The organism is Amycolatopsis sp. NBC_01307 (assembly GCF_035975215.1).
Classification (GTDB): domain Bacteria; phylum Actinomycetota; class Actinomycetes; order Mycobacteriales; family Pseudonocardiaceae; genus Amycolatopsis.
This window is the reverse complement of the sequence record NZ_CP108403.1, coordinates 8093417-8206749: the sequence shown is the minus strand read 5'-3', so window position 1 is coordinate 8206749 and position 113333 is coordinate 8093417. Positions and strand designations below refer to the sequence as shown.

Annotated in this window: 112 protein-coding genes, 2 tRNA genes, 1 other RNA gene and 1 pseudogene (2 of these 116 running past the window's edge); 71 read left to right on the top strand and 45 right to left on the bottom strand. The window is 71.1% G+C overall.

Features of this window, described 5'->3' with window-relative positions:
- From OG439_RS36100 to OG439_RS36080, 5 genes are all read right to left on the bottom strand, one after another.
- Positions 1-46, bottom strand: the 5' end (the start) of a protein-coding gene (locus OG439_RS36100; RefSeq protein WP_326945072.1) for an FtsK/SpoIIIE domain-containing protein. The gene continues 2684 nt to the left of window position 1, outside the view; only the first 46 of its 2730 coding nucleotides appear in the window; it begins with the start codon at positions 44-46; the stop codon falls past the left edge of the window.
- A gap of 35 nt (positions 47-81) precedes the next feature.
- A complete protein-coding gene (locus OG439_RS36095) occupies positions 82-327 on the bottom strand; it encodes a hypothetical protein (protein WP_247058978.1) in 246 nt (81 codons plus the stop codon).
- 4 nt (positions 328-331) lie between these two features.
- Positions 332-592, bottom strand: a complete 261-nt coding sequence (locus OG439_RS36090) for a hypothetical protein (RefSeq protein ID WP_247058976.1) — start codon at positions 590-592, stop codon at positions 332-334.
- 490 nt (positions 593-1082) lie between these two features.
- A tRNA-Ser gene (locus OG439_RS36085) sits at positions 1083-1167 on the bottom strand.
- Between the two features lie 58 nt (positions 1168-1225).
- Positions 1226-1969, bottom strand: coding sequence for a PP2C family protein-serine/threonine phosphatase (locus OG439_RS36080; RefSeq protein WP_326945071.1), 744 nt, complete (start codon positions 1967-1969; stop codon positions 1226-1228).
- Between the two features lie 77 nt (positions 1970-2046).
- On the opposite strand from OG439_RS36080, the gene OG439_RS36075 reads away from it, so the two are divergent.
- Positions 2047-3801 (top strand): HsdM family class I SAM-dependent methyltransferase, encoded by a 1755-nt coding sequence (locus OG439_RS36075; RefSeq protein WP_326945070.1) that lies wholly within the window; start codon positions 2047-2049, stop codon positions 3799-3801.
- A gap of 22 nt (positions 3802-3823) precedes the next feature.
- Positions 3824-4714: a serine/threonine-protein kinase gene (locus tag OG439_RS36070; RefSeq protein WP_326945069.1), complete on the top strand. Its 891-nt coding sequence runs from the start codon at positions 3824-3826 to the stop codon at positions 4712-4714.
- On the opposite strand, the gene OG439_RS36065 is transcribed toward OG439_RS36070, so the two are convergent.
- Together OG439_RS36065 and OG439_RS36060 are read right to left on the bottom strand one after the other, a co-directional pair.
- On the bottom strand, positions 4704-5213 hold the full coding sequence (locus OG439_RS36065; protein ID WP_326945068.1) for a hypothetical protein: 510 nt from the start codon (positions 5211-5213) through the stop codon (positions 4704-4706). The two genes, OG439_RS36070 and OG439_RS36065, sit on opposite strands and share 11 nt — an antisense overlap.
- Before the next feature lie 112 nt (positions 5214-5325).
- A complete protein-coding gene (locus OG439_RS36060) occupies positions 5326-5847 on the bottom strand; it encodes a GrpB family protein (RefSeq protein ID WP_326945067.1) in 522 nt (173 codons plus the stop codon).
- Positions 5848-5954: 107 nt separating this feature from the next.
- Between OG439_RS36060 and OG439_RS36055 the strand changes: the two genes are divergently transcribed.
- The 3 genes from OG439_RS36055 to OG439_RS36045 all read left to right on the top strand — a co-directional run bounded on the left by OG439_RS36055 (position 5955) and on the right by OG439_RS36045 (position 10208).
- The gene (locus tag OG439_RS36055; RefSeq protein WP_326945066.1) at positions 5955-6611 is read left to right on the top strand and encodes a L,D-transpeptidase; all 657 of its coding nucleotides are present in this window, start codon (positions 5955-5957) and stop codon (positions 6609-6611) included.
- Between the two features lie 111 nt (positions 6612-6722).
- Positions 6723-9548: a PQQ-dependent sugar dehydrogenase gene (locus tag OG439_RS36050; RefSeq protein WP_326945065.1), complete on the top strand. Its 2826-nt coding sequence runs from the start codon at positions 6723-6725 to the stop codon at positions 9546-9548.
- A 132-nt stretch (positions 9549-9680) separates the two neighbouring features.
- Positions 9681-10208 carry a L,D-transpeptidase family protein gene (locus tag OG439_RS36045; RefSeq protein WP_442792241.1) on the top strand — a complete coding sequence of 176 codons (528 nt, stop codon included), beginning with the start codon at positions 9681-9683 and terminating at the stop codon, positions 10206-10208.
- Here OG439_RS36045 and OG439_RS36040 read toward each other — a convergent pair.
- Complete coding sequence (locus OG439_RS36040; RefSeq protein ID WP_326945064.1) at positions 10201-11721, bottom strand: 3-hydroxyacyl-CoA dehydrogenase; 1521 nt, start codon at positions 11719-11721, stop codon at positions 10201-10203. The two genes, OG439_RS36045 and OG439_RS36040, sit on opposite strands and share 8 nt — an antisense overlap.
- Positions 11722-11773: 52 nt before the next feature.
- Between OG439_RS36040 and OG439_RS36035 the strand changes: the two genes are divergently transcribed.
- Positions 11774-12427 (top strand): TetR/AcrR family transcriptional regulator, encoded by a 654-nt coding sequence (locus OG439_RS36035; protein WP_326945063.1) that lies wholly within the window; start codon positions 11774-11776, stop codon positions 12425-12427.
- Here the strand turns inward: OG439_RS36035 and OG439_RS36030 are convergent.
- Entirely contained in the window at positions 12424-13095 is a 672-nt protein-coding gene (locus OG439_RS36030) for a TetR/AcrR family transcriptional regulator (RefSeq protein ID WP_247058966.1), read from the bottom strand. The two genes, OG439_RS36035 and OG439_RS36030, sit on opposite strands and share 4 nt — an antisense overlap.
- A 127-nt stretch (positions 13096-13222) precedes the next feature.
- On the opposite strand from OG439_RS36030, the gene OG439_RS36025 reads away from it, so the two are divergent.
- Positions 13223-13669: a nitroreductase family deazaflavin-dependent oxidoreductase gene (locus tag OG439_RS36025; protein WP_326945062.1), complete on the top strand. Its 447-nt coding sequence runs from the start codon at positions 13223-13225 to the stop codon at positions 13667-13669.
- On the opposite strand, the gene OG439_RS36020 is transcribed toward OG439_RS36025, so the two are convergent.
- The 4 genes from OG439_RS36020 to OG439_RS36005 all read right to left on the bottom strand — a co-directional run bounded on the left by OG439_RS36020 (position 13659) and on the right by OG439_RS36005 (position 16458).
- A complete protein-coding gene (locus tag OG439_RS36020) occupies positions 13659-13859 on the bottom strand; it encodes a hypothetical protein (protein ID WP_247058964.1) in 201 nt (66 codons plus the stop codon). The genes OG439_RS36025 and OG439_RS36020 overlap by 11 nt on opposite strands.
- A 24-nt stretch (positions 13860-13883) precedes the next feature.
- Positions 13884-14540: a response regulator transcription factor gene (locus OG439_RS36015; protein ID WP_326945061.1), complete on the bottom strand. Its 657-nt coding sequence runs from the start codon at positions 14538-14540 to the stop codon at positions 13884-13886.
- A complete protein-coding gene (locus OG439_RS36010) occupies positions 14537-15691 on the bottom strand; it encodes a sensor histidine kinase (protein WP_326945060.1) in 1155 nt (384 codons plus the stop codon). Before OG439_RS36010 ends, OG439_RS36015 begins: the two co-directional genes overlap by 4 nt.
- A gap of 119 nt (positions 15692-15810) precedes the next feature.
- On the bottom strand, positions 15811-16458 hold the full coding sequence (locus OG439_RS36005) for a hypothetical protein (RefSeq protein WP_326945059.1): 648 nt from the start codon (positions 16456-16458) through the stop codon (positions 15811-15813).
- Between the two features lie 183 nt (positions 16459-16641).
- Here OG439_RS36005 and OG439_RS36000 point away from each other — a divergent pair, with 183 nt between their 5' ends.
- The 11 genes from OG439_RS36000 to ffs all read left to right on the top strand — a co-directional run bounded on the left by OG439_RS36000 (position 16642) and on the right by ffs (position 28640).
- Positions 16642-17382, top strand: coding sequence for a response regulator transcription factor (locus OG439_RS36000; RefSeq protein ID WP_371827598.1), 741 nt, complete (start codon positions 16642-16644; stop codon positions 17380-17382).
- Entirely contained in the window at positions 17360-18871 is a 1512-nt protein-coding gene (locus OG439_RS35995) for a sensor histidine kinase (protein ID WP_326945058.1), read from the top strand. Before OG439_RS36000 ends, OG439_RS35995 begins: the two co-directional genes overlap by 23 nt.
- A gap of 198 nt (positions 18872-19069) precedes the next feature.
- Positions 19070-20968: a glycosyltransferase family 39 protein gene (locus OG439_RS35990; RefSeq protein ID WP_326945057.1), complete on the top strand. Its 1899-nt coding sequence runs from the start codon at positions 19070-19072 to the stop codon at positions 20966-20968.
- Between the two features lie 630 nt (positions 20969-21598).
- Entirely contained in the window at positions 21599-22609 is a 1011-nt protein-coding gene (locus tag OG439_RS35985) for an ABC transporter substrate-binding protein (RefSeq protein WP_326945056.1), read from the top strand.
- A complete protein-coding gene (locus OG439_RS35980; protein WP_326945055.1) occupies positions 22606-23544 on the top strand; it encodes an ABC transporter permease in 939 nt (312 codons plus the stop codon). The genes OG439_RS35985 and OG439_RS35980 overlap by 4 nt, the downstream gene beginning before the upstream one ends.
- The gene (locus tag OG439_RS35975; RefSeq protein ID WP_326945054.1) at positions 23541-24329 is read left to right on the top strand and encodes an ABC transporter ATP-binding protein; all 789 of its coding nucleotides are present in this window, start codon (positions 23541-23543) and stop codon (positions 24327-24329) included. The genes OG439_RS35980 and OG439_RS35975 overlap by 4 nt, the downstream gene beginning before the upstream one ends.
- A 26-nt stretch (positions 24330-24355) precedes the next feature.
- Positions 24356-27163, top strand: a complete 2808-nt coding sequence (locus OG439_RS35970) for a sensor histidine kinase (protein ID WP_326945053.1) — start codon at positions 24356-24358, stop codon at positions 27161-27163.
- Positions 27160-27594: a roadblock/LC7 domain-containing protein gene (locus tag OG439_RS35965; protein ID WP_247058954.1), complete on the top strand. Its 435-nt coding sequence runs from the start codon at positions 27160-27162 to the stop codon at positions 27592-27594. Before OG439_RS35970 ends, OG439_RS35965 begins: the two co-directional genes overlap by 4 nt.
- Complete coding sequence (locus tag OG439_RS35960) at positions 27594-27947, top strand: DUF742 domain-containing protein (protein ID WP_326951703.1); 354 nt, start codon at positions 27594-27596, stop codon at positions 27945-27947. Before OG439_RS35965 ends, OG439_RS35960 begins: the two co-directional genes overlap by 1 nt.
- Complete coding sequence (locus tag OG439_RS35955) at positions 27925-28524, top strand: GTP-binding protein (protein ID WP_326945052.1); 600 nt, start codon at positions 27925-27927, stop codon at positions 28522-28524. The genes OG439_RS35960 and OG439_RS35955 overlap by 23 nt, the downstream gene beginning before the upstream one ends.
- Positions 28525-28545: 21 nt before the next feature.
- Positions 28546-28640: signal recognition particle sRNA small type (gene ffs, locus OG439_RS35950), an RNA gene on the top strand.
- Between the two features lie 809 nt (positions 28641-29449).
- Here ffs and OG439_RS35945 read toward each other — a convergent pair.
- Positions 29450-30301 carry a spermidine synthase gene (locus tag OG439_RS35945; protein ID WP_326945051.1) on the bottom strand — a complete coding sequence of 284 codons (852 nt, stop codon included), beginning with the start codon at positions 30299-30301 and terminating at the stop codon, positions 29450-29452.
- 92 nt (positions 30302-30393) lie between these two features.
- Between OG439_RS35945 and OG439_RS35940 the strand changes: the two genes are divergently transcribed.
- Together OG439_RS35940 and OG439_RS35935 are read left to right on the top strand one after the other, a co-directional pair.
- A complete protein-coding gene (locus tag OG439_RS35940; protein ID WP_326945050.1) occupies positions 30394-31947 on the top strand; it encodes an ALF repeat-containing protein in 1554 nt (517 codons plus the stop codon).
- 44 nt (positions 31948-31991) lie between these two features.
- Positions 31992-34352 (top strand): DNA polymerase III subunit gamma and tau, encoded by a 2361-nt coding sequence (locus tag OG439_RS35935; protein ID WP_326945049.1) that lies wholly within the window; start codon positions 31992-31994, stop codon positions 34350-34352.
- Between the two features lie 330 nt (positions 34353-34682).
- On the opposite strand, the gene OG439_RS35930 is transcribed toward OG439_RS35935, so the two are convergent.
- A complete protein-coding gene (locus tag OG439_RS35930) occupies positions 34683-35114 on the bottom strand; it encodes a TIGR03618 family F420-dependent PPOX class oxidoreductase (protein ID WP_247058949.1) in 432 nt (143 codons plus the stop codon).
- A 49-nt stretch (positions 35115-35163) separates the two neighbouring features.
- On the opposite strand from OG439_RS35930, the gene OG439_RS35925 reads away from it, so the two are divergent.
- Complete coding sequence (locus OG439_RS35925) at positions 35164-35517, top strand: winged helix-turn-helix transcriptional regulator (protein WP_326945048.1); 354 nt, start codon at positions 35164-35166, stop codon at positions 35515-35517.
- Here the strand turns inward: OG439_RS35925 and OG439_RS35920 are convergent.
- Positions 35502-36362, bottom strand: a complete 861-nt coding sequence (locus tag OG439_RS35920) for an N-acetylmuramoyl-L-alanine amidase (protein WP_326945047.1) — start codon at positions 36360-36362, stop codon at positions 35502-35504. The genes OG439_RS35925 and OG439_RS35920 overlap by 16 nt on opposite strands.
- Before the next feature lie 78 nt (positions 36363-36440).
- Here OG439_RS35920 and OG439_RS35915 point away from each other — a divergent pair, with 78 nt between their 5' ends.
- Positions 36441-36800, top strand: coding sequence for a YbaB/EbfC family nucleoid-associated protein (locus OG439_RS35915; protein WP_326945046.1), 360 nt, complete (start codon positions 36441-36443; stop codon positions 36798-36800).
- A gap of 5 nt (positions 36801-36805) precedes the next feature.
- Positions 36806-37402 (top strand): recombination mediator RecR, encoded by a 597-nt coding sequence (gene recR / locus OG439_RS35910; RefSeq protein ID WP_247058945.1) that lies wholly within the window; start codon positions 36806-36808, stop codon positions 37400-37402.
- Here recR and OG439_RS35905 read toward each other — a convergent pair.
- Positions 37399-37956: a glucosaminidase domain-containing protein gene (locus OG439_RS35905; protein WP_326945045.1), complete on the bottom strand. Its 558-nt coding sequence runs from the start codon at positions 37954-37956 to the stop codon at positions 37399-37401. The genes recR and OG439_RS35905 overlap by 4 nt on opposite strands.
- A gap of 57 nt (positions 37957-38013) precedes the next feature.
- The gene (locus tag OG439_RS35900; protein WP_326945044.1) at positions 38014-39111 is read right to left on the bottom strand and encodes a UDP-N-acetyl glucosamine 2-epimerase; all 1098 of its coding nucleotides are present in this window, start codon (positions 39109-39111) and stop codon (positions 38014-38016) included.
- 84 nt (positions 39112-39195) lie between these two features.
- On the opposite strand from OG439_RS35900, the gene OG439_RS35895 reads away from it, so the two are divergent.
- The 15 genes from OG439_RS35895 (at position 39196) to OG439_RS35825 (ending at position 54800) form a co-directional block, all read left to right on the top strand.
- Positions 39196-40215: a glycosyltransferase family 2 protein gene (locus OG439_RS35895; RefSeq protein ID WP_247058942.1), complete on the top strand. Its 1020-nt coding sequence runs from the start codon at positions 39196-39198 to the stop codon at positions 40213-40215.
- Positions 40212-41516, top strand: coding sequence for a hypothetical protein (locus OG439_RS35890; RefSeq protein ID WP_326945043.1), 1305 nt, complete (start codon positions 40212-40214; stop codon positions 41514-41516). The genes OG439_RS35895 and OG439_RS35890 overlap by 4 nt, the downstream gene beginning before the upstream one ends.
- A gap of 81 nt (positions 41517-41597) precedes the next feature.
- Positions 41598-43565 (top strand): DUF6541 family protein, encoded by a 1968-nt coding sequence (locus OG439_RS35885; protein ID WP_326945042.1) that lies wholly within the window; start codon positions 41598-41600, stop codon positions 43563-43565.
- 56 nt (positions 43566-43621) lie between these two features.
- A complete protein-coding gene (locus OG439_RS35880; RefSeq protein WP_326951702.1) occupies positions 43622-44335 on the top strand; it encodes a glycosyltransferase family 2 protein in 714 nt (237 codons plus the stop codon).
- Positions 44336-44348: 13 nt separating this feature from the next.
- Complete coding sequence (locus OG439_RS35875; protein ID WP_247058939.1) at positions 44349-44783, top strand: DUF2304 domain-containing protein; 435 nt, start codon at positions 44349-44351, stop codon at positions 44781-44783.
- Positions 44784-44835: 52 nt separating this feature from the next.
- Entirely contained in the window at positions 44836-45378 is a 543-nt protein-coding gene (locus OG439_RS35870) for a uridine kinase family protein (RefSeq protein ID WP_326951701.1), read from the top strand.
- 274 nt (positions 45379-45652) lie between these two features.
- On the top strand, positions 45653-47323 hold the full coding sequence (locus OG439_RS35865) for an ABC transporter substrate-binding protein (protein WP_247058938.1): 1671 nt from the start codon (positions 45653-45655) through the stop codon (positions 47321-47323).
- 83 nt (positions 47324-47406) lie between these two features.
- A complete protein-coding gene (locus tag OG439_RS35860) occupies positions 47407-48408 on the top strand; it encodes an ABC transporter permease (RefSeq protein ID WP_247058937.1) in 1002 nt (333 codons plus the stop codon).
- The gene (locus OG439_RS35855) at positions 48405-49334 is read left to right on the top strand and encodes an ABC transporter permease (RefSeq protein ID WP_247058936.1); all 930 of its coding nucleotides are present in this window, start codon (positions 48405-48407) and stop codon (positions 49332-49334) included. The genes OG439_RS35860 and OG439_RS35855 overlap by 4 nt, the downstream gene beginning before the upstream one ends.
- Before the next feature lie 6 nt (positions 49335-49340).
- Entirely contained in the window at positions 49341-50336 is a 996-nt protein-coding gene (locus OG439_RS35850; RefSeq protein ID WP_247058935.1) for an ABC transporter ATP-binding protein, read from the top strand.
- Complete coding sequence (locus OG439_RS35845) at positions 50333-51445, top strand: ABC transporter ATP-binding protein (protein ID WP_326945041.1); 1113 nt, start codon at positions 50333-50335, stop codon at positions 51443-51445. The genes OG439_RS35850 and OG439_RS35845 overlap by 4 nt, the downstream gene beginning before the upstream one ends.
- A 341-nt stretch (positions 51446-51786) precedes the next feature.
- Complete coding sequence (locus OG439_RS35840; protein ID WP_326945040.1) at positions 51787-52158, top strand: YciI family protein; 372 nt, start codon at positions 51787-51789, stop codon at positions 52156-52158.
- Positions 52155-53318, top strand: coding sequence for an RNA polymerase sigma factor (locus tag OG439_RS35835; RefSeq protein WP_326945039.1), 1164 nt, complete (start codon positions 52155-52157; stop codon positions 53316-53318). Before OG439_RS35840 ends, OG439_RS35835 begins: the two co-directional genes overlap by 4 nt.
- An 80-nt stretch (positions 53319-53398) precedes the next feature.
- On the top strand, positions 53399-54040 hold the full coding sequence (locus OG439_RS35830) for an SDR family oxidoreductase (protein ID WP_326945038.1): 642 nt from the start codon (positions 53399-53401) through the stop codon (positions 54038-54040).
- Between the two features lie 109 nt (positions 54041-54149).
- Complete coding sequence (locus tag OG439_RS35825; RefSeq protein WP_326945037.1) at positions 54150-54800, top strand: DedA family protein; 651 nt, start codon at positions 54150-54152, stop codon at positions 54798-54800.
- Here the strand turns inward: OG439_RS35825 and OG439_RS35820 are convergent.
- Positions 54797-55705, bottom strand: coding sequence for an EamA family transporter (locus OG439_RS35820; RefSeq protein ID WP_326945036.1), 909 nt, complete (start codon positions 55703-55705; stop codon positions 54797-54799). The genes OG439_RS35825 and OG439_RS35820 overlap by 4 nt on opposite strands.
- A gap of 86 nt (positions 55706-55791) precedes the next feature.
- Between OG439_RS35820 and OG439_RS35815 the strand changes: the two genes are divergently transcribed.
- On the top strand, positions 55792-56700 hold the full coding sequence (locus tag OG439_RS35815; RefSeq protein WP_326945035.1) for a LysR family transcriptional regulator: 909 nt from the start codon (positions 55792-55794) through the stop codon (positions 56698-56700).
- Between the two features lie 32 nt (positions 56701-56732).
- On the opposite strand, the gene OG439_RS35810 is transcribed toward OG439_RS35815, so the two are convergent.
- Positions 56733-57341 carry a TetR/AcrR family transcriptional regulator gene (locus OG439_RS35810; protein ID WP_326945034.1) on the bottom strand — a complete coding sequence of 203 codons (609 nt, stop codon included), beginning with the start codon at positions 57339-57341 and terminating at the stop codon, positions 56733-56735.
- A gap of 58 nt (positions 57342-57399) precedes the next feature.
- On the opposite strand from OG439_RS35810, the gene OG439_RS35805 reads away from it, so the two are divergent.
- Positions 57400-58044, top strand: coding sequence for a peroxiredoxin-like family protein (locus OG439_RS35805; protein WP_326945033.1), 645 nt, complete (start codon positions 57400-57402; stop codon positions 58042-58044).
- Here OG439_RS35805 and OG439_RS35800 read toward each other — a convergent pair.
- Entirely contained in the window at positions 58031-58582 is a 552-nt protein-coding gene (locus OG439_RS35800; RefSeq protein ID WP_326945032.1) for a DedA family protein, read from the bottom strand. The two genes, OG439_RS35805 and OG439_RS35800, sit on opposite strands and share 14 nt — an antisense overlap.
- 129 nt (positions 58583-58711) lie before the next feature.
- Between OG439_RS35800 and OG439_RS35795 the strand changes: the two genes are divergently transcribed.
- The gene (locus tag OG439_RS35795) at positions 58712-59638 is read left to right on the top strand and encodes an SDR family oxidoreductase (protein WP_326945031.1); all 927 of its coding nucleotides are present in this window, start codon (positions 58712-58714) and stop codon (positions 59636-59638) included.
- Positions 59639-59956: 318 nt separating this feature from the next.
- Here the strand turns inward: OG439_RS35795 and OG439_RS35790 are convergent, their stop codons facing one another.
- Both OG439_RS35790 and leuA read right to left on the bottom strand, forming a co-directional pair.
- A complete protein-coding gene (locus OG439_RS35790) occupies positions 59957-60931 on the bottom strand; it encodes a helix-turn-helix transcriptional regulator (protein ID WP_326945030.1) in 975 nt (324 codons plus the stop codon).
- 57 nt (positions 60932-60988) lie between these two features.
- Complete coding sequence (gene leuA, locus OG439_RS35785) at positions 60989-62752, bottom strand: 2-isopropylmalate synthase (RefSeq protein ID WP_326945029.1); 1764 nt, start codon at positions 62750-62752, stop codon at positions 60989-60991.
- A gap of 240 nt (positions 62753-62992) precedes the next feature.
- Here leuA and OG439_RS35780 point away from each other — a divergent pair, with 240 nt between their 5' ends.
- A complete protein-coding gene (locus OG439_RS35780) occupies positions 62993-63373 on the top strand; it encodes a hypothetical protein (RefSeq protein ID WP_326945028.1) in 381 nt (126 codons plus the stop codon).
- A 6-nt stretch (positions 63374-63379) separates the two neighbouring features.
- Here OG439_RS35780 and OG439_RS35775 read toward each other — a convergent pair whose 3' ends face one another.
- The gene (locus OG439_RS35775) at positions 63380-64555 is read right to left on the bottom strand and encodes a Fic family protein (protein ID WP_326945027.1); all 1176 of its coding nucleotides are present in this window, start codon (positions 64553-64555) and stop codon (positions 63380-63382) included.
- 123 nt (positions 64556-64678) lie between these two features.
- Complete coding sequence (locus OG439_RS35770; RefSeq protein ID WP_326945026.1) at positions 64679-65269, bottom strand: nitroreductase family protein; 591 nt, start codon at positions 65267-65269, stop codon at positions 64679-64681.
- Positions 65270-65551: 282 nt separating this feature from the next.
- Here OG439_RS35770 and OG439_RS35765 point away from each other — a divergent pair, with 282 nt between their 5' ends.
- The 4 genes from OG439_RS35765 (at position 65552) to OG439_RS35750 (ending at position 69550) form a co-directional block, all read left to right on the top strand.
- Positions 65552-66817 (top strand): aspartate kinase, encoded by a 1266-nt coding sequence (locus tag OG439_RS35765; RefSeq protein ID WP_326945025.1) that lies wholly within the window; start codon positions 65552-65554, stop codon positions 66815-66817.
- A complete protein-coding gene (locus OG439_RS35760; protein ID WP_326945024.1) occupies positions 66817-67854 on the top strand; it encodes an aspartate-semialdehyde dehydrogenase in 1038 nt (345 codons plus the stop codon). The genes OG439_RS35765 and OG439_RS35760 overlap by 1 nt, the downstream gene beginning before the upstream one ends.
- Positions 67855-67961: 107 nt before the next feature.
- Complete coding sequence (locus tag OG439_RS35755; RefSeq protein WP_326945023.1) at positions 67962-69152, top strand: RtcB family protein; 1191 nt, start codon at positions 67962-67964, stop codon at positions 69150-69152.
- A 17-nt stretch (positions 69153-69169) separates the two neighbouring features.
- On the top strand, positions 69170-69550 hold the full coding sequence (locus OG439_RS35750) for a hypothetical protein (protein ID WP_326945022.1): 381 nt from the start codon (positions 69170-69172) through the stop codon (positions 69548-69550).
- A 53-nt stretch (positions 69551-69603) separates the two neighbouring features.
- Here OG439_RS35750 and OG439_RS35745 read toward each other — a convergent pair whose 3' ends face one another.
- Positions 69604-70746 carry an MFS transporter gene (locus OG439_RS35745; RefSeq protein ID WP_326951700.1) on the bottom strand — a complete coding sequence of 381 codons (1143 nt, stop codon included), beginning with the start codon at positions 70744-70746 and terminating at the stop codon, positions 69604-69606.
- Positions 70747-70921: 175 nt separating this feature from the next.
- On the opposite strand from OG439_RS35745, the gene OG439_RS35740 reads away from it, so the two are divergent.
- From OG439_RS35740 to OG439_RS35730, 3 genes are all read left to right on the top strand, one after another.
- Positions 70922-72448, top strand: a complete 1527-nt coding sequence (locus OG439_RS35740; RefSeq protein ID WP_326945021.1) for an MFS transporter — start codon at positions 70922-70924, stop codon at positions 72446-72448.
- Positions 72429-73025 carry an acyl-CoA-like ligand-binding transcription factor gene (locus OG439_RS35735; RefSeq protein ID WP_247058911.1) on the top strand — a complete coding sequence of 199 codons (597 nt, stop codon included), beginning with the start codon at positions 72429-72431 and terminating at the stop codon, positions 73023-73025. Before OG439_RS35740 ends, OG439_RS35735 begins: the two co-directional genes overlap by 20 nt.
- Positions 73026-73423: 398 nt before the next feature.
- Positions 73424-73954 (top strand): hypothetical protein, encoded by a 531-nt coding sequence (locus OG439_RS35730; protein ID WP_247058910.1) that lies wholly within the window; start codon positions 73424-73426, stop codon positions 73952-73954.
- Positions 73955-74069: 115 nt separating this feature from the next.
- On the opposite strand, the gene OG439_RS35725 is transcribed toward OG439_RS35730, so the two are convergent.
- Entirely contained in the window at positions 74070-75122 is a 1053-nt protein-coding gene (locus OG439_RS35725; RefSeq protein WP_326945019.1) for an alpha/beta hydrolase, read from the bottom strand.
- Positions 75123-75259: 137 nt separating this feature from the next.
- Here OG439_RS35725 and OG439_RS35720 point away from each other — a divergent pair, with 137 nt between their 5' ends.
- From OG439_RS35720 to OG439_RS35710, 3 genes are all read left to right on the top strand, one after another.
- Positions 75260-75832, top strand: a complete 573-nt coding sequence (locus OG439_RS35720) for an NADPH-dependent FMN reductase (RefSeq protein WP_247058908.1) — start codon at positions 75260-75262, stop codon at positions 75830-75832.
- 135 nt (positions 75833-75967) lie between these two features.
- A complete protein-coding gene (locus OG439_RS35715) occupies positions 75968-76390 on the top strand; it encodes an organic hydroperoxide resistance protein (RefSeq protein ID WP_326945018.1) in 423 nt (140 codons plus the stop codon).
- 31 nt (positions 76391-76421) lie between these two features.
- Complete coding sequence (locus tag OG439_RS35710) at positions 76422-76898, top strand: Dps family protein (protein ID WP_326945017.1); 477 nt, start codon at positions 76422-76424, stop codon at positions 76896-76898.
- A 49-nt stretch (positions 76899-76947) separates the two neighbouring features.
- On the opposite strand, the gene OG439_RS35705 is transcribed toward OG439_RS35710, so the two are convergent.
- Entirely contained in the window at positions 76948-78336 is a 1389-nt protein-coding gene (locus OG439_RS35705; RefSeq protein WP_326945016.1) for a glutamate decarboxylase, read from the bottom strand.
- A gap of 258 nt (positions 78337-78594) precedes the next feature.
- Positions 78595-79662 carry an NADH:flavin oxidoreductase/NADH oxidase gene (locus OG439_RS35700; protein WP_326945015.1) on the bottom strand — a complete coding sequence of 356 codons (1068 nt, stop codon included), beginning with the start codon at positions 79660-79662 and terminating at the stop codon, positions 78595-78597.
- 73 nt (positions 79663-79735) lie between these two features.
- On the opposite strand from OG439_RS35700, the gene OG439_RS35695 reads away from it, so the two are divergent.
- A complete protein-coding gene (locus OG439_RS35695; RefSeq protein WP_326945014.1) occupies positions 79736-80362 on the top strand; it encodes a TIGR03085 family metal-binding protein in 627 nt (208 codons plus the stop codon).
- Here the strand turns inward: OG439_RS35695 and OG439_RS35690 are convergent.
- The 5 genes from OG439_RS35690 to OG439_RS35670 are packed head-to-tail and all read right to left on the bottom strand — an operon-like array spanning position 80328 to position 86384.
- Complete coding sequence (locus tag OG439_RS35690; RefSeq protein ID WP_326945013.1) at positions 80328-81053, bottom strand: hypothetical protein; 726 nt, start codon at positions 81051-81053, stop codon at positions 80328-80330. The genes OG439_RS35695 and OG439_RS35690 overlap by 35 nt on opposite strands.
- The gene (locus OG439_RS35685) at positions 81050-82867 is read right to left on the bottom strand and encodes a carbamoyltransferase family protein (RefSeq protein ID WP_326945012.1); all 1818 of its coding nucleotides are present in this window, start codon (positions 82865-82867) and stop codon (positions 81050-81052) included. The genes OG439_RS35690 and OG439_RS35685 overlap by 4 nt, the downstream gene beginning before the upstream one ends.
- Before the next feature lie 12 nt (positions 82868-82879).
- Positions 82880-84139, bottom strand: coding sequence for a hypothetical protein (locus OG439_RS35680; RefSeq protein ID WP_326945011.1), 1260 nt, complete (start codon positions 84137-84139; stop codon positions 82880-82882).
- Positions 84136-85314 carry an ATP-grasp domain-containing protein gene (locus OG439_RS35675; RefSeq protein ID WP_442792240.1) on the bottom strand — a complete coding sequence of 393 codons (1179 nt, stop codon included), beginning with the start codon at positions 85312-85314 and terminating at the stop codon, positions 84136-84138. The genes OG439_RS35680 and OG439_RS35675 overlap by 4 nt, the downstream gene beginning before the upstream one ends.
- 59 nt (positions 85315-85373) lie before the next feature.
- The gene (locus tag OG439_RS35670) at positions 85374-86384 is read right to left on the bottom strand and encodes a glycosyltransferase family 2 protein (protein WP_326945009.1); all 1011 of its coding nucleotides are present in this window, start codon (positions 86382-86384) and stop codon (positions 85374-85376) included.
- Between the two features lie 323 nt (positions 86385-86707).
- Here OG439_RS35670 and OG439_RS35665 point away from each other — a divergent pair, with 323 nt between their 5' ends.
- The 6 genes and pseudogenes from OG439_RS35665 to OG439_RS35640 all read left to right on the top strand — a co-directional run.
- The gene (locus tag OG439_RS35665; protein WP_326951699.1) at positions 86708-87433 is read left to right on the top strand and encodes a hypothetical protein; all 726 of its coding nucleotides are present in this window, start codon (positions 86708-86710) and stop codon (positions 87431-87433) included.
- The gene (locus tag OG439_RS35660; RefSeq protein WP_326945008.1) at positions 87430-88470 is read left to right on the top strand and encodes a GNAT family N-acetyltransferase; all 1041 of its coding nucleotides are present in this window, start codon (positions 87430-87432) and stop codon (positions 88468-88470) included. Before OG439_RS35665 ends, OG439_RS35660 begins: the two co-directional genes overlap by 4 nt.
- Positions 88467-89525 carry a hypothetical protein gene (locus OG439_RS35655; protein WP_326945007.1) on the top strand — a complete coding sequence of 353 codons (1059 nt, stop codon included), beginning with the start codon at positions 88467-88469 and terminating at the stop codon, positions 89523-89525. The genes OG439_RS35660 and OG439_RS35655 overlap by 4 nt, the downstream gene beginning before the upstream one ends.
- A complete protein-coding gene (locus OG439_RS35650; RefSeq protein WP_326945006.1) occupies positions 89522-90565 on the top strand; it encodes a GNAT family N-acetyltransferase in 1044 nt (347 codons plus the stop codon). Before OG439_RS35655 ends, OG439_RS35650 begins: the two co-directional genes overlap by 4 nt.
- The gene (locus tag OG439_RS35645) at positions 90559-91584 is read left to right on the top strand and encodes a GNAT family N-acetyltransferase (protein WP_326945005.1); all 1026 of its coding nucleotides are present in this window, start codon (positions 90559-90561) and stop codon (positions 91582-91584) included. Before OG439_RS35650 ends, OG439_RS35645 begins: the two co-directional genes overlap by 7 nt.
- A gap of 36 nt (positions 91585-91620) precedes the next feature.
- Positions 91621-91812 (top strand): annotated as a pseudogene (locus OG439_RS35640) (tautomerase family protein); the annotation flags it as partial.
- Positions 91813-91889: 77 nt separating this feature from the next.
- On the opposite strand, the gene OG439_RS35635 reads toward OG439_RS35640, so the two are convergent.
- Positions 91890-93740, bottom strand: coding sequence for a prolyl oligopeptidase family serine peptidase (locus OG439_RS35635; protein ID WP_326945004.1), 1851 nt, complete (start codon positions 93738-93740; stop codon positions 91890-91892).
- 39 nt (positions 93741-93779) lie between these two features.
- Here OG439_RS35635 and OG439_RS35630 point away from each other — a divergent pair, with 39 nt between their 5' ends.
- On the top strand, positions 93780-94553 hold the full coding sequence (locus OG439_RS35630; protein ID WP_326945003.1) for a methyltransferase domain-containing protein: 774 nt from the start codon (positions 93780-93782) through the stop codon (positions 94551-94553).
- Between the two features lie 51 nt (positions 94554-94604).
- On the opposite strand, the gene OG439_RS35625 is transcribed toward OG439_RS35630, so the two are convergent.
- A tRNA-Pro gene (locus tag OG439_RS35625) sits at positions 94605-94678 on the bottom strand.
- 29 nt (positions 94679-94707) lie between these two features.
- Complete coding sequence (locus OG439_RS35620; RefSeq protein ID WP_326945002.1) at positions 94708-95688, bottom strand: metallophosphoesterase; 981 nt, start codon at positions 95686-95688, stop codon at positions 94708-94710.
- A 182-nt stretch (positions 95689-95870) separates the two neighbouring features.
- Here OG439_RS35620 and OG439_RS35615 point away from each other — a divergent pair, with 182 nt between their 5' ends.
- Positions 95871-97661, top strand: coding sequence for a serine/threonine-protein kinase (locus OG439_RS35615; RefSeq protein ID WP_326945001.1), 1791 nt, complete (start codon positions 95871-95873; stop codon positions 97659-97661).
- Between the two features lie 121 nt (positions 97662-97782).
- Here OG439_RS35615 and OG439_RS35610 read toward each other — a convergent pair whose 3' ends face one another.
- On the bottom strand, positions 97783-99960 hold the full coding sequence (locus OG439_RS35610; protein WP_247058885.1) for a transglycosylase domain-containing protein: 2178 nt from the start codon (positions 99958-99960) through the stop codon (positions 97783-97785).
- A gap of 343 nt (positions 99961-100303) precedes the next feature.
- On the opposite strand from OG439_RS35610, the gene OG439_RS35605 reads away from it, so the two are divergent.
- Complete coding sequence (locus OG439_RS35605) at positions 100304-100600, top strand: WhiB family transcriptional regulator (protein ID WP_247058884.1); 297 nt, start codon at positions 100304-100306, stop codon at positions 100598-100600.
- A 42-nt stretch (positions 100601-100642) separates the two neighbouring features.
- Here OG439_RS35605 and OG439_RS35600 read toward each other — a convergent pair whose 3' ends face one another.
- Genes OG439_RS35600 through OG439_RS35590 form a run of 3 tightly spaced genes read right to left on the bottom strand, consistent with a single transcriptional unit; the run spans position 100643 to position 103044 of the window.
- The gene (locus OG439_RS35600; protein ID WP_247058883.1) at positions 100643-101770 is read right to left on the bottom strand and encodes an ArsA family ATPase; all 1128 of its coding nucleotides are present in this window, start codon (positions 101768-101770) and stop codon (positions 100643-100645) included.
- Complete coding sequence (locus tag OG439_RS35595) at positions 101767-102774, bottom strand: ArsA-related P-loop ATPase (protein WP_326945000.1); 1008 nt, start codon at positions 102772-102774, stop codon at positions 101767-101769. The genes OG439_RS35600 and OG439_RS35595 overlap by 4 nt, the downstream gene beginning before the upstream one ends.
- A gap of 21 nt (positions 102775-102795) precedes the next feature.
- Positions 102796-103044: a hypothetical protein gene (locus OG439_RS35590; protein WP_326944999.1), complete on the bottom strand. Its 249-nt coding sequence runs from the start codon at positions 103042-103044 to the stop codon at positions 102796-102798.
- A 140-nt stretch (positions 103045-103184) separates the two neighbouring features.
- On the opposite strand from OG439_RS35590, the gene OG439_RS35585 reads away from it, so the two are divergent.
- The 7 genes from OG439_RS35585 to OG439_RS35555 all read left to right on the top strand — a co-directional run bounded on the left by OG439_RS35585 (position 103185) and on the right by OG439_RS35555 (position 107561).
- Positions 103185-103346 (top strand): DUF4177 domain-containing protein, encoded by a 162-nt coding sequence (locus tag OG439_RS35585; RefSeq protein ID WP_020642049.1) that lies wholly within the window; start codon positions 103185-103187, stop codon positions 103344-103346.
- 6 nt (positions 103347-103352) lie between these two features.
- Positions 103353-103808: a RidA family protein gene (locus tag OG439_RS35580; protein ID WP_326944998.1), complete on the top strand. Its 456-nt coding sequence runs from the start codon at positions 103353-103355 to the stop codon at positions 103806-103808.
- Positions 103808-104434, top strand: a complete 627-nt coding sequence (locus tag OG439_RS35575) for a hypothetical protein (RefSeq protein WP_247058879.1) — start codon at positions 103808-103810, stop codon at positions 104432-104434. Before OG439_RS35580 ends, OG439_RS35575 begins: the two co-directional genes overlap by 1 nt.
- 37 nt (positions 104435-104471) lie before the next feature.
- On the top strand, positions 104472-105617 hold the full coding sequence (locus OG439_RS35570; RefSeq protein WP_326944997.1) for a hypothetical protein: 1146 nt from the start codon (positions 104472-104474) through the stop codon (positions 105615-105617).
- A 107-nt stretch (positions 105618-105724) separates the two neighbouring features.
- Positions 105725-106543, top strand: coding sequence for an NUDIX hydrolase (locus OG439_RS35565; RefSeq protein ID WP_326944996.1), 819 nt, complete (start codon positions 105725-105727; stop codon positions 106541-106543).
- The gene (locus tag OG439_RS35560; RefSeq protein WP_326944995.1) at positions 106540-107310 is read left to right on the top strand and encodes an MBL fold metallo-hydrolase; all 771 of its coding nucleotides are present in this window, start codon (positions 106540-106542) and stop codon (positions 107308-107310) included. The genes OG439_RS35565 and OG439_RS35560 overlap by 4 nt, the downstream gene beginning before the upstream one ends.
- Entirely contained in the window at positions 107307-107561 is a 255-nt protein-coding gene (locus tag OG439_RS35555; protein WP_247058875.1) for a glutaredoxin domain-containing protein, read from the top strand. The genes OG439_RS35560 and OG439_RS35555 overlap by 4 nt, the downstream gene beginning before the upstream one ends.
- Here OG439_RS35555 and OG439_RS35550 read toward each other — a convergent pair.
- Positions 107539-108726 (bottom strand): carboxylesterase family protein, encoded by a 1188-nt coding sequence (locus tag OG439_RS35550; RefSeq protein ID WP_326944994.1) that lies wholly within the window; start codon positions 108724-108726, stop codon positions 107539-107541. The genes OG439_RS35555 and OG439_RS35550 overlap by 23 nt on opposite strands.
- Positions 108726-109547 carry a VOC family protein gene (locus OG439_RS35545; protein ID WP_326944993.1) on the bottom strand — a complete coding sequence of 274 codons (822 nt, stop codon included), beginning with the start codon at positions 109545-109547 and terminating at the stop codon, positions 108726-108728. The genes OG439_RS35550 and OG439_RS35545 overlap by 1 nt, the downstream gene beginning before the upstream one ends.
- 83 nt (positions 109548-109630) lie before the next feature.
- Between OG439_RS35545 and OG439_RS35540 the strand changes: the two genes are divergently transcribed.
- The gene (locus OG439_RS35540) at positions 109631-110590 is read left to right on the top strand and encodes an Lrp/AsnC family transcriptional regulator (RefSeq protein WP_326944992.1); all 960 of its coding nucleotides are present in this window, start codon (positions 109631-109633) and stop codon (positions 110588-110590) included.
- A gap of 1 nt (position 110591) precedes the next feature.
- Here OG439_RS35540 and OG439_RS35535 read toward each other — a convergent pair whose 3' ends face one another.
- Both OG439_RS35535 and OG439_RS35530 read right to left on the bottom strand, forming a co-directional pair.
- Positions 110592-111656: a DNA polymerase III subunit beta gene (locus tag OG439_RS35535; protein WP_326944991.1), complete on the bottom strand. Its 1065-nt coding sequence runs from the start codon at positions 111654-111656 to the stop codon at positions 110592-110594.
- Positions 111657-111665: 9 nt separating this feature from the next.
- The gene (locus OG439_RS35530; protein WP_326944990.1) at positions 111666-112271 is read right to left on the bottom strand and encodes a TetR/AcrR family transcriptional regulator; all 606 of its coding nucleotides are present in this window, start codon (positions 112269-112271) and stop codon (positions 111666-111668) included.
- Positions 112272-112321: 50 nt separating this feature from the next.
- Between OG439_RS35530 and OG439_RS35525 the strand changes: the two genes are divergently transcribed.
- On the top strand, positions 112322-113333 hold the 5' portion of the coding sequence (locus tag OG439_RS35525) for an MFS transporter (RefSeq protein WP_326944989.1). 434 nt of this gene lie beyond the right edge of the window; 1012 of the gene's 1446 nt are visible here — the first part of the coding sequence; the start codon lies at positions 112322-112324; its stop codon lies beyond the right edge, outside the window.

The window sequence follows — 113333 nt, the reverse complement described above, 5'->3', positions numbered from 1 at the left end:
GTGCGGTCTCGACGCGGTTGCGTTGCTCGGCTGACTTGTTGGCCATCGGCGTCCCCAAGAAAAAAGGTGTCCCGGAAAGGATTACAGGCGCGATCGGTATCCGCTCACCAGATCCTCGGCGGAGGCCAGGCGGCCGAGGAGCTGATCCAGCCCCTCGCCGGCCTGCGCGTACTGCGAAGGGAGCCAGGGATCGGCCTTGGCCTGGGCGTCCACCAGCGCTTGCCGGGCTTCCCCGAGCAGGCTTGTGGCCCGCTCGGTTTGGGCGCGCGCGTCGGCGAGCCCGGCCACGACGGCGGTGAGCAGCTGGTGAAGTTCGGCGAGTGTCATCCGGCTAGAGACGCGCCGAGTACGAGTCGGCGGACGAAATGCTGGCCTGGATGGTGCTCTGCATACCGCTGATGTCGTGCAGCGCCTGGGCCAGCAGGCCGTGGGCCTGGCTCACTTCGTGCTGGCTGCTTCCCTGCGTCGCCTGCGAGAGCGACTGCTGGGCTTCTTCGAGAGACTGCGCTGCTTGCTGGAGGGCGGCGATGCCTGCGGACGCCTTTTCGTTGGCGAGCGCGATGCCAGCGCGGATCTCTTCGACTCCGGCCATCGGGCCTCTACTCCTCGAGTCTGGTTGGTCTTGCGGGGACGGATTTCTATTGAAACAGATCCAGCGACGCACCGTGATCATCAGATGATGCCCAGTGATCGCGGGTCCGGAATCAGCAAGGCCCCGGACGCAGGAACGTCCGGGGCCTGGCCGATCACGGTGCGTGCGGGGGTCATCCCGGCACGAATGCCGCACACTGGCGTCGGTGGCCTGCACTACCCCAGGTCAGAGCGATTTTCGTGCCACTTCGGGCCTCTCTGAACGGGGGCGGTCGAGGTGGTCCGAAGACTATCGCGCGCTGATCGACAGGCTTCGATCAGCCCTGCTCGTAACTCCCTGCTACCGCGCAGAAAACTTCAGTTCGTTTTTGAAGACGTCTCACGTTAGGCCTGCTGGCCGAACGCGGCTGGGCCGCTGCGATTCCGGGCCCGCAAACGACGAAACGCCGAGCGGCCCGTGAAGGCTGCTCGGCGTCTCGCCTGATCAAGTGCGGAGGATACAGGATTCGAACCTGCGAGGGCGTGAACCCAACACGCTTTCCAAGCGTGCGCCTTAGGCCGCTCGGCCAATCCTCCGCAGGAGACGATACCGGACGCCCTTCCGTGCCTGCGAAGGCGGGTCAGGCCGACGCGGTCAGGGTGCGACGTCGGCGACCACGCACGTGATGTTGTCGGGGCCGCCCGCTTCGTTGGCCAGGCGGATCAGCTCCGCGACCAGCTCCGCGGGGTCCGTGATGCCCGCGAGGGTGTCGCGCAAGGTGGGTTCGCTGACCGGGCCGCTGAGACCGTCCGAGCAGAGCAGGTAACGGTCGCCCGGCTTCGCGGTGAACGTCCAGACGTCCGCCTCGCTCGAGCCCGACGTCTGCAGGGCGCGCATCAGCAGGGAGCGCCGCGGGTGGGAGTCGGCGTCTTCGGCGGCGACGCGGCCGTCTTCGACCAGGGCCTGGACGAGCGTGTGGTCGCGGGTCAGCCGGCGCAGGTCGCCGTCGCGCAGGAGGTAGCCGCGGGAGTCGCCGATGTGGGCCGCGGCGAACGTGCCGCCGTCGAAGAGCAGTGCGGTGAGCGTGGTGCCCATGCCTTCGGTGGTGGGCTCCTGCGACGCGACCTCGGTCAGCCGCTCGTCGATCGACTTGACGACACCCGTCAGCGTCGGGATCAGATCGATGGTGGTCAGGTCGATCCGGCGCAGGTCGACGTCGAGCTCGCGCAGCACGTCGACGGCGGTCGCGCTGGCCACTTCGCCGTGCGGCTGACCGCCGATGCCGTCGGCGACGGCGATCAGGCGGGAACTCGCGTACATCGAGTCCTCGTTGATCCGGCGCCGCCTGCCGACGTCCGACCCCGCGGCGTACCGCAGGACGTACCGATCGTGTGTCATGCTCCCATGAAAGCATTGGTTGACTGAGTTCACAAGCAAGACGGCTGAACGGACCATCCTCCGATAGAGTCCTCGCCATGGACGACGACGCCACGGTCAGCGCGGCAGACATCGCGCGCCTCGGCGGGGTCGGCCGGGCCGCGGTGAGCAACTGGCGCCGCCGGTACCCCGACTTCCCGCAGCCGGTCGGCGGCACGGCGTCGAGCCCGCTGTTCGGCCTGTCCGACGTCGCCGGCTGGTTCCACGCCCGCGGCAAGAAGTTCGAGCTGTCCGCGGCGGAACGCGCCTGGCAGCGCCTGCGCGCCCTCGGTGACGACCTCGACCTCGCCGAGCGCGTGAACCGCGCGGGCGTCTTCTTCGCTTTCCAGGCCGGGATCTTCGACACCTTCGACCACAAGCTCGCCGACGCCGAACTGCTCACGCTGCTCAGCGAGATGACCCACCGGACGGGTCCGGTCGACGCCTTCGAGTTGTTGTGCCGCAGGTACTTCGAGGCGCACTCGCGGCGGTTGTCGACGACGCCGGAGCCGGTCGCCGAGCTGATGGCCCGGCTCGTCGGGCCGGTGTCGGCCATCCTCGACCCGGCGTGCGGCTTCGGCGCGCTCGCCCTCGCGAGCGGCGCGAAGACCGTGCTGGGGCAGGACAGTGACCCGATGACGGCGTCGATCGCGTCGCTGCGGCTGCGGTTGCGCGGCGTCGAGGCCGACGTCCACGCGGTCGACGCGTTGCGCGAAGACGCCTTCGCCGGCCGAACCGCCGAAGCCGTGCTGTGCGACCCGCCGTTCAACGAACGCGCCTGGGGCCACGACGAACTGGTCGGCGACGCGCGCTGGGAGTACGGCCTGCCGCCGCGCGGCGAGCCCGAGCTCGCCTGGGTGCAGCACTGCCTGGCGCACGTCGAACCCGGTGGCACGGTGGCGATCCTGATGCCGGGCGCGGCGGCCGGGCGGCGCAGCGGGAAGCGCATCCGCGGCAACCTCCTGCGCGCGGGCGCGGTCCGCGCGGTGGTCACGCTGACGTCGGTGGGCCCGGACCTCTGGCTGCTGCGGCGGCCGGTGGCCGGCGAACGCCCGCCGTCCACCGTGCTGCTCGGCGAAGCGGGCGACGATCTGTCCACAGTGGAGGTCGACTGGCTGGAGTTCCTGGCCCGGCCGGAATCCGGCGTCCGGATCATCGACCTGCTCGACGACGATGTCGACCTCTCGCCCGCCCGCTGGCGGGCCCGGGACGAGGACCCGGGGCAGGCGTTCCAGGCCGTGCGGGAGCGGTTCGACGAGCTGGCGCCGCACCTGCCGCCGCTCGAGACGGCGGACGTCGAGCAGACGTTCACGACCATCGGCGAGCTGGTGAAGGCCGGCGTCGTCGAGGTCCGGCACGCCGCGCGGGCGGACGCCGAGCCACCGGTCGCGGAGGCGGGTGACGTCGTCGCGTCGGTGACCGGTACCGCGTACGTCCACAGTGGACCGTCGCACCCGGTGGGGGCCGGGCTCACCGTCTACCGCGTCGACCCGGAGCGGCTGGACGCGGACTTCCTCGCCGGCTGCCTGCGCGCGGCCGACCTCCCGGCCACCTCGGCGTCGACCCGGATCGACAGCAGGCGCGTGCGGATCCCGCGCTGCCCGCTCGACGTCCAGTACCGGTACGGCCTGGTCTTCCAGCAACTCGCCGAGTTCGACGACGTTCTGCGCGAGGCGGCGGAAACGGGCCGTGAGCTGGTCCGGCTAGGCTTCGCGGGACTCGTCGAAGGACGGCTCCGCCCCACCACCGCGGTCGGGGGGTCCGTGGGGGCGGAGCCCCTCGGGCGGGGCGCGGGGGTTGCACCCCCGCATTAGCACAGGGGCCGAAGGGGAACGGATGCTGATCGCCGACCGCTACGAGCTCGACGAACTGCCGCTCGGCCGCGGCGGGATGGGCGCGGTGCACGGCGGGCACGACCGCAGGCTGGGCCGGCGCGTCGCGATCAAGCTGCTCAGGCTCCCCGGCCGTGACGAAGAGCTCGAAGCCCGCTTCGCCCGCGAAGCACGGATTCTCGCGACGCTCGACCACCCCGGCGTCCCGGCGCTGTACGACTACGGCACGCACGACGACCGGTTGTTCCAGGTCATGCAGTTCGTCGACGGCGTGACGATCGCCGATCTGCTCGCCGAGCACGGGCCGCTGCCGGTGCCGTGGGCCGCGGCGATCGCGGCGCAGGCCTGCGCGGTGCTGACCGCCGCCCACGCGCTCGCGGTGTGCCACCGCGACCTCAAGCCGTCCAACCTGATGCTCGGCCCGGACGGCGGGGTGAAGGTGATGGACTTCGGCCTCGCGGTGCTGCGCGAAGCCGACGCCGCGCAGTTCACGCGGGCCGGGCAGCTGCTGGGTACGCCGTCGTACATGGCGCCCGAGCAGATCCAGCGCGGGGGCGCCGAACCGCGCAGTGACCTCTACGCGCTCGGCTGCGTGCTCCACGAGATGCTCACCGGGCAACGGCTCTTCGACGGCCCCACCGCGTACGCGGTCTTCGAGCGGCAGGTCAAGGAGCTGCCGCTACCGGTCGCGGGGATTCCCCCGCACCTCAACGCGTTGCTCGCCGAGATGCTGGCGAAGGACCCCGAAGACCGGCCGGCCGGCGCGGCGGTGCTGTACGACCGGCTCGGGCCGTTCGTCAGCGGACTGCCGCCGCTGCCGGGGTTCCTGGCGCCGCCGTCGGTGGCCAGCCCGGGCCGGATGTACGCGCGGATGCTGGGCCGCGTCACCGGCTGAGCGCCACCGGGCCGCGTTCGGCCAGCGGCAGGCCGGCCAGCCGGATGCGGCGGCAGGTCGTCGCGTTCTGCACCGCGATGCTGATGCCCAGGGTGAGCGCGATCGACGCCGACGACAGCGGGCCCGCGACACCGAGCACGGTGGCCAGCGCGACCAGTCCGATCCGGACGCCGATCGTCAGCACCCAGAGGCCGAGCGTGGCGGCCGAGCCCTTCTGGAACGTCGTGCCTTCGCGGACGCTCAACGTCGTCGTGGTGCTGCGGAGCACGCCAAGCCCGGCGAGCACGACCAGGTCGACCCCGAGGAAGCCGAGCTCGGCGGCCGAACTGCCAGGCAGCGCCTTCAGCGTCAGGTAGCCGCCCACCACGACGAGGATCAGCGGCATCGTCACCAGCGACTTGCGGTTGAGCAACGTGCCGCGCAGCTGCTTGTAGACGACCTTGTAGAGGACGAGGCCGGCGAGGGCGACGTAGAGGAGGACGGTGGCGGTGCTGGACATCGGAGGCTCCCGGTTTCGAAGGTGCCTCCAGCTTCGGCGTCCGGCCGCCTGATCACGTCGGCGTGCGGATCGGTCCCGGGTGGAACCCGGCCTCCACCCCCGGGTTGACGCGCTACTCCTCCCAGACCGGCTCGGGCGGCAGGCCGCGCTCGGCGCGGGCCGCGTCGGACAGTTCCTGGATGAGGTCGGTCTTCGCCCGCGTGTAGGCGTCACCGGTCATCCCGGACGCGGCCAGCTTCTGCTTCAGCTCGCCGTACCGGCGCGCGGCTTCCGGGTACTTCCGCAGGTGAGCGGCCATGACCCGCTCCTTGTTGTGCTCCCAGTTCGTCGGCGGGAAGACGTGCAGGTGGTGCGTGCGGACGTCGCCGGCGCGCCGGACGAACAGCAGCCGTCCCGGGGCGCCGAAGTCCTCGGCGCGGTAGCCGAGGCCGTCGAACAGGCCGGGCGGGACGGCGTCGAGATCGGGCGCGAGCGCGGCGATGTCGATGATGGGCTTGGCCGCGAGGCCGGGTACCGATGTGCTGCCGACGTGCTCGACCTGGGAGAACCGGTCGCCGGCCACGGCGAGGATCTCGGCGCGGGCCTCGGCGAAGCGCTGCGGCCACGCCTGGTCGTAGGAAGAAACGATCACCATCGGGTCATCATCTACCCAATCGTGACCTTCGTGGACGAACCTCTGGCGGGGGACTCCCGTCTTTAGGGGTGTCCGACGGAGATCGAGTCTTCTGGGGGTACGGGATCGTGAAGAGGCTTCTGGCGGGAGCGGCCGCGCTGGCCACGGCGTTGGTGCTGACCGCGTGCTCGGGCGGGTCGTCCGGTGCGGGCGAGCCGAACGCCGGCGGCGGGGCCGTCGCGGCGGGCACCGGCGGCGGGGCGCCGACGACGTCCGCGAGCACGTCCACGGCTCCGCCCACCACGTCGGCCAGCGCGACGCCGACTCCGACGCCGTCGACGACCAAGCCCGCGCCGACCAGCACCACTCCCAAGCCGAAGCCGAAGCCCAAGCCGGTCCCGAAGCCCGCCGCCGACCCGAGCGTGCCGTGCGCGGCCGCCGCCGCGTCCGCGGGCACGGCCGCCTGCGTCGACCTCTCGGCGCACAAGACCTGGATCCTGCAGGGCGGCAAGGTCATCTACGGGCCGGTCTCGATGCTGCCGGGCCGCAAGGGCTACGCGACGCCGACCGGCACGTTCCACGTGCTGTCGAAGGAGAAGGTGCACCTGTCGAAGGAGTTCGACAACGCGCCGATGCCGAACTCGGTCTTCTTCTACCCGGGTGACGCGTTCCACACCGGCAGCCTGTCGGTGTACTCGCACGGCTGCATCCACCTGGCGGCGAGCTCGTCGCTGAAGTACTTCAACACGCTGCACGTCGGCGACGTGGTGCAGGTTGTTCCGTAACGAGTCATCAATCAATACGGACAGTAGATCACGGTAGAGTAACTTCACTCGTAAGAGTGCAACTGGCCCCCCTGTTCAGGCGATAAGAAATCGCTTGGGAAGGGGGGCCAAATGGCCTTGGGAACGCTTCGAGCACTACGCCACGCTCTCGTGGCGGTCGTGCTGACGGGGGCATTGCTGCCGGCCGTGACCACTGGGGTGGCCACGGCGGCGGCAGCACTCCCGCAGGGATTCGTCCTGCGGGACACGGACACCGGACTCGGTGTGGGGGAACTGACCGACTTCGCTTACCTGCCGGACAACTCGATGCTCGCCATCGGGAAGAGCGGCGGCGTGCGATGGATCTCGGCGACGAGTGGCGCGCCGAAAACCGTCACCAACCTGACCGTTCGCACGATCGGTGACCTCGGCCTGGTGGGCATCGCCGTGGCGCCGGACTACGCGACCACGCACAACATCTACCTGACGCGCTCGATAGACAGCGGGACCGGCTTCGTCATGCGGCTCTCGCGGTTCACCGTCACGCTCGACGGCACGGGGACGCCGTCCGGGCTGACCGGCGAGCAGGTCGTCTTCGAGACGCCGGGCATCCACAACGTCCACGGCATCAACACCGTCCTCGCGCCGGCGGACGGCACGCTCTGGGTGTCGATCGGCGACAGCGGCGACTTCACGCAGGCGGACCCGGGTTCGCTGCGCGCGCAGGACGTCAACCAGCCCTACGGCAAGATCCTGCACCTGACCAAGGACGGCAACGGCGTCCCGGGCAACCCGTACTACGACGCGGCGAACCCGGCGTCGAGCGCGAGCAAGGTCTTCGCACGCGGCTTCCGCAACCCGTTCCGGTTCAGCATCGACCCGAACCTCGGCCTGCCGGTCGCCGGGGACGTCGGCTGGAACAGCTACGAAGAGATCGACGTCGTCCAGCGCGGCGCCAACCAGGGCTGGCCGTGCTGGGAGGGCAACCACCCCACGCCCGGTTTCACCGGCCTCGCCGAGTGCGCCGCGGTGGTGAACCAGCCGCCGATCACCGAGTACCAGCACGGTGACGGCATCAACAACGGCAACAGCGTCAGCGGCGGGATCCTCTACAACGGCTCCAGCTACCCGGCGGCCTACCGCGGTTCCTACTTCTTCGGCGACTACGCGACGCAGAAGATCTGGACCCTGCGCTACGACGACCAGGGCAAGCTCACGCAGGCGCCGGAAACACCGCCCGTCTTCACCGGCGTCGGCGGCCCGGTCAAGTTCGCCCCCGCGCCGAACGGCGACATCGTGTTCGCCGACATCCTCAGCGGCACGATCCGGCGGCTGACCTACACCTCCGGCAACACCGTGCCGATCGCGGCCGCGACGTCGACCACCAACCCGGACACCCGGACGGTTTCCTTCGACGGCTCGACGTCGGTCGACTACGACAACGACCCGCTGAAGTACGACTGGGACTTCGGCGACGGCACGACCGCTCTCGACGCCGGCCCCCAGGTGAACCACACCTACGCGGCGGGCACCGACGCGTTCACCGCGACGCTGACGGTCCGGGACCCGCTGGGGGCGACCGGGACGACCACCGTCGCGGTCGCGCCGGGCAACCACAGCCCGCAGCTCACCCTGACCACGCCGGGCGACACCGCGACGTTCGCGGTGGGCCAGCAGGTCAGCCTGAGCGGCACCGCGACGGACGCCGAGGACGGCTCGCTGCCGATCACCTGGACGTCCACGGTGCGCCACTGCCCGAGCGAGGCGACGTGCCACGCGCACCCGGGCGTCGGCGGGACGGGGGCGAGCTTCGCGCAGCCGTTCACCGACCACCCGGACTCCCGGATGGAGTTCACCGCGACGGTGACCGACAGCGCCGGCGTCAAGGCGTCCCAGACCTACGTGGCCCGGCCGCGTGAGCACCGGATCACCCTGGTCAGCACGCAGCCCGCGGCGCTGAGCATCCCGGTCGAGGGCGGCGTCACCACGGCGCTGGTCGCCGAAGGCGCGTCCTTCGACGTCGAGGCCCCGGCACTGGGCGTCGACGGCGTCTCGAAGTTCACCGGCTGGCAGGGCGGGCCCACGACCACCACGTGGGTCGTCACGGTCGGCACGAGCGACATGACGCTGACGGCGAACTACGACACCCCGATCGACCAGCGCTACAACGCCGACGCGGCGTTGCGGACCAAGCTCGGGGCGCCGACCGCCGCCGAGGTCACCGACGGTGCGGTCCACTACCGGGCCTACGCCAACGGCAACCTCTACTGGAGCGCCGCGACCGGCGCGAAGTACGTCACCGCGCCGATCCTGGCCAAGTACCTCGCGCTCGGGGGCATCAACGCGCTCGGGGCCCCGGAGAACGACACCACGGTCGCGCCGGACGGCGTCGGCACCTACAACCACTTCACGGCCTGGTCCTCGATCTACTCCACCCCGGCCACCGGGGCGCACCTGATCAAGGGCCTGATCCGCGACAAGTGGCAGGCGCTGGGCTGGGAACGCGGCATCGGCTACCCGACGACCGACGAACTGTCCACTCCGGACGGTGTCGGCCGGTACAACCACTTCCTCAACGGCGGGAACATCGGTTCGATCTACTACACGGTCAACACCGGTGCCCACGCCCTCTACGGGGAGATCCGCAAGAAGTTCGCGGCGCTCGACTACGAGCGCGGCCTCGGCTACCCGACGACCGACGAGCTCGGCACGCCGGACGGCCGCGGCCGGTACAACCACTTCAGCCTCGGCCACTCGATCTACTACACGGTGGCCACGGGTGCGCACGCGGTGAAGGGCGAGATCCGCAAGCGCTGGGCGGCGCTCGGGTGGGAGAACTCCTACCTGCACTACCCGAAGACCGACGAGTACGTGGTGAACGGGGTGTACCGCAGCGACTTCGAAGGCGGCTACATCACGTTCACGCTCGCCGGCGGGGCGGTCGACCGACCCTGGTGAGCTGGTAACCGAAGCACGACGAGGGCCGTCTCCGGAATTCTCCGGGGGCGGCCTTCGTCGTTTCACTCAACCTTTCGTGGCCTCCGCGCGTCTTGGTGGCAGTAAGAGGGAACACGGATTGCTGGGGGAGAAATGCGGATTCGTCGTGCGTTGGCCGGTCTGTCCACTTTGGTCGCCGCGGCGGTGCTGACCGCCTGCTCGGCCGGGGGTACCGCGGATGTCCGGCTGGCGGCCGAGACACCGGCGTCCACTTCGGACACGGCGACGGCGCCCGCGGCGACGGTGCCGGCCAAGCCCGTGATGGCGGCCGGGGTGCCGTGCACGATCACGGCGAAGGCCTGCGTTTCCCTGTCCGGGAAACAGGCTTGGCTGCTCGACGAGGGCAAGATCGTCTACGGCCCGGTGAAGATCATGCCCGGCAAGAAGGGCAGCACCACGCCGCTGGGGACGTGGCACGTGCTCTATAAGGAAAAGCTGCACCTCAGTCGGGAGTTCAACAACGCTCCGATGCCGAACTCGGTGTTCTTCTACAACGGCGTCGCGTTCCACGAAGGCAGCTTGGCCAAGTACTCCAACGGTTGCGTGCACCTCTCCGCGCCGGTGTCGCTGAAGTTCTTCTCCTCGCTGAGCAAGGGTGACGAGGTCCAGGTCGTCAGGTGAGCAGGTCCGCGGGGGTCGTGCCGGTCGACGTCAGCGGCAGGCCGAGGGTGACGCGCTCGGTGAGCCACGGGCTCGGCCGGTAGCGGGGGTCGCCGGTGGCCGCCTCCAGGCCGCGCAGGATGCGCAGCACGACGTCGCCACCGACCAGGTCGCCCCAGGCCAGCGGGCCGCGCGGGTAGCCGAGGCCGAGGTGGACCGCCGTGTCGATGTCCGCCGGGGTGGCCAGGTGGTGGCCAGCGATGAAGCACGCCGTGTTGACGATCGAGGCCAGCAGGCGCTGGGCGATCGGGGCCGGGCCGTCGCGGACCACCGTCACCGGGTTCCCGGTGGCGGCCAGCGCGCCCCACGCCGCGCGGCCCACGTCCGGGTCGAGGCCCGGGTGCACCGACAGCGTCAGCCGTCGCTCGTAACCGCCGAGGGGGTCGACGCCGGCGACGCGCGCCAGCGGCAGGCCGGCGCGGGTGGCGGCGTCCACTGTGGACTCGCCGTAGAGCGGGACGAGCAGGACGGCGTCCGGGTAGGCGTCCGACACCACGTGCACGCCGGCCGCCGACAGCACGCGCGCGAGGTGCTCGTCGGCGGTGAACACCGGGCCGGTCGGCTTCGGCGGCGCGGCCGGCTCGTCCGGGTTCTGCTGCTTGCCCTCGACGTGCCGGTAGAAGCCCTCGCCGTTCTTGCGGCCGAACAGGCCCGCGGCGACACGCGGGCGCGTCAGCCACGACGGCCGCAGCCGCGGGTCGCCGTGGAAGCCGCTCCAGATGCTCTCCAGCACGGCGTGCGAAACGTCGAGACCGGTGAGGTCGAGCAGCTCGAACGGGCCGAGCTTCAGGCCGAGCACGTCCCGCGCGACGCGGTCGACGTCGGCCGGCTCGGCCAGCGCCTCGCCGAGGATCTGCAGCGCCTCGGTGCCGAGCCCGCGTCCGGCGTGGTTGACCAGGAAGCCCGGCGCGTCCTTCGCGAGCACCGGCTCGTGGCCCCAGCCGCGGACCAGTTCGACCGCCTCGGCGGCCAGCCAGTCGTACGTGCGGGTGCCCGGGACGACCTCGACCAGGCGCATCAGCGGCACCGGGTTGAAGAAGTGCAGGCCGACGAGCCGGCCGGGGTCGGTCAGCTCGGCGGCGATCTCGGTGACCGACAACGAGCTGGTGTTCGTCGCGAAGATCGTCTCCTGTGGACAGACGCGCTCCAGGCCGGCGAACAGCGCCCGCTTGGTCGCGAGGTCCTCGCGCACGGCTTCGACGACCAGGTCGACGCCGTCGGCGGGCGCGTCCGGCGCGTCGAGCGGGACGAGCCGGTCCTTCACCGCCTGCGGGTCCTCGGTCAGCTTGCCCTTGGCGGCGAGCTTGTCCACCATCCCGCCGACGAATTCGATCGCCTTGGCGACGGCCTCGGGCTGGACGTCGGCCAGCTCGACGGTCACCCCCGCGGTCGCGGCGAGCTGGACGATCCCGCGGCCCATCACCCCGGTCCCGATCACCCGGATCCTGCCGACCTTCCCGGCCCACCCCGTCACGTCGTGCCCGCCTTCCGCAGTTTGCCGTCCGGGCGACGGTACCGTCTCGGCCGTGGCAGGGAAGCGCCTGACGCGGGCGGAAAGCCGCGAACGCACCAAGGAGCGGCTGCTCGACGCGGCGGCCGCGCTGTTCGCCGAGCGCGGCGTCAACGGGACGTCCGTCGAGCAGATCGCCGAACGCGCCGGTTACACGCGCGGCGCGTTCTACGGCAACTTCGAGGACAAGCACGAGCTGGTGGTGGCGCTGCTGGACCAGCGGCGTTCGCAGGAGGCGGTCGAGGTCGCGGCCCTTGCCGATCTTCCCGGGGGCCCCGGGTGGCGGAGCCCCCGGCCCGGGGCGGAGCCCCGCGTGTCATCGGGTGACGTCATGGCCCAGCTCAAGGAGTGGCACGGCGAGCGCGCCGAACACCTGCCGGAGTGGTTCGCACTGCGCACCGAACTGACCCTGTACGCGCTGCGCAACCCCGGGGCCCGGCCGGCGATCGGGGAGAACGAACGCGCCGCGCGTGAGCTGATCGAGGCGGGTGTGCGGGCGACGTTCGCCGCGCGCGGGGTCGAGCCGCCCGCCGATCCGGCGTTCCTCGCGCTGATCATCCACGCGCTGGAGGACGGCCTGCTCCGGCAGCGCTACCTGAGCCCGGAGGGCACGAGCGACACGGTGATCGCCGACGCCGTCGAGCTGCTGCTGCGGACCTGGCTGCGTTAGAGCCCGACGAACTCCGCCATCCGCTTCGCCGTGTGGGCGAAGAACTCGTCGGCCGGGTCGACGCTGCCGACGTACTGGCCGAACAGGTCGAAGTTGATCGCCCCGAACAGCTGGGTCCACGCCATGAGCAGCCGGGCCACCGTCTCGGGCCCGGCGACGATCCCGAGGACCTTCGTGAGCGTCTCGGCCTGGGCCCGCAGCCCGGGCGCGACGTCGCCGTCGACCGCCCGCAGCTCGGTGTGCGTGAGCACCTTGACCAGGGCCAGCGCGACGCGGGCCGCCGGCGCGACGGTGTCCTGCGGGGCCTGGTAGCCGGGGATCGGCGAACCGTAGATCAGCGCGTACTCGTGCGGGTGCGCCTTCGCCCACTCGCGCGTCGCCAGCCAGATCGACAGCCAGCGCTCGCGCGGTTCGCCTTTGCCAGGGTCGGCGCCCTCGGCCGCCTCGCCGATCGCGTTGTAGGCGTCGACGATCAGGTCGGTCAGCAGCCGGTCGCGGCTGGGGAAGTAGCGGTACAGCGCGGACGAGACCATGCCCAGCTCACGCGCCACCGCGCGCAGCGAAAGCCCGTTCGCGCCGACCTCGGCGAGCTGGCGGCGGGCCTCGTCCTTGATCTCCTGGGTGAGTTCGGCGCGGGCACGTTCGCGCGCGGTCCGGGTCGCGGTCATGACGCCCAGTCTGCCATGCACGAGAGCGGCGCACAAAATCGAGAGCACTGCTCTTGACTCGTCGCGACAAAAGGTGTTCACTGCTCTTAACCGAGAGCACTGCTCTCCCGAATCTCCGGAGGACACCATGACCGAGACCCGCTACCTGAAGCCCGCCAAGTCCACCAACGTCTTCAACGAGCTGGTCGCGAAGCTGACCAAGATGGGCGTGAGCATCCTCGGCAGCCGGGTGCTGACCGTCGTCGGCCGCAAGAGCGGCGAGCCGCGCTCGACCCCGGTCAACCTGCTGACCATCGACGGCGTCGACTACCTCGTCGCCGCCCGCGGCGAGACGCAGTGGGTGCGCAACCTGCGCGTGGCCGGCCAGGGGCAGCTGCGCGTCGGACGGCGCGACGAGACCTTCACCTACCGCGAGCTGGCCGACGACGAGAAGCCCGTGATCCTGCGTGCCTACCTCAAGCGCTGGAAGTTCGAGGTCAGCGCGTTCTTCGAGGGGGTCGACGCCAAGGCGTCGGACGAGCAGCTGCGCGAGATCGCCCCCGGCTACCCGGTCTTCGAGATCTTCACGAAGTAGGTTTGCGCCGCCGGGTCACGTTCGCCGCGACCAGGACGATGCCGGCCAGGAACGCGACGAGCCCGATCAGGAACCACAGCTTCTGGCCCGTCATGAAACTTCCGGTGATGACGCCGAGGCCCTGCAGCACCCAGACGGCGCCGACGAGCAAGAGCACGACCCCGACCGCGAACGTGATCCACCGCTTCATCGCGCCAGTCTCGCACGAACGGCGTCAGTCGCCGGGGACGAGTTTGTGCTTGTAGGCGTAGACGACGGCGTGCACGCGGTCAGGCAGCCCGAGCTTCGAGAGCACCCGTGACACATGGGTCTTCACCGTCTCCTCGCCGACGTGCAGCTGCCGGGCGATCTCGGCGTTGCTGCAGGCGTTGGCGAGCAGGAGCAGCACCTCCCGCTCCCGGGACGTCAGCCGGGCCACCTCGGGCGGTTCGGCGGCGGCCGGCTCGAGCACCGACGTGAACTTCGCGACCAGCCGCCGGGTCACCGACGGGTCGATCAGCGCGTCACCCCGGGCCGCCACCCGCATCGCCGCGACCAGCTCCTCCGGCGCCAGGCTCTTCAGCAGGAACCCGCTCGCCCCGGCCCGCAGCGCGCGGTAGACGTACTCGTCGGCGTCGTAGGTGGTGAGCACGAGGACGCGGGTGTCGTTGCCCGGCGCGGAGAGGATCGCCTCGGTCGCGGCGAGGCCGTCGAGGCGGGGCATCCGGACGTCGAGGACCGCGACGTCCGGGCGCAGGCGAGCCGTCTCGGCCACCGCCTCGCGGCCGTCGGACGCCTCGCCGACGCACGTGAAGTCGGGCTGGGTGTCGAGCAGCGCGCGCATCCCGGAGCGGAACATCGCGTGGTCGTCGGCCAGCAGGACGCGGATCATGTGCTCTCCACCGGGAAGGTCGTGCGCAGCTGCCACTGCGTGCCGTTTTCGCCGTAGGCGACCTGGCCGCCGAACAGCGTGACGCGTTGCCGGATCCCCGCCAGCCCGCGGTGCGCGTGCTCACCGCGGGAGGTGCGGCCGGGTCGCAGGCCGTTGGTCACCGTGAGCACGACTTCGGTGCGGCCGTGGTTCAGTTCGACTTCGACCGGGCCCACGCCGTGGCGCAGCGCGTTGGTCAGGCCCTCCTGCGCGATCCGGTACAACGCGACGTCGAGCGAGCCGGCCAGTTCGCGCGGTTCGCCGAGCAGCGTCAGCCGGGTCGGCAGGCCGGCCGCGCGGACGGTCTCGACCAGCTCGTCGAGGTTGTCCAGACCGGGCTGGGCGGCGCCGGTTTCGGCGTGCAGGAGGTCGAGCAGGCGGCGCAGGTCGGCCATCGCCGAGCGGCTCGCGGACTCGACCGCGCCGAGCGACTTGCGCACCGGCGAGTCGCCTTCGGGCAGCCCGAGCCGGGCCGCGCCGGCGTGCACGCCGATGGCGCTGACGTGGTGGGAGATGACGTCGTGCAGGTCGCGCGCGATCGTCGTGCGCTCCTCGGTGACGGCCCTTCGCACGGCCGCTTCTTCGTGCTGGCGGCGTTCGTCCGCCTCGCGCTCGAGGTCGGCGATGTAGGCGCGCCGCGCCGTCGTGTACCGGCCGACCAGCCACGGCAGCAGCGCGCTGACGCTGACGCTGACCGCCATCAGCCGCAGGTCGCTCGCGGTCCGGCCGCCGCCTTCGACGCAGCCCGCGGTGACGCCGGCGACCATCGCGAGGAGCGCGAGCACCGCCGGTTTCGGGCGCAGCCAGGCGCCCGCGCGGTACCCCGCGATCAGGATGCCCGCGTTGTTGCCGACGACGTACCCCGCGGTGGTGCTGATCAGCAGCGGCGAGGCGGCGAAGAGCAGGGCGTGGGCCAGCGAGACCCAGCCCGAGTAGCGGGCCGGCCCGGCGAGCGCGGCGTTGACGGCGACGCCGCCGAGCAGCACGGCCCACGGCTGCCAGTGGCCGTTGCCGAGCGGTCCGCGCACGCTGAAGAGGACGGCGTCGCAAACGACGCAGACCACCGCGACGAGCAGCGACTGCCGCCGCAGCGACCCCCTGATGTCGTACACGCCCGCAACTGTGCCCTAACCGGGCCGCCGGGGTCCGCAAAAGCCGTGAAGGCCTCCTTCCCGGCTCTTACGGCCGGTAAGGAGGCCTTCACGGCTTTCGGTGTGGTGGAGCGGGAGCGTCAGTTCGAGGGGCGGGCCGGGTAGCCGCCGCGGCGCTGGCCCGGCTGGCGCTGGCCCTGGCCCGCCAGCGCCTGGCCGAGGGACGTCGCCGTCGCGGTCTGGCCGTCGACCTTCGCCACCACCGTCACGTTGGTGTCGCCGGTCTTCACGTCGCCCGTCTTCTGCGTCGAGCCGTCGAGCGCGTACGTCTGCTTGTAGCCGTCCTTGCTGGTCAGCGTCACGGACGTGGCGCTCAGCTCGGTGACGTCGCCGGTCTGCAGCCGCTCGGTCGTGTAGCCGCCGTTCGGGTTGGCGACGACGAAGTCGCCGTGCAGCGCGTCCCGCAGCGCGGCCGCGCCGCCGCCGAAGTTGCCGCCGGGCATGCCCTGTCCGCGGAACTGGCCGCCGCCGGGACCACCCGGGCCGCCGAAGCCGCCGGGGCCGCCCTGCTGCGCGGAGTTGTCGGCGCTGCTGGTGCCCGCCCAGATCGCCGCGCCGCCACCGGCCGCGATCACCACGGCGATGCCGGCGGCGATCGCCGTCTTCTTGCCGGACCAGCCCTTCTTCGGCGCGGCCGCCGCGGGGTCGCCCCAGTTCGCCGCGGCCGGTTGGCTCGCGGGTGCCGGCTCGCCCTGGGGCGGAGTGTTCGGCGTCGGCTCGGTCGTCATCGTGTCCTCCGGTCGTACCCACACTGGTCCAGCCCAGGCTCACCGCCCTGGCTGTGTTTGAGCTGTGCGAGCCGTCAGCGGGTCCTGTGGCTCCCTTACCCAGGCGAAGGACCTCACAGGCAACGCACAGCGCGCCCACAGCGAACCCGGTGGGCGCGTGGCGAAGATGGCACTATGACCGCTATGAACACCACGTCACCCGGCCCCGGCAAGGCCGACCTGCGCCGCGCCGACGGGAGCCCCGTGCGGGTCCTCGTCGTCGACGACGAGGCGACGCTGGCCGAGCTCGTCTCGATGGCCCTGCGGATGGAGGGCTGGGAGGTGCGCAGCGCGGGTGACGGCACGGAGGCCGTCCGGATCGCGCGCGACTTCCGGCCCGACGCGGTCGTCCTGGACGTCATGCTCCCCGACTTCAGCGGCCTGGAAGTGCTGCGCCGCATGCGTTCCGAGGCCCCGCACCTGCCGGTGCTGTTCCTGACGGCGAAGGACGCGGTCGAGGACCGCATCGCCGGGCTCACCGCGGGCGGCGACGACTACGTCACCAAGCCGTTCAGCCTCGAAGAGGTCGCGCTGCGGCTGCGCGCGCTGCTGCGCCGGGCGGGCGGCGTCACCGGCGCGAGCGGGTCGACGCTGGTCGTCGGCGACCTCACCCTGGACGAGGACAGCCGCGAGGTGCACCGCGGCGGTGACCTGGTGCCGTTGACGGCGACCGAGTTCGAGCTGCTGCGCTACCTCATGCGCAACCCGAAGCGGGTGCTGTCGAAGGCCCAGATCCTGGACCGCGTGTGGAGCTACGACTTCGGCGGCCAGGCCAACATCGTCGAGCTCTACATCTCCTACCTGCGCAAGAAGATCGACGCCGACCGCGAGCCGATGATCCACACCATGCGGGGCGCCGGGTATGTCCTCAAGCCAGCGGGCTGAGCGGCGGCGGTTCGGGACGCAGCGGCCGTGGTCGTTGCGCCGGCGGCTGATCGTCCAGCTCGCCGCGCTGCTCGCGCTCGTGTGCGTCGTCGTCGGCGTGGTCACGGAGTTCGCGCTCAGCGAGTTCCTGGTGCGCCAGCAGGACGACCGGCTCGCCGCAGCCACCGACCGCGCCAAGCACGGCGGGGAACGGCCGCCCTGGACCTACGGCGACGCGCCACCACCGGACCCGCTTCGGGCGCTGGGCCAGGGCGAGGGCACGCTCGCCGCCGTCCAGGTCGGTTCGCGGGGCACCGGGGCCGTGCTCGACTCCAGCGTGGGCTCGCCGACCAAGCGGCGGGCGCCGTACCGGCAGCTCGACGAGGGCCAGGTGCGGACGCTGCTGGCGTTGCCGTCCGACGGGAAGCCGCACAGCATCGTCCTCAGCGGCAGCCTCGGCGCTTACCGCGTCGTCTCGACGGCGTCTCCGGCCGGCGACAAGACCGTCATCGGCCTGCCGCTGAAGGACGTCGACGAGACGCTATGGCGGCTGGGCTTCATCCTCGGTGGCGTCGCGCTCGCCGGGATCCTGGTCGCGGGCGCGGTCGGCGCGGCGACGATCCGCCGTACGATGCTCCCGCTGGACCGGCTGGCCGCGACCGCCACGCGCGTCTCGGAACTGCCGCTGGACCGCGGCGAAGTCGCGCTGTCCGAACGCGTCCCGGAGGCCGACACCAACCCGAACACCGAGGTCGGCAAGGTCGGCTCGGCGCTGAATCGGATGCTGCAGCACATCGCGAACGCGCTGACCGCGCGGCAGGCGAGCGAAAGCCGCGTGCGCCAGTTCGTCGCGGACGCGAGCCACGAGCTGCGGACGCCGCTGGCCGCGATCCGCGGGTACGCGGAGCTGACCCGGCGCAGCGGCGAGCAGGTGCCGCCGGACATCGCGTTCGCGATGAGCCGCGTCGAGTCGGAGTCGCGCCGGATGACGACGCTGGTGGAGGACCTGCTGCTGCTCGCCCGGCTGGACTCGGGCCGCGCGGTGGTGCCGGAGTGGGTCGACCTGTGCCGGCTGGTGGCCGACGCGGTCGCGGACGCGCACGTCGCGGGCCCGGACCACAAGTGGCTGATGGACGTCCCCGGCGAGCCGATCGGCGTCCTCGGCGACGCGGGCCAGCTGCACCAGGTGGTGATCAACGTGCTGGCCAACGCCCGCACGCACACCCCGGCGGGCACCACGGTGACGACCACACTGTCCACATCGGACGGCTTCGTGCGGCTGCGGGTGGCCGACGACGGCCCGGGCATCCCGCCGGAAATCCTCCCGGACATCTTCGAGCGCTTCGCCCGCGGCGACAACTCACGCTCACGGGCGGCGGGCAGCACGGGCCTCGGCCTGGCGATCGTGGCGGCGGTGGCGGGTGCGCACGGCGCCCGCGTCGGCGTGCAGAGCCGGCCGGGACGCACGGAGTTCGAGATCGTCTTCGCGGCGGCCCCGGCGCCGGAGTGACGGCGACCACACCGCCTGGTTGTTGTCCACATCCTCCGAAATCGCTCCACAACCTCGCATCTTTCGTAGTGAAAGTGGCGCTTTGGCCGGGCGAGGTTGGCTGTTGGGCCGGGTGCGCCACTCGATCGGGGCGGATGCACAGCGGGTCCACAGGTTCGGCACAAGTTCACCACATGCGCCACCGAGACGGTGGGGCTCATGACGACCACCCTGTCGGCGCCCGAACTCGCCCAGCCCGCGCCCCAGGCCGCCCCGGAAGCGCGGTGGGTCAAGCCTTCGGTGGCCGCGCTGTTGCTCGGGACCGGGCTGCTCTACCTGTGGGACCTGGCGAAAACGGGCTGGGCCAACGACTTCTACGCGATGGCCGCGCAGGCCGGGACGTGGAGCTGGAAAGCACTGTTCTTCGGCTCGCTCGACCCGGGCAATGTCGTCACGGTCGACAAACCGCCGTTCTCCCTGTGGGCCATGGGGTTGTCCGGCCGGATCTTCGGGTTCTCCAGCTGGAGCCTGCTGGTGCCGAACGCGCTGGCCGGCGTCGCGTCCGTCGGCCTGCTGTACCTCGCGGTGCGCCGGCTCTCCGGACCCGGTGCGGGCCTGCTGGCCGGGGCCGCGCTCGCGCTGACGCCGGTCGCCGCGTTGATGTTCCGCTACGACAACCCGGACGCCTTCCTCGTCCTGCTGCTCGTCGCCGGCGCGTACTGCGTCGTGCGCGCGCTCGACAAGGCGAGCACCTGGTGGCTGGTGCTCGCCGGGGTGGCGATCGGCTTCGGCTTCCTCGACAAGATGCTGCAGGCGTTCCTCGTGCTGCCCGCGTTCGTGCTGGTGTACGCCGTCGCGGCGCCGACGTCGCTCGGGCGCCGGGTCGGCCAGCTGTTCGCGGCCGCCGGTGCGGTGCTCGTCTCCGCCGGCTGGTGGGTCGCGGCCGTCGCGCTGTGGCCCGTCGCGGACCGGCCCTACATCAGCGGCTCGACCGACAACACCGTGCTGGAACTGGCTTTCGGCTACAACGGCCTCGGCCGGATCTTCGGCGAGGGCCGCGGCGGTGGCGGTGGCGGCTTCACCCCGCCGACCGGGGCGGCAGCAGGCGGCTTCGGCGGCGGCGCGTTCGGTGGCCAGACCGGGCTGACGCGGTTGTTCAGCGGCGAGTTCGGCGCCGAAGCGTCGTGGTTGCTGCCCGCCGCGCTGGTCGGCCTGGTCGCGGGGCTGTGGTTCACCCGCCGCGCGCCGCGCACCGACGGGACCCGCGCGGCCCTGCTGCTGTGGGGCGGCTGGACGGTCGTCACGGTGCTGGTGTTCAGCTACATGAGCGGCATCATCCACCCGTACTACACGGTCGCGCTGGCACCCGGGATCGCCGGCACGCTGGGGATCTCCGCGCGTGAGCTGTGGCGCGGCCGGGCCAACTTCGCGGCCCGCGCGGTGCTGGCCGTCATGCTCGCGGCGTCCGCGGTGTGGGGCTTCGTGCTGCTCGCCCGGACGCCGGAGTGGCAGCCGTGGCTGCGCTACGCGCTGCTGGTGCTGAGCGCGCTCGCGGCGTTCGCCCTGCTCTTCGGCGCGGACCGGGTCCGGCGGCTCGGCCCGGTCGTGGCCGCGGCCGGCCTGTGCGGCGCGTTGCTCGGGACGGCGTCCTTCACCTTCGCGACGGCGGCGACGGCGCACTCGGGCGGCACGCCGTCGTCCGGCCCGGCGGTCGCGAGTGGACGCGGCTTCGGCGGGTTCGGTGGCGGCCGCGGTGGGGCCGGCGGGTTCGGCGGGGGCCAGGCCGACACCGCCGTGATCGACCTGCTGAAGGGCGCGACGACGAAGTGGGCCGCGGCGCAGAGCGGCGCGATGCAGGCGGCCGGGCTGGCGCTCGACAGCGGCCGGCCGGTGCTCGCGATCGGCGGTTTCAGCGGCAGTGACCCGGCGCCGACGCTGCAGCAGTTCGAGAAGTACGTCGCCGACGGCGACATCCACTACTACGTCGCGGGCGGGCGCGGCGGTTTCGGCGGGGGCCGCGGCACCTCGGGCGAAATCCAGACGTGGGTGGAGCAGAACTTCGCGTCTTCGACGGTCGGGAGCACGACGGTTTACGACCTCACAAAATCGATCGCTTGACAGAAACATTGAATGTTTCAGCCGTGTAAACAGTTGCGGAATCATTCGACGGCCTTGAAGTCCGTGCGGTATTTGCGGATGCGGACACCTGTTCGAACGGGACGCCGATCAGTGGCACATTCCGAACGACTGTTCGCTTGTCCGGCGAGGCCTCGCTGCTGATCTCGACATCCCCTGCCGACGTGTAACAACGCGGCCTTGCTGCCCGTGCGCCTGCACGGGCGGACCTCTTCAGGCGTGCGGAGATCTTGACCGGGCGGCCGACAGAACACCCGCGTACTTGATCTTGCCGACCCGCGAAGACGCTGGTTGACCTGGTTGAGCGTCACCCTTTTGGAGGCGCTGGGATGGCGTTGTGGGGATCTTGTGTCACTCGCTAGAGTCTCCGCCGGGAGAGGGACAAGGGGTGAGTGGTCCGGTGCGTGCGGCGCCGGTTTTCACTGGGTGTAGGTACTTCTTGTCCGCGTTCTCTCGCCTTGACCCGATCAGGTGCGTCTGGAAGAGAGCAGCGATGACCGTGCGCGGTGGCGCAGCCTTGCCCGAACCATCTCCTCGTCGTCACGGCAGGTAGGCCTCGTTCCCTCTTCGGTGTCGCTCTACTCCACTTCCCCCGCCTTCTGGAGTTTCGCTGTGACTTCCCGCCCTCGTCGTCTGCTGACGGCGCTCCTGACGCTGCTGACCCTCCTCGGGGTCACCGCCCTGTCCGGCTGCAGTGACAGTTCCGCCTCCGGCGACGGCGGCAAGATCACGCTCGGGTTCAGCGCCTGGCCGGGGTGGTTCCCCTGGCAGGTGGCGCAGGAGCAGGGCCTGTTCGCCAAGAACGGCGTCAACGTCGACCTCAAGTGGTTCGACAACTACACCGACAGCATCAACGCGCTCTCCAGCGGCGCGATCGACGCCAACAGCCAGACCCTCAACGACACGCTTTCGTCCGCCTCGGGCGGCGCGAAGCTCTCGATCGTGCTGGTGAACGACAACTCGACCGGCAACGACAAGATCATCGCGCGGAACGGGATCACCGCCGTCGCCGACCTCCGGGGCAAGAAGGTCGCCGTCGAGCAGGGCACCGTCGACCACTACCTCCTGCTGCTCGCGCTGCAGGAAGCGAAGCTGACCGAAAAGGACATCCAGCTGGTCAACCTGCCGACCGACGCCGCGGCCGCCGCGTTCGTCGGCGGTCAGGTCGACGCGGTGGGCGCGTTCGCGCCGTTCACCACCAAGGCCCTCGAGCTCCCGGGCAGCCGCGCGATCTCGTCGTCGACCGAGTTCCCCGGCGCCATCCCGGACCACCTGGTCACCTCGCAGAAGCTGGTCAAGGAGCACCCGAAGGACGTGCAGGCGCTCGTCAACACCTGGTTCGAGACGCTGACCTGGATCAAGAACAACAAGGACGCGGCGGTCAAGATCATGGCCGAGCGCGGCGGGGTGTCCGACGCGGACTACAAGTCCTACGACGCCGGCACCACGATCTTCACGCGCCAGCAGAACCTCGACGCGTTCACCCCGGGTGTCACCGCGCAGCACCTCGACTTCCAGGCGAACAAGATCATCGACTTCATCGTGAGCACCGGCCTCGCCCAGCAGCGGCCGTCGCTCGACGGCCTGTTCGACGACCAGTTCGTGAAGGCCGCGCCGCAGTGACCGGTCCCACCCAGCGCACCACTTCCGGCGCCTCGGCCGACGCACGCGCGGCCGAGGCACTGGAGGCCGAGCAGGGGCTCGCCGAGCGCGTCCAGGCGGGCCGGGGCCGGCCGGCTTGGACGCCGCTGCCGCGCCGGGCGACGCCGAAACCCGCGTCGCCCCTCTTCTCCTTGCGGACGCCGATTTCGGCGTCCGCGCGGTGGACGCTGGCGGTGCTGTCGTTCGCGATCCCGTTCGTCGCCTGGGTGCTGCTCAGCGTCAGCGGCGCCGTCGACTCGACGTTCCTGCCGTCCCCGGTGGCGGTGCTCAAGGCCGGGGCCGACATGGCGGGCACCGGCGAGCTGTTCGACGACCTGTGGGCGACGACGCAGCGGGTGCTCGAAGGCTTCGGCCTGGCGGTGCTCGTCTCGGTGCCGCTCGGTTTGCTGATGGGCACGTTCACCGCGGGCCAGGCCTTCTTCGAGCCGCTGATCGGGCTGCTGCGCTACCTGCCGGCGAGCGCGTTCATCCCGCTGCTCATCATCTGGCTCGGCCTCGGCGAGCCGTCGAAGATCGCGATCCTGTTCATCGGGACGGTCTTCTTCAACACCCTGATGACCGCGGACGTCGTGCGCGCGGTGCCGAACGCGCTGCTCGACGTCTCCTACACCCTCGGCGCGCGCCGAGGCGAGGTGCTGCGCAAGATCGTCGTGCCGCACTCGCTGCCGGGCATGATCGACGCGGTCCGGGTCAACGCCGCCGCGGCGTGGAACTTCGTGGTCGTCGCCGAGCTGATCAACTCCCAGGCCGGCCTGGGTTACCGGATCGTCCGCGCGCAGCGGTTCCTGCAGACGGACAAGATCTTCGCGGTGCTCATCGTGATCGGCGTCGCCGGGCTGACCATCGACGTCGTGCTGCGCCTGGTGCGCACCCAGGTCGGGAAGTGGGCGGCATGACGCTGGAACTGCGGAACGTCGCCAAGGACTACACCGTCCGCGGCAAGGTGACGCGCGCCCTCGACGGCGTCGACCTCGAAGTGCTGCGCGGCGAGTTCGTCTGCGTCGTCGGCGCGAGCGGCTCGGGCAAGTCGACGCTGTTGTCGCTGGTGGCCGGGCTGAGCGGGCCGACCGAGGGCGAGATCCTGCTCGACGGCGTCCCGGTGACGGGCCCCGGCCCCGACCGCGGGCTGGTGTTCCAGGCCGGCGCGCTCTACCCGTGGCGCAGCGTCGAGAAGAACGTCGCGTTCGGCCTCGAGCTGCTCCCGATCGACGCGGCCGAGCGCGGCGAGCGCGTCGACTGGTACCTCGCCGAGACCGGGCTCGACGCGGTGCGCCGCTCGCTGCCGAAACAGCTTTCCGGCGGCCAGAAGCAGCGCGTCGCGATCGCGCGGGCGCTGGCCTGCGAACCGGAAGTGCTGCTGCTGGACGAACCCTTCGGCGCCTTGGACGTCCAGACCAAAGAGGACATGCAGGTGCTGATCCGCCGGATCTGGGCCGACACCGGCACCACGGTGCTGATGGTCACCCACGACGTCGAAGAAGCGGTCTTCCTGGGCGGACGGGTCGTGGTGCTCGCCTCCGACCCGGGGCGGATCGCCGCCGACGTCGAGGTGACGCTGCCGGCCGAACGGGATCTGGCGGTGAAGCGCGAACCGCAGTTCCTCGCGCTGCGCGCCCGGATCGAGGACCTCGTCCGGGAGCAGCACCGCGGCCACGTGAACCGGGTGGCCGCGGGCGAGTGAGAACGTCGGAGGGGAAAGGTGGCGGGATGAGGCACGGCAGGTCGACCGCGAAACGGGCGGGCGGCGGGGGATTCCTCGCGCGGCTCGGCATTCGCGGCAAGCTGAACCTGCTGCTCCTGCCGCCGCTGGTTGCGGTGGTCCTGGTTTCGGTGCCGTTCGTGCTGACCCAGGTGAACAGCGCGACGGCGGCCACGCAGTCGGCGACCGTGGCGCGGCACACCCAGCAGCTCGGCGGCCTGGTCTGGCAGCTGCAGCGGGAGCGGCTGCTGACCGGCGCGTTCGTCGCGACGCCGTCGATGTCGCCGGACGAGATGACGAAGCAGCGCCGGATGGTCGACGCCGCGGTCGAGGACGTGCGGTCCTCGCTCGGCGCGGACGCGCCGGACGAGCTGTCGGCGGCGCTGACCCGGATCGGCTCGCTGAACGAGCTGCGGCAGAACGCCGAACGCCGCGGGGTCGCGCTCGACAGCGTCGCCCGCACCTACCACGCCGTGATCGGCGCGGTCATCGACTCGCTGCGGCTGGTGCCGCAGCTGACCAGCGACGCCGAGGGCACCCGGGAGCTGACCGCCCTCGAAGCGCTGCTGCGCGCGAACGAGGAGAACTCGTTGCGCGGCATGGCGTTGATCGTGACGGCGGTCGCGCCCGACGCCGGCAAGTCCATCCTGGACGACGCGACCCAGCAGGCGCCGATCTTCACCGACCGGTTCGTCCAGCAGGCCGACAACGCGTCCGACAACCAGCAGGCGTCGCTGGTCGTCAACGTCGAGCAGAGCGACGCCGGCCGCCGGATCGAGGACCTCGCGGCCCAGATCGACAACCCGCGTGACGCGGCGGCCACCGGCCAGTACGTCACCGACGTCCTCGCCGCGGCGGAAACCCAGGCGGGACAACGGAAGCTCGTCCAGGAACGGGTCACCGGCGAGATCGCCGACGGCGCGACCGGCCGCGCCGGCGACGCGACCCGGCTGGCCTGGACGGTCGGCGTCGGCGCCGCCGCGCTGTTCCTGCTGGTCGCCTTCCTCGCCGTCGCGGTGTCCCGCTCGATCGCCCAGCCGCTGCGCCGGCTGACCACGGCGGCGACGTCGGTCGCCGACCTCGCCGGCACCGAGCTCGTCCGCGTGACCGACACCGAGGAGGCCGAGGAGCAGGTCCCGCGGCTGGCCACCATCGACGTCACCTCCGACGACGAGCTCGGCAAGCTCGCCGCGGCGTTCAACCGGGTCCAGACGACCGCCGCCGAGCTGGTCGAGCGGCAGGCACTCACCCGGCGCAACACCAGCCTGATGTTCGCGAACGTCGCGAAGCGCACGCAGAACCTCGTCGGCCGCCAGCTCGCGCTGATCGACGAGGTAGAGCGCAACGAGCAGGACACCCGCCTGCTGGCCAGCCTCTACCGGCTCGACCACCTCTCCACCCGCCTGCGCCGCAACGCCGACAACCTGCTCGTCGTCTCCGGCACCCGCGACGAGGCCCGCATCGCCGGCCCGATCGAGCTGGCCACCGCCCTGCGGTCCGCGCTGGCCGAGATCGAGGACTACCAGCGCGTCAAGCTCGGCGTCGTCGCGGAGATCCTGCTGTCCTCGGCGCTGGGCGCCGACCTGGTGCTGGTCTTCGCCGAGCTGCTGGAGAACGCGACGTCGTTCTCGCCGCCGGGCTCGATGGTCGAGGTGGACACGATGTTCCTCACCGACGGCTCGTGCCTGGTGAGCATCGTCGACCACGGCATCGGCATGACCGCCGAGAAGATGGCGCAGGAGAACAAGCGGCTCGTCGAGCGCGAACGCCTCGAGCTCGCGCCGACCAGTGTGCTCGGCCTGTTCGTGGTCGGCCGCCTCGCGCGACGCCACGAGCTGGGCGTCGAGCTGCTCGCGACGCCGACGACCGGCGGCGTGACCGCGCGGCTGACGGTCCCGCCGTCGCTGTTCGACCACCGCACCGGGCTGCTCCCGAAGGTCGAACGCGCGCCGGCGATCCCGGCGCAGGCGGCACCCCCGGTGGCCACGCCGAAACCCCGGCATGCCGCCCCGGCGCCGGCGCCGCGCTCGAAGTCCACTTTGGACATGTTCCGGCCCGCGGAGCCGGAGCGCCAGAAGGAACTGCCGTCGCCGGCGATCCCGGCCCTGCTCGGCACCCTCCACGCCAACGGGTTCCGCTGGTTCAACCAGCCGGCGCCGGTGTGGCCGGACGACGAACCCGCCGATCCCGCTCCCGCCGTCGCCGCTCCCGCCGTCGCTTCCGACGTCGCCGAAGAACCGAAGTCCGAGTCCCGTGGAGGCCTGCGCCGTCGCGTCCGCGGGGCGCAGCTGCCCAGCCCGGGCACGACCGCCGCGGTCGTCGACGACAAGCCGCGCCACGACCCGGAGGCCACCAGGGTCGCCATGGACGGCTTCCAGGAGGCGTTCGCCAAGGCCGCCGTGGACGTCGAGGCCGGTGCCGCGCCGGCCGATCCGCCGCCCGCGCCGCCCACCGTCGTCACCGAATCCGTCGCGGCGACCCCGCCGCTTCCGGTGCGCGTCCCCGGAACCGACCGGATCGCGCTCTCGGCCGCCGTCGCCCCGCCGCCGGTCACCGCCCCGATCTCGCGGGACGGCCTGACCCGGCGCGTGCCCGGCGCCCAGCTCGCCCCCGGCCTCCGCAAGCAGGAGGCCGCGGGCCGGCCGATCGCCCGGCCCGTCGTGAACCGCGCCAAGCGGGACCCGGCGGCCGAGCGCGCGGCGTTCGACTCGTTCGCCGCCGGCCTGGCCAAGGCGGACGAGCTTACGGCAGACACCCCGCCGCCGGGCGTGGTCGCCGGTCGTGTGATGGAACGAGAAGAAGAGAGCAGGAAATGAGCATCCCCGCACCTGGTGTCAGCGTCGAAGCCCAGAACTTCAACTGGCTGGTGAGCCGCTTCGCGCAGCACACCGCGGGCGCGATCGCCGCCATCGCGGTCTCGGCCGACGGCTTGCTGATCGCGGTGTCCTCGGAGCTCGAGCGCTCCAACGCCGACCGCCTCGCCGCGATCTCGTCCGCCATGCTCGGCCTCGCCCACGGCGTCTCCGAAAGCCACCCGCTCGGCGCGCCCGACAAGGTGATCATCGAGCTGGAGCACGGTTACCTGCTGGTCTGCACCATCAGCATCGGCTGCTCGCTCGGCGTCCTCGCCAACAAGCAGGCGAGCCTCGGCACGATCGCCTACGAGATGGCGATGTTCGCCAACCGCGCCACCGAAGTCCTCACGCCCGGGCTCATCGAGGAGCTGAAGAACAGCGTCGGCTCGTGATGGCCGACGACCCGGACATCTCGCTGCTGCGGCCGTACCTGATGACGTCGGGACGGGCGCAGCCGGTCGACCAGAGCCTCGAGATCGAGGCGCAGGTCATGACGTCACGCCTCGGCGCGGCGTCGCACCCGAAGCTCACCTTCGAACGCCAGGAAATCGTTTCCCTCTGCCGCAGCACGGTGTCGGTCGCCGAAGTGGCCGCCCTGCTCGGCCTGCACATCGGCGTCGCACGCGTGCTGGTGGCCGACCTCGCCGAGCAGGGCTACGTCGTCGTCCGCCGGCCGGGGAACCACAACTCGCACGACCTCGGCATGATCGAAAGGGTCATTCGTGGACTCGAAGCCATTCACTGAGCCGGCCGCCCGCCCGCCGGCGCCGGTCAAGATCGTCATCGCGGGCGGCTTCGGCGTCGGCAAGACGACGGCGGTGTCGTCGATCTCCGAGATCAAGCCCCTGACGACCGAGGCGGCGATCACGTCGGTGGCGGCGAACGTCGACCGCACGGGCCACGTCCCGGCGAAGACCACGACGACGGTCGCCCTCGACTTCGGCTGCATCACGATCGACGACGAGGTCAAGCTGTACCTGTTCGGCACGCCCGGCCAGGACCGCTTCGGCTTCATGTGGCAGGACCTGGTCCACGGCGCCCTGGGCGCGCTGGTCATCGTCGACACCCGCCGGATGGACGACTGCTACCCGGCGGTCGACTACTTCGAGAACGCCGGCCTCCCGTTCGTGGTCGCGGTCAACATGTTCGACGGCGCGCTGGGCCACAACCTGGACGACATCCGCTGGGCACTGGCGGTGAGCGAGGACGTCCCGCTGATCACGTTCGACGCACGCCAGAAGCTGTCGGTGCGCGACGCGCTGCTGGCGGTCCTGCACAACACGTTCAAACGGGCCCGAGCCCAGGCTGGTGCGGGGGCCTGAGCGGGACCCGCTACACTTGACCACGGACCCCGCGCGGCGTCCACCCTGTGAACTTCCCCAGGGCCGGAAGGCAGCAAGGATAAGCAGGCTCTGACGGGTGCGCGGGGTCCCCTTCGTTTCGGCTTCCCTGCTTCGGGGCTTCGCCCCTTCGCCGGGGCCTTCACTTCGTCCTTTCACCCGGGGGCTGAGCCCCCGGACCCCCACGGTGCCTCCCTTGCGGCCTGACAGCGCTGCCGTGGCCTTCCTCGTGACCTGGGAGCGCTGCCGTGGCCTTCCTCGTGACCTGCGTGCGCTGCCGGGCTCTCTTCGTAACCTGAGCGCCGCCGGGCTTCCCTCGTAACCTGAGTGCGCTGCCGGGCCCTGCTCGTGGTCTGAGCGCGCTGCCGGGCCTTCCTTGCGACTTGGTGCGTTGCCGGGCCGTCCTTGTGGCCCCCCGGGGACCCCAGGGTGCCTCTCTTGCGGCCTGCGTGCGCTGCCGGGCACTCCTCGCAACCTGAGTGCGCTGCCGGGCCCTGCTCGTGGCCTGCGTGTGCTTGCCGGGCCTGCCTTGCTGCTTGGGTGCGCTGCCGGGCCGTCCTCGCCGCCCGGGTGCCACCCCCGGTGCCACTCTCGCGGCCTGGGAGCGCTGCCGTGGCCTTCCTTGCAGCCTGAGCGTGCTGCCGGGCTCCTCATAACCTGAGCGCCCTCGCCCCCTGTGCCTCTATTGCGGCCAGGGAGTGCTGCCGGGCTTGCCTTGCGGCTTGGGTGCGCTGCCGGGTCCTCCGCGTGGCCTGCTTGCGCTGCCGGGCCCTGCGCGTGGCCTGCGTGCGCTGCCGGGCCTCTCTTGCGACCTGCGTGCGCTGCGCCCTTCTTGGGGTCTGGGTGGGGTGGCGTGGTTGTCGTGAGTGGTTAGGGCGGTTCTAACCCTACTAAACACTCACGAGGCCTAGAAGATGCCCAAGATGTCTTTTGGTGGTTTTGGGGGTGGGGGTTTGTCGTTGTCTGTTATCGGCTTTGCTTTGCCTGCCAGTTTGGTTAGTTCTGCGCCTTCTACGCATCTTGCCGGGAAGGCTGCTGAGGCTGTTCGGGCGGCCAATGCCGCTGTGGGGATTCCTGTTGCCGATGCTGCGAATACCAGGTTTCCGAAGCGGCGTCCTCTCAGTACTCCTGGGTCCGCCAGTAGTACTACCTGGGGGAATACCTCTTTCAGGGTGGCCAGGAAGCGGCGGGCGAAGGGGAGGCCTGCTCCGTCTGTGATGTTGGCCAGGTAGGTGCCTGTGGGGCGGAGGATTTGCTCTATCGAGCTTACTGATTCCAGGGTTGCCAGGCCGCCTGCCAGGGTTGCCTGTTCGAATGCGTCTACCACTATCAGGTCTGCTGTGTTTTCCCTGCGGGTTGTCAGGCCTTCTCGGCCGTCTGTTATTCGGACTCTCAGGCCTGGGATTTTCAGGCCCAGCTGGGTGCGTACTACGTCTACCAGTTCCGGGTCTGCGTCGAAGACCAGCTGGCGGGAGCCCGGGCGCTTTGCCGCTATGTAGCGCGGGAGGGTGCAGGCCGCGCCGCCTATGTGCAGTGCCTCTACCGGGCCTGGTGGTAGTAGGTCCACTACGTCGCCGAAGCGGCGGACGTAGTCGAACTCCAGGTGGGTCGGGTCGTCCAGGTCCACGTACGACTGGGCCACTCCGCCCACTGACAGCAGCCATGCGTTGCCGCGGTCGGCGAAGCGCTGGAGCTCCGCTGCCCCGAACCGCACCGGGTACTGGCCCGGGATCGGTGCCGGCTTGCTCGTTCGACTCACGGAACCGGAGCCTAGCCGGGGTCGGAAACATTCTTGCTTCACCGGCGATAGGGGAGTGGAAGATCAACGATCCGAGGGGGATCACCTTGCGTGTGAACGCAGTTCTCGTCGCCGCGGCCTTGGCCGTCGGCGTACTCGCGACGCCCGCTTCGGCGGACGTCCTGCCCGACCGGGCGCAGGCCGTCTCGCTGCTGGAGACCGGCGGCCCCGGCGTGGCCCGGGGCGCCGAAACGGCGTTGCTCGGCTCGCCGGCCGACCTGCAGGCCTTCCTGGCCACCGGCCGCTACCAGGCCAAGGACGACGACGACCGGGTCCTGGTCACCCAGGTCCTGTCGACCGGCGGCCCGGTCGCCAAGCGCGCCGCCCAGCAGGCGCTCAGCGGCACCATCGACGACGTCCGCGCGTTCCTGGCCACCGGCCTGGCCCGGGCGCGGGTGGCCGACGACCGGATCGCCGTCGGCCAGGCCATGAGCACCGGCGGCCCGACCGTGAACGCGCGTGCCCAGCAGGCGCTCGACGGCACGCCCGCCGACGTCCGCGCGTTCCTTGAAACCGGCCTGCAGCAGGCCAGGGACACCGACGACCGGATCACCACGAACCAGGCGCTCGCCGCCGGCGGGCCCGAGGTGAAGGCCGCCGCGCAGACGGCCCTCGACGGCGACCCGGCCGACGTCCGCTACTTCCTGGCCCTCTGGAAGCAGGTCGCCGCGGCCGGTGACGCCGAGGTCACCGCCGTCCAGGGCCAGGTCGACGGCGCGAAGGCGGCCAAGGCCCGGCACAACGGCGTCGCGGTCCAGATCGCGGCGAACCAGGCCGCGAAGCTCGCGTCGGACGCGCGGAAGGCGAACGCCGACCGGCTCGCCGCCCAGCAGAGCAAGAACCAGCAGGACGGCCAGGCCGCGGCGGGCGCCGAGGCCACTGCGCAGCAGCAGGCCAAGGAGGCCGCGGCCCGCGCCGCGCAGGCCAAGACCGACAACGACGAGCTGCTGGCCGACGCGGCCGACCCGGCCCTGACGGTGCCGAACGGCCGGCGCGCGTCGGTCTACCTGCTGCGCAACGGCGGGGCCGCGGTCAAGGACGCCGCCCGCGCCGCGCTCAGCGGTTCGGACGACGACGTCGTCACCTTCGTGCACAGCGGCCTGGCCGTCGCGCAGGAGTCCGACGACCGGGTGGCCGTCGCGGCGATCGCGGCGGACCCGAAGGCCCGTCCGGGCCTGCGCCAGGCCGCTCGGGACGCGCTCGCGGGCCCGTACGCCGGTGTCGCCGCGCTGCTGCGCACCGGCGACTACCCGGGCCGCGACACCGACGACCGCGTCGAGGTCGACCAGATCCTGGCGGCCGGCGGCCCGTCGACGAAGCCGGCGGCCCAGAAGGCCCTCGACGGCACCGTCGCCGACGTCCGCGAGTTCCTGGCGCACGGCCAGTACGTCACGCACCTGATCGACCTGTCGGTGTACGCGACCCGGACGCTGTCCGAAGGGCCCGAGGTCGTCGCCGTCGCGCAGGGGGTGCTCGACGGTCCCGACTCGGCTCTGCAGGCGTATCTGGACGGCGAGCTGCTCAAGGCGCGGGCGCGTGACGCCTTCACGGCGCAGCACGTCGCCAAGGTGAACGCCCTGGTCGCCGAGGCCGCTGCCCTGGCCTGACCCGCACGGCGAAGGTTGTCGGACGGTCCCGGTACTCTCGCGGCGTGGCTCTCGCGCTGTACCGCAAGTACCGTCCGGCAACCTTCGCCGAGGTCGTCGGGCAGGAGCATGTGACCGAACCCCTCCGCACGGCGTTGTCCGCCGGGCGGATCAACCACGCCTACCTCTTCTCCGGCCCGCGCGGCTGCGGGAAGACGTCGAGCGCGCGCATCATGGCGCGCTCGCTGAACTGCGTGAAGGGCCCGACACCGGACCCGTGCGGCGAGTGCAGCTCCTGCAAGGCGCTCGCGCCGGAGGGTTCGGGCAGCGTCGACGTCACGGAGCTCGACGCGGCCAGCCACGGTGGTGTCGACGACGCCCGTGAGCTGCGGGACAAGGCGTTCTACGCGCCCGCCGAGTCGCGCTACCGCGTGTTCATCATCGACGAGGCGCACATGGTCACCACGCAGGGCTTCAACGCCCTGCTGAAGATCGTGGAAGAGCCGCCAGAGCACGTCATCTTCATCTTCGCGACCACCGAGCCGGACAAGGTGCTCACCACCATCCGCTCGCGCACGCACCACTACCCGTTCCGGCTGATCCCGCCCGGCGCGATGCGCACGCTGCTGGAGAGCAACGTCGCCTCCGAGGGCGTCGAGGTCGAGCCCGCGGTCTACCCGCTGGTCATCCGGGCCGGTGGCGGTTCGGCGCGCGACACGCAGTCGGTGCTCGACCAGCTGCTCGCCGGCGCCGGGCCCGACGGGATCAACTACAGCCGCGCGGTGTCGCTGCTGGGCGTCACCGACGTCGCGCTGATCGACGACATGGTCGACGCGCTCTCGACCGACGACGCCGGCACCGTGTTCGGCACCGTCGAGAAGGTCGCCGAAGCCGGGCACGACCCGCGCCGGTTCGCGACCGACCTGCTCGACCGGCTGCGCGACCTGGTGCTGCTGCGCGCGGTGCCGGAGTCCGCGGGTGGCCTGGTGTCCGCGCCCGAAGACGAACTGGCGCGGATGGTCGGCCAGGCCGAACGCCTCGGCCTCGGCACGCTTTCGCGGTACGCCGACATCGTCCACAATGGACTCCTGGAGATGCGCGGCGCGACGTCCGCCCGGCTCGTGCTCGAGCTGCTGTGCGCGCGGATGCTGCTGCCGTCGGTCACCGACGCGGAAAAGGCGCTGCTGGCGCGGATCGAGCGGCTGGAACGCCGCGCGACGGTGGTCGCCGGCGGTGGCGCGCCCGCCGAGGGCGGCGTCGAGCCGCCGATGCGGGCCGCGCCGGAGAAGGAGTTCTCGCGGCCGTCGCAGCGCCCGGCATCGGCCGGTCCGGCGCCGGTGGCGATCCCGGAGCCGCCCACGGCCGAACCGAACCCGCCCGCTTCCGCGGCGGCCGCTCCGGCGGTGGCTCGTCCCGCGCAGTCTGCTGCTGCGCCAGGCGGTCCTGCGCAGCCTGCTGCCGCATCAGCCGGTGTGGCCCGGCCTGCCTCCGCACCGGCCGGCCCGGCCCAGCCTGCTGCTGCGCCGGGCGGTTCTGCCCAGTCTGCGGCTGCGCCAGCCGGTGCTGCTCAGCCTGCTGCCGCATCGGCCAGTGCCTCCGCATCGGCCGGTGCCGGTGCACCGGCCTCCACTTCGGCGTCCGCGGACGGTGGCTGGGGCACACCTCGCACCCCGGGCGGCGGGATCCCCGCGCAGCCGGCGGCGGCCGCACCCAGCGACGCCAGCGGCTGGGGCGCGACCCGGACGCCGGGCGGGGACCCACCCGCCCCGGCCGCCGAGCCCGAGCCGGTGGCCGCCGCCGCACCCGCGGCGCCCGGCGCGCTGGACGCGGCCGGGCTCCGGAACATCTGGCCGCAGCTGATGACGGCGCTGCGCAAGTTCACCGGCGGCCGCAGCCTCGAGGCGATGCTCACGCAGGCCACGGTGGCGACCGTCGAGGGCAGCGCCGTCACGCTGACGCACAAGTCCGAGCCGCTGGCCCGCCGGCTGTCCGACCAGGACAACGCCCGCAAGATCGCCGGCGCGCTGACCGAAGTCCTCGGCGGCGACTGGCAGGTCCGCTGCGTCCACGGCAACGCCCCGTCGGCCGCCCCCGCGGCCCGCGCCCAGCAGGCGGCGCCCGCGCCGAAGCAGTCGTTCACCCGCCAGTCGGCGGCCGCCCCCGCGGCGCCCCCGGCCCCACCTGCCGCACCGACCCGCCCGGCGGCCCCGCCCGCCCCGGCAGCCCAGCCGGTGCGCCCCAAGGTCACGACGGCCGAGCCGGACATCCCGCTGCCCCCGGAACCCTCCGACGAGGACGACGACGACCTCTACAACGAGGACGCCAGCCCGGCCCCGCCGCCACCTCCGCCCCCGCCGGACCAGGACCCGGACGAGCTGGCCCGCAGGCTGATCTCGGACCAGCTGGGCGCCCGCCCCCTGGACTGACCAAGTCCGTGAATGTCACATCGAGGGATCTGAAGTCCCTCAATGCGACATCCACGGCTTCGGCCCCGCCACCCCACGTACCCGGACGGTCGGCCGGCGTACCCGCACAGTCGGCTCGCGTACCTGGACGGTCGGCTCACGACCCGGCCCTCTAGGTACGCAAGCCGACCCTCTGGGTACGCGACCCGACCCTCTGGGTACGCGACCCGACCCTCTGGGTACGCAAGCCGACCCTCTGGGCACGCGAGCCGACGCTCTCGGCACGCGAGCCGACTCTCTCGGTGCGTGAGCCGACTGCCTGGGTGTGTGGGCCGACCTCTGGGTCGGGGGTCAGGAGGCCCAGGGGCCGATGCCTGTGACCCGGTCCGCCTTGATCCGGACGATCACCGCGGTCGGCGAGCCCTGGTTGCCCAGCAGGTACTTCGGGACGCCGAGGTAGCGCTGGGCCTGGCGGTCCATCAACGCCGTGAACTCGTCGGCGATGTCCGGGCCGACGATCGACGCCGTGCCGCGGACCAGCAGGTACTGCGGCAGCCCACGGGCGTCGTGGCCGTCGTGGTCCTCGATCAGGACCGTCACGCGCGGGTCGTTGCGGATGTTGCGCACCTTGGGCCGGCGGCCTTCCATGCCCATCACGATCTCGTCGCCCTCGCGGCTGGCCCAGACCATCGACGTCTGCGGGGAGCCGTCCGGGTTGATCGTGGTCAGGACGGCGTTGAAGGGCCGCTCGAACAGTCGGTGGCTGCTTTCGGGGAGTTCCATAACCCCGAGACTAGGAAGCCGACAGGTACTCCTCGGTACCTTGGTTCCCATGGGTGACTTCTCCGGCGACGTCTTCCTCGCGGACTGCCCGGCCCGGCTGGCGATCGAGATCATCGCCGACAAGTGGGCCGTCGTCGTGGTGTTCGCGCTCAGCCGCGGGCCGCGGCGGCACGGTGAGCTCGTCGACCTCATCGGCGGCATCTCCCGCAAGGTCCTCACCCAGACGCTGCGCAAGCTCCAGGGTTACGGCCTGGTCGACCGCCGCGGTTACGCCGAGGCGCCACCGCGCGTCGACTACAGCCTCACCGACCTCGGGCAGACGCTCGTCGAGCCGATCGGCGTCCTCACGAAGTGGGCGACCCTGCACGGCGAGGCCGTCACCGCGGCTCACGAGGCCAGGTAGGCCTCGATCGCCGCCGCGATGGCGGACGCGAACTGCTGCCGCCCCTCGGCGCTCGACATCCGGGCCGCTTCGGTCGCGTTGCGCATGTTCCCGCACTCGACGAGCGCGATCGGCCGCGTCGAGAGGTTCAGGCCACCGAGGTCCGCGCGCGCCGAAAGGCCGTTGCCGCCGATGTAGTTCGACGTGCTGAAGCCGCCGGTGCGCATCGTGTCGCGCAACGTCTGGGCCAGCCGCGTCGACGGCGCGCCCTGTGCCGCGTTCAGCGGCGGCGACGAGTAGGCGACGTGGAAGCCGGTTGCCCCGGGCGCGTTCGAGCCGTCGGCGTGGATCGAGACGACGGCGTCGGCGTTCGCGTCGTTGCCGGCCGCGGCCCGCTTGTCGACGCACGGGCCGACGCCGGTGTCGTTCTGTCGCGTGTAGACGACGCGGATTCCCTTGGCCGACAACGCTTCTCCGACCCGCTGGGAGACGTCCCAGGTGAACGCGTGCTCGGGGTAACCGGCGTTGGTCGACGTGCCGGTGGTGTTGCACGGCTTGGTCTGCCCGCGCCCCGCGGGCACGAGCCGGTTGATCTCCGCGCTGTGCGAGCCGTTGCCGCCGTTGTGCCCCGGGTCGAGCACGACGACCTTGCCCGAAGCGACCGGGGCGACCGGCGGCGCGGCCGCCGAAGAGGGCGGCGCGGGCGGCACGACCGGCGAAGGCGTGACGGTCGTCGGCGTGGGCGTGACCGTCCGGGTGACGACGGGAGCGGGCGCGGGAGCCGCCGGGGTGTCTTCTTCGCAGCCGGTGAGCAGCAGGGCACCGGCCAGCAGGAGGGGAGCAATCGCGCGTCGCACGGCGACCACGGTGCCACAACCGGGGCCCGCCCGTGGCGCGACTACCCTGGTGGTGACACAGGCGTGCAGAGAGGACCGAGTGCGATCATGGTGCAACCCGGCGGCGGCTTCGACATTTCCCAGCTGATGCAGCAGGCCCAGCAGATGCAGCAGAAGCTCGTCGAGGCGCAGGAGGAGCTCGCCAACACCGAGGTCACCGGCAGTGCCGGCGGCGGGCTGGTCACCGCGACCGTGTCCGGTGACAGCCAGCTCAAGAGCCTCCAGATCGACCCGAAGGTCGTCGACCCGGACGACGTCGAGACCCTGTCCGACCTGATCGTGGCGGCGGTCCGCGACGCGTCGGCGAGCGCGCAGAAGCTCACCGAGCAGAAGCTCGGCCCGCTGGCCGGCGGCCTCGGCGGCGGTGGCGGCATGCCGGACCTCGGCGCCCTCGGCTTCGGCGGCTGACGAACTTGTACGAAGGTGTCGTCCAGGACCTGATCGACGAGCTCGGGCGGTTGCCGGGGGTCGGGCCGAAGAGCGCCCAGCGGATCGCGTTCCACTTGCTGGCCGCGGACCCGGTGGACATCTCCCGGCTGCAGGACGTCCTCGGCAAGGTCAAGGAGGGCGTGCAGTTCTGCGAGGTCTGCGGCAACGTCTCCGAGCAGCAGCGGTGCCGCATCTGCCGCGACGAGCGCCGCGACCTCACGGTCATCTGCGTGGTCGAGGAGCCGAAGGACGTCCTGGCGGTCGAGCGCACGCGCGAGTTCAAGGGCCGATACCACGTCCTGGGCGGCGCGCTGGACCCGTTGTCGGGCATCGGCCCGGAGCAGCTGCGGATGCGTGAGCTGCTCAAGCGCATCGGCGAGGCGGACATCACCGAGATCATCATCGCGACCGACCCCAACACCGAGGGTGAGGCGACGGCGACGTACCTGGTCCGCATGCTGCGCGACTTCCCGGGGTTGAGCGTGACACGGCTGGCGTCGGGCCTGCCGATGGGCGGTGACCTGGAGTTCGCGGACGAGCTGACCCTTGGCCGCGCGCTCTCGGGCCGCCGGGTGCTCTAACGGGCGTCGAAGCGGCGCAGGTCGTAGAGGTCCATCAGCCGGATCACCTTGTTCGCGTACTCCGGGTCGGTGGCGTACTTCCGCGCCACCGCCCGGATGAACGCGTCCGGGTCGGCGCGCACCGGCAGCGCCGCCGCGTAGTTCGGTGACGTCGTCAGCAGCCGGCCGTAGTCGCGGAACGAGTCGTCGGCCGAGGCGTACGAGCGGAAGAACGCGTCCACCGGGTGGCACGGCGACGGCACGCACTCGGACGTCTGGTAGCGCGCGCACCGCACCGCGATCGGCCCCGGGCTCGCCGGGCGGACGCACTTGAAGCCGAAGTAGTTCAGCTCGGCCGTCGACAGCTTGCTGCGGCCCCAGTTCGACTCCAGGATCGACTGGGCCACCGTGACCGACGCCGGGATGTCGTACGCGGCGCGGATCCGCAGGGCGATCGGGGCCGCCGCGCCGACGTACGCCTGCTGGTAGCCCGCGCTCAGCGCCGCGTCACGCGTGGCGGCCTGGTCGATCGGCGGGACGACCAGCAGGACCGCCGCGAGTCCGAAGTGGATCATGGCGGCAAAGCTGCCCGATCCCCGCGGCCGCGGCGACCCGCGTCACCCCAACGGGCGTCAGCAGTAGCCGAGCTGCGCCAGGGTGTCCACGATGATCTCGGACGGGTGGTACTTGTCCATCCAGGACTCACCGCGGCGGTACTGGTAGGTGTCGAGGAAGTTCTGCAGCTTGTCGCCGCGCATCTCCGTCAGCACCACCGTCTCGCCGAGGTGCTGCGGCGTCTCGGTGCGCTCGCGGTGCACCGCGCACGGCAGGCCGAGGTAGTAGCACTCCGCCGAGAGACCACCCGAGTCGGTGACGACGTACTCGGCGCGCGCGACCAGCGGCAGGAACTTCAGGTACCGCATCTTCGGCTGCGCGATGAACTTGTCGTCGAACAGGTTGTCCAGGCCCAGTGAGCGGATCTTCTCGCGCTCGGGCGCGCCGGCCATGTACAGGATCGGCATCTTGCGGCTCTGCTCGCGCAGGATCTCCAGCACCTCGCGGTACTTGTCCGCGCGCGAGACCAGCTCGAAGCGGTGCAGCGTGGCCAGGCCGAACTTCTCCGGCAGGTTCGGCACGTCCAGCGGCTGGTTGATGGCCAGGCGCATGGCGTCGATCGCGGTGTTCGCCTCGGTGTCGACGACGACGCCGCGGGCGTTGCGCAGGTTGTTCACCTCGCGGATGCTCGGCGCGAAGTGCATGTCGACGATCTTCGCCGCGATCTTGCGGTTGAGCTCCTCGGGCAGCGGCGACAGGATGCTGCCCGACCGCGCCCCGGCCTCGACGTGCCCGACGCGGGACTTCAGGATCCGCTTCCCGATCAGCGAGCCGTACGGCGTGGTGAACGTGTCGCCGTGCACCAGCACCAGCGGCGGCCGGCCGTCTTCGTTCAGGGCGGCGCGCAGCTCGTGGCGGCGGCTCCAGGCGGTGCGCATGACCTGCGCGGCCCAGCCCGGCACCTGCGACGGCGACTCGAGGTTGTGCGCCTTCTCCTCCGGCACCAGCCAGACGTCGGGCGCCGGCATGTCCAGGTCGGCCAGTACGTCGGCCACCTCGTCGACGTGCTGGGCGGTGAACCAGATCTTGGGCCGCATCCCGCGCTCGCGGATCCCGTGGTAGACGGGCGCGATCTTGATCAGTTCCGCGGTGGTGCCGAGAATGAAGGAAATCACCGTGAAGGCCCATTTCTGGTCGGGTGCGGTGGCGCAAGGATACTGGCCGACCCGGCGTGGAGGCCGCCGGGTAGCCTCGGCCCGGTGAGTGCGAACCCGCTCCTCCCCTCGCTCAGCGTCGTGATCCCGGTCTACAACGAGCAGGACTGGATCGAACGCAGTGTCGGCGCGCTGCTCGCCTCGGCCGAGGCGGCCAACTGGCCGATCGAGGTCGTCGTGGTCGACGACGGCAGCACCGACGCCACGCCGACCCGCCTCGACGCACTGCGCGAACGCCACGGCATCACCGTGCTCAGCCAGGCCAACGGCGGCCGGTTCGAGGCCCGCAGCGCGGGCATCGCGAAGTCGTCCGGCGAGTGGATCGCGCTGCTCGACAGCCGCGTCATCCTCGACGAGCCGACCCTCACGTTCCTGCGCGACCAGCTCGTGGACCACCCCGAGCGCGCGGTCTGGAACGGGCACATCAACGTCGCCTCCGAGCACAACCCGTACGCGGGTTTCATGGCCGGGCTGGTCAAGGTCCCGTGGCGCAAGTACTGCGCGAACCCGCGGCTGATGTCCTACGGCATCGAGGAATTCGACGTCTACCCGAAGGGGACGACGTTCTTCTGCGCCCGCCGCGCCCTCCTCGAAGGCTCGGTCACGGCGTTCGCGTCGCTGTTCGACGACATCCGCTTCGCCAGCGACGACACCCGCATGCTGCGCTGGATCGCCGAGCGCGAGCGGATCTGGCTGGCCCCGGAGCTCTCCGCGACCTACAACGGGCGCGACTCCTTCAAGAAGTTCACGCAGCAGGCCTACTTCCGCGGCACGACCTATGTGGACTCCTACATCGGCTCGCCCGGCCCGGCCCGCAACGCGCTGTTCGGCGCGCTCGCCGTCGGCGTCCTCGGGCTGGCTTTCGCCGCGAAGAAGCCGAAGACGACGCTGGCCGCCGGGGTGCTCGGCGCGGTCGCGGCCGGCGAGGTCGTGAAGAAGTGCGGCGCGACCGGGCCGGAGGCCCGCGCGGTCACCAAGCTGCTGCCGGTGTTCGCCGGCGGCTTCGGCGCGGGTGTCGTGCGCGGACTGGCGATGGCCGTGCGGACCTCGCTCCGGCGCCGATGAGCACCGAGGTGGAGACTCCGGCCGCCGCCCGCAGCGGCCGCACGACCGCGGGCAGCCTCGGCGGCTCGCTGATCGTGTCGATCGGCCTCGGTTACGTCCTCACCGTCGCCTGCCAGCGGCTGTTGCCGCCGCAGGAGTACGCCATCTTCGTCACGTTCTGGGGCCTGGTGATGGGCCTCGGCAGCACGCTCTCGCCGCTGGAGCAGGAGCTCTCCCGCCAGTCGGCGGTGGCCGCGCTCGGCGGCGGCAAGGCGGGCCGCCCGGCGCTGCGCGCGGTGGCCGTCGGCGTGCTGGTCGCGGCGGTCTTCTCCCTCGCCCTGCTGATCCCGCCGGTCAACGAAAAGCTCTTCCACGGCGACTGGTCGCTGGCCCTGATCGTGCTGGCCGGCGGCGTCGCGTTCGCCTGCCAGTTCGGCACCCGCGGGCTGCTGATCGGCCAGCACAAGGTGAAGGCGTTCTCGCTGCTCGTGGTGGCCGAACCGGCGATCCGGGCGCTCGTGCTGGGTGTGCTGGTCGTCTCGGTCGCCTACAACATCGTCTCGCTGGCCATCGCGGTCGCCGCGGGGTCGTTCGCCTGGCTGCTGTTCGCCCGGCCGGCCCGGCGGCTGCTCGACCCGCACGTGGACGGCGACGGCTGGGGCGTCACCTCCCGCCGGATGGGCATGCTGCTGGTCGGCGCGGCCCTGACGGCCGCGGTCATCACCGGCTACCCGGCGCTGGTCGGCCTGCTGGCCCCGGGCGGCGACGGCGACCGCGTCGGCGCTCTGTTCGCCGCGCTGGTCATCGCCCGGCTGCCGCTGACGCTGATCGGGCCGGTGCAGTCGCTGGCCGTCCCGTTCGTCGTGCGGCTCTCGGTCACCGCCGAAGGCCGCCACAAGCTGCGCCGCGTGCTCGCGCTCGGCGCGGCCGCGTCCCTCGTCCTCGCCGCGCTCGGCGCCCTGGTCGGGATGTGGCTCGGGCCGTGGGCGGTGCGGTTCATCAGCGGCCCCCGCTACGACATCGACGGCTGGTCGGTCGCGGGGCTGGTGTGGTCGTCGGTGCTGCTGGTGCCGATGCAGCTGCTCACGGCCGTGCTCGTGGCCCGCACCCAGGCCAAGCTCGTGCTGCTCACCTGGGCCGTGGTCACCGGCACGGCGTCCCTGCTGCTGGTGCTCCTACCAGGCGACACCGTGTTCCGCGCGGTCGTCGCGCTGGCCGTGGCGCCGACGCTGGGCCTGGCCGTGGTGCTCGCGTTCGTTCTCCGGCGCGCACCGGAATCGACGGCCGTGACAACCTCGGACACCGGTGAAACGTCTTCATAGCGGCCCAGTAAGGTGCGTTGGGCCCGCCGGTGGGGACGGGAAACGGCGTGAAGTGCCGGTAAGGTTTGGACTGCGAATTCGATGAACGTACTGCTCGTTTTGCTCGCGTTCTGGCTGCCGGGTCTGGTGTTCGGTGCCGCGATCCAGCTGCGCGGCTGGACGCTGGCCGCCGCCGCGCCGATGCTGACGTTCGGCCTGGTCGCGCTCGGCATCCCGGTGCTCGGCCGGTTCGGCATCCGCTGGACGACGCTCAACGTCGCGTTGTGGACGCTGGTGCTCTCGGCGGCCGGCTTCGGCCTGGCCTTCGCCGTGACCCGGTTCACGCGCCGCCGCCACCCCGACTGGGAAGAGCCGGAGCGGCCCGCGCGCAGCGTCCGCGACCACGTGCTGATCGGCCTCGGCGTCGCCGCCGGCATGGGCATCGGCACCGTCACGATCCTGCGCGGCTTCCGGAGCATCGACAACGTCCAGCAGGGCTGGGACGCGCCGTTCCACGCCAACCTGGTGCGCTGGATCGCCGAGCACGGCGACGCGCGCCCGTCGACCGTCGGCACGATCGCGAACCTGCCGAACGAGACGCACTACTTCTACCCGGACACCTACCACGCGCTGCTCGCCCTGGTCTTCGGCAAGGGCGGCCTGACGATCATGCCGACGCTGAACCTCGCGGCGCTCGCGGTGGTCCTCACCGTGCCGCTCGGCGTCGCCGCGATGTGCCACGCCTGGCGGATGCCGGCCATCGGCGTCGCCGCGGCCGCCACGGTGTCGGCGTGCTTCACGGTGTTCCCGTACGACTCGCTGTGGCGCGGCCCGCTGTGGCCGTTCGTCGCCGGTGTCGCGCTCATCCCGGCCATGCTCGCGGTGGCGCGCCACCTGCTGGAGCCTCGCTCGATCGCCGGGCCGGTCGCCATCGGCGTCGGCGTCGCCGGGCTGGCCGGGCTGCACACGAGTGTCGTGTTCGTCGTCATCGTGTACTTCCTGCTGATCCTGCTCGCGGTGGTGTTCCGCTTCGAGAAGATCGTCTGGCGGCGGTCGCTGACGTCGCTGGTCGCGAGCGTCGTGCTGGCGGCCGCGTTCGGCATCCCGGTCGTGCTGCCGTCGCTGTACAACGCGGGCGGCGTGACGAGTGCCTTCTGGGCGTCCGAAGCCACCGTGTCCGGCGCGTTCGGCGAGACGATCACGTTCTCGCCGATGGCCGCGTTCCCGCAGTGGTGGATCGGCATCCCGGCCATCATCGGCGTGTTCCTGCTGGTCAAGCACCGCCGGATGCTGTGGATGGTCGGCGCCTACGTCGTGCTGGGCACGCTCTTCGCCGCGACGGTGTCGATGGAGAGCAACCTGATCCACACGCTGAGCAGCCCGTTCTACAACGACAACTGGCGCGTCGCGGCCCTGGTGCCGCTGGCCGGCTGCGTCGCGTTCGGCGAGTTCGCGCACACCGCGTCCGGCTGGTTCGCCGAGAAGGTCGCACCCCGGCTGCCGAACCTCAAGCCGGCGACGCTCACCCTGGCCGGTGTCGTCGTGGTGGCCCTGGTGGTCGGCGGGCTGAGCCGCGGCGGCTACATCGGCCGCAACGCCGCCCGCCTGCAGCTCAACTACAGCGACGGCCCGACGGTCAGCAAGGACGAGGAGACCGCGTTCGCCTGGCTCGCGCAGCACACCGCGCCGGGCGAGCGGGTGCTGAACGACAAGGCCGACGGCTCGGTCTGGATGTACGCGCTGGCCGGCGTGATGCCGACGCAGTGGAACTTCTACGGCGCCGAGCTGAACACGGACGCGGGCTACCTGAGCGTCTACGCCAACGAGGTCGAGAAGTACCCGGAAGTGCGCCGGCTGCTCACCAACCTGAAGGTGCGCTACGCCTTCGTCGGGGAGGGGAAGGTCACCAAGACGACCCCCAACGACGTCGGCCTCCTGGGCCTGGACAAGAGCCCCGGGTTCAAGCTGGTCTACCACAACGCCGGTGCCTCGATCTACGAGATCGAGGGGCAGCAGGGTGTCGTCGCTTCCGGGGCTGCTCCTGGGTCTCCGGCCGGTAACGGGCAGTGAAAGGCTAAAGTGATCGCGTGTCCGCGTCTTCTGTGACCTCCGTGACCCACCGCAAGGTGCTGATCGTGATGCCCGCGCTGAACGAGCAGGCGAGCGTCGCTTCGGTCATCGAGCACGTGAAACGGGCTCGGCCGGACGTTGATCTGCTGGTCGTCGACGACGGTTCGGCCGACGACACCGCCCGCCTGGCCCGCGCGGCCGGCGCCGAAGTGGCCCGGCTCGCCGTGAACCTCGGGGTCGGCGGGGCCATGCGCACCGGCTTCCGCTACGCCGCCGCCCGCGGGTACGACGTCGTCGTGCAGGTGGACGCGGACGGCCAGCACGACCCCGACGAGCTCGAGGCCCTCCTGCGCGGCCTGGACGACGCGGACATCGTGATCGGCTCGCGGTTCGCCGGCAAGGGCTCGTACAAGGCCAGCGGCCCGCGCAAGTACGCCATGGTCGCGCTGTCGCTGGTGTTCTCGCGGCTGGGCAAGACCAAGCTCACCGACGTCACGTCGGGGTTCAAGGCGATGGGCCCGCGCGCGATCCGGCTGTTCGCCGGCTACTACCCGGCCGAGTACCTCGGCGACACGGTGGAGTCGCTGGTGATGGCGATCCGCGCGAAGCTGGTCATCAAGGAGATTCCGGTCGTCATGCGCGAGCGCGCGGGCGGCACCCCCAGTCACTCGCCCGTCAAGTCCGCTGTCTACCTGGGCCGGGCCGGGCTCGCGCTGCTGCTGGCGCTGGTGCGCCGCCGCCCCGCGGTCGACTCGTCCGACTCGGCATAAGGAGCTCGCGAAGATGGCCGGTTGGCGCATCCTCAGCATCGTCATCGCCTGCTTGGTGCTGTTCGTCGTCCTCGAGATGATGCGACGCCGCAAGCTCCGCGAGAAGTACGCGGGCGTGTGGCTGGTCGTCGCCGTCGGCGTGGTGGTGCTGGCCGTGATCCCGTCGGCCGCGCAGTTCCTGGCCAACCTGAGCGGGGTCGAGACCCCGTCGAACTTCGTCTTCCTGCTCGCCGGTGTCGTGCTGGCGCTGGTGTCGCTGCACCTGTCGACCGAGGTCGGGCACCTGGAGGAAGAAGTGCGCACGTCGGTCGAGGAGACCGCGTTGCTGCGCTGCGAGCTCGAAGACGCCAAGCGCGAGCTGGAACGCCGGATCGTCGAGCTGGAGGCCCGGGTGTCGGCCCCGGACGACGTCAAAGGGCTTCCCGCGGTCGAGCGCGTCGGCAAGTGACGCGCTGATCGAAGCCCTGCTGGCCGCGCCCGCGCGGCTCGGCGGGGTGCGGCTGCTGGCCGTCGACGGCCCCTCGGGGGCCGGGAAGTCCACGCTGGCCTCGGAAGTCGTCGCCGGGCTGCGGGCCCGCGGGTGCCGCACCGAGCTCGTGAGCACGGACGCTTTCGCGACCTGGGACGACCCGGTCGGGTGGTGGCCACGGCTCCTCGACGGCGTCCTGAAGCCGCTCGCGGCCGGCGTCGAAGGTGCTTACCGGCGGACTGACTGGTCCTCCGGGGTCCCACAACCGGGGGAACTCGTCCGGGTGACAGTCGCGGACGTCCTGGTGCTGGAAGGTGTTTCGAGCGGCCGGGCTTCGGCAAGACCCCTGCTTTCCCACCTCTGCTGGATCTCCGGCGGCACGGAGGCCGAGCGGCTGGCCCGGTCCGTGGCGCGCGACGGCGTGGCGTCGAGGGCGGAACTGGGCCGCTGGCAACGGTTCGAGCGCGGCTGGTTCGCCGTCGACGGCACCCCCGATGCGGCCGGAACCCGACTTTCGTCGGGGTTGGATCACTCACGCTCCGTGTCCGAAGCACTCCGTATCGATCAAGGGTGACTGCGCGCAAAACACTGCTGGGCTAACGCGGGTACCGCCATCTGAGTCAGGGTTCGGGCACTCGGCGCACCCATAGCCCACAAATGGTCACATTCTGTCGTGATTTACGGACACATTGCGGTCAAATCGACGCCCACGTAGCGCGATCGTAACCTCACGTGCTTAAGTGCGAGCCGAGTTCCCGCTAGTGTCGGCGAGCACACCGATCGTCCGGGGTGTTCCTGACCGACCGGACGGTGACTTAAAAACCCGAACATCTCCCAAGGGGTGCCAGATGCAGCAATTGCGGCTGACCCGAACACGCCGCGTGGCCCTGATCGGGCTCACCGGCGCGCTCGCGGTTTCGCTGTCCGCCTGTGCGGATTCGAAGCGTGACGAGGGCGCCGGAGGTGGTACCGGAGGCACGCTGATCTTCGGCGCCGCCGGAAACCCGAAGATGTTCGACCCGGCGTTCAACGACGAGGGCGAGACCTTCCGGATCACCCGCCAGATCTACGACACGCTGATCCAGAACAAGCCGGGCACCGCCGACCTCGAGCCGTCTCTCGCCGAGAAGTGGGAGCCGAGCAACGACGGCAAGACCTGGACGTTCACCCTGAAGTCGGGCGTCAAGTTCTCCGACGGCACCCCGATGGACGCCGCCTCGGTCTGCTTCAACTTCGACCGCTGGTTCAACATGAAGGGCGCCGCCGCCCAGAGCCAGATGATCTACTACGGCGACGTCTTCGAGGGCTTCGCCAAGAACGAGGGCGACGCGACGGGTGACCCCGTCTACAAGAGCTGCGAGGCGAAGGACCCGGCGACCGCGGTCCTGAACCTGAACAAGCCCAAGGGCGCGTTCCCGTCGGCGTTCACGCTGCCGTCGTTCGCCATCCAGAGCCCGACCGCGCTCAAGGCACACAACGCCGACACGGTCACCCAGAGCGGCGACTCGTTCACCTACAGCGAGTACGCGAACAAGTTCCCGGTCGGCACCGGCCCGTTCAAGTTCGAGAGCTGGGACCAGGCCAAGGGCGAGATCACGCTGGTCAAGAACGACAGCAGCCCGACGCCGCCGAAGCTCGACAAGCTGATCTTCAAGGTGATCCCGGACGAGAACGCCCGCAAGCAGGCGCTCAAGGCCGGCGACATCAACGGCTACGACTACCCGAACCCGGCGGACTACGGCCTGCTGCGCAACGACGGTGAGCAGGTTCTCATCCGCCCGTCGTTCAACGTGCTGTACCTGGGCATCAACCAGGCCAACAACCCGAAGCTCAAGGACGTCAAGGTCCGCCAGGCGCTGGCCTACGGCGTCAACCGCGAGCAGTTCGTGAAGTCGAAGCTGGCCGAGGGTTCCGAGGTCGCGACCGAGTTCGTCCCGAAGGTCATCTCGGGTTACACCGACGACGTCACCAAGTACCCGTACGACCCGGAGAAGGCCAAGCAGCTGCTGCAGGAGGCCGGGGCGACGGATCTGACGCTGAAGTTCTACTACCCGACCGAGGTCACCCGGCCGTACATGCCGAACCCGGCGGACACCTTCACGGCGATCTCCGAGGACCTGAAGAAGATCGGCATCAAGATCGAGACCCACGCCGAGCCGTGGAACGGTGGTTACAAGGACGACGTCCAGAAGGCCGGCAAGCAGGACCTCCACCTGCTCGGCTGGACCGGTGACTACAACGACGCCGGCAACTTCGTGGGCACGTTCTTCGGCCGTGAGAAGAAGGAGTTCGGGTTCAACAACCCGCAGCTCTTCTCGGCTCTGAGCGCGGCGGACGCTTCGGCGGCCGGTGACGCCCACGCCAAGGCGTACCAGGAAGTCAACAAGCAGATCATGGACTTCCTGCCGGCGATCCCGATCGCCTACCCGACCCCGGCGATCGTGGTCGGCCCGAAGGTCAAGGGTCTGGTGGCGAGCCCGCTCACCGACGAGCGCTTCAACACCGTGACCGTCAGCTGATCTGAATTTCGGCCAAGCAAGGGGTGGGCGCTACCGCGCCCACCCCTTGCGCCTAATCCCGGGCTGGCTACGAAGGACTGCACGTGCTCCGTTTTCTCGTGCGTCGGTTGCTACAAGCGATTCCGACGCTCTTCATCCTGTCCATCCTGATCTTCGCCTGGCTCCGGTCCCTGCCCGGCGGCCCCGCCGCCGCGCTGCTGGGTGACAAGGCGACGCCGGAGAAGATCGCCAACCTCAACCACGTCCTCGGGCTCGACCAGCCGATCATCCTGCAGTACTTCGGGTTCCTCGGCCGGGCGTTCACCGGCGACTTCGGCAACTCCCTGGTGTCGACCCAGCCCGTCATGGGCGAGATCGTCACCTTCCTGCCGGCGACCATCGAGCTCGGTCTCACCGCGATGATCATCGCGATCGTCGTCGGCATCCCCGCCGGTTACCTGGCCGCGCGGTTCCGCGGCGGGCCGGTCGACAACCTGGTCATCGTGCTCAGCCTCATCGGCGTCGCGGTGCCGGTGTTCTTCCTCGGCTACATGATGCAGGACCTGCTGGCCTCCCCGCTCGGCTTGCCGTCGCAGGGCCGCCAGGCCGCGGGTCTCGACGCCACCGCGATCACGAACTTCGCCATCCTCGACGGCATCATGACCGGCGAGTGGGACGCCGTCTGGGACGCGATCAAGCACCTGGTCCTGCCCGCGTTCGCGCTCGCCACCATCCCGCTCGCGGTGATCACCCGGATCACCCGCGCGTCGGTGCTGGACGTCCTCAACGAGGACTTCGTCCGCACGGCCAACTCCAAGGGCCTGACGCAGCAGGTGGTGCGCACCCGGCACGTCCTGCGCAACGGCCTGCTGCCGGTGGTCACGACGATCGGCCTCCAGACCGGCGCCCTGCTCGGCGGCGCGGTGCTGACCGAGCGGGTGTTCAACTTCCGCGGCCTCGGGTTCCTGCTGGCCGAGGGGATCGAACGGCGTGACTACCCCCGGCTGCAGGCCCTCCTGCTGTTCGGGGCGGTGGTGTACGTGCTGGTGAACATGCTGGTCGACGTCTCTTACGGGATCATCGACCCGAGGGTGCGTGTGCGATGAACACTCTGCTGAACAAGAAGAAGGAACCGATCGACAAGCTCGCCGCGGCGAGCGGGCGCAGCCTCGGCGGTGAAGCCCTGCGCCGGATGCTGCGCAGCCCGGTCGCGCTCACCGGCGGCGGCATCACCGGCCTGTTCCTGCTCCTGGCGATCTTCGCGCCGCTGCTGGCCCCCAAGGACCCGCAGGACCGCGCGTTGCAGGACCAGGTCCAGCTGGGCCGGGGCATCATCCCCGGTTCGATGCCCGGTTACCCGCTCGGCGTGGACGACTTCGGCCGCGACTTCCTGTCCCGGCTCATCGTCGGCGCCCAGCAGACGCTGCTCGTCGGTGTGCTGGCCACGGTGATCGGCGTGCTCATCGGCGTCATCATCGGCGGGATCGCGGGCGCGTTCGGCGGCTGGGTCGACACCGTCCTCATGCGGCTCGTCGACGTCATGCTGTCGTTCCCCTCGCTGCTGCTGGCCATCTCGATCGCGGCGCTGTTCGCGAACCCGAGCCAGTGGACGGTCATCCTGGCCGTGTCGATGGTCGGCGTGCCGATCTTCGCCCGGCTGCTGCGCGGTTCCATGCTGGTGCAGCGCGACGCCGACCACGTGCTGGCGGCGACGTCCCTCGGCGTGAAGCGCGGGGCGATCGTGTTCCGGCACATGCTGCCGAACTCGCTCGGCCCGGTCATCGTGCAGGCCACGCTCACCTTGGCCACGTCGATCCTCGAGGCCGCGGCGCTGTCGTTCCTCGGCCTGGGCGACCCGGACCCGTCGCGCGCGGAGTGGGGGCTGATGCTGGGCAAGGCCTCGCGCCAGTTCCTCGACATCCGCCCGGAGCTCGCGTACTACCCGGCGATCGCGATCATCATCGTGGCGCTCGGGTTCACGCTGCTCGGCGAGTCCCTCCGCGAAGCCCTCGACCCGAAGAACAGGCGGTGAGAACCCATGGCACTCCTTGAAGTCCGTGACCTGACGGTCGACTTCGTCCGCCGTGGCGAGCGGCCGTTCACCGCGGTGGACAGCGTCAGCTTCGACGTCGAGCCGGGCCAGACCGTCGGCCTGGTCGGCGAATCCGGCTGCGGCAAGTCCGTGACGTCGCTGGCGATCATGCGGCTGCTGGCGCGGCGCGGCAACAAGGTCAGCGGTTCGGTGAGCTACGAAGGCACCGACCTGCTGAAGCTGTCGGACCGCGAAATGCGCGACCGGCGCGGCCGCGACCTCGGCATGGTGTTCCAGGACCCGCTGTCCTCGCTGAACCCGGTCATCCCGATCGGGCTGCAGATCACCGAGGTCCTGGAGCGGCACCGCGGGATGTCGCGCAAGGCGGCGTCCGTCGAAGCGACGGACCTGCTGGACAAAGTCGGCATCCCCGACCCGTCGCGGCGGCTTTCCGAGTACCCGCACCAGCTTTCCGGCGGCATGCGGCAGCGCGCGCTGATCGCGATCGCGCTGGCGTGCCGGCCGCGGCTGCTCATCGCCGACGAGCCGACCACGGCCCTAGACGTCACCATCCAGGCGCAGATCCTGGCGCTGCTGCGGGAACTGGTGCAGGACACCGGAACCGCGCTGATCATGATCACGCACGACCTCGGCGTCGTCGCCGGGCTGTGCGACGAGGTCAACGTGCTCTACGGCGGCCGGATCGTCGAGCGGGCGAAGCGGCACCAGCTGTTCGCCGAGCCGCGTCACCCGTACACCCACGGCCTGCTCGCCTCGATCCCGCGCCTTGACGCGGGCCGCGGCGAGAAACTGGTCCCCATCAAGGGATCCGTGGCCGACAACATCCCGTGGGACGGCGGTTGCGCGTTCGCGCCCCGCTGCCCCAACGCACTGCCGGTCTGCCGCGAGGTCTCGCCGCAGCTGGTGCCCGACCACGGCGGGCTGCTGCGCTGCCACAACCCCGTGCGGCCGGCGGTCGTGGCGGGAGGAGGAGCTCGATGAACCAGCCTGCTGGTGACGTGCTGCTCGAGGTCAACGACCTCAAGGTGCACTTCCCGATCAAGAGCGGCGTCGTGTTCGACCGGACGGTCGGGCACGTCTACGCGGTCGACGGCGTCGACCTGGCCATCCGCCGCGGGGAGACCTACGGCCTGGTGGGCGAGTCCGGCTGCGGCAAGTCCACGCTGGGCCGGGCGATCCTGCGGCTCAACGAGCCGACGTCCGGTTCGGTGAAGTTCGACGGCACCGACGTCGCGAAGCTCAAGGGAGAGGATCTGCGGAAGGCCCGGCGCCGGATGCAGATGATCTTCCAGGACCCGATGTCCAGCCTGGACCCGCGGCAGTCGGTCGAGTCGATCCTCGTCGAGGGCATGCACGCGCACGGCCTCGACAAGGACAAGGAGGCCACCCAGCGGCGGCTGCGTCAGCTGCTGTCCGCCGTCGGCCTCCCGGAGTCGTCGCTGCGGAAGTACCCGCACGAGTTCTCGGGCGGGCAGCGCCAGCGCATCGGCATCGCGCGGGCGCTGGCGGTGGAGCCGGACCTGATCGTCGCGGACGAGCCGGTGTCCGCGTTGGACGTCTCGGTGCAGGCCCAGGTGGTGAACCTGCTGGAGGACCTGCAGGACCAGCTCGGCCTGACGTACGTGGTGATCGCGCACGACCTCGCGGTGGTGCGGCACATCTCCGACCGCATCGGCGTGATGTACCTGGGCGCGCTGGTGGAGGAGACGGACGCGGACTCGCTCTACCGCGACCCGCTGCACCCGTACACCCGGGCGCTGCTGTCGGCGATCCCGGTGCCGGACCCGCAGGTGGAGGACACGCGCGAGCAGATCCTGCTCGCGGGCGACCTCCCGTCACCGGCCAACCCGCCGTCGGGCTGCCGCTTCCACACGCGCTGCCCCTGGCGCCAGGCGAGCTTGTGCGACACGGACCGCCCCCAGCTCCGCGAAATCGGCGGCGGCCACCGAGTGGCCTGCCACTACGCGGAGGACATCCGCGACGGCCGCATCCAGCCACACGAGGTGAAGCCGGAACTGGTGGAACTGACCGGGGCGTTGAACCCCGACCTGGGCCCGCCGGACATCGGCACTTCAGCCGAGATCCTGTGATCTCGTGACCTGGTGACCTTGTGAACCGAAGACCGGCCGGGCAGTTGCTGCCCGGCCGGCCTTTTGTTCGGGGTCCGCTTCCCTTTCGTCGATGGAAGTTTCGGGACACTCGACGTCCCGATTCCTCCATCGACCCCGTCTCATCGGTCGATATCCACAGGCCCGCTCCAATGTGGACAACTCCGGTCACGAGACCCGAAACCAGGCTTCCGGTCGGTGGCCGCCGATAGACTGGACTCGGGGCCGCCCCCCTAGGGGAGGGCGGGGGCCGCTGTCGCTGGGTCCCGCGGCATACGCTGCCGAGCGGGTCGACGACGTGGAAGTCCTTTCGGGAGGCGCTCGTGAAATACGTGGTCCTGATCTACGGCAACCCCGAGTCCCGCCGGGCGTGGGAAGGGATGAGCGCTGAGCAGCGGGCCGCCGGGCTGGCCTACTACCAGCAGCTCAACGACGATCTCGACGCGTCCGGTGAGCGGCTCGTCTCCGAGCGGCTCGCCTTTCCCGAGCTCACCAAGCAGGTCAGCGTCGGCGACAGCGGGCCGCTGACCACCGACGGGCCCTTCGCGGAGGCCAAGGAGTTCCTCGCCGGCTTCTACCTGCTCGACTGCGAAAGCGAAGAGCGCGCGCTCGAGATCGCCGGGCGGATCCCGGAGGCGGCGTTCGGGGTGGTGGAGGTGCGGCCGGTCATGGGGCTGCACGGGACCGAGCTGTGATCGAAGGCCTGCTCCGCGAGCTCGCGCCGCAGGTCCTCGCCGCGCTCGTGCGGCGGTACGGCGGCTTCGACACCTGCGAGGACGCCGTCCAGGAGGCGCTGCTGGCGGCGTCGCTGCAGTGGCCCGTCGACGGGTTGCCCGATCACCCGAAGGGGTGGCTGATCACGACGGCGTCCCGGCGCCGGATCGAGCAGTGGCGCAGCGAGACCGCGCGGCAGCGGCGCGAGGAGACGGTCGCGCTGGCGGAGCCGCCGGATCCGGCGCCGGTCGCCGGCGTCGACGACACGCTGACGCTCCTGCTGCTCTGCTGCCACCCGTCGCTCACCCGGCCGTCGCAGGTCGCGCTGACGCTCCGGGCGGTCGGCGGCCTGACGACCGCGGAGATCGCGCGCGCGTTCCTCGTCCCGGAGGCGACGATCGGCCAGCGCATCAGCCGCGCGAAGCAGAAGCTGCGCGGCGAGCGCTTCACGCCGTCGCCGGACCCCGGCCGCCTGGCCGCGGTGCTGCAGGTCCTGTACCTGATCTTCACCGAGGGCCACACGGCCAGCTCGGGTGACGCCCTGAACCGCGTCGAGCTGACGACGGAGGCGATCCGCCTGACCCGGCAGCTGCCGGCGGGCGGCGAGGTGACGGGTCTGCTGGCCTTGATGCTCCTGACCGAAGCCCGCCGCCCGGCCCGGGTCGACGCGACCGGCGCGCTGGTCCCGCTCGCGGCGCAGGACCGGTCCCGCTGGAACGCGGAGCTCATCGCCGAGGGCGTCTCGCTGATCACGACCGCGTTGTCGACGTCGCCGGTCGGCCCCTACCAGCTCCAGGCGGCGATCGCGGCCGTCCACGCGGAGGCCCCGACGGCCGCGGACACCGACTGGGCCGAGATCCTCACCCTCTACGACCTGCTGCGCGTGGTCGCGCCGGGCCCGATGGTCACGCTCAACCGCGTCGTGGCGTTCGCCCAGGTCCACGGGCCGGAAGCGGGCTTGGCCGAGCTGGCCGGCGCCGATCTGGAGGCCCACCACCGGGTGGACGCGGTCCGGGCGCACCTGCTGGAGCTGGCGGGGGACGTCGTCGGGGCGCGAGAGGCGTACCTGACGGCGTCGAGGCGGACGTTGAGCCTGCCGGAGCAGGCCTACCTGCAGTCACGGGCGTCCCGGCTGACGTGAGTTGTCCACATGGGGGCACACCTGTGGACAACCTGGGGAAGGACGAGCGCGGCCGCCGTTCTTGCGGGAGGATCGACCGCATGCAGGTCACCGTGCTGGGCGCGTCGGGGCGAACCGGGTTCCACATCGCACGGCTTCTCGCGGCCAAAGGACACACCGTCCGGGCCGGGCTCCGCAGCCGCCAGCGGGCCGAAGTCCTCCGAGACCTCGACGTCGAACCCGTGGTCGCCGACGTCACGGCGGATCCCGAGGACCTCGTCGAGGCCTTCCTCGGCTCGGACGTCGTCATCGCGGCCATCGGGGCGCCGGACCCGGAACCGGCGTCGGTGAACCTCGTGGACCGGGACGGCTCCGTCACGGCCATCCACGCCGCCGAGAAGGCCGGCGTCGCGCGGTACATCCAGGTCTCCGCCCAGTTCGCCGACTCCCCGGACCAGGGTGACCGGCTCGTGCGGTCGATCCTGCTCGCCAAGCAGCTGTCCGACCTCGCGCTGCAGAAGTCCGCGCTGACCTGGACCATCGTCCGGCCCGGCACGCTCACCGACGGCCCCGCCACCGGGCGCGTCAAGGTCGCCGGGCACCTCGAACCCGGGCGGGTGACGCGGCTGGACGTCGCCGCCGTGGTCGTCGGGGTGCTCGGGGAGCCGCTCACCGAAAACCGCGGGTTCGACGTCGTTTCCGGCGACTTCCCGGTCGGGCCGGCCCTTGCCGCGTTGGGGTGAAAAACGCGACTTAAGTCGTACACGGAGGGATACCTGAGTGGGGCTCCCGGTGCGGACCGGCCCCGGTACCCTGCGGTGACAGACGACCGATTTCCAGGGGGTACGAGCAGTGAACGTCGACCATTGGCTGGAGACGATCCCGGCGCTCTCGGTGTACCTGATCGTCGGCGCGGTGATCATGGTCGAGAGCCTCGGCATCCCGTTGCCCGGCGAGGTCGTGCTGGTTAGTGCCGCTGTGATCTCCATCAGCCACCCCAACGTGAACCCGCTGTGGGTCGGGATCGTGGCCAGCGCCGGCGCCATCATCGGCGACAGCATCGGCTATCTCATCGGAAAGACCGGGGGACAAAGGCTGTTCGCCTGGGCCGGCAGGAAATTCCCGAAGCATTTCGGGCCGACGCACATCGCCAACGCGGAACGTATCTTCAACAAACGGGGTATGTGGGCCGTGTTCCTCGGCCGGTTCATCGCGTTCCTGCGGATCCTCGCCGGCCCGCTCGCTGGGTCGCTGAGGATGCACTACCCGAAGTTCCTGATCGCCAACGCGCTCGGCGGCATCGTCTGGGCGGGCGGCACCACCGCGCTGGTCTTTTACGCTGGGGAGGCGGCGAAGAAGTGGCTCGGCGACTTCTCCAAGTACGGCCTAATCGCCGCCATCGTCATTGGCATCGTCGTCTTCTTCGTGGTGAAGAAGCGTCTCGGCCAGAAGCACGAGGGTGAAGAAGAGACGCCGCAGGAGAAGCAGGAAGCGGCCTCCTAGACCGGCACTTCCTCCGGCAGCAGCTCGGGATCGGGCTTGCGCGCGGACTTGAGCGAGCCGAGGAGAACGCCGCCGATCACGACCACGGCGGCGGCGATCTCCAGGCCGCTCGGCCGCTCGCCCAGCAGCAGGAACGACGCCGTCAGCCCGACCACCGGCACCAGCAGCGAAAACGGCGAGACGACGCCGGCCGGGTTGCGGCGCATCAGCGTCGTCCAGATGCCGGAGCCGACGATCGTGCCGAACAGCACGACGTAGGCCAGCCCGCCGAGCGCGGTCAGCCCGGTCGGCGTGCCCAGCGTCGTCAGCGCGTGCCACTGCGCCGCCGGACCCTCCATGACCAGCGACAACGCGAACATCGGCAGCGGCGGGACCACGGACATCCACAGCGTGAAGTGCAGCGGGTTGTCCGGCTCGGCCCGCCGCGTGCTCAGGTTGCCGAACGCCCAGCTCAGCGCGGCCAGCACGGTGAGCACCATCGGCAGCAGCGCCGCGTGCCCGGACTGCTGCCACGCGATCGCCGTCATCCCCGCGACGGCCAGCAGGATCCCGGCCAGTTGCCGCGCGGTGACGCGTTCCCGCAGGAAGACGGCGCCGAGCAGCACCGTGAACGGCGCCGACGCCTGCAGCACCAGCGACGCCAGCCCGGTCGGCATCCCGGTGTCCATCGCGATGAACAGGAACGCGAACTGCCCGGTGCCGAAGCCGAGCCCGTAACCGAGCAGGTGCCGCACCTTCACCTTCGGCCACGGCACGAACAGGATCGTCGGCACGGCGATCACGGCGAACCGCAGCGCGCCCGCGAACACCGGCGGGAACTGCCCGAGCGTGGCGTGGATGGCCAGGAAGTTGAGGCCCCACAGGACGGCGACGAACATGGCCAGCAGACGGTCACGGGTGGGCATGCCTCCACTCTGACAAGACTGACCGTGAAGGACCAGCGAGAATATCTGCAGGAATCGTGTAGCCATGCTTCACGTACGCTGACGCCGTGGATCTGGGTCGCCTGCGCACGCTGCGGGAGTTCGCCGACCGCGGGAGCGTGACGGCGGCCGCTCGCGCGCTGCACTGCACGCCGTCCGCGGTGTCGCAGCAACTGCGTGCGCTGCAGGGCGAAGTCGGCCTGCCGCTCACCGAGCCGGCGGGCCGCGGCCTGCGGCTGACCGACGCCGGCCGCGCGCTGGTCGCCCGGGCCGACGAGGTGCTGGCCGCGCTGGAGCGCGCCGAGTCCGAACTGGACACCTACCGCAGCGCGCCGCGTGGCCGCGTGCGCGTCGCGATCTTCCAGTCGGCCGGGCTGATGCTGCTGCCGGGCCTGCTGACCCGCGTCGCCGGATATGAGGGCCTGGAGATCGACGTCCGGGACGTCGACATGACGCCACCGGAGGTGCCGGGCCTGGTCGCGGACTACGACGTCGTCGTGGCGCACCGCGACGAGCACGCGCCGGAGTTCGACGCCGGCCGCCTCGACGTCGTCCCGCTGCTGCGCGAACCCCTCGACGTCGCGCTCCCGGCCGGGCACCGGCTGGCGAACCGGCGCCGCGTCGAGCTGCCGGAGCTGGCCGACGAACGCTGGATCAGCGTCGACTTCGGCTTCCCGGTGGACGACGTGCTGCGCTCGCTGACCGTCCGCACCGGCGTCCGGCCGGTGGTGGTGCAGCGGATCAACGACTTCCGGATCACCGAGCGGCTGGTCGCGGCCGGGCACGGCATCGCGCTGCTGCCGCGGTACACGATGGACACCCGCCGCGGCAGCGGCCTGATCGGCCGGCCGCTGGCCGGGATCCGCGCGGCTCGCCTGGTGGAAGCGGTTTGCCGCACCGGCGCGCTGCAACGTCCGGCCGTGGCCCAGGTGATCGAAGAGCTGCGCGCGGAGGTCGCCCAGCTCACCGGCTCGTGAGTGTTTAGGGCGGTTAGAACCGCCCTAAACACTCACGACGTGCTGTGGGCGCGGAGGTGGGCGACGGCGATGTGCAGCGCGTCCTCCAAGGCCGTCAGGTCGCCGCGGATGTGGGCCAGCAGCAGGCCGCCCTGGACACACGCCATCGCGGCCTGGGCCAGCCGCGCCGGGTCGGCGCCGGCCGCGAGTTCGCCCTGGTCGCGTAGCCGTTCGAGGCCGCGCGTCAGGTGGGACTCCCAGGTCCGGTAGGCCTGGTCGAGCAGCGGCCGCACCTTCGGGTCGTCGCCGAGTTCGCCGGCGAGGTTGCCGAGCGGGCACGGGATCGGCGCCGCGGCGCGGCGCTGGACGTCGAGGAGCTGCTCGGTCCACGTGTCGAAATCCGCCCACGACGCCAGCGTGAAGATCGCGGGCTGGTTGCCGAGGATCTCCGTCAGATAGCGGTCGATCACGGCCTCGACCAGCTGATCCTTGTTCTTGAAGTAGTGGTACATCTGCGATTTCCCGGCCCCGCTCGCGGCGAGCACCTTGTCGACGCTCGTACCCGCGACGCCGTGGACGTACATCAGCTCCGCAGCCGCGTCGACGATCGCGTCGCGGGTCCGCTGGCCACGCGCGGTCGTGGCCGCTGCTTGCGTCTCCATGTACCGAACAGTACAGTCAGCTCCACTGTACCGATCAGTACAACGAACGGGGACCCAAGTGGGGAACGATCTGAAGAGCGGGCTGGACGGCGTCAAGGACTACGGCCGGAGCGCGTTGCCGCCGGAGGTGTTCACGGTCTTCGAGGCCGACATGGCCCGCGCGGCCGACGAGACGAAGTTCGCCGAAGCCGGGGTCACGATCGAGGACTTCACACTGCCGGGCGCGAACGGCGAACCCGTCAGCCTGGGGCAGCTCGTCGCCGACGGGCCCGCGGTGCTCGTGTTCTACCGCGGCGAGTGGTGCCCGTTCTGCAACCTGACGCTGCGCACCTACCAGCAGGAAGTCGTCCCCGAGCTGGCGAAGCTCGGCGCGACGCTGGCCGCGATCAGCCCGCAGACCGCGGACGGCTCACTGACCACGCGGGAGAAGAACGAACTCGACTTCGCGGTGCTGTCGGATGTCGGACACGTCGTCTCGCGGCAGCTCGGACTGACGTTCCGGGTGTCGGACGCCGTGCGGGCGGCGATGAGCTCGATCGGCACGGACCTGGGCCAGGTCAACGGCACCGGCGAATGGGAGCTGGCGTACCCGGCGGTCGTCGTGGTCGACCGGGACCGCACCATCCGGTACGTCGACGTCCACCCGGACTACACCACGCGCACGGAGCCCGCGGCGATTCTCGAAGCCGTCAAATCGCTCTAGCTCCGCGCTTCACGCTGTAGGTGATCACCGAACCCAGGACCAAGGCGACGCCGAGGGAGAGCAGCATGCTGATCCCGGGTTCGGTGATGATCTGGCCGCCCGCGTAGCCGAGGAAGGCGACGTAGGACGTCCAGAGCGTGACGCCGACGGCCGACGCGGTGAAGAACTCCGCCATGGGCCACCGGAGGGAGCCGGCGAGGAGGGCGCCGACCGTCCCGCCCGACGGCAGCCAGCGGGCCACCACCAGCACCGGCCGCGGGTGGCGCTGCAGGCGGCCGTCGAGCCAGCCGATGCCGGCGGCGATCTTCTTCCGCCGGCTCAACCGGTCCAGCGCCGCCCGGCCACCGAACCGGCCGAGGGCGTAGAGCGCCTGGTCGGAGGCCAGGCATCCGGCCGTGGCCACGGCGATCACCAGAGCCAGCGACGTCCCGCCCTGCGCCGCCGCGATGCCCATGCCGAGGAGTGTCACCTCGGTGGGCAGCAGCGGCACCAGCGAGACGACGAACAGCACCAGCAGTCCTGCCGTAGTCGCGTCCACACCTCCATTAACCGCCCGCGCGGCCCGGATGAATCCCGATCAAGGGGGACTCACAGGAAGCCGACAGCTCTTCCACAGATTGGGTGAACCATGTCAGGAGTTGTCATGGTTCGGGGTGATCGTGAGGTCATGAGCACCGAATCGAACACCCTGTCCGGAAAGGTCGCGCTGGTCGCCGGCGGCACCCGCGGCGCGAGCCGGGCGATCGCGGTCGAGCTGGGCCGCGCGGGCGCCTTCGTCTACGTGACCGGCCGCAGCAGCGGCACCACGAAGTCCGAAGTGGACCGTCCGGAGACCATCGAAGAGACCGTCGAGCTGATCGAAAAGGCGGGCGGCCAGGCCGAGGCCGTCCGGGTCGACCACCTGGAGCCGGCGGAGGTCGCGGCGCTGGCGAAGCGGGTCGACGCCGCACACGGCGGCCTCGACATCCTGGTCGACGGCATCTGGGGCGGCGACCAGCACCTGGGCTGGGGCAAGCCGGTCTGGGAGCACGACCTGGACGCCGGCCTGCGCATGATCCGCCTCGGCATCGACGCGCACCTGATCACCGGCCACCACCTGCTGCCGCTGCTGATCCGCCGCCCGGGCGGCCTGGTCGTCGAAATGACCGACGGCACGGCGGAGTACAACGCGAACTACCGCGAGGGCACGTCGCTGCCGTTCTACGTCGCGAAGGCGTCGGCGCACCTGCTGGCAAAGGGTGAAGCGGCGGAGCTGTCGGCGCACGAGTGCACGGCGGTCGCGTTCACACCGGGTTACCTGCGCTCGGAGGCGATGCTGGACATCTACGGCGTCACGGAGGAGAACTGGCGCGACGCGCTGGAGAAGACCCCGCACTTCGCGATCTCGGAGTCCCCGACCTTCTGTGGCCGCACACTGGTGGCCCTGGCCACGGACCCGGAACGGCACCGCTGGTCCGGGCAGACGGTGAGCAGCGGCCAGCTGGCAAGGGAGTACGAAGTCGACGACACCGACGGCAGCCGCCCGGACGCGTGGCGCTACATGGTCGAGGTGGTCGACGCGGGCAAGGAGGCGGATACAACGGGCTACAGGTGATCGCGACCCGGCTGAGCGTGGTCCCGCCAGTCGCAGGCCCTGCTGGCGGGGCTCGCGCTGGCCGCGGCGCCCGCTGGCCGCGGCGCCCGCTGACCGTGGCGCCTACGGTCCTCGCCACCTGCAGTTCCCGCGGCGCCCGCAGCCCTCGCTGACCGCAGCTCCCGCTGTTCGCAGCCCCTGCCGCCACAGTCCTCGCGATGGCAGCCCCCACCCACCTCAGGGGGGCGTGCCCTTGTCCAGTCTATCGATGGCCCCCGACGAAACCGGCCGCAAGCCCGTCGGGGCAGCCAGTTGTCCACAACCGCCGGGGCCTGTGGACTACCCGCTGTTGCGGGTCGCGACCTCGGTGCCGATTGCCGCGAGCGCGGCCCGGATCTCCGGAGGCGTCACGACTTCTACGCCGGGGCTCAGTGCGATCAGCTGGCCGAGGCCGATCTCGGTGCTTTCCAGGGCCAGTTCGGCTTCGGCCCAGCCGTCGGCTGTCGGCTCGCCCAGCGATATCACCGTGTGGGCCAGGTCTTCGGCGCCGAACACGCGTCGCAAGCCGCGTACCGCCGTTCGGTTCAGTCGGGCCGTCACCCGCAATGGGCGGTCTACCTGCTCGAACGTCGCCGATGCCGCGCGCCACCAGCCCGCCAGGTCGAAATCCGGTGGCCGCTCGAAGCGCGCTTCCAGCTCTGCGGCCGTCAAGATCCGGGACACGCGGTACGTGCGGCGCGCGTCGTCGTCCGGCACGCCGGCGACCAGGTACCAGACGCCCGCCTTGAGCACGAGACCCAGCGGTTCTAGCACCCGATCGGCCACCTTGTCGCGGCGCCGGTAGCTGATCGCGATCCGCCGTTGCGCCCAGACCGCGCGGGCCACCGTCGCCAGCTCGGGTGAGGAGTCCGCGGCGCCGAACCAGCCCGGCGCGTCCAGGTGGAAGCGGCCTGCGACGAGCGCGGCCTGCTCGTGCAGCTCCGGCGGCATCCCCGCCGACACCTTGGCCCGCGCCGCGCTGCCCGCGGTGTCGAGGCCGAGCCCGGCCAGCGCCTCCGGCACGCCCAGGGCGAACAGTGCGACGGCTTCCCGCGCGGTCAAGCCGTCCAGGCCCGCGCGCCAGCCGTCGACCAGGCGGAAGCCGCCGTGCCGGCCCGGCTCCGTCCACAGTGGAACGCCGGCGTCGCGCAACGCCGTGAGGTCGCGGTGCATGGTGCGTTCGGAGACGCCCAGCTCGGCGGCCAGCTCGGCCGCCGTCGCGCTGCGCCGCCGTTGCAGCGTGAACAGCAGTGCCACCAGACGCTCGGCCTTCATGTCCCCAGAATGCCGTGAAGGCCGCCCCGGGCCGGGGCGGCCTTCACGAAAGGAGGACTAGCGGTTGGCGCGGTTCACCGCCGAGACGACGGCGCGCAGCGACGCCGTGACGATCGACGGGTCGATCCCGATGCCCCAGAACACCCGGTCCGAGATCGCGCACTCGATGTACGACGCGGCGCGCGCGTCGTCGCCCGGCGAGAGCGTGTGCTCGGAGTAGTCCAGCAGGCGCAGGTCGAAGCCCACCGTCGAGAGCGCGTCGAAGAACGCCGCGATCGGCCCGTTGCCGCGGCCGGTGACCTCGTGCTCGTCGCCTTCCACGCGCACCGTCGCGGTGATGTCGTACTCGCCGTCACCGTTGTCGCGGACGTGCTGGCGCACCAGCTCCAGCGGCGTCTTCAGCTCCAGGTACTCGGCCGAGAAGGCGTTGTACATCGTGGTCGGGTCGACCTCGCCGCCCTCGGTGTCGGTGTAGCGCTGGATGACCTTCGAGAACTCGATCTGCAGGCGCCGCGGCAGGTCGAGCTGGTGCTCGGCCTTCATGATGTAGGCGACGCCGCCCTTGCCGGACTGCGAGTTCACCCGGATCACGGCCTCGTACGTGCGGCCGACGTCCTTCGGGTCGATCGGCAGGTACGGGACCTCCCACGGGTACTCGTCGACCGGCACGCCCTGCTTGCCGGCGGCGTCCTTCAGCGCGTCGAGACCCTTGTTGATCGCGTCCTGGTGCGAGCCCGAAAACGCGGTGAACACCAGGTCGCCGCCCCACGGCGAGCGCTCGGGCACCGGCAGCTGGTTGCAGTACTCGACCGTCCGCTTGATCTCGTCCATGTCCGAGAAGTCGATCTGCGGGTCGATGCCCTGGCTGTAGAGGTTCATGCCCAGCGCGACCAGGTCGACGTTGCCGGTGCGCTCGCCGTTGCCGAACAGGCAGCCCTCGATCCGGTCCGCGCCGGCCTGGAAGCCCAGCTCGGCGGCGGCGATGCCGGTGCCGCGGTCGTTGTGCGGGTGCAGCGACAGGATCACCGAGTCGCGACGGGCCAGGTTCCGGCTCATCCACTCGATCGAGTCGGCGTAGACGTTCGGCGTGGCCATCTCGACGGTCGCCGGCAGGTTCAGGATCACCGGCTTCTCCGGCGTCGGCTGCCAGATCTCGGTGACGGCGTTGCAGACCTCGAGCGCGTACGACAGCTCGGTGCCGGTGTAGGACTCCGGCGAGTACTGGAAGCGGAAGTCGGTGTCCGGCTGCTTCGCGGCCAGCTCGACGACCAGTTCCGCGGCCTGCGTCGCGATCTTCTTGATGCCTTCGCGCTCCTCGCGGAAGACCACGCGGCGCTGCAGGATCGACGTCGAGTTGTAGATGTGGACGATCGCGCGCGGCGCGCCTTCGAGGGCCTGGAACGTCCGCTCGATCAGCTCGTGGCGGCACTGGGTCAGCACCTGGATGCTGACGTCGTCCGGGATGGCGCCCTCTTCGATGATCTCGCGGACGAAGTCGAAGTCGGTCTGCGACGCGGCCGGGAAGCCGACCTCGATCTCCTTGTAGCCCATGCGTACGAGCAGGTCGAAGAACTTGCGCTTGCGCGCGGGCGACATCGGGTCGATCAGGGCCTGGTTGCCGTCCCGCAGGTCGACGGCGCACCACAGCGGCGCGCGGTCGATGCGCTTGTCCGGCCAGGTGCGGTCGGGGACGTCGATGTTCTCGATCAGGTCGTACCAGGGGCGGTAGCGGTGCACCGGCATGGACGTGCCGCGCTGGGTGTTCCAGGCGGGCTGATCAGCGGGCGCGGTGCGAGAGGGTTTGCGGATGCGCGAACTCATGGAAAGGGTTCTCCTGAAAAAACGGGTGCGGACGACCGGCACCACGAAGCCCCGCGACGGGGAGCCGGTCCGGTCAGGCCCCGTCGCGGCAGCGAAGCAGGAGAGCACGCGCCACGTACCCACCATAACCATCGAGCGAGGCCGGGGGGAAGTGAGGTCGCGATCCAACCGTTACTTCTCATCCGCCATCCGAGTTACCAGCGGGTAGCAATCGGCCCAGTGCCGTGCGAAACTGCGGGCATGGCTGAACACGCAGAGTCGTCGGCGTCTTCGGAGGACACGGAGACGCGCGTCGCCCGCCGGGCACCGGTCGACTGGCGCCGCGCCGGGGGCAAGGTGGCCAACGCGGTGGCGTCGATCGTGCGCTGGGTGGGCTTGGTCTTCGCCGCGATCCTGGTGATCCACGTGATCTTCACGGTCGGCTCGGCCAACCCGGACAACGGCATCGTCTCGTTCGTCCACTCCTGGGCGGACGGCTTGGCGCTGGGCTTCAGCGACCTGTTCACACCCACCGACGCCAAGCTGCGGGTCCTGGTGAACTTCGGCATCGCGGCGATCTTCTGGCTCGTGGTCTCGGGAATCCTGGCGAAGGTGATCCGCCGGGTGGGCGGCGGTTCCTGAGCCGGCCTAGCTCTCGGCGAGTTCGTCGTACACCCGGTCGCAGATGTACCGGCGCCCGTAGTTCCCCCCGGTGACCTCGCGGAGGAAACCGGCTTCCTCCAGCTTCCTGATCGCGCTGGCGGCGGTCGGATAGGACACGCCGAGGTCGGCCTGCACCTTCGGAATGGTCATCATCGGGTATCCGATGATGTTCACCGCCAGGTCGTGGACGCTGCCGCGCGCGCCTGCGTCCTTCATCGTTTCGATGACTTCCTGGGAGAACGCCATCAGGCTCCGGATGGTTTCCGTGGCCGCCAGAGCGCGTGCTTTCACGGCTTCGGCGAAGAATCGAACCCACGGGTCGAAGTTCCCCGTCCTGCTCACTGTGAGCAGGTGGTCGATGTAGTCGTCACGCCGGGGTTCCAGCCAGGGGGACAGGTTCAGCACGGGGTGCTTCAGCACGTGCTCTTCGATGAGCTGCAAGGTGATGATCAGCCGGCCGATCCGGCCGTTTCCGTCGCTGAACGGATGCAGTGTTTCGAACTGGTAGTGGCCAAGTGCCACTTTCACCAGTACCGGCATCTCCTGATCGGCGTTTATACACTTCTCCCAGTCGCTCACGCCGTCGCGCAGCACGTCGCCATTGGGTGGCGGGACGAACCTGGACTGTTCGATTCCTCTGCCGCGGTCTCCGATGCAGACGAGTCGCTCTCGGAGCCGGCCGGCGTCGTAGGTGTCGCCGCGTGTTCCCGTCACCAGTATCTGTTGAAGCCTCGACACCACTTGCAGACAGATCGGCAGCTTCTTGATGAGGTCGAGTCCGGCGAAAGCCGCTTGGACGTAGTTCTGCACCTCCTGCACCTCTGCCGTCGGCTGGTGACTTTCGGTGTACTGAGCTTCCAGCACATCGGCGTAGGGGGCGAAGGTTCCTTCGAGCGCCGAGGTGCTGACGGCTTCCCGGGTCAGTGACGGTCGCACCAGAAGGTCGGGGTTGGGTAGCCGGTCGGTCAGGGCGTCCAGTACGCCCAGCGCGCGATCGGCCTCGCTGATGAACTTGTAGGTGCCGGGCGACAGCTCGACTACAGTCGGGAGCGGAGCGGGTACGAAGGCGAAGTGGTTGTAGGCCTGTTTGGTCCGGCCGTCCACGCCGCTGATCGGCTCCAGCCGGCCGACGGGTGACTTGCTGAACGTCTCTACCTGCACTTTTAAAGCTTAGCGCATGAAGCTTTCGTTCTGGCGGCGACATCTAAGGGTTCTTACAGTCTCGGCCTCGAACTTCAAGGTTCGGGCTCAAGTCTTGAAATCTGGTGCTTGCCAGAGTGGCGCCTAGAGCGCCGGGTTGCCCCACTTTTCGGTGAACGCGAACTCCTCCAGCGGGATCCGGACCCGGTCCGCCCGCTCGCGCTCGATCCGCCAGTCCTCCTCCAGGACGTCCGGGTGCGCCGGCGAACCGACCGCGATCGCCACCTTCGGGACCGCGTCCGCGGGCAGTGAGAACGTCGACTGGACCGCCTCCGCCGAGAAGCCCGCCATCTGGTGGGCGATCAGTCCCAGCTCCACCGCCTGCAGCACCAGGTTCTCCGAAGCCAGCCCCAGCCCGTACTCCGTGTAGGGGACTTCGCCCTTCGCGTTCGTCGTCACCATGACGCCGATCAGCAGCAGGCTCGCCCGCCGGGCCCACGCCTGGTTGCCCGAGTTGAGCGTCGCCAGGATCGCGTCGAACGCCGGCGTGCCGCGGACGCCCACCAGGTACCGCGCCGGCTGGGTGTTGCCGAACGACGGTGCCCAGCGGGCCGCCTCCAGGAGGGCCCGCAGCTGGTCCGGGGTGACGACGGCAGACGCGTCGTAGGCCCGCGGGCTCCAGCGCTCGGCCATCAGGGAGGCGATCGGGACGCTCGTCACAGCTGGTTTGCGCACGATCGAAAAGCTACAGCGGCGCGAAGCGCCTCCGCTGAGGGTGGTGGCGGGGCATGGATGGAGGTACCGAGGAGTGCGCTGCATCACTCGGAAGGAAGGGCTCCGCGCATTTCCTTGGTGTTACGGAAGATTTACTTCCGCGCCGCCCCGGACCGGTGGCCGGCGCCACTCGATGGTGTGGCAGGCCGCTGAACCCCCGGTAGGCTCCTTCTCAACTATGGGACGCGGGGGCTCTCCGGTGCCCACCAGGGAGCAGACCCGGCCCGTCGAGGAGGTTCGGGCGTGGCCCTCGTGGTCCAGAAGTACGGCGGATCGTCGCTGGAAAGTGCCGACCGGATCAAGCGCGTCGCGGAACGGATCGTCGCCACCAAGAAGGCCGGCAACGACGTCGTCGTGGTCTGCTCGGCGATGGGTGACACCACCGACGAGCTGCTCGACCTGGCGCAGCAGGTCAACCCGGCGCCGCCGGAGCGGGAGATGGACATGCTGCTCACCGCGGGTGAGCGCATCTCGAACTCGCTGGTCGCCATGGCCATCGCGGCGCAGGGGGCCGAGGCGTGGTCGTTCACCGGTTCGCAGGCCGGCGTCGTCACGACGTCCGTGCACGGCAACGCGCGCATCATCGACGTCACCCCGAGCCGGGTCACCGAGGCCCTCGAGCAGGGCTACGTCGCGCTGGTGGCGGGGTTCCAGGGCGTCGCGCAGGACACCAAGGACATCACCACGCTGGGCCGCGGCGGTTCGGACACCACCGCCGTCGCGCTGGCCGCCGCGCTGAACGCCGACGTCTGCGAGATCTACTCCGATGTGGACGGTGTGTACTCGGCGGACCCGCGCATCGTGCCGGACGCGAAGAAGCTCGACGTCATCCCCTACGAGGAGATGCTGGAGCTGGCCGCCAGCGGGTCGAAGATCCTGCACCTGCGGTCGGTCGAGTACGCGCGCCGCTACGGCGTCCCGATCCGAGTCCGTTCTTCCTACAGTGACAAGCCGGGCACCACGGTGACCGGTTCTATCGAGGAGATCCCCGTGGAACAAGCGCTGATCACCGGTGTCGCGCACGACCGCTCCGAAGCCAAGATCACGGTCACCGGGGTACCGGACCACGCCGGTGCGGCGGCCCGGATCTTCCGCGTGATCGCCGACGCCGAGATCGACATCGACATGGTGCTGCAGAACGTGTCGAGCACCGTCTCCGGCCGCACCGACATCACCTTCACGCTGTCGAAGGCCAACGGCGCCAAGGCCGTCAAGGAGCTGGAGAAGGTCAAGGCCGAGATCGGCTTCGAGTCCGTGCTCTACGACGACCACGTCGGCAAGGTCTCGCTGGTCGGCGCCGGGATGCGGTCGCACCCGGGTGTCACGGCGACGTTCTGCGAGGCGCTGGCCTCCTCCGGCGTCAACATCGAGATCATCAACACCTCGGAGATCCGCATCTCGGTGCTGATCCGGGACGCCCAGCTCGACGACGCCGTGCGCGCGATCCACGCCGCGTTCGAGCTCGGTGGCGACGAAGAAGCCGTGGTCTACGCGGGGAGTGGTCGCTGATGGCGGACGGGCTGCGGGTCGGGGTGGTCGGCGCGACCGGCCAGGTCGGCGCGGTGATGCGCAAGCTGCTGGCGGAGCGGGAGTTCCCGATCGCCGAGCTCCGGTACTTCGCTTCGGCGCGCTCGGCGGGGTCGAAACTCCCGTGGCGCGACAGCGAAATCACGATCGAAGACGCGTCCACGGCGGACCCGTCCGGATTGGACATCGCGCTGTTCTCCGCGGGTGGCTCGACGTCGAAGGCGCAGGCGCCGCGGTTCGCCGACGCCGGCGTCACGGTGATCGACAACTCGTCGGCGTTCCGGATGGACCCGGACGTGCCGCTGGTCGTCAGCGAGGTCAACCCCGAGGCCATCAAGGAAGCGCGGAAGGGGATCATCGCGAACCCCAACTGCACGACCATGGCCGCGATGCCGGTGCTCAAGCCGCTGCACGACGAGGCCGGCCTGGTCCGGCTGGTCGCGTCGACCTACCAGGCGGTGTCCGGCAGCGGGCTGGCCGGCGTCGACGAGCTGGCCGGTCAGGTTCGCGCGGGAGCGGAGCACGCGGCGCTGCTGACGCACGACGGCGCGGCGATCGCCTTCCCCGCGCCGAACAAGTACGTCCGCCCGATCGCGTTCAACGTCCTGCCGATGGCTGGGTCCATTGTGGACGACGGTGAGCTCGAGACGGACGAGGAGAAGAAGTTCCGCAACGAGAGCCGCAAGATCCTGAGCATCCCGGGGCTGGGCGTGTCCTGCACCTGCGTGCGGGTCCCGGTGTTCTCGGGGCACTCGATCTCGGTCAACGCGGAGTTCGCGCAGCCGCTGACGGTCGAGCGCGCGACGCAGCTGCTGGCCCACGCGCCGGGCGTCGAGCTGTCCGACATCCCGACCCCGCTGCAGGCGGCGGGCAACGACCCGAGCTACGTCGGCCGCATCCGCGTCGACCAGGGCGTCGGGGGCGGCCGCGGGCTCGCGTTGTTCATCGCGAACGACAACCTGCGCAAGGGCGCGGCGCTGAACGCGGTGCAGATCGCGGAGCTGATCGCGCAGCAGTAGGTCCACAGTGGACGACAACTGACTGTGTTCACTGAAAACTCGCTTGGTGGTTTCGCGGTGCCCGGGAGATCCTGGGCACCGCGAAACCATTTCCAGGGGAGGAAATCATGTACACGGCTGTCGACGGTGCCCGCGTGCCGATTCGGATGTGGGCTGATCCCGCGTCCGTCGAAGAGCAGGCCATGCGGCAGCTGCACAACGTCGCGAACCTGCCGTGGGTGCACGGGGTCGCCGTGATGCCCGATGTGCACTACGGCAAGGGGGCGACCGTCGGCAGTGTCATCGCCATGCGCGACGCCGTTTCGCCCGCCGCGGTCGGCGTGGACATCGGGTGCGGGATGAGCGCGGTGCGGACGTCGCTGACCGCGGCCGACCTGCCCGACGACCTCGGGAAGCTGCGCCGGCGCATCGAGAACACCGTGCCGGTCGGGTTCGGGCTGCACAAGACGCCCGTGAACCCGGCGAAGGTGCACGGTGTCGGTGGCTGGGACGCGTTCTGGAAGGGCTTCGGCGAGCTGCACACCGGCGTCCAGGAGCTGCACGACCGGGCCGCGCGGCAGATCGGGAGCCTCGGCGGCGGGAACCACTTCATCGAGGTCTGCCTCGAGCAGGATGGCGCCGAAGAAGGCCGCGTCTGGCTGATGCTGCACTCGGGTTCGCGCAACATCGGCAAGGAGCTCGCGGAGCGGCACATGGCCGTCGCGCGCAAGCTGCCGCACAACGCCGACCTGCCCGACCGGGACCTCGCGGTGTTCGTCGCGGGCACCCCGGAGATGCAGGCCTACCGGCGCGACCTGTTCTGGGCGCAGGACTACGCGGCGCGCAACCGCGCCACGATGGTCGCGCTCGTGAAGCTGGCGCTGGCGGACGTCGTGCCGGGCACGACCTTCGACGACGCGATCTCGTGCCACCACAACTACGTCGCCGAAGAGACCTACGACGGCGTCGAGCTGCTCGTCACCCGCAAGGGCGCGATCCGCGCCGGCTCGGGTGACCTGGGGATCATCCCGGGCAGCATGGGGACCGGTTCGTACATCGTCCGCGGGCTCGGCAACGAGTCGTCGTTCCAGTCGGCGTCGCACGGCGCCGGCCGCCGGATGTCGCGGACCAAGGCGAAGAAGCTCTACACCGCGGACGACCTGGCGGCGCAGACGGCGGGCGTCGAATGCCGCAAGGACTCGGGCGTCGTCGACGAGATCCCGGCGGCGTACAAGGACATCGACTCGGTCATCAGGGCCCAGACCGACCTGGTCGAGGTCGTCGCCCACCTCAAGCAGGTGGTCTGCGTCAAGGGCTGAGCGGTACCTTGGGTGATATGACCAGTTGGGGGAGGACGGCCGCGTTGCTGGCCGGGGCCGCACTGCTGCTGAGCGGGTGCGATCAGGTCAGCGACGCGGTCGACCAGGGCAGCAAGACCGCGGACAAGGTCGGCGCCTGCGCCGAGGCGCTCGGGCTGGCGGACCTGAATCCGCTCGTCGACCCGCAGCGGCTCAAGGAGCGGGCCGCGGACAAGGCGCAGCGGCTGCGCGCGCTGGCCGGGAACGTCGGCGACCAGGACGTCAAGAACGCGCTCCTCGGCATGGCCGACTCCTACGTCGAGGTGCAGAAGGAACACATCGAGGACGCCGGCGTCGTGGCCCGGTGGGCCAAGCGCAACGTCGGCAAGCTCGACGCGCTGCGCACCGCCTGCAGCTGACCGGTCGTGAGTGGTAATGCGGGTTAGAACCCGCATTACCACTCACGACGGCCTCAGCAGGACTCCGCGAGCGCGGCCACCGGCGCCGGGGTGGGCCTGCGGGGCCGGCGTAGGCCGACCAGGCCCGCCGACGCGATCACCAGCCCGCCGATGCCGGCCGCGGCGAAGCCCCAGGCCGGGCTCGAGTGGTCGATCGCGAAGCCGACCACCGGGCTGCCCGCCGCGAGGCCGAGCCGGGTGAAGCCGTCCATCAGCCCCATCGCCTCGCCGCGCACCCGCGGCGGCGCGAGCCGGCTGACCGTCTCGGTGGTCGCGGCCAGCGTCGGCGCGCAGAGCAGGTTCGTCGGGATCAGCACGAGCGTCAGCAGCCACCACGGCTGTTCGGCGAGCCCCACCGGCACCACCAGCAGCGCGAGCAGCAGCATCAGCACGCCCTGGGGCAGCGACCGCTTCACCGAGCCGTGCACGATGCCGCCGGTGATCGACGCGGCGCACATCACCGCGATCACCAGCCCGGTCACGCCGATGTCGCCGTGCGCGCGCAGGGTCGCGAGTGTCGCCAGCTCGGTGCCGACGAGCACGAACAACGCGCCCGCGGCGACCATCAGCGTGCCCACCAGCCTGCCGGTCAGCCAGCTGCGCAGCGGCGGCCGGGCTGTGGCCACCCCCAGGTCGGCGGCGTCGCGGATCGGCGGGTTCACCAGCCAGATCAGGAACGCCGTGCCGCCGAAGAGCACGCCGAGCGCGCTGAGCGTCCACGTCGGTGAGAACGCGGTGATCGCCGCGATCCCGGCCGCGGGGCCGATCATGAACGTCGCCTCGATCGAGATGGTGTCGAGCGAGTACGCCGCCCGGCGCTCCTCGACCGGGACGAGCGTGGCCAGCACCTGGCGGGCCAGCGAGCCCGCGGGCACCGAGAGCATCCCGGCCGGGACGGCGACCGCGGCGAGCGCTTCGAACGGCAGGTGCGGCGCGAGGATCCAGAACGCCGTGGTGCCGGTGCCGCAGACGGCGACGATCGGGCGCAGCCCGTACTTGTCGAAGGCGCGGCCGAGCAACGGCGCCCCGAGGGCCATCCCGAGCGTGACGCCGGCGCCGACCAGCCCGGCGGCGCCGTAGCCGCGGCCGAGCCCGGTGACGACGTACAGCGTCAGCAGGACGCCGTTCATGGTCATCGGCAGCCGGGCCAGGAACATCATGGCCATCGTCGAGGGGACGCGGGGGACGGAGAGCACCCGGCGGTAGGGCTGCAGAGGCACGCCTCGATGAGAACCCAAGGTGGTACGCGCGTGCAACTTATTTCTCGGACCTGGCGCCCGGACAACATGACAGCTACTCTCATTTGGTAGTCACTACCAAATGGGGGGCACTATGAATCAGCTGTACCCACGCAGGTGGTGGGCGCTCGGGGCGCTCGCGGTGAGCCTGCTGACCGTCGGCCTGGACCTGACCGTGCTGAACGTCGCCGTGCCGACGCTGGCCGTCGACCTCGGTGCCACGACCACGCAGCTGCAGTGGTTCGGCAACGCCTACACGCTGGCGCTGGCCGCGCTGCTGCTGCCGGCGGGCCTGCTCGGCGACCGGTTCGGGCCGAAGAAGCTGCTGCTCGGTGCGCTCGCGGTGTTCGGGCTGGCGTCGCTGTGGTGTGCCTACGCGGGTTCGCCCGGCGAGCTGATCGCCGCCCGGGTCCTGCTCGGCGTGGGCGCCGCGTTCCTGATCCCGCTGTCGCTCTCACTGCTGAACATCCTCTTCCCGCCGGAGGAGCGGGCGCGGGCGCTGACGACGTGGGTGCTGGCGACGTTCGCCGGCATCCCGCTCGGCCCGCTGCTCGGCGGCTGGCTGCTCGACCACTTCGCCTGGGGTTCGGTGTTCCTGATCAACGTCCCGCTGACGGTTGTCGGCCTGGTCGCGGTGCTGCTGCTGGTGCCGCTCACCCGCGGCTCCGGCCGTGGCGGGATCGACTACCCGGGCATCGCGCTGTCGGCGGCCGGGCTCGTCGCGCTCACCTACGGCTTCGTCCACGCGGGCGAGCACGGCTGGGCCGACCCGGTGACGTACGGGCTGCTCGGGCTCGGCGCCGTCCTGCTCGCGGTGTTCGTCCGGGAGCAGACGCGGGTGGCCGCGCCGCTCGCCGACCTCGCGCTGTTCCGGGAGCCGCGGTTCGTCTGGGGCGCGGTGCTCGCGACCGTCGCGTCGTTCGCGTTGATGGGCCTGCTGTTCGTGCTGCCGCAGCTGTTCCAGGCGGTGCAGGGCGCCGACGCGCTGCAGACCGGGGTGCGGCTGCTGCCGCTGATCGGCGGGATGCTGGTCTCGGCGAAGATCGCCGAGCGGCTGGTCGCCGCGTCCGGCGTCCGCGTGGTCGTCACCGGCGGGTTCGTGCTGCTGGCGGCGGGTCTGGGCTGGGGTGCGACGGCGCCGGCCGCGGCCGGGTACGGCCTGACGATCGGCTGGGAGATCGTCATAGGCCTCGGCACGGGGTGCACCCTGCCGCCGCTGATGTCGATGGCGATGGGCGCGCTGACCGAGGGCCGCTCGGGCGCGGGTTCGGCGTTGATCCAGGTGCTGCGGCAGGTCGGCGGCACCATCGGCGTCGCGGTGCTCGGTACGGTCCTCAACGGCGTCTACCGCGACGGCGTCGCCGTCGAGGGGCTGCCCGCGCCGGTGGCCGACGCGGCCCGCGGGAGCGCGTCCGCCGCGGTCGCCGTCGCGGCGAAGCTGCACCTGCCCGCGCTGGCCGATTCCGCGCGGGCGGCGTTCGCCGACGGCATGGCCGCGACGCTGTGGGTCTGCGCCGGGCTCGGCGTGGCCGGTGCGCTGCTGGCGGTGCTCTTCCTGCCCGGCCGCGCGGCCGCCAGGACCGAGCCGCGAGAATCGGAGCATGACGTCGTCGCCGGCTGAGCCCACGGGGTTGCGAGAGCGCAAGAAGGCCAAGACGCGGGCCGCGATCCAGCGGCACGCGTTGCGGCTGTTCCGGGAACAGGGCTACACGGCCACGACGGTCGACCAGATCGCGGCCGCGGCGGAGATCTCGCCGAGCACCTTCTTCCGGTACTTCCCGACGAAGGAGGCGACGGTCCTCTACGACGCCCTCGACCCGATGATGGTCGAGGCCGCGCTGGCCCAGCCGCCCGAGCTGAGCTTGATCGGCGCGCTGCGGGCGACGTTGCGCGACGTCTACGAGGCGCTGCCGGAGGACGCCTGGCAGGACGAGCGCGAGCGGCAGCTGCTGGTGTTCAACGAGCCGGAGCTGCGTGCCCCGATGCTGGAGCAGTACGGCGCCGGCATCGACCTGCTCGCCGACCTCGCGGCCCGCCGCGCCGGCCGGTCCGCGACCGACTTCGAGGTGCGCAACTGGGCGGGCGCCGTGGTCGGCGTCGTGCTCGCGGCGTTCTACACCGCCGGCGGTGACCCGGACCTGCTCCTGAACTCGCTCGACGAGGCCTTCGCGCACCTGGAGGCGGGCCTCCCGCTCTGAAGCGTTTTCCGGTTCGTGCTCCGACCACGGGGAACGCCGTTTTTCGGCGCACCTTGTGGGTGGCGGTGCGAACGCGCGGGCCGCCCTTCTGGAGCAGTTGCGACACGCGGTCCCACGGAGTGATGAAGCCAATTGATCACCAGTTACACCCGGATGAGTGGCCGAACTGTTCCATAGTGGACGGCCGCGACCCGCGGTGGCGAACGGGATCGTCTCGGATGATCTTCAGGGGTATTGGCAAGGTTTCGGCGTTAATCAATTGCGGGCGAGTTCACCGTTTCCGCATCCGGCACGTAAGGGTAGGAAAACGTCACCAACCGGTGAGAGGGTGGCTTATCTCCGATACGGCGGGTATCGCTTTAACCCGTCAGGTCTCCCGAGGCCAGGAGGTAAAAGGTATGAAAGGCAAGTTCGGGCGGTCCATCGCCCTGGTAGCCGCCGGCAGTCTGCTGGCGGTCGCGACGGCGGGTATCGCTTCGGCGAGCCCGGACGGGGGCAAGGGTTCCTCCAGCACCCAGGCCCTCGCCGCGCAGGTGCTGCAGATGCGTGACGACCTGACCAAGGTGGCTTACGCGGGCAACGTCGGCGCGACCCGGTCCGACCTGGGGCAGATGAGCCCGGTGATGTCGGACATCGCCGCCGGGAAGCGCTACACGATCCAGACCGACACCCAGCAGCTCGCCGGGCTGGCCAAGGGCCGCGCGGACGAGTCCGTCCGGCTGCTGACCGACCCGACGGCCAAGGCGCGCCAGCTGCCGCCGTTGCCGCTGCCGATCCCTTCGCTGCCGGACCTGCCGGGACCGCTGAAGATCGTCAGTGACCTGGTGAAGGCGCTGCTGGGCGCGGTAACGGGCATTCTCGGCGGCCTGCTCGGCGGGCTCCCGGTGCCGCCGTTGCCGCTGCCGGTACCGCCACTGCCCGCGGGCTGAGCCATCGGAGGAACAGGGGGACCCGGAGCCCGGCGGCGGACATTTCTCCGCGCCGGGCTCCGGGTCGTTTCCCGGGGCGCCGATCAGTCCTCAGTGGACGGATCCGGGTCCCGCGTCAGTCGCGAATGGACAGACCCTGGCGTAACGCTCCCGCCGTCTCGGCGAGGGCTTCGCGGAACCTCGTGCCCACGCCGGTGAAGTTGATGAACCCGTGGATCAGGTCCTCGTGCCGGCGCAACGCCACCTCGACCCCGGCATCGGCGAGTTTCTTCGCGTACGCCTCGCCTTCGTCGCGCAGCGGGTCGAAGCCCGCGGTCACGACCAGGGCCGGCGGGAGGCCGCTCAGGTCGTCCGCGCGCAGCGGGGAGAGGCGCGGGTCGGTCAGGTCGCTGCCCTTCGGCACGTAGTGGCCCTCGAACCACTTCATGTGCACGTCGGTGAGGAACAGGTTCTCGGCGAACAGGTCCTGCGAGCGGTAGCGCTGCGCGAAGTCGGTGGCCGGGTAGATCAGCAGCTGGAACGCCGGCGCCGGGCCGCCGCGCTTGACGGCCTGCTGGGCCGTCACCGCGGCGAGGTTGCCGCCCGCGCTGTCGCCGCCGACCGCGATGCGGGCCGGGTCGGCGCCGAGATCGCCCGCCTTGGCGTGCGCGAAGTCGAACGCGGCCAGCGCGTCGTCTGCGGCCGCCGGGAACGGGAACTCCGGGGCCAGCCGGTACTCGATCGACAGCACCCGCACCCCGGCGTGCTTGGCCAGGAAGCGGACGGCGTTGTCGTGGCTGGCGCGGGTGCCGATCACCCAGCCGCCGCCGTGGAAGAACACCAGCAGCGGCGACTTCTCCGGCAGCCCGACCGGCGTGTAGAGCGTCGCCGGGAGATCGCCGTCCGGGGTCGGCACGGAGAGTTCGCGCACCGAGACGGGCTCGATCGACTTGCCGCTCACCAGGTGCCGGCCGACGTCGAGCAGGGCACGGGAGCTGTCGACCGAGCCCTGGACCAGCTCCGCGCCGGAGAGCTTCTGCAGCCGCAGCAGCAGCTGGGCGTCGAGGGCGAGGTCCTGGCCGTCGAGGCGCACCGGGCGCCCGGCCACCGCCCGCCGGACCGGCTCGGGTAGCCAGAACACGAGCTGGGACGCGGCGGCCTGGACGCGGACCGGGAGCGGGATCGCCATCGTTGCCTCCTGTGCATCGGTGCCGCCCAGACGTTACTTGTCAGTAGGTAGCTGGTCCAGTGGGACACCGGCTGTGACCTGGACCTCCGTCCCAAAGTCTGGTCCTCCACTTAAGTGGAGGGGTTAGCCTGGAAAGCGTGACTTCAGCCAAGACGGTCAATGTGCTCGGGATCGGCGGCTCTCTGCGCGAGGGCTCGCAGTCCGAACGCGCGCTGCAGATCGCGCTCGCCGCCGCGGCGGAAGTCGGCGTCCGGACGCGGCTGCTCTCCGGCCCGGACCTGGTGCTGCCCTTCTACGACGCGGGCGAGCCGGCGCGCGACGAACGCGCGATGCAGCTCGTCGACGCCGTCCGCCACGCCGACGGGCTGATCGTCGTCTCGCCGGGCTACCACGGCGCGCTGTCCGGCCTGGTCAAGAACGCCTTGGACTACGTCGAGGACCTCCGCGACGACGCCCGCCCCTACCTCGACGGCCGCGCCGTCGGCCTCGCCGCTGTCGCGTACGGCTGGCAGGCCGCGGTCACCACGCTCGAGCAGCTGCGCACGATCACGCACGCGCTGCGCGGCTGGGCCACCCCGCTGGGCGGTTCGATCAACTCGGCCGAGACCAAGTTCGACGACGGCGGCGGCGCGTCCGACGAGAAGAGCACCCGCACGCTGCGGCTGATCGGCCGTCAGGTCGCCGAGTTCGCGGTGTCGCGCCACTCCTGAGCGTTTCGCCCGGCCGGTGCCGGGTAACCGAAGCACGTGATGCCTGCCATGTAGGGGCACTGTTCCGCGGGTGCGGGATGTTGTACCCAGTGAGACGCTCGACGCGGAGCGTTCCCGAAAGAAGGCAGGCGAAGCATGGGTCAGGCGATCTACACCGCGGTGGCGACGGCACGCGGAGACGGCCGCAACGGCGAGGTCACCTCGTCCGACGGCGTCATCGACGAGTCGTTGGCCATCCCGAAGGAGATGGGTGGCCCGGGCGGGGACAAGACGAACCCCGAACAGCTCTTCGCCGCCGGCTACTCGGCGTGCTTCCACAGCGCGCTGCAGCTGGTCGCGCGTCAGGCCAAGGTGCCGCTGCACGACACGACCGTCACGGCCGAGGTCAGCGTGCTCAAGCAGGACGCCGGGTTCGGTCTCGGCGTCGCGCTGAAGGTGTCGCTGCCGGGTGTCGAGCAGGCCCAGGCCGACCAGCTGGTCGAGCAGGCCCACCAGGTCTGCCCCTACTCCAACGCCACCCGCGGGAACATCGAGGTCGCGCTCTCCGCGACCGTCTGATCCCGCTCCGGATTCCAGGAAAGGATCAAGCATGGCCAAGTCCCCGATCAAGAGCCCGCTGGCCGAGGCCGACAAGGAGATCACCGGCAACGCCCTCCAGGCGACGCTGGTGGACCTGGTCGACCTCTCCCTCATCGCCAAGCAGGCGCACTGGAACGTCGTCGGTGCGAACTTCCGCAGCGCGCACCTGCAGCTCGACGAGCTCGTGACCACCGCGCGCGAGTACGTCGACCAGGTCGCCGAGCGGGCGAACGCCATCGGCGTCTCGCCGAACGGCAAGGCGAAGACCGTCGTCGAGAGCTCCGGCGTGCCCGACTACCCGGACAACTGGCAGTCGGTCGAGTCGACGGTCGGCGCGATCGTCGACATCCTTTCGGCCCTCATCGAGCGGCTGCGCAAGCGCATCGACGAGACCGACAAGAGCGACCTCGTGACGCAGGACCTGCTGATCGAGATTACCCGCGCCCTCGAAGAGGCGCACTGGATGTGGCAGGCCCAGCAGGCCTGACCCCGTCTCGCGAACGGCCGGTTCCTCCGGGAGCCGGCCGTTCGCGCGCTCAGTGGTGGAACGCCGTCGCCTTGGCCGGGTCCTTGGGGCGGCCTCCTTCCTTCTCCAGTTCCGGGACCACCCGGGCCAGGTCGGCCAGCAGCAGGTCCGCCAGGTCGTGCGTGAAGCCGTTGCGGACCACGATCCGGAGCACCGCCAGGTCCGCGCGGTCGGCCGGGAACGTGTACGCCGGTACCAGCCAGCCGCGCTCGCGCAGCCTGCGGGACACGTCGAAGACGTCGAAGTTCACGCCTGGGCGGGTGGTGACCGCGAACACCGGTAGCTGGTCGCCGTGGGTCAGCAGCTCGAACGGGCCCAGGTCGGCGACGCCGGCCGACAAGTGCGTCGCCACATCACGTGAGGCCTGTTGCACCGCGCGGAATCCCTCGCGGCCGAGTCGCACGAACGTGTAGTACTGGGCCGCGACCTCCGCGCCCGGGCGGGAGAAGTTCAGCGCGAACGTCGGCATGTCGCCGCCGAGGTAGTTGACGTTGAACACCAGCTCCGACGGCAGCGCCTCCTTGTTCCGCCAGATCACCCAGCCCACACCCGGGTACACCAGCCCGTACTTGTGGCCGGACGTGTTGATCGACGCGACCCGCGGCAGCCGGAAGTCCCACTCCAGCTCGGGGTCGAGGAACGGCGCGATCATCGCGCCCGACGCGCCGTCGACGTGGACCGGGATGTCCCAGCCCGCGCGCTCCTGCAGCGCGTCGAGCGCCGCCGAGATCTCCGCCACCGGCTCGTAGCTGCCGTCGAACGTCGAGCCGAGGATCGCCACCACGCCGATCGTGTTCTCGTCGCAGCGCGCCACCGCCTCCTCGGCGGAGAGGTGGTACCGGTCGCCCTCCATCGGCACCAGCCGCGGCTCGACCTCCCAGTACTCGCAGAACTTCTCCCAGCACACCTGTACGTTCACGCCCATCACCAGGTTCGGCTTCCCGGTGCGGCCCAGCTTGGACCAGCGCCGCTTCAACGCCATCCCGGCGAGCATGCAGGCCTCGGACGACCCGGTCGTCGAGCAGCCCATGATGTCGGTGAGGTCGGGCGCGTGCCACAGGTCGGCGAGGATGTTCACGCAGCGCCGCTCCAGCTCGGCGGTCTGCGGGTACTCGTCCTTGTCGATCATGTTCTTGTCGACGCACTCGGCCATCAGCTCACGCGCTTGCGGCTCCATCCACGTCGTGACGAACGTGGCGAGGTTCAGCCGCGCGTTGCCGTCGAGCATCAGCTCGTCGCGCACGAGCTGCAGCGCCGTGTCCGGTGGCACGGGCGCGTCGAGCAGCTTGTCGTGCGGCATGACGAAGCCCGCCGCGAGCGCCGGGTTCGCTCCGGCGTACATCGGATTCGTGCCGCCGACGCGGTCCGGGCGGTCGGTTTTTCCCTGGTGCAGAACCATGAAACCGACGGTAGCGCCATCCGCCGGCAGCCGCGTGCGCGAACGGTCGGTCCCGGTCCGAAAGAGACCGCAACCGACCTTTCGCGGCAAAAGTCAGTCCCGCCACGGCCCCGGAACCCCCGTGATCAGAGCCGGAACTCGCGTGTCTGAACCCGGGACTCGCGTGATTGGGCCCGGAACTCGCGAGTTCCGGCCCCAATCACGTGGGATACGGGTCAAGACACGTGGGAGACGGGCTCGAGCCCGTGGGTTGCGGGGTCAGTGCCAGGACTTGGCTCGGGCGTACTGGTTCGGCCAGCGAACCTCGCCGCCGAGGACGTTCGCCGCGCGTAGCGGCCAGTGCGGGTCGCGTAGCAGGGCTCGGGCCAGGAACACCGCGTCCGCCGAGCCCGAGGCCACGATCTCCTCCGCCTGCTCCGGGTCCGTGATCATGCCCACCGCGCCCGTCGGCAGGCCCGTCTCGGTGCGGATCCGGGCGGCGAACGGGACCTGGTAGCCCGGGCCGACCGGGATGTCCGGGTTCGGGGTGTTGCCGCCCGAGGACGCGTCGACCAGGTCGACGCCGCGCTCGGCCAGCAGCTTCGTGAGACGCACCGAGTCCTCGATCGTCCAGCCGCCCTCGGTCCAGTCCGACGACGACAAGCGCGCGAACAGCGGCACGGACGAGCCCACTTCGGCGCGCACCGCGTCGGTGATCTCCAGCGCCAGCCGGGTGCGGCCCTCGAAGTCGCCGCCGTAGCGGTCCGTGCGCGAGTTGGACAGCGGGGACAGGAACTGGTGCACCAGGTAGCCGTGCGCGAAGTGCAGCTCCAGCAGGTCGAACCCGGCGTCCAGCGCGTGGCGGGCGCCGGCCGCGAACGCCGCCGGCAGGGCGCTCACCTCGTCCGTCGAAAGCGGCCGCGCCGGGTCGTAGGTGCCGAACGGCTGGTCGTCGGCGCCGACGCTCTGCCAGCCGCCGTCCGAAGCGGCGACGCTGCCCGAGCCGTCCCACGGGCGCTTCGTCGACCCCTTGCGGCCGGCGTGGGCCAGCTGCATGCCGATCGACGTGCCCTGGGCGTGCACGAATCCGACGACCCGGCGCCACGCGTCGGTGTGCGCCTCGCTCCAGATGCCGGTGTCCTGCGGGCTGATCCGGCCCTCGGGGGTGACGGCCGTCGCCTCGGTCAGCACCAGGCCGGCGCCGCCGGTGGCGAACTGGCCCAGGTGGACGAGGTGCCAGTCGCCTGGCAGGCCGTCGGTCGCGGAGTACTGGCACATCGGGGACACCCACGCGCGGTTCGGCAGCGTCAGGCCGCGGACGGTGATCGGGCTGAAGAGTCGGCTCACATCCCGATCAACGACACGTGCTCGCGGTCTCTTCCCGTCGCCGACCCGGGTACCGGCGAGTAGCGTCACACACATGGGTGTCGCTGCTGACGAACGCCAGGCGTTGAGCTCGCTCTTCGAGGACCTCGGGCCCGACGCGCCGACTTTGTGCGAAGGCTGGACGACGCGGGATCTCGCCGCGCACCTCGTCGTGCGCGAGCACCGGATCGACGCCGCGCCGGGCATCGCGGTGCCCGCGCTCGCCGGGTACACGAAGAAGGTCCAGGACCGCTACGCCGCGAAGCCGTGGGCGAGCCTCGTCGACCAGGTGCGCCAGGGGCCGTCGAAGTTCTGGCCCACCTCGATCGGCCCGCTCGACGAGCTGACCAACGGCGCCGAGTTCCTCGTCCACCACGAGGACGTCCGCCGCGCGCAGCCGGACTGGAAGCCGCGGCCGGCCGACCCCACCCGGGACGCCACCGCGTGGCGCTCGGCGAAGGGCGCCGCGAAGCTCAACCTGCGCAAGTCCCCGGTCGGCGTCACCTTCCGGACCGCCGACGGCCGCGAGGCGGCGGTCAAGACCGGGCCCGACCCCGTGACGGTGGTCGGGGACCCGGTCGACCTGCTGCTGTTCGTGTTCGGCCGGGACGCCGTGAACCTGGACTTCCAGGGCGACCCGGCCGCGGTCACGAAGCTCCAGTCGGTGAAGCGGGGACTCTGAGCGCCCGGTTCACCCACCGGCCCACCGGCAACGCGACGACGATCGCGGCCAGCACCAGGTGCACGGCCATGAACGCCACCGCGGCGGGCACGCTCGGCGGCCCGCCGAGGAACACGATCATGTGCGACGCCCACTTCAGCTCGGTCGGCTTCGTGCCCGCCGCCCAGACGTCGTTGAGCGCCCAGAACGTCAGGTCGTTGACGCCCGAGATGACCACCAGGATCGACGCGACGCCGGCCTTGAGCACGTTCGCCGTCCGGCCGCCGCCGAGGCGGTAGGCCAGCAGCGCGAACAGCACGATGAACGTCGTCACGAACAGCTCGAACTGGTAGACGGGCTGGAACGCGTCGTCGTCCGTGGCCGCGTCGCGGGCGAACGCCTGGACCCGCATCACCAGTTCGGTGTCCAAATAGGACATGTAGACGAACACGGCGAACACGATCAGCGCCGGGCCCAGCTTCGTGCGCGGGAACAGCGAGACCGTGAGCACCGCGAACAGGAACGGGCACAGCTTGAACGCCCAGTCGCCGACGTTGTCCAGCGTCTGGTCCGGCGGCAGGATCACCATGATCAGCAGCGTCGTGACCACGGCCGGGACGGCGGCCACCAGCCACAGCCACCGCCGCCGCCGGTACAACGCGCCGACCCACCCCTGATCGGGGGTGACCGGGGCGGGTGCGGAGATCGTCATTCGGTGTCTTCCTCCAGCCGCGGCTTCTCGACCCAGAACGGGCCGAGGGCCAGCGCGTCGACGTCGGTCTTCAGGTAGCAGGCGATGGCGTCGGCCGGGCTCGCCACGATCGGCTCGTTGTTGTCGTTGAACGACGTGTTGACGACCATCGGCACGCCGGTCAGCTTCTCGAACTCGCTGATCAGCCGGTAGTACAGCGGATTGTCCGCCTCGCTGACCGTCTGCACCCGCGCGGTCCCGTCGACGTGCGTGATCGCCGGCACCTCGGCGCGCTTGTCGGGCAGGACGTCGAACACCAGCAGCATCACCGGAGACGGGTAGTCGCTGACGAAGTACTCGCCCGCGCGCTCGGCCAGGCACGACGGCGCGAACGGCCGGAACGCCTCGCGGTGCTTGACCTTCTCGTTCATCCGGGTCTTCGACTCCGGGTCGCGCGGGTCGGCGACGAGCGAGCGGTTGCCCAGCGCCCGCGGCCCGCACTCCATCCGGCCCTGCACCCAGCCGACGATCCGGCCGTCGGCGATCTTCGCGGCGGTGTGCGCGGCGATGTCGTCGACGTGGGTGTACTCGACGCCGGCGTCCTGCAGCGCCACCTCCATCTCGGCCTCGGTGTAGTCCGGGCCGGTGTAGGTGTAGCCGTCGCGCGGGCGCGGCTTGCCGTACTTGCCGACCGAGACCTCCAGCGCCGCGCCGAGCGCGCAGCCGTCGTCGGCCGCCGCGGGCTGGGCGAAGAAGTCCTCGAACGGCGTCTCCAGCAGGATCCGGCCGTTCATGACGCTGTTCAGCGCGACGCCGCCGGCGACGCACAGCCGCTTCGAGCCGGTCTCGCGCTGGAGCCACCGGGCCAGGTGCAGGCCCGCTTCCTCCAGCGTCACCTGCAGCGCGTACGCGATGTCGCAGTAGTGCTGGGGAACGGGGTTCGCGGCCGTGACCCGGGTTTTCGGCCGCGCCGGGCCGAAGGTGCGGGAGAACTTCTCGGCCATCACGTGCTTGCCGGTGCGGTGGTGGGCGAACCAGCTCAGGTCCAGCTCGAAGCCGCCGTCGTCGTCGAGGTGGATGAGCTGCTTGAACGCGTCGACGTAGGTGTCCTCGCCCAGTGGCGCGAGGCCCATGATCTTGCCCTCGTCGCGGGTCGGGTAGAAGCCGAGGTAACCGGTGACGCCGGCGTACATCGCGCCGAGCGAGTGCGGGAACTTGATGCGCCGCAGGTCGACGATCTTGTTGCCGCGGCCGTGCGCGAGGTAGGTCGCCGTGCCGTCGCTGCCGATGCCGTCGAAGGTGAGCACGGCGGACTCGTCCCACGGCGAGATGAAGTAGCCGCTGGCCGCGTGCGCGCGGTGGTGGTCGACGAGGTGCGTCTTGAACTTCGTCGGGCCGGTCCACCCGGTGGCGTCCTTGACGTCCTGCTCCAGCGTGTAGGACCGCTTGATGTGGGCCAGGACCGCGCCGCCGACGTGGTAGTCGTCGTGGCCCGAGCCGCCGCCGGTCTTGAAGGTGTCGACCATGCCCGACGAGCGGCCGCCTTCGTCGCCGCCTGCGTTGCGGAAGACGTCCAGCGTGCCCGGGAAGTAGCGCGCGAACACCTTGGCCGCGTGGATGCCCTCCTTCCAGCGCTGCCAGTAGTAGGCGACGTGGTCGACGTCGGCCAGCGTGATCCCGGCGCGCTCCAGGCAGAACTTGATGGCTTCGGCGGGGAAGCCGCCGTCGTGCTTCTTGCGGGTGAAGCGTTCCTCCTCGGCGAAGGCGATGATCTCGCCGTCGCGCACGAGTGCCGCCGCCGAGTCGTGGACCCTGCTGATGCCCAGTACGTACATGATTCTCCCAGTTCAGAACGAGTGACGGCGGTGGAGCAGGCGCCGCAGGACGGCCGCCTTGACCGCGAGCGCGAGGACGAGGGCGGCGAACCCGCCGACCGGCCCGAGCGGGGGCACGAGCAGCGCGGCGCCGACGGCGGTGGCGGCGAGCGCTACTACGGCGGTGCCCGACGTCAGGGTCAGCACCTTGCTGTTGGTGTTTTCGATGAGGAAGCTCGCGTAGAGCCCGGTCGCGTACAACGCCGTCTCGACGAGCACGAGCACCCCGAGCACGACGTAGCTGTCCTCGGTCATGAGCAACGCGCGCGTCGACGGCACGGCGAGACCCGCCCCGAGCAGCACGGCGAAGCCGATCCCGGCCCGTTCGACCAGCTTCAGCAGCTCCGACGCGCGGGCCCGGCCGGCCACGGCGCCGGTGCCGCGCATGCGACGTGACGCCGTCGGCTGGTGCAGCTTCAGCTGGTAGAACAGCAGCGAGCAGAACGCGCTCGACACCAGCAGCGCCAGGTAGAACGGGCCGCTGTCGGTCGTCCGCCCGGACAGCGCCAGCACGCCGAACACGACCGACGTCGAGATCACGTCGAGCAGTTCGGTCAGGCCGAGCAGGACCGTGCTGCGCCCGTACGCCGGCAGGAGCCGGTGCCCGGGCACGCCGCCGCCGCGCAGCCACGGCCTCGGCAGCAGGGCCACCGACGCGCCGAGGATCACGACGAGCCCGGCGAGCAGCAGCGCGAGGTGCGTCTCGGGGGACCACCGCACCGCCCAGGTCACGCACGTGACGATCCCGACGACGACCGAGCCCGCGGCGAACGCGAGCGCGTCCAAAATGGACTTGTCGCGCAGCCGGTGCAGACCGGACACGGTCATCAGCAGCCCGCCGGCGATCGACCACGCGGCCGCCGTCAGGTACAGCGCCGCGTCCGATTCCGGCGCGACGACGAGCGCGACGACCATGGCGGCCAGCACCACCAGCACCGGCACGGCGGCGATCCGGACCGCGAGCGCGGCGACCGCGTCCCGGGTCAGGCGCAGCCGGGGCAACGCCTTGAGCGCGGACTTCTCCGCCGCGGCCGGCACGAAGTTCAGCCACGTCATCAGGCCGAGCGCGTTCGTGAAGCGCCCGTAGTCGTGCGCGCCCCACGCGGTGAGCAGGACCAGCCCCATCAGCTGGACCGACAACCGGAACACCCCGCGGCCGGCGAGCAGGCGCAGCACCACCGCCGGCCGTGGCGGGGCCACGACCGGCGGGGCGGCGGGGGACAACCCCGTCACGGCAGGGGTACCGCCATGTCCTGCTCGTGGAGCAGGAACTTCAGCGTGCCGCGCACCTCGTTCTCCGCGGCGAGCACCTCGGGCACGGACCGGGCGGTGAGCACGACGTAACCCAGCTTGTAGCCGGCCTGCTCGTACGGCTTGACGTAGGACCCTTCGTCGGCGAACAGGTGCAGCCCGACCACGCCGGGCATCATGCGGACGTCCTCGACACCGTCCACCCGGGACAGGTGACCACCGCGGTCGGACGCGAGGATGTGCACCAGCGTCGGCTTCGCCGCGTGCAGGTCCAGCTCCACCGCGTCACCGGTGGCCGCCGCGATCCCGGCGGCGATCAGGTCGGCGCCGTAACAGTGCTGGATCGCTTCCGCCAGGCCGTTCCCGCCCATCCGGGCGCCCATCTCGATGAGGTAGAGCTGCCCGTCGCGGCCCAGGACGGCGTCCAGCGTGAGCGGCCCGGTCCGGTAGCCGAGCTCGGCGCAGATCAGGTCGAGCGCCTCGATCAGCCGCAGCTCGGCGTCCGCGGGCAGTTCGCCGGGCAGCAGGTGCGACGACGTCACGAAGAACGGCGGCGGCGTGAGTGTGCGTTCGGTGACGGCGTGGAAGACGATCCGGCCGTCCACGACCAGCGCTTCGATCGTGTAGTGCGTGCCGTCGAGGTGCTCCTCGACGACCAGGCGGCCGGACGGCGAGAACGCGAGCGACTCGGTGAACGCCTTGGCCAGCCGGCCGGGGCCGGAGCACGAGACGACCCCGCGGCTGCCGGACGAGTCGACCGGCTTGACCAGCGTCGGGAACCGCAGCTGCTGGGCGGCGTTGACCAGCTCCGGGCCCGGACGGCCGGCGACACTGCGATAGCCCGGGAGTCCTAAGTGGTCACACAACGCGCGGAAGACGGACTTGTCCGTCGACGCCTGGACCGCGTACTCCGGCAGGGGATCCGGCAGGCCCCAGTGCCGGGTGAGCCACGCGAGCGTCGGCAGGCCGACGTCGCTCGCCGGGCAGAGCACCCCGGCGATGTCGGGCCGGCCGTCGAGCGCCGCCGCGATCTGCTCCGGCGCCCGCACGCTGACCTGCAGGAACTCGTCCGCGAACGCGACACCCGGCGCGCCCGGCCGGACGTCGACGCAGATCGTGCGGAAGCCCAGCTCGCGGGCCCGTTCGTAGGTGCTCACCGCACCGTCCGCGCCGCCCAGGATCACCAGGGTTCTCGCGGAGCCTCTCTCGGAACTTGTCACGCTGAAATGCCTTTCCCCAGTTGCACATCGATCCGCCGGGGCCCCTCGGGGTCCTCGGTCGTGAAGAGCCGGTCCTCGACGTCGACCACGACGTTCGCCTCCCGGATGTAGAACTGCCGCGGCTTCGGCTGCCCCGCGCCGACCACGACGAGGTAGCGCACGGTCAGCGAGAGCACCAGCAGGAGCACGGTGAGCAGCATGAAGAGCGTCACGGCCGTGGCACTCGCGCCGAGCAGGCCGGACGCCGCCGCCGCGGCGGCCAGCACCCCGAAGCCGGCGGCGAACAACGCGGTCGCCGAGGCCATGGTGGTCAGCCGGCGGGTGAACCCGACGAACAGCTCGATGGCGTGCGACGACAGGAAGCTCATGCCCACTTTGGACTCGCCGCGCTCGCGGGCCCGGTGTGCCACCTGGACACAGGTGTAGCGGCTCGTCAGCCGCGGGACCGTGGCCAGGAAGTACGGCGTGCCGAGCCGCAGGTCCACGATCTTCCGGGCCAGCTCGGCCCGGACCAGCCGGAACGCCGTGGCGCCCGGCGGGATCTCGATGCGCAGCAGGCGGGCGCCGATGAAGTGGAACGCGGCGGTGCCCCAGCGCCGCAGCCGCGGGTCCTGCCGGTTCGTGCGGACGCCGAAGACCGCGTCGTACCCCTGTTCGGCCGCCGCGATGAGCTTGTGCGACTCGGCGGCGGGGAACTGCTGGTCGGCGTCGATGTGCAGCACCCAGGGTTGCGACGCGTACCGGTAGCCGGCCGAGAAGGCGGCTTCGAAACCGAAATTGCGGCTGAAGGACACATACCGCACCCGGGGGTCGGCCGCGGCGAGTGTGCGGATCTCGCCCAGCGTTCCGTCGGTGCTCCCGTCATCGATGTAAAACAGTTCGAGTGAATAGTCGGACAGTTCGTTGGTTATTTCCCGATAAGACGGTCCGACGTTGTCGACTTCGTTGAAGCACGGAATGACTACGGTGAGTCCGCATGTCGCCGGACCAGGGAATGCCCTGGTCATCTGCAACGCCGGGCGGGTGATGCCGGATTCGTGTCCGTCCGATCACCGACAGTGCGAATGGTGCTCATGAATACCCCAGTTGGATCTGCTCAGACCGCTTGTCGATGCGCGGCGTTGCGGAGTTATAAGCAGACCGATCGACGTTTGGGGACGGGTTCACTACGAATTCCTCCGTTCAGACCCAGACCAAAGTATTAACCCATCCGGCATTCGGGGTGTCCTGCGGACGAAGTCCTTCCACTACGCCCCGCGATGGCGCAGACTCCCCGGCCATGTGGAGTCTGGGGGCAGGTGTTGTGTGGCGTGCTGCCTACGCGCGGGCGGTGCGCTCGGCGTTCGCCACGGTGCCGTTCTACCGCGAGCGCTGGGCGCTCGACGGCCGTGAAGATCCGGTGCTGGTACCGGGTCGCACCGGGACGAACGGCGGCGCGGCACCGCTCGCGGAAGCCGTGCACAAGCTCGTGGACCTGGTCCCGCTCGCCGGGGGCGCGCAGCGGACCGACCCTTCGCGCGGCCTCGGCCGGGTGCTGCGGACGGCGCGCCGGCCCACGCCCGGGAGCTTGATCGTCCTTTTGGGACACGACGATCTCCGCCCGCCTGCCGACCTGCCGAAAGATGTTCGTGGCTGCGTCGCCGATCCCGACGCGCCGAGCGCGTCCGTGCTCCGCGAGCTGACGGCGGTGCTGGCGCGCGGTCACCGCGTGCTCGCCGTCGGCGACGACAAGGCGATCACGACGTTCACCGCCGCACTGCCCGAAGACAGCGCGCACCGTGTCGAAGCCGTGCCGCACCGTGAACTCGACTCGCTCGACGCCGGCCCGTACGGCGTGCTGCACGACCCGGCGCTCGGCTACCTCGGCGCGCTGGCCGGCTGCGGGCGGTGGCACCTCGACTGGCCGCACGTCCACGCCCGGCCGACGGCCGGCGGGCTCGCCTTCACCTTGCTGCGCCAGGAGTCCCCGCGGTTCGTCGACGTCATCCCGGCCGGCGGGGTGCCCGGCCGGATCGAGTCCTGCCCGCGTCACGGCAGCCCGGTCGTCGTCGCATGAGGTTCGTGTTCCACGATCCCCGCACGGACCCGGCGCCCGCGGGCTGGGCGGACTTCTCCCGGACCGCGCGGCTGCACCCGGTGTGGGACTACGGCTTGATGGGTCTCGAGGCCTGGGGCGCGCGCAACCCGCAGCTGGTGGCCGCCGCCGTCGAGGGGGACGAGGTCGTCGCCGGGATGTCGGTTCTGGTCTGCCGCCTGCCGTGGTCCTCGCGGTTCGCGCCCGCGCCGGGACGTCGTTCGCCGCGCCCGTGCTGGGCCGAGGTCTACCAGCCGTGGCTGAGCGGCTTCCCGGGCATCGTGTTCGCGCCGGCGCTCCCGGCCGCCGACCGGCAGCCGCTGGTGCGCGAGTTCGAACGGCAGCTGCGCCGGCACCTGGGCCCCGGGCTGCTGGGCGTGGTCTACCGCGCGATCGGCGAGGAGTTCGCCGCCGGCGTCGGCGGCCGGGCCCGGCTGGTCAAGCCGACCGACCCGACGACCGTGCTGGAAAACCGCTTCACCACCGAAGACGACTGGCTCGCGACGCTCCCGTCCGGCCGCCGGTCGAGCCTGCGGCGCCGCGGCCGGCGGATCGCCGAGGACCCGGCGCTGGTGGTGCGCGGCGGCCCCGGCCGGGACGACGTCGACGGCGTCGAGGTCGCGTCGCTGATCAAGGTGCACCGCGAGCGGTACGGGAAGCTCCCGCTGGACACGCGCACGATGCCGTCGGCCGGGTTCCTGCACCGCTACGTCCGGCGCCCGGACGTCCACACGCTGACCTACCGCGACGCCGACGGCCGGCTGCTGGCCGTGAACACCATGCTCGACCACCCGGACAGCCCCAGCCTGCAGCACTGGGCGGCGTTGCCGCTGGACGAACGCGGCCGGGGCGCAGGTTTGTATTTCGACGCTTATGTCCGCGCTGTCCGATTCATGGCGCGGCGCGGAGTAAAAGAACTTTCGGCGGGCCGGGGCATGGTCGAACTGAAGCAGGAATTGGGGTTCCGGCCGCGCGCGCTCTTCGCCGCGGCAGTGCCGAGGCCGGTGCTGGGCCGATGACCGCGACCGCGACCAGGGTGTCGCAAGTGGACGTCGTCGACCCCCGCGTCGACCCGCAACCCGACGGCTGGGCGGCGTTCCGCGCCCGGTGCCTGCCGCCCGTGTGGGACTACGAACTACTGCGCCGCGAGGCGTGGTTGGCGAAGAACCCACCGGTGCTCGCGGTTGTCCGCGAGGGTGAGCGGGTCGTCGGGGCGCTGTCGGTGATGGTGTGCCGGGGCTGGCGGTCCCGGGAGTTCGGCCCGCTTTCCGGCGGCCGGCTGCGGCCGCGCTGGGCCGAGGTCTACCTCCCGCTGCTGAGCGGCTACCCCGCGTGCGTCTTCGACGACGGCGTCGACGAGCGGGCCGCCGTCCGGCAGTTCGAACGCGCGTTGCGCGAGTACGTCGGGCCCGGGCTGCTCGGGGTGATCTACCGGGCGATGAACCCGGAACTGGTGCCCGCGCTGGCAGGCCGGGGCCGGGCGGCCCGCGAGATCGACCCGGCAGCCGTGCTGCGCAACACTTATTCCACAGTGGACGAATGGGAGCGCGGGCTGGCTCCCGAAGTCCGGCGGTACCTCCATCAGGACGTCGGCACCGAAGCGGCGTTCGGCCGCACCGACGTCGACCCGCACGAACTGGCCGTGCTGCTCAACGCCCACCGCGCGCGGCAGGACGAACGCGCGTGGGCGGGCGGACAGCGATCGCGGATCGGCGGGCTGCACATGGACACCCGCAGCCCGGTCGCGCCGGGTTACCTCGACACGCTGGTCCGCCGTTCGGACGTCCTGACCCGGACCTACCGCGACGACGCCGGCCGCCTGCTCGGCTTCGCCACGATGATCGACCATCCCGCGGGTTGCGCGGTGCACCACTGGGCGGCGCGGCCGAGCGCGGCCGGCGGCCGGAAGGGGCTCTATGTCGACTGTTACGCCCGCTGCGTGGCGCACATGATCGCCGAAGGGAGGCCGGAACTGACCGCGGGCCGGGCGATGCTCGCCGAAAAGGCCGCGCTCGGCTTCGGCACGCGCTCGTTGTGGTCGGTCGCCGTACCGCGTCCGGTGCTGGGCCGATGACCTTCACCGTGCGGGTGCTCGACCCGCGCACCGATCCCGAGCCCGCCGGCTGGGCCGCATTCCTGCACGCCCAGCAGGCGCCGTTGACCTGGGACTACAGCCTGCTGTGCACGGAGTCGCGGCACTCGCGCAGCCCGTACCTGCTGACCGTGGTCACCGACGGCGGCGCGATCGTCGCCGCCGTCCTCGCCATGCTGTGCCGCCCGGGTTCGGCCACCGGGCCGGGCCCGGTCGGCGGGGTCGCCCGCTGGGGGCCGCGCTGGCTGGAGGTCCAGCACGCCTGGCTCAGCAGTTATCCGGCGTGGCTGTTCGCCGAAGACGTCGACCCGGCCGGGCAGCGCGAGATCCTGCGCCGGTTCGAGCGGGCGGTCTGCCGGTTCGCCGGCCCGGGCTGCCTCGGCGTGGTCTACCGCGCGGTCGCGCCGGACGCCACCGGGCTGGTGTCCGGCCGGGGCCGGCTCGTCCGCGAGATCCAGCCGACGCTGGTGCTGGAGAACACCTTCACCGACCTCGACGGCTGGCTCGCGACGCTGAGCCGCAACCGCCGGTCGAGCCTGCGCGGCCAGATCCGCAAGATCGCCGCCGACCCCGGGCTGACCGTCCGCGCCGGCACCGCCCGCGACGACCTCGACGGCGCCGAACTGGCCGCGATGCTGCACGCGCACCGCGCGGCCAAGGGCCCGGTGAAGTTCGACCAGCGCGGCCCGGTCACCGGCGAGTACCTCGACGAGCTGATCCGGCGCCCGGACGTCGTCACGACGACCTACCACGACGCCGACGGCCGGCTGCTCGCCTTCACCGACCTGCTCGACCACCCGGTGATGCCGCTGCATCAGCACTGGGCCGCGCTGCCGCCCGCCGAGGGCCGGCCCAAGCACCTCTACTTCGACGTCGTCGCGCGCGGGGTGGGGCACATGATCGAGCACCGCCGGAAGTTCCTGTCCCTGGGCCGCGGGGTCACCGACCTCAAGACGTCGCTGGGGTTCTCCCCGGCCCCGATGGCCGGGGCCGTCGTGCCGAGGCCGGTGATCCGATGGTGACCGACGTGCTCGACCCGCGCCACGACGCGGAACCGGCGTACTGGACGGCGTTGCGCGAGCGCGCCGGGCTCCGGGCCGACTGGAGCTGGGAGGTGCTCCGGACCCAGGCGTGGGCCGCACGGACCCCGCAGCCGGTCACCGTGCTCCGCGACGGCGACGAACCCCGCGGCGTCGTCTGCGCCGCCTGGGTCACCGGCCGGACCCGCCGCAACCGCTTCGGCTCCGCGACCGCGCGCCGCGGCCGGCTCGGCGGCCTCGACGTCCGCGGGCCCGGCGCGAGTTCCCAGCCCGGCTGGTGGTTCGCGGACCCGGGCGACGACGGCGGCGTGACGCGGCTGCTCGAGACGTACGTCCCGGCGATCCGCGCGGAGCTCGGCCGCGGGTTCCGCGGGATGCTGGTCCGGCAGGTCGGCGAGGCCGGGCTCGACGCCGTCGGCGGCCGGTTCCGGCTGGTGCGGCGGACCGAGGACATCGCGGTGCTCGACGTCAGCGCGTTCGGCTCCCGCGACGACTGGATGCACTCGCTGGCCCGCAAGCGCAAGCAGAACCTGCGCAAGATCTTCCGCACCTTCGACGCCGATCCGAGCGTCCAGGTGCGGTGCGTGCCGGGCAAGGAAGCCGATCCGGTCGCCATCGCGGAAGTGTTGCGGCACAACGAACGCAAGCACCACGACGTGCCGATCGTGCCGCTGCCGCACTTCACCGGCTACCTGACGGAGCTGCTGCGCCAGCCCGACGTCACGGTGATCGAGTACCGCGACACCGGCACCGGGCGGCTGCTCGCCGTGGCCACCCTGCTCGACCACCCGGAGCTGCCGATCGCGCGGCACTGGGGCGCGCTCGGGCCCGAGGCGGGCGGGCGGCCCAACCTCTACTTCCACTTCTACGGCGAGGCGGTGAGCTGGGCGATCGCGCACGGGCGGTCGTCGGTGGTGTTCGGCAAGAAGATGACCGAGATGAAGGCGACGCTCGGGGCGCGGCTCGTCCCGCAGTACGCGGCGGCCGTCCCGGTTTGCTAGCTTCGCGGCGTCTCACCCGCCGCGCTTCAGGAGAGTCCCGCCATGCCGATGATCAGCGTCTCGATGTTCCCCGGCCGCACGCCCGCCCAGAAGAGCGCCCTGGTCCGGGAGCTGACCGACGCGTTCGTCCGCACCTGCGGCGGCAAGCCCGAAGGCGTCCAGGTGACGCTCATCGAGGTCGGCGCGGACCACTGGGCCACCGGCGGCGTCCTGCACTCGGAACGCTGAAAGCCGTGAAGGCCCCCTTCCCGGCTCTTATGGCCGGTAAGGAGGCCTTCACGGCTTTGGGGCGGGCTTCGGGCGGATCAGCGCAGGCCGAGGGCCCGCTGGGCGAAGTTGACCTCGATGGACGTCTGCTTGATCGTCTCGGCGATCACCAGCGAGCCGTGGCCGGCGTCGTACCGGTAGAACTCGTGGTGCAGCTCGCGGCCGCCGAGCCGGTCGAGGTAGTTCTCGATCTGCCGGATCGGGCAGCGCGGGTCGTTGTCGCCGGCCAGCACCAGCACCGGCGCGGTGACGGCGTCGACGTAGGTGATCGGCGAGCACTCCGCGTACACCGCGGGCACGTCGTCGGGCGAACCGCCGAAGAGCGCGCGGTCGAACGAGCGCAGCTGCTCCATCTCGTCCTCGTACGCGGCGACGTAGTCCGCCACCGGCACCCCGGCGACGCCGGCCGCCCAGCGCGCGGGCTGCGTGCCGAGCGCCAGCAGGGAGAGGTAACCGCCCCACGAAGCGCCGTTCACGACGCACTTCTTCGGGTCACTGAGTCCACTTTGGACGGCCCAGTCGTGCACCGAGGCGACGTCTTCCAGCTCGGTCAGCCCGGGCCGGCCCTCGATGGCGTCGCGCCAGGCCGAGCCGTAGCCGGTCGAACCGCGGTAGTTGACCTCGACCACGGCGAACCCGGCGTCGAGCCAGGTCGCGCGGTACGCCGAGAAGCGGTCCTCGTCGGCCGCGTGCGGGCCGCCGTGCAGCGAGAACACCGTCGGCAGCGGGCCATCCGGCGCGCCGGACGGCCGCGAGACCAGCGCGTGGATCCGCCCGCCGACGCCTTCGACGAACGCGTCGGTCAGCGGCTCCGACCCCGGCGCCCGGTCACCCGGGGGTGACAGCAGCACCGCGTCGGCGCCGTCGGTGGTGCGGGCCCGGACGGCGGCCGGCTCGGCCGCGCTCGACCAGGAGTACTCGACGGTCCCGTCGGGACGCACGCCGGCGCCACCGATCCGGCCCGCCGGAGTGTCCACAGAGGACAGCTCGGCCGAGTCGAGGTCGTAGCGGTACAACGAGCTGCGGCCTTCGTGGAAGTGCACGACCAGCAGGGCACGCGCGTCCGGGTACCAGCCGGCGACGACCTCGCCGGGCAGGTCGAGCTCGATCTCCGTCTCGGTGTCCGCCCGGACGTCCCAGACCAGCAGCTCCTCGCGGCCCCGCCGTTCGTGCAGCACCAGCAGGCGCTGATCGCCCGGCAGCGGGGAGAACTCGAGGGCGGACAGGGCCTTGCCCTCGCCGTCCCACTTGTCGGCGACGGTGGCGAACCCGTCGGTGGCGAGGATCCGCAGCGCCGGGTGGCGCGAGTCGCCGTGCTCGGAGTGCGAGATGGCGATCAGGCTCTCGTCGCGCGAGAGCGACGTGATGCCGGCGTCGTCCGCGTGGCTGTAGAAGCGGTGCGTCTCGCCGCCGATCCGGGCGAACAGCTCGCTGCCGTCGTCGGTCGAGACGCCGACCGCGATGAGGCCGGTGCCGATCTCGAGGCCGGCCGGGTAGCCGTCGTGGACGTCCGGCACCGCCTTCTCGGGCTTGCTGCCCTCGGTCGCGGCGAACGGCTCGCGCACCCACGAGCCGAACTCGTCGCCGTCGGTGTCGTCGAACCACCAGATCCACTCGCCGTCCGGCGACGGGGTGGCGTGCATGGTGCCGTTGGGCCGATCGGTGACGCGGCGGTGCTCGCCGGTCGCGCGGTTCCAGGCGTAGACCTCCCAGACGCCGCTGGAGTTGGAGACGTAGACGTTCGAATCGGGGGCGTCGCGGGCCCAGTCGGGCACGGAAATGCGCGGCGCGTGGAAGCGGGCGCGCCAGCGGGCTTCGGTCTCGGCCTCGTCGAACAGCCGGTCCGGGACCACCGCGGGCGGATATTGGTTGGCTGACTGCGTGCTCACCCCTCGATCCTGCCACCTTCTGGCCGTACTGTGTGCGGGGTGCTGGAGGGTTACGCGCCGGGCTACGGGCGAGACGCGGTTTCGATGATGTCCGCGCGCACGGCTGCCGAACGCGCGACGTTCGCCCAGCCGCTGTTCGGGCCGGGGATGTGGGTGGTCGACCTCGGCTGCGGCCCGGGTTCGATCACGCTGGGGCTGGGCGCCGGGTCGCGCGTCACCGGCGTCGACCGCGACGCCGGTCAGGTCGCGATGGCCCGCGACTCCGCGCGCCGGGCCGGCCGGTCCACAGTGGACTTCGTGGTGGCGTCGGCGTACGCGTTGCCGTTCGACGACGGCTGCGTCGACGTCGCGTTCTCGCACGCGCTGTTCGAGCACCTCGCCGCGCCGGTGGACGCGCTGGCGGAGCTGCGCCGCGTCCTGAAGCCGGGTGGCAGGCTCGCGCTGTCCACTTCGGACTGGAGCAAGGCCCGGCTGCGCCCGAAGACGGCGAACGTCGACGCGGCCCTGCGTGGCCACTACCTGCTGCGCCGCCGTGCGGGCGGCGACCCGTTCGCCGGCCGCAAGATCGCCGACCACTGCGCGGCGGCGGGGTTCACGGAGATCGTCTCGCGCCCCCGCTACCGCGAGGACCTGACGTACCGCGACCTGGCGAGGTACGTCGAGTCCCGGTTGGACGCGGCGATCTCGGACCCGGACTACGGCCGTGACCGCGACCAGCTGGCGAGCGCGGCCCGCTCGGCGTGGACGTGGGTCAGAAGCGGCGACGGCGACTTCAGCCAGTGCTGGGTGGAACTGACCGCGACGAGAGTGTGAGAACCCCGGAAACCAGAAGAGCCGGTGTCCGAAGACACCGGCTCTTACTCGTCGGGGTGGCGGGATTCGAACCCACGACCTCCTCGACCCGAACGAGGCACGCTACCAAGCTGCGCCACACCCCGAGGTACTGCTTAACGGGTCGTGGAGAAGTCTAGCGGACGTTGTCACGGGCTTTCCGGCGGGCTGCCTTACGCGATTCGTCGGCCCCTGACCCGCGCGGGACCAGCGTCAACAGGCTCGCTTCCGGCGGGCAGGCGAACCGGGCCGGGGCCCACGGCGACGTCCCCAAGCCGGCCGAGACGTGCAGCCACATGTGCGCGCCCCAGCGCGAGGCGCCGCGGGCGCGACTGCGATCCAGGTCACAGTTGGTGACGAGCGCGCCGTAACCCGGGAGGCGCAGCTGGCCGCCGTGGGTGTGGCCGGCCAGCACGAGGTCGTAACCGTCCGTGGCGAACGTGTCGAGCACCCGCGGCTCCGGCGAGTGCGTCACCCCGAGCCGGACGGCCGCGCCGCTGTCGGCCGGGCCGGAGATGTCGGCGTAGCGGTCGCGGCGCAGGTGCGGGTCGTCGACGCCCGCCGCGAACACCCGCTGCCCGCCGACGTCGATCGTGCGGCGCACGTGCGTCAGGTCGGTCCAGTCGTGCTCGACGAACGCCGCGCGCAGGTCGCGCCACGGCAGCTGGACGCCGTGGATGCGCTTCTTCTTGCCCTTCGGCATCAGGTAGCGGGCCGGGTTCTTGGGTTTCGGCGCGTAGTAGTCGTTGCTCCCGAAGACGAACACGCCGGGCCGGTCGAGCAGTGGGCCGAGTGCGCGCAGCACCGAAGGCACGGCCTGGTGGTGCGACAGGTTGTCACCCGTGTTGACGACCAGGTCCGGGTTCAGCTCGTTGAGGGCCGCGACCCAGCGCTGCTTGCTCCGGTGGCTCGGCAGCATGTGCAGGTCCGAAACGTGCAGGATGGTGAACGGCCGCGACCCGGGCGCCAGCACCGGGAGTTCGGCGGTGCGCAGGGTCCAGAGGCGCCGTTCGATGCCGACGGCGTAACCGAGGGTGGCGGCGCCGAGCGCCACTGTCCCCGCGGCGAGGCGGATCGCCTTCGCCCCCGACGTGGGTTTGTTACTGAGCGTGCTCACGGGCTCCAGGATACGTGCTCAACGGTTGGATGACTTCGCCCCCGTTCCGGGGAACCTCGCGCATAGCATTTGCGTCGGCCCTGTCACGGCTTCTTTTCGGGGGCTCCGGGTGGCGGAGCCCCCGGCCCGGGGCGGAGCCCCGATTGTCACAGTGTGTCGAGCCGGGGGGCTTGGGGAGAGCGATGGAGCAGTTCGGGCCGTACCGGATCGAAGGCCTGCTGGGCCGCGGTGGCATGGGTGAGGTCCACCGCGCCTACGACACGGCGCACGACCGCGTCGTCGCGTTGAAGCTGTTGTCCGACCCGTACGTATCGGACGAGGCGTTCCGCGCGCGCTTCCGCCGTGAGTCGCAGATCGTGGCGCGGCTGCGCGAGCCGCACGTGATCCCGATCCACGCGTACGGCGAGATCGACGGGCAGCTGTACCTCGACATGCGGCTGGTCGAGGGCAAGGACCTGAAGGAGCTGCTCGAAGAGGGGCCGCTGACGCCCGATCGTGCCGCGGGGATCGTGGAGCAGGTGGCGGGCGCGCTCGACGCCGCGCACGTGGACGGCCTGGTGCACCGCGACGTCAAGCCGTCGAACGTGCTCGTCACGAGCGGCGACTTCGTGTACCTCGTGGACTTCGGCATCGCGCGCTCGATGAGCGGCGAGGCGACGTCGCTCACCGGCACCGGCAACGTGATCGGCACGCTCGACTACATGGCGCCGGAACGCTTCGGCGACGCCCCGATCACCGGCCTCGTCGACGTCTACGCGCTCGCGTGCGTGTTCTTCGAGTGCCTCACCGGGCACCGTCCGTTCCAAGCGGAGGGTGCGGCCGCGCAGATGGGCGCGCACCTGACCGCGCCGCCGCCCGTGCTTTCGCAGGCGCGCCCGGGCGTGCCGAGCGCACTGGACGCCGTGGTGGCGCGCGGGATGGCGAAGAACCCGGCGGACCGCTACCCGACGGCGGCGGCGTTCGCGGCCGCCGTCCGGACCGCGCTGGCGGCACCGGCGCCCACGCCGATCCAGACCTGGCAGAAGACCCTGCCCGGCCCGGTGACCCCGCCGCGCCCGATGCCGACTCTGCAGGCGCAGCACGGCATGTCCGCACCGATGACCCCGCCACGGCCGATGCCGGCCTACGCGGCCCCGCCGACCGGCCCGTACCCGGGCCCGCCGACGGGGCAGTACACCGGCCCGCCGACGGGCCCGCGGCCGCTGACCGGACCGGCCCCGCTGACCGCGCCGTCGCAGCCTCAGCCGTCGAAGTCCCAGCGGGGCCGGTGGATCGCGTTGTGCAGCGCCCTCGCCGGGATCGTCGTGGTGGCGTTGCTGGTCACGTACTTCGTGAGCAAGGACAAGACGACGCAGACGGGCAGCCCGGCGCCGACCGTGCCGGTCACGGTGCCGCCGGGTTCGTCCTCCTCGCCGCCGCCGTCGTCATCACAGCCGCCACCGTCCACTTCGGAATCTTCGCCGCCGAAGCAGGAGCACGACATGGCGCTGTACAACGCCCTTCCGGCCGTCTACAAGCAATACACGTGCGTCGACGCGGCCGCACCGGCCGGCACGGCGGCCGCGGTCGAGTGCACGGATTCGAACGTCGGCGACGTCAGGATCGGCAACGTGGTCTTCCCCCAGCCGACCGGAGCGAAGTTCTACCGCTTCGCCGACGCGGCCGCGATGGACGCGTACTTCCAGAACGTCGTCAAGACCCAGGGCCTGACCCGCAACGACGCGCAAGGTGCGTGCCGCCCGAAGACGTACCCGAAGATCTGGGGCACGTACTACCGAGCGGAAGTCCCGAACCCGATTCCGGGCGAGTACCTGACGTGCTTCCTGGGCGACCCGGCGCAGCTCGTGTGGACGGAGAAGAAGAACCTGATCGCGGGCGTCCTGCTGTCCACGAAGGTCGCGGACACCAACCAGCTGGACATGCTCTACCAGTGGTGGAACACGGAGGTCCTGTCGGAAATGCCGCAGAGCTGATCCGAGAAGATCGCGGGGCAGCTCGGAGGGCTGAGCCGGCTCCGAGTGTCAAACGCTGCTGCGGGACAAAAATGGGCGAGGCCGGAGCAAGTCAAGCCGCTCCGGCCCCGCCCAGGTGTTTCTAGCGGCCCGGGCCGCCCATGTACTGCGGGTCCGGCTGGGGTAGGCCCACGACCGGCTGGCTGGCGTCCATGATGTTCTTCATCGCGCCGAACCACGTCCGGGCCGGGGCCTTGCCGCCGAACATGTTTCCGCTGCCGCACACCCGGACGTTGCCCGGGCCGGCGTCGCAGAGACCGCCCGAGCCGCCGCCGCCGAACTTGAACGTCATCGCCGCTCCCGCTAGCTGCGGGGTGCCGCCGACGAACGTCGCCGAGACGTTGCCCTGGGTCGTGCCCGTCTTGCCGATGATCGGGCGGTTCCACCCGGCCGCGGCGGCCGCGGCCGCCGACGTGCCGCCCGGCTGGTCGTCCTTGCTCATGCCGACCGCCAGGGTGTTCGCCAGGCCTTCGGGCACCGCCTGCTCGCAACCGGCTTCCTTGACCGGCACCGGCTGGCCGTTGCGGTCGGTCACGCCGGCGATCGGCGTCGGCGGGCACCAGACGCCGCCGGAGAGGATCGTCGCCGCGACGTTGCCCAGCTCCAGGCCGCTCAGCGGGCTGAAGCCCAGGGTGAACGCGCCGAAACCGGGGCTTTTGTCGTTCGGGCCGTAGAACGTCGCCTGGGTTTCGCGCTCCTCGGCCCGGGGCGCGTTCGGGTCAGGCGTCTTGCCCGAGGCGTTCGTCGCCATGGTGTCGCGCATGCCGAGCCGCTTGGCCATGTCGATGCCCGGCGCGGTGCTGCCGAGCCGGTCTTCCAGCTCGACGAACGCGGTGTTCGGCGACGTCGCGAGCGCGGTCTGGACCGTCGCGCCCTGGGCGATCCGGCTGTAGTCACCGGCGTTGCCCACGCAGTACCAGTTCGAGCGCAGCGGCGGCCCCGTCGGCGGGCAGGTCTTCGCGCCACCGGTGAACACGTGCGAGGTGTAGGAGTCCGGCACCTCGACCGGCGAGTAGATCCCCGCCACGCCCTTCTCCATCGCCGCGGCCGTGGTGAAGATCTTGTACGTCGACCCGGCGCCACCGGTGTTGTAGACACCCGCCGGCAGCGCGTACGTCGTCTGGCCCTGGTCCGGGTCCTGCCCGTAGTCGCGGTTGGCGGCCAGCGCGACCACCTCGTGCCGGTTCTTGCCCGGCTTGATCAGCGACAACGTGTTCGCCACGTACTGCTGTGTCTTCTTGACCTGCGTCTCCGCCGAGACCTTCGCCTCGTGGTTGGCGCGCTGGTCCAGCGTCGTCTTGATCGTGTAGCCGCCGGTGTAGAGCTGGTCCTTGCTCATCCCGGACTTGATCAGGTAGTCCTCGACGTACTGGCAGAAGAACCCGGCCTCCGGGCCCGCGCCGATGCAGTTGGCCGGCGGCTTCGCCGGGAAGTCCGGCACGACACCCAGCGGCTCGCCCTTGAAGCGGTCGGCGTCGGCCTTGGCCAGCTTCTTGTTCTCGACCATCCGGTCCAGCACGATGTTGCGGCGCGCGGTCGCCTTGTCCGCGTGCTTCCACGGGTCGTTGTTGATCGGGTTGTTCACCAATCCGGCGAGCAACGCGGCCTGCGGCACGGTCAGCTTTTCCGGCGTGGTGTTGAAGTACGCGTGCGCGGCGGCGCCGATCCCGTAGATCTGCCGGGAGAATTCGACGATGTTCAGGTAACCCGCGAGAATCTGCTGCTTGGTCAGCTTCGTCTCGAGCTGGATCGCGATCCGCGCTTCCTTCAGCTTGCGGGCGACCGACTGTTCCTGCGCTTTCTTCTGACCCACCGTGTCGCCGCGGTAGACGACGTTGATCAGGTAGTTCTTGACGTACTGCTGCGTGAGCGTCGACGCACCCTGCGTGTCCGCGCCGGTGCTGTTGCTGACGGCCGCGCGCAGCGTGCCCTGCCAGTCGACGCCGTGGTGGTCGTAGAACCGCTTGTCCTCGACCGAGACCAGCGCCCATTTCATGGCTTCGTTGATCTGGTTCTCGTTGATCGGCAGCCGGTACTGGTCGTACATCGTCGCGATCGGGGTACCGGCGCTGTCGGTGACGGTCGTGACCAGCGGTGGCGGGATGTCCGCGAGGTCCGACGACGTCTTCTCGACCGTCTCGCTGGCCTGGTTGGACATGACACCGGCGGCCCCCACGACCGGGAAGAGCATGCCGGCGACGAGCACCCCCGCGAGCAGGCAGAGGCCGATGAGCTTGAACAAACCATCCGCTTTTCGCACGAGGGCCAGCCTACGCGGGGCGGGTCAGGCGCCGGTGACGCCGTGTCCCCGAAGATGTGAATTCAGTGACAAACGCGACCCCCTTCGGTGACATCTGGTAACGGAAGGCATTCTAGGTCTTGGCGGAGGGAACCGAGGGCCCTTACAGTCCGTCAACGTCTCACGAAGAAAGCCGAGAGGCGGATCACCGCGAGTGGGAGCTCGCGCGGTCCGGCTTCAGGCACCGGCACCGGGGAGGTGTCCGGCAAACCGACGTGAGCTGAGGGAGACGCTCGCGGGGGCGAGGAGCGCAGTGCCTTTGTCCCCGCTGGTGCGTCGATCACCAGGGTAGGGAGCTGGGGGTATGGAAACCAACCAGTCGAGCTGGCGAATCAACGCGTCCTGCCGGGACGCCGATCCGGACGGCCTGTTCGTCCGGGGTGCGGAGCAGAACCGGGCGAAAGCCGTTTGCATGGGCTGCCCGGTCCGCACGGAATGCCTCGCCGAAGCACTCGACGGCCGGATCAACTTCGGTGTCTGGGGTGGCATGACCGAACGGGAACGGCGGGCGTTGCTGCGCCGCCGTCCCGACGTGCTGAACTGGGCCGAGCTGCTCGAGGCGGCCAAGAGGGACGCCCTGGAGCGGGTCGAAGTCGGCTGACCGCTCGTGAGTGTTCAGGACGGTTCTAACCGCCCTGAACACTCACGAGGAGGCGAGCTTGGTGCCGATGTCGCGCAGGCCGTCGAGGTCGTGCACGTCACCGGCCAGCGCGGGCACCCGGGCCAGCGCCACCTCGGGGTGGGCCCGGGTGAACCGCGCGAGCAGCCGTTCCTCGCGGGCGGCGAGGTCGACGCGGTCGGCGTGCAGCCGCAGCACGGCTTCGGCCAGCGGCGCGTTCACGTCGCCCTCCTGCAGGGACTCGGCCGCGGCCAGCGCTTCGGAACCGGACAGCTTCGCGAGCACCGGGTGCGTCCGGTTCGCGATCAGCCCGCCCAGCGGCATCGACTCGGCCGAGAGCCGTTCGACGAAGTAGGACGCCTCACGCAGCGCGTCCGGCTCCGGCGCGGCCACGACCAGGAACGACGTCCCGGACGAGCGCAGCAGCTCGGCCGTCTTGCGGGCGCGCTCGCGGAAGCCGCCGAACATGCTGTCGAAGGCCTGCATGAACGCCGACGCGTCGGTCAGCAGCTGGCCGCCGATGATCGTCGACACGGCCTTGGCGAACATCGAGAACCCGGCGTTGACGACCTTGCGCAGGCCCCAGCCGCCGGCCTTCGCCGGGCCGGTGAGCAGCCGGATCATCCGGCCGTCCAAAGCGGACGACAGGCGCGTCGGCGCGTCGAGGAAGTCCAGCGCGGAGCGGCTCGGCGGGGTGTCGACGATGATCAGGTCCCAGTCGCCGGTGGCCGCGAGCTGCCCCAGCTTCTCCATCGCCATGTACTCCTGCGTGCCGGAGAACGACGTGGAAATGGTCTGGTAGAAGGGGTTCTGCAGCAGCTGCTCGGCGCGTTCCGGCCCGGCGTGCACGCGCACCATGTCGTCGAAGGTGCGGCGCATGTCGAGCATCATCGCCCACAGCTCACCCTTGGGCTCGAACCCCTCGACCTGCACCTGCCTCGGGTGGTTGCCCAGCTCACGCAGGCCGAGCGCCTGCGCCAGGCGCCGCGCGGGGTCGATGGTGAGCACGACGGTCTGGCGGCCGCGCTCGGCCGCGCGCAACGCCAGCGCCGCGGCGGTGGTCGTCTTGCCGACGCCGCCGGAACCGCAGCAGACGATCACGCGGCTCTTCTCGTCGTCGAGCAGCGCGTCGATGTCGATGGTGGTGGTCACAACCGCACCCCCTGGTCGGTCAGAGCCTCGGCCAGCTCGTAGAGCGCCCCGACGTCGACGCCGCCGGTGAGGTCCGGCAGCTCGAGCGTCGGCAGGTCGGCTTCGGCGAGCTGCTCGCGGGCCCGCTGCTCGGCGGCGACCCGCACCGCGTGCTCGACGGTCTCCTCGACCAGCGCGTCCAGCGTGGTGTCGGGCAGCTTCAGCCCGGCCGACGCGAGCCCGGTGCGGACGCGGGAGGCGTCGACGCGCCCGTCGGCCGCGGCCAGCACCGAGCGGGCCGGCAGCCGCGGCGGCCGGACCCGGTTGACCAGCACCGCGCCGGGGCGCAGGTCGGCGCCGTCCAGCTCGGCGACGGCCTCGACGGTCTCGCGGACCGGCATCTCCTCGAGCAGCGTGGCGATGTGGATCACGGTCTCGCCGGAGTGCAGCAGCCGGACGACGCCGTCGGCCTGGCCGCGGATCGGGCCGGTCTTGGCGAGGTCGGTCAGGGCCTTGGTGACGTCGAGGAACTTGACGACCCGGCCGGTCGGCGGCGAGTCGACGACGACGGCGTCGTAGGTGTGCCGCCCGTCGGACTCGGTGCGCCCGACGCACTCCTTGATCTTCCCGGTGAGCAGGACGTCGCGCAGGCCGGGCGCGAGGGTGGTCGCGAACTCGATCGCGCCCATCCGCCGCAGCGTCCGGCCGGCGAAGCCGAGGTTGTAGAACATCTCGAAGTACTCGAGCAGCGCGGCTTCGACGTCGATGTGCAGCGCGCGCAGCTCCCCGCCGCCGGGGACGGAGGCGATCCGCTGCTCGGCGTAGGGCAGCGGCTCGGTGTCGAAGAGCTGCGCGATGCCCTGCCGGCCCTCGACCTCGATCAGCAGCACCCGGCGGCCCTCGCGGGCGAGCGCGAGGCCGAGCGCGGCGGCGAGCGTCGTCTTGCCGGTCCCGCCCTTGCCGGTGACGAAGTGCAGCCGGGCGCGGGCAAGCTCGTCGGTCCAGCCGGCATGGGAAGTGGTCACTTCTTCACCCTAAACCGGTGCTCAGCTGGCCAGCAGCATGACGCTGACCGCAGCCGCCACGGCGGCGACCAGCAACCAGGTCGCCAGGCCGGGCAGCACGGTGAGCATCAGCACACCCAGCACGACCAGCAGGGTGAGGGTGACCACTCCGCCGAGGGCGACCTGCCCCGAACTCTGCGTCCGGTCGCGCACCTTCGCCATCACGACCAGCACGAGCGGCAGCCCGGCCGCGGCCAGCAGCGCCGTCGCGATCACCCGCCACGTTTCCACGCGCCCACGCTAGCGGCCCCGGCCGGATGTGAGGTGCCCCACAACGAGTGATCGTTCACTCGGACGGGGTCACCCGGACCTCGGCGCTTTTCCGGCGGCGGACCCCGGCGCCCTTGCCCGCTTGGCTACGCTCCCGAGCTATGAGCGCCACCAAGTGGGAGTACTCGACGGTCCCCCTGCTGATCCACGCGACGAAGCAGATCCTCGACCAGTGGGGCGAGGACGGCTGGGAGCTGGTCACCGTCCTGCCGAACCCGACGGGCGAGCAGCACGTCGCGTACCTCAAGCGTCCGAAGGGCTGAGCCGCAGTGAGCTGGAGCGAACGGCTGAAGGAACTCGGCGTCGAGCTGCCCGGCGTGGCCGCACCGCTGGCCGCCTACGTGCCCGCCGTGCGGAGCGGCCAGTACGTCTACACGTCCGGCCAGCTGCCCTTCGTCGACGGCGTGCTCGCCGCGACCGGCAAGGTCGGCGCGGAGATCAGCCCCGAGGAGGCCAAGGGCCACGCCCGCACCTCGGCGCTCAACGCGCTCGCGGCGGTGCACGCTCTGGTCGGCATTGACAACGTCACGCGGATCGTCAAGGTTGTCGGCTTCGTGGCTTCCGCGGAGGGCTTCACCGGCCAGCCCGCGGTCGTCAACGGCGCGTCCGAGCTTCTCGGCGAGGTCTTCGGCGACGCGGGTGTCCACGCCCGCTCGGCCGTCGGCGTCGCGGAGCTGCCGATCGGCTCGCCGGTGGAGGTCGAACTGATCGTGGAGGTGCAGTGATGGACCCGGACATCGAGCAGTCCACCCACGAGCTGCTGCTCCGGTTGGCCGGGCGGCTGCCCGACCAGCTGCTGTGGCGCTTCCGGGACTGGCTCGGCGAGGGCGCGATGGGCACTCTCGCCCGGACCCTGCCGAGGTCTTTGCTTAAGCACAGGATTGACCTCGACCAGACGGAGTACCGCCTGCTCGTGGCCGGGCTCATCCCGCACGGCGCCGACTGGCACCAGGTGAGTTCGACCCTGGGGGTAGACGACGTCACCGAGAACAGGTACACATTCACGTCGAGTGCGCCCGAATGGGTTAACTCGGTCGACTCCGTGTCCGTGTTGATCCACGCAACGTTGCGGGGACGTCCGGACGTGGGGGAAGTGCGGCAGAGCTGGCGGCACGTCGGTGTCGTCGGGCAAGGAACGGCCAAACGCGTCCTGCTGATCACCGCGCTGTCGGGGCTGCCGAGGTTGACCGGCGAACTGCAGCGGGTGCTGCGGGTCCTGGGCGACGAAGAGCCCAGCGTCGAGGTCATCCCGCCGCGCTTCGACCTGCCGGGCTACCACCGGGCCGCGCTGGCTGATTCCGAGCTGGTCTGCGTGGGCGCGGTGGCGGGCAACCGGCTCGTAGCCGCTTAACGCTCGCACCGCCAGCGAGCCGGGAGGGAGCAAGGCAATGGTGGAGGTCCACGACGGCCCGCCCATGGACGGGTTCTCGGTGCCCCTGCGCCTGCACAACCTGTTGCTGGCCTTGGCGGGCCGGATCGACGACAGCGCGCTCACCGAAGCGCGGGAGCTGATCGCCCGCGCGCACATCGACGAGGCCGTCGAGCTGACCACCGGCACGCTCATCGCGGGCCGGATCCCGGTCAGCTCCGCCGAACAGCGCGAGCTGGCGCTGGTCCTCGAGATGAGCCGGTCGGACGCGACGCTGGCGAACGACCTGCTGGTCGACGAGGCCGAGCCGGTCAACACGCACCGGTTCACCGGCGAGAACTCCCCGGAGTTCGGCATCGCCGAGGCGCTCGACCGGACGCTGCAGGTGCTGCCGGACGTCCGGTCGGTGCACGCGGTGTGGCGCAACACCCCGGCCGGGAGCGTGCCGGGCGCGCTGCCGCAGCGCGTGGTGCTCGTCGAGCTGGGGCCGGAGGGCAACCCGCCCGCCGTCGCCTTCCGCGTCGACACGGCGCTGCGCCGGGCCGGCATCCACTCGGTCGTCGAGGTGAGCGGCCCGGGCGTCGCGCACTCCGAGTACCACCAGGCCGCTTCGGCGGCCGCGTCGCCGGCCTGGGTGACCGGGAGCGCGACGTCGAACACGTCCTCCTACCGGCCCGAGCCGGTCGCGAAGCCGCCGGCCCCCGCCATCTCGGCGGAGCCGGTCGCGGAGTCGGGCAGCCGGCACAGCATGCGGGCGAACGCCCCGACGACCACGGCGCCGGAGCCGGTCGCCCCGGTGGTGCCGATCGTGTCGCCGCCGCCCCCGGTCCCCGAGCCGCCCCGCAAGGTGCGGTCGGAACGGGCCGAGACGCGGGCGGAGCGCACGGCCGACCTGACGCCGGCGGAGGTCGCGCAGCTGCGGCAGGCGCTGGCCGAGGACCCGGAGAAGGGGCGCGAGATCGCCGCGGGCAAGCCGTCGATGCACGAGGTCGTCGAACTGCCCGCGCTGGACCTGGACGACCCGAGCCTGAGCGAGCGCGACCGGGCGTTGCTGCGTGAGCTGCACGCCGAGCTGGCCGAGCGCGAGCGGGCCGAGGCGGCGAAGATGCGGCTCAACGGCGCGTCCCGCTCCGGTGGCGACCAGCGCGGCTGGACCGCCCCGTAGGTTTTGCGGCACGAGGCGGCACTTTCACGTGAAAGTGCCGCCTTCGCTGTGTCCGGGACACCACAACTGCGCGACGGAACGTCGGGTGTCGGAGGTATGTTTCCCGGGTGGAGCAGCCCAAGGAGTTCGTCTTCGACATCCCCGTCGGCGCCGGGATCGCCACCCGCGCCAACGCCGATGGACCACCGGCCGTCCCCAAGGACGCGGCCACGGTGATCCTCGTCCGCGACGGGGCCGAGGGCGTCGAGATCTTCCTGCAGCACCGGGTCAAGGGCATGCCCTTCGCCGGCGGCATGACGGTCTTCCCCGGCGGTGGCGTCGACAAGCGCGACGCCGACGCGTCCGTGGCGTGGGCCGGCCCGGCGCCGTCGTGGTGGGCGGCCCGGTTCGGCTGTGACGACGCGCTCGCCCGCGCGTTGACCTGCGCGGCGGTGCGCGAGACGTTCGAGGAGTCCGGCGTGCTGCTCGCGGGCAGCGCCGAGGAGGTCCTCACCGACGTGACGCCGTACGCGCCGGCCCGCCACGCGCTGGAGACCCGCGAGGTGTCGCTGGCCGGGTTCCTCGCCGACGCCGGGCTGACGCTGCGCGCGGACCTGCTGCGCCCGTGGGCGCACTGGATCACCCCCGAGCAGGAGCCGCGCCGGTACGACACCCGTTTCTACGTCGCGAAGCTGCCCGAGGGCCAGCAGGCGGACGGCGCGACGTCCGAGGCGTCGAGCTCCGGCTGGCAGCGCCCGGAGGACGCGATCGCCGACGCCCGCGAGGGCCGCCGGATGCTGATGCCGCCGACCTGGCTGACGCTGAGCGAGCTGGCCGAGTTCGCGACGGCCGACGACGTGCTGAACGCGCAGCGCGAGATCGTCCGGATCGCGCCGACGCTGGTCCGCGAGAACGACCAGGTCCGCGTCGTGCTGGAGCGGCGATGAGCGCCCCGGCCTACGGCGTCCTGCGGCGGGTGTCGGAGACGGCGTCGGTGCTGCTGGAGAACAACCCGTCGTCGATGACGCTCGAGGGCACGAACAGCTGGGTGCTGCGGGCGACGCCGGACACCCCGGCCGTCGTCGTCGACCCGGGTTACCGCGACCTCGAGCACCTGGAGCTGCTGGCCGGCGTCGGCGACGTCGAGCTGATCGTGCTGACGCACTTCCACCCGGACCACGCCGAGGGCGCGCCGTGGTTCGCCGAGCGCGTCGGGGCGCCGGTGCGCGCGTTCGACCCCGCGCTGTGTCTGGATGCTCAGTCCTTTGTGGACGGTGACGTGCTTTCGGCCGGTGGCTTGGACATCCGCGTCCTGCACACCCCCGGGCACACCGCCGATTCGGTGTCGTTGGTGCTCGAGGGTCAGGTGCTGACCGGCGACACCGTGCTCGGTCGCGGCACCACCGTGCTGCACGACCTCGGTGACTACCTGCGGTCGCTGCGCAAGCTGATCGAGCTGCCGGCGGGCACGCGCGGGCTGCCGGGCCACGGTCCGGAGCTGTCCGATCTGCCCGCGACCGCGCGCGAGTACCTTGCCCATCGGGAACAGCGGCTCGACCAGGTGCGTTCCGCTTTGCAGGTGCTCGGGGCGGACGCCACACCGCGCCAGGTGGTCGAAGTCGTCTACGCCGACGTCGACCGGGCACTGTGGGCGCCCGCCGAATGGAGCGTGCAGGCGCAGCTGGACTACTTGCGGTCGGAAGGACAGGGATGAGCAACGTCGAGGTGGAGTTCTACTGGCGGCCCGGGTGCGGGTTCTGTGCCGCGCTCGACCGGCCGATCTCCAAGAGCGGCTTCAACGTCCGGAAGATCAACATCTGGGAGGACCCGGACGGCGCGGCGCGCGTGCGCGAGGTGGCGAACGGGAACGAAACCGTCCCGACGGTGATCGTCGGCTCGGTCGCGATGGTCAACCCGTCGTTCGCCGAGGTTGAGGCCGCCGTCAAGGCCGCTCAGGCGGCCTGAGCGCGGCCCACTCGAGGCTGGGCCGCTTTCCGTGCAGGAAGGCGGCCCAGACCTTGCGCAGCCCGGCCTCCTCTTCGAGGCCCTTCGGCGCGCCTTCGAGCATCGGCGCGGCCCAGACGTCGTGGGTGCCGAACAGGAACGGCAGGTCGACGCAGTGGCACGCGCCGAACCGGTTGCCGGGCGCCTGCCAGTCGAAGCGGAAGGTGACGGCGTCGAGCTTCCCGGCGAGCCGCGGGATGTCACCGGCGAAGAACGTGCTGGTCGCTTTGTCGACGACGTCTTGGGGCGCGTCGGGGACGAACGCGCGTAGCTCGTCCCGCGTCCAGCTGATGAGTGCTTCGCCGTGCGGTGCCGCTTCGATGAGATCTTCCGCGACGAGATCGCCGTCGGCGACGAGCTGGAACGGCGGTTCGAGCGAACCGGGCTTCGTGGTCTTCGCGGCGACCTTGAGCTGCGCTGCGAGCAGCTTGTCCAGTGTGGTCGTTCGGACGTCCACTTCTTGCTGTAGCAGTAAGGCATTCTGATTCGCATCGTCCCAAGTGGACGGTCGCATACCGAGCGGTGCGCTCTGCAGGGCGATCCGCTTGACGAGGTTCCTCGCCCGCGGTGACGACCACAGTGCGAGCGTCGACTGGGCGCCGGCCGACTGACCGCCGAGGGTGACCTCGGCCGGGTTTCCGCCGAACGCGGCGATGTTGTCGCGGACCCATTCGAGGGCGGCGAGCTGGTCGGCGATCCCGAGGTTGGGCGGAACGCCGTCCACGGCCAGGAAACCGAGGGCGCCGAGCCGGTAGTTGAGCGTCACGACGACGGCGTCCGCCTCACGGGCCAGGCGTGTGCCGGTGTACCAGACCTGGGCGCCCGAGCCGCTGGAGAACCCGCCGCCGTGGATCCACACGAGCACCGGGCGACGGCCGCTGGTCGACGGCGTGAAGACGTTGAGCGACAAGCAGTCTTCGCTCTGGGGGAGCGGCATCGGCCCGAGGGCGTGTTCGAGCCGCGACGGCGGCTGCGGCGTCGCGGGCCCGGGTTCGAGGGCGTCGCGGACGCCGGTCCACGGCTTCGGCGGCGTCGGAGGTTCGAAGCGTTTCGCTTCCGCGTAAGGGATCCCGCGGAACGTGCCGTTCAGTCCGCGGACTTGCCCGCTGGTGGTGTCGACGATCATCAGGCCTCCTCTTCGAAGTACACCGCGGCGCCGTACGCGTCCTCGGCGCGGACGAAGAACCCGCGGTCGCGAGTGGTGGTCGGGACGTGCCGCTCGACCAGTTTCCGCGCCTTCTCCAGATCGTCCACCGCGACGCCGTGCGCCGCGAAGTAAGGCAGCCGCGGCGCGGTCTCACCGGGCAGGACGGCGTCGAGGTCGCTCGCGCCGACGATGTCGACGACGTGCTCGCCGCCGGCGATCACGTCGTAGCGCTTGCGGTAGGTCTCGACTTCGTCGTCGGCCACGACCAGCAGGATCCCGGCGACCCGGCGGGCGCCGTTCGGGTGATCGAGGTAGCGCGGCTGGTGGACGTACTCCGGGGTGAGGTGCTCGGCGGTGTGCAGGATGCCTTCGGGCGTCTTGTCGCGGCTGATGTGGACGCTGCGGAAGCGTGCGGTGCGCGTGCCTTCCGGCAGGTCGACGTCGCGCTGCAGCGAGAGCACCCCGGACGTCGAGAGCCCGGCTTCGCGCAGCCGGCGTTCGGCGGCTTCGGAGTCGTCGCAGCCGAAGGAAACGCCGTGCAGGCCGTCGCCGCGCTCGTCCAGGATGGGCAGCACGCGCCACGGGTCGCCGGCGGCCGCGTCGACGACGCCGATCAGTTCGAGGAAGGAGCCGCCGAAGTAGGCGCAGCGGTTCGCCGTGCAGCTCGGCAGCAGTTCGCCGCCCTCGCTGCGGGACGCGAAGTGCCGCGACGGCGGGCTGAGCGTGAAGCCGAGTTCTTCGTAGCGCTGCCAGGTTTTCTCGTAGTTCCGGGTGAGGAAGACGGTGTGGTCGATGTTCATGACCCCAGCGTGGGTTCTCTCGGGCAGCTCTTCCATCCGTGGCGGGATTGTGCGCGAAATCCGACGTTCTCTAGGCTGATTTGATGAATTCCGACTTGCTGGACGACCTGGACCGCCGGCTCGCGCACGCGCTCCAGCTGGACGGGCGCGCGTCGTTCAGCACGATCGCCGAGGTGCTCGGCGTCTCGGACCAGACGATCGCGCGCCGCTACCGCAAGCTGCGCTCGTCCGGAGTGCTGCGCGTGGTCGGCGTCCCGGAGGCGGCGCCGCTGGGCCAGGTCCACTGGCTGGTGCGCTTGAGGTGCGTCCCGGACGCGGCGGCCCCGATCGCGACCGCCCTGGCCCGGCGCGCGGACACACAGTGGGTGAGCCTGATGTCCGGCGGGACGGAGATCGTGTGCTTCATCCGCGCCCCGCAACGCGAGGAAGCGGACGGCCTGCTCCTGGGCCAGCTCCCGCGAACACCGAGAGTGGTCTCGATGACGGCGTACCGCCTGCTACGCCGTTTCGCGGGCGGCCCGGCGGGCTGGCCAGGCCGATCGAGTGCGCTGCCGGAGTCGGCTGTTCTGTCGCTACGCCGTCCCCCTGCCGAGGTCGCCTACCGCCCGGAGCCGGAGGACCCGGCCCTGCTGGCAGCCTTGGCCCACGACGGCCGCGCCGACATGTCGACACTCTCCGCGGCCGCGGGCCGCTCGGAGTCGACAACCCGCCGCCTGGAGCACCTGCGAGACGCGGGAGCGCTGTACTTCGACGTCGAGATAGACGCAGCCCGCCTCGGCTACCCCCTGACGGCGACCCTTTGGCTCACGGTGGCCCCCTCGGCCCTGTCGTCGACGGGCTGCGCACTGGCACAGCATCCGCAGGTCGCCTTCGCGGCGGCCACGACGGGCCCCTCGAACCTGGTGGCGAACGTAGGCTGCCGCGACGACGCGGCCCTGTACGAGTACCTGGCCGACGACCTGGGCGGACTGTCCGGAGTCCAGCAGGTGGAGACGGCCCCGATGGTCCGCACCCTGAAACGCTTCGGCACGCTGGATCCGTGAGTCAGCGGGGCAGCATCGGCATCAGGTAGTACGTCAGCTCCACCTCCCCAGCGTCCACAGCCCGGAGGATGCACGCCCTCATGCCCGGCTGGATCGACAGTTCCACCCGCTCCCCGGCGAACGCGCTCAACGCGTCCAGCAGGTACCGGGCCTGGAACGACGGTGACGTCCGGCCACCACTGACGTCCGCCTTCAGGGTCTCCTCCGCCTCGCCGGCGTCCAGGCGCGCGCTCGCCAGGCGGACCTGTGCGTCGCCGACCTCCAGGGTCAGCACCCGGCGGTCCTCCGCGTACACCCCGACCCGGCGGACCGCTGCCGCCAGGGCGTCCGACTCCAGTGTCACCCTGGTGTCGACCGCGCCCGAGGGGATTGCTTCCTCCGACAGGAAACCCGCGTCCAGGACCGCTGTGCCCACCAAGCCGCCCGCCCAGCTCAAGCCGAACCGGCCCGGTCCCGTGTGGAGTCCGACCACGCCCCGCGCCTGCCGCGCCGCCTCCGTCAGCAGGGCCGCGGGTACCAGGACGTCGAGGGACCCCGGCGACCGCAGCGGCAGCCGGGCGACCGCCATCCGGTAGCGGTCCGACGCCGTCAGCGTCAGCCGGCCGTCGGCGGCCTGGACGCGGACGCCGGTGAACAACGGCAGCGGGTCGTCCTTGGCCGCCGTGCCGGCGACGATCCGCAACGCCGACGCGAACGCCGGTCCGTCCACTTCGGACACTTGGGGTGCGGCAAAAGCCGGAGACGCGGCCGCGGAAGCCAGCAACGGCAACGCGAACCGGGCTTGCTCCAGGCGCAACGCCAGCCGGCTGCCTTCGACGACCAGGCGCACCGGCGCCGCGCCCAGCATCTTCAGCGTCTCGGCCAGCGGGGCCGCGGGCACGGCCACCTCGCCGTCGGTGTGGGTGGTCGCCGGGCAGTCGAACCGGACGGCGAGATCCGGGTCGCTGCCCGCGACCGTCAGCCCGGACGCGTCCGCCCGCAGCCGCAGCGCGGCGCGCGCGGGCAGCAGGCGGGACGCGGCGGAGACGGCCGCCGAGAGGCGGTGAGCAGGCGCGGTGACGTCCATCCCCGCAAGCTAGCGGCGACCACCGACAAAAACGACGCCGTCGCGGAGGGCGTCGAACAGCCGCTCCAGCCGGACGCGGTGGTCGTCCACCACGGCATCCGGCGATTCTCCCGCGACGAGCCGGGAAGCGGTCTCCGTCAGCACCGCGGCGTATCCGGCGATGAAGAAGGCGGCGAGCAACGTCCCGTCGGCGCCGAGTTCCTCGACCAGGACGCCCTGGAGTTCGGCGGCGATCTCCCGGGCGCGCGCGATCAGCGCGGGCGAACCCGCGACGGTCCGGAAGAACGGGATCGAGTGGTCGTTGACGCCGGAAAGCGGGTGACGGTCGTCGAAGAGCCGGAAAGCCGCGTTGCGCAGGGACGTCAGCACGTCGACGTCCGGGGCGCGGTCGCGCACCGCCGCGCGCAGGACCTCGACGGCGTCGTCCGCGCGGTCCAGGAAGAGGTCCTCCTTGCGCGGGAAGTGGTTGAAGACCGTCACGCTCGAGACGCCGGCCTCCTTCGCGACCTCGGCGACCGTGACCTTGTCGTACCCGCGCTCGAGGAACAGCCGAGCCGCGACCTCCGCGATCTTCGCGCGCGTCTGCGGCCCGCCGCGTTCACTCGTCCTGGGCATCCGGACCTCACTCTCTTGTGTAACTAAACTTAGTCGCTTAACCTAGTGGCATGCACACCGAACTGACAGCCCGCTCGCCACGATCGTTGCGGGAAGCCTGGGTGGCCCTGGCGGGGCTGTCCGCGGTCTTCCTCTTCGAGATGCTGGACAACTCGATCCTGAACGTCGCGCTGCCGACGATCGGCCGCGAACTGCACGCGTCGACGACGTCCCTGCAGTGGGTGACCGGCGCGTACTCGGTCGTCTTCGGCGGGCTGATGCTGGCGTTCGGCGCGCTCGCCGACCGGTTCGGCCGGCGGCGGATCATGCTCACCGGGCTGGTCCTGCTCGGCCTCGCGAGCCTGGCGACGGCGTTCGTCGGCAACGCCGAACAGCTGATCGCCGTCCGGGTGCTGATGGGGATCGCGGCCGCGATGACGACGCCGGGCTCGATGGCGCTGGCCTTCCGGCTGTTCGAGGCGGACGACCTGCGCGTCCGGGCGACGACGCTCATCTCGACCGTGGGCCTGGTCGGCCTCGCGATCGGCCCGACCGCGGGTGGTCTCGTGCTCGCGATCGCGCCGTGGCAGGTCCTGCTCCTGGTGAACGTGCCGATCGCCGCGCTCGCGATCATCGGCGTGCGGGCCGGCATCGCCGCGGACGACCCCGCTGACCTCCACCGCGACCCATTGGACGTCCTCGGAGCGGTGCTGGGCACGGCGACGATCGTACTCGCGCTCGTCGCGCCCACCCTGTTCGTGAACGAAGGCACCGGATCGTGGGCGCCGTGGACGGTCACCGCCGCGGCCGTCGCGGGGGCGATCTCGTTCGTCCGCCGCGAGCGCTCGACCCGGTACCCGCTGCTCGACCTGAAGCTCGTCGCCCGCCCGCTGGTGTCGAGCGGCCTGGCGTTCAAGTCCGCGGCCGGGCTGGCGACCGCCGGCCTCGGGTACCTGGTGACGCTGCAGCTGCAGCTCGACTGGGGGTGGCCGCCCGCGCTCGCGGCCCTCGGGCTGCTGCCGCAGGTGGTCGTCCTCGTCGCGGGCGGCGCGTTCGTCAGCCCGTTCGTGCGGAAGGTCGGCC

Bases quoted from the DNA above. Each gene is read 5' to 3' on its own strand.
- OG439_RS36095 (WP_247058978.1), bottom strand. From the start codon at position 327: ATGACACTCGCCGAACTTCACCAGCTGCTCACCGCCGTCGTGGCCGGG.
- OG439_RS36090 (WP_247058976.1), bottom strand. From the start codon at position 592: ATGGCCGGAGTCGAAGAGATCCGCGCTGGCATCGCGCTCGCCAACGAA.
- OG439_RS36080 (WP_326945071.1), bottom strand. From the start codon at position 1,969: ATGACACACGATCGGTACGTCCTGCGGTACGCCGCGGGGTCGGACGTC.
- OG439_RS36075 (WP_326945070.1), top strand. From the start codon at position 2,047: ATGGACGACGACGCCACGGTCAGCGCGGCAGACATCGCGCGCCTCGGC.
- OG439_RS36070 (WP_326945069.1), top strand. From the start codon at position 3,824: ATGCTGATCGCCGACCGCTACGAGCTCGACGAACTGCCGCTCGGCCGC.
- OG439_RS36065 (WP_326945068.1), bottom strand. From the start codon at position 5,213: ATGTCCAGCACCGCCACCGTCCTCCTCTACGTCGCCCTCGCCGGCCTC.
- OG439_RS36060 (WP_326945067.1), bottom strand. From the start codon at position 5,847: ATGGTGATCGTTTCTTCCTACGACCAGGCGTGGCCGCAGCGCTTCGCC.
- OG439_RS36050 (WP_326945065.1), top strand. From the start codon at position 6,723: ATGGCCTTGGGAACGCTTCGAGCACTACGCCACGCTCTCGTGGCGGTC.
- OG439_RS36045 (WP_442792241.1), top strand. From the start codon at position 9,681: ATGCGGATTCGTCGTGCGTTGGCCGGTCTGTCCACTTTGGTCGCCGCG.
- OG439_RS36030 (WP_247058966.1), bottom strand. From the start codon at position 13,095: ATGACCGCGACCCGGACCGCGCGCGAACGTGCCCGCGCCGAACTCACC.
- OG439_RS36025 (WP_326945062.1), top strand. From the start codon at position 13,223: ATGACCGAGACCCGCTACCTGAAGCCCGCCAAGTCCACCAACGTCTTC.
- OG439_RS36020 (WP_247058964.1), bottom strand. From the start codon at position 13,859: ATGAAGCGGTGGATCACGTTCGCGGTCGGGGTCGTGCTCTTGCTCGTC.
- OG439_RS36015 (WP_326945061.1), bottom strand. From the start codon at position 14,540: ATGATCCGCGTCCTGCTGGCCGACGACCACGCGATGTTCCGCTCCGGG.
- OG439_RS36005 (WP_326945059.1), bottom strand. From the start codon at position 16,458: ATGACGACCGAGCCGACGCCGAACACTCCGCCCCAGGGCGAGCCGGCA.
- OG439_RS36000 (WP_371827598.1), top strand. From the start codon at position 16,642: ATGAACACCACGTCACCCGGCCCCGGCAAGGCCGACCTGCGCCGCGCC.
- OG439_RS35995 (WP_326945058.1), top strand. From the start codon at position 17,360: ATGTCCTCAAGCCAGCGGGCTGAGCGGCGGCGGTTCGGGACGCAGCGG.
- OG439_RS35990 (WP_326945057.1), top strand. From the start codon at position 19,070: ATGACGACCACCCTGTCGGCGCCCGAACTCGCCCAGCCCGCGCCCCAG.
- OG439_RS35975 (WP_326945054.1), top strand. From the start codon at position 23,541: ATGACGCTGGAACTGCGGAACGTCGCCAAGGACTACACCGTCCGCGGC.
- OG439_RS35970 (WP_326945053.1), top strand. From the start codon at position 24,356: ATGAGGCACGGCAGGTCGACCGCGAAACGGGCGGGCGGCGGGGGATTC.
- OG439_RS35965 (WP_247058954.1), top strand. From the start codon at position 27,160: ATGAGCATCCCCGCACCTGGTGTCAGCGTCGAAGCCCAGAACTTCAAC.
- OG439_RS35960 (WP_326951703.1), top strand. From the start codon at position 27,594: ATGGCCGACGACCCGGACATCTCGCTGCTGCGGCCGTACCTGATGACG.
- OG439_RS35930 (WP_247058949.1), bottom strand. From the start codon at position 35,114: ATGGAACTCCCCGAAAGCAGCCACCGACTGTTCGAGCGGCCCTTCAAC.
- OG439_RS35925 (WP_326945048.1), top strand. From the start codon at position 35,164: ATGGGTGACTTCTCCGGCGACGTCTTCCTCGCGGACTGCCCGGCCCGG.
- OG439_RS35915 (WP_326945046.1), top strand. From the start codon at position 36,441: ATGGTGCAACCCGGCGGCGGCTTCGACATTTCCCAGCTGATGCAGCAG.
- OG439_RS35905 (WP_326945045.1), bottom strand. From the start codon at position 37,956: ATGATCCACTTCGGACTCGCGGCGGTCCTGCTGGTCGTCCCGCCGATC.
- OG439_RS35890 (WP_326945043.1), top strand. From the start codon at position 40,212: ATGAGCACCGAGGTGGAGACTCCGGCCGCCGCCCGCAGCGGCCGCACG.
- OG439_RS35885 (WP_326945042.1), top strand. From the start codon at position 41,598: ATGAACGTACTGCTCGTTTTGCTCGCGTTCTGGCTGCCGGGTCTGGTG.
- OG439_RS35875 (WP_247058939.1), top strand. From the start codon at position 44,349: ATGGCCGGTTGGCGCATCCTCAGCATCGTCATCGCCTGCTTGGTGCTG.
- OG439_RS35865 (WP_247058938.1), top strand. From the start codon at position 45,653: ATGCAGCAATTGCGGCTGACCCGAACACGCCGCGTGGCCCTGATCGGG.
- OG439_RS35855 (WP_247058936.1), top strand. From the start codon at position 48,405: ATGAACACTCTGCTGAACAAGAAGAAGGAACCGATCGACAAGCTCGCC.
- OG439_RS35850 (WP_247058935.1), top strand. From the start codon at position 49,341: ATGGCACTCCTTGAAGTCCGTGACCTGACGGTCGACTTCGTCCGCCGT.
- OG439_RS35845 (WP_326945041.1), top strand. From the start codon at position 50,333: ATGAACCAGCCTGCTGGTGACGTGCTGCTCGAGGTCAACGACCTCAAG.
- OG439_RS35830 (WP_326945038.1), top strand. From the start codon at position 53,399: ATGCAGGTCACCGTGCTGGGCGCGTCGGGGCGAACCGGGTTCCACATC.
- OG439_RS35820 (WP_326945036.1), bottom strand. From the start codon at position 55,705: ATGCCCACCCGTGACCGTCTGCTGGCCATGTTCGTCGCCGTCCTGTGG.
- OG439_RS35810 (WP_326945034.1), bottom strand. From the start codon at position 57,341: ATGGAGACGCAAGCAGCGGCCACGACCGCGCGTGGCCAGCGGACCCGC.
- OG439_RS35795 (WP_326945031.1), top strand. From the start codon at position 58,712: ATGAGCACCGAATCGAACACCCTGTCCGGAAAGGTCGCGCTGGTCGCC.
- OG439_RS35790 (WP_326945030.1), bottom strand. From the start codon at position 60,931: ATGAAGGCCGAGCGTCTGGTGGCACTGCTGTTCACGCTGCAACGGCGG.
- leuA (WP_326945029.1), bottom strand. From the start codon at position 62,752: ATGAGTTCGCGCATCCGCAAACCCTCTCGCACCGCGCCCGCTGATCAG.
- OG439_RS35780 (WP_326945028.1), top strand. From the start codon at position 62,993: ATGGCTGAACACGCAGAGTCGTCGGCGTCTTCGGAGGACACGGAGACG.
- OG439_RS35760 (WP_326945024.1), top strand. From the start codon at position 66,817: ATGGCGGACGGGCTGCGGGTCGGGGTGGTCGGCGCGACCGGCCAGGTC.
- OG439_RS35755 (WP_326945023.1), top strand. From the start codon at position 67,962: ATGTACACGGCTGTCGACGGTGCCCGCGTGCCGATTCGGATGTGGGCT.
- OG439_RS35750 (WP_326945022.1), top strand. From the start codon at position 69,170: ATGACCAGTTGGGGGAGGACGGCCGCGTTGCTGGCCGGGGCCGCACTG.
- OG439_RS35745 (WP_326951700.1), bottom strand. From the start codon at position 70,746: ATGTTCCTGGCCCGGCTGCCGATGACCATGAACGGCGTCCTGCTGACG.
- OG439_RS35740 (WP_326945021.1), top strand. From the start codon at position 70,922: ATGAATCAGCTGTACCCACGCAGGTGGTGGGCGCTCGGGGCGCTCGCG.
- OG439_RS35735 (WP_247058911.1), top strand. From the start codon at position 72,429: ATGACGTCGTCGCCGGCTGAGCCCACGGGGTTGCGAGAGCGCAAGAAG.
- OG439_RS35730 (WP_247058910.1), top strand. From the start codon at position 73,424: ATGAAAGGCAAGTTCGGGCGGTCCATCGCCCTGGTAGCCGCCGGCAGT.
- OG439_RS35725 (WP_326945019.1), bottom strand. From the start codon at position 75,122: ATGGCGATCCCGCTCCCGGTCCGCGTCCAGGCCGCCGCGTCCCAGCTC.
- OG439_RS35715 (WP_326945018.1), top strand. From the start codon at position 75,968: ATGGGTCAGGCGATCTACACCGCGGTGGCGACGGCACGCGGAGACGGC.
- OG439_RS35710 (WP_326945017.1), top strand. From the start codon at position 76,422: ATGGCCAAGTCCCCGATCAAGAGCCCGCTGGCCGAGGCCGACAAGGAG.
- OG439_RS35705 (WP_326945016.1), bottom strand. From the start codon at position 78,336: ATGGTTCTGCACCAGGGAAAAACCGACCGCCCGGACCGCGTCGGCGGC.
- OG439_RS35695 (WP_326945014.1), top strand. From the start codon at position 79,736: ATGGGTGTCGCTGCTGACGAACGCCAGGCGTTGAGCTCGCTCTTCGAG.
- OG439_RS35690 (WP_326945013.1), bottom strand. From the start codon at position 81,053: ATGACGATCTCCGCACCCGCCCCGGTCACCCCCGATCAGGGGTGGGTC.
- OG439_RS35685 (WP_326945012.1), bottom strand. From the start codon at position 82,867: ATGTACGTACTGGGCATCAGCAGGGTCCACGACTCGGCGGCGGCACTC.
- OG439_RS35670 (WP_326945009.1), bottom strand. From the start codon at position 86,384: ATGACCAGGGCATTCCCTGGTCCGGCGACATGCGGACTCACCGTAGTC.
- OG439_RS35660 (WP_326945008.1), top strand. From the start codon at position 87,430: ATGAGGTTCGTGTTCCACGATCCCCGCACGGACCCGGCGCCCGCGGGC.
- OG439_RS35655 (WP_326945007.1), top strand. From the start codon at position 88,467: ATGACCGCGACCGCGACCAGGGTGTCGCAAGTGGACGTCGTCGACCCC.
- OG439_RS35650 (WP_326945006.1), top strand. From the start codon at position 89,522: ATGACCTTCACCGTGCGGGTGCTCGACCCGCGCACCGATCCCGAGCCC.
- OG439_RS35645 (WP_326945005.1), top strand. From the start codon at position 90,559: ATGGTGACCGACGTGCTCGACCCGCGCCACGACGCGGAACCGGCGTAC.
- OG439_RS35615 (WP_326945001.1), top strand. From the start codon at position 95,871: ATGGAGCAGTTCGGGCCGTACCGGATCGAAGGCCTGCTGGGCCGCGGT.
- OG439_RS35605 (WP_247058884.1), top strand. From the start codon at position 100,304: ATGGAAACCAACCAGTCGAGCTGGCGAATCAACGCGTCCTGCCGGGAC.
- OG439_RS35585 (WP_020642049.1), top strand. From the start codon at position 103,185: ATGAGCGCCACCAAGTGGGAGTACTCGACGGTCCCCCTGCTGATCCAC.
- OG439_RS35575 (WP_247058879.1), top strand. From the start codon at position 103,808: ATGGACCCGGACATCGAGCAGTCCACCCACGAGCTGCTGCTCCGGTTG.
- OG439_RS35570 (WP_326944997.1), top strand. From the start codon at position 104,472: ATGGTGGAGGTCCACGACGGCCCGCCCATGGACGGGTTCTCGGTGCCC.
- OG439_RS35560 (WP_326944995.1), top strand. From the start codon at position 106,540: ATGAGCGCCCCGGCCTACGGCGTCCTGCGGCGGGTGTCGGAGACGGCG.
- OG439_RS35555 (WP_247058875.1), top strand. From the start codon at position 107,307: ATGAGCAACGTCGAGGTGGAGTTCTACTGGCGGCCCGGGTGCGGGTTC.
- OG439_RS35550 (WP_326944994.1), bottom strand. From the start codon at position 108,726: ATGATCGTCGACACCACCAGCGGGCAAGTCCGCGGACTGAACGGCACG.
- OG439_RS35545 (WP_326944993.1), bottom strand. From the start codon at position 109,547: ATGAACATCGACCACACCGTCTTCCTCACCCGGAACTACGAGAAAACC.
- OG439_RS35540 (WP_326944992.1), top strand. From the start codon at position 109,631: ATGAATTCCGACTTGCTGGACGACCTGGACCGCCGGCTCGCGCACGCG.
- OG439_RS35535 (WP_326944991.1), bottom strand. From the start codon at position 111,656: ATGGACGTCACCGCGCCTGCTCACCGCCTCTCGGCGGCCGTCTCCGCC.
- OG439_RS35530 (WP_326944990.1), bottom strand. From the start codon at position 112,271: ATGCCCAGGACGAGTGAACGCGGCGGGCCGCAGACGCGCGCGAAGATC.